This window comes from Spongiimicrobium sp. 3-5 (genome assembly GCF_046557915.1).
In the GTDB taxonomy this organism is placed as follows: Bacteria; Bacteroidota; Bacteroidia; order Flavobacteriales; family Flavobacteriaceae; genus JBHEBG01.
Genome location: NZ_JBHEBG010000001.1, coordinates 1551349 through 1666691 on the forward strand (window position 1 = coordinate 1551349; position 115343 = coordinate 1666691).

Sequence of the window (115343 nt, forward strand, 5' to 3'; positions counted from 1 at the left end):
GACCCTCTGATCGTGGAATTATACGCGCAGCAGTTTAATTGGACGGCAAGATACGGAGGAGCGGATAATGTCCTAGGTGATGCAAGTGTTAGAATGATAGATATTGATAGAGCCAATGTACTTGGATTGGATGAGTCAGATCCAAATGCCTCCGATGATGTCATTGTAAAGGAACTACACCTACCAGTGGGGAGAAAAGTAAACTTTAAAATGAGGTCACAAGATGTATTGCACTCTGCTTACATGCCCCATTTTAGAGCTCAAATGAACTGTGTCCCAGGAATGATTACCCAATTTTCGTTTACTCCGATCACCACTACCGAAGAGATGAGAAGAGATCCGGACGTAATGGACAAAGTTCAAAGAATCAATAAAATTAGGGCTGAAAAAGCTGCCAAAGGAGAAGATAATTCTGATCCTTGGGAGTACGATTATATTTTACTCTGCAACAAGATTTGTGGAAAATCACATTATAATATGCAAATGAAAATTATTGTGGAAACCCAGGAAGAATACGAGAAATGGATGGCCGAACAACAAACGTTTGGACAAACAATGACCCCGGCACAGTAATTTAGGCTACTTAAAAGAAATTAATAAAAAAACAAATACTGGATTATGGAAGATCACGCAGATGATCATGGACATCATCACAAAGAGACCTTTGTAACCAAATACATATTTAGCCAAGACCATAAAATGATTGCAAAGCAGTATCTAATTACTGGTTTGATCATGGGTTTCATTGGTATTGCAATGTCCTTGATGTTTAGAATGCAATTGGCCTGGCCAGGAGAGTCCTTCCCTATTTTTGAGACTCTGCTTGGAAAATGGGCTCCCGATGGGGTTATGGATGCGGAGGTGTATTTGGCTCTGGTAACCATACACGGTACCATCATGGTATTTTTTGTACTTACTGCTGGTTTAAGTGGAACTTTTAGTAACCTGCTAATTCCATTGCAAATTGGCGCCCGAGATATGGCTTCCGGATTCTTGAACATGATTTCTTATTGGTTGTTTTTTACTTCCAGTATTATTATGGTTATCTCATTATTTGTGGAAGCAGGACCAGCTTCGGCCGGTTGGACGGTCTATCCACCATTGAGCGCACTGCCCATGGCACAATCCGGTTCTGGTATGGGAATGACACTTTGGTTGGTGTCTATGGCAGTATTCATTGCCTCTTCTTTGCTTGGATCACTGAACTATATAGTAACCGTAATCAACCTTAGGACAAAAGGTATGTCCATGACCAGATTACCACTGACCATTTGGGCATTTTTTGTAACAGCTGTAATCGGGGTTATTTCTTTCCCCGTACTTCTTTCAGCGGCCTTGTTGTTGATCATGGATAGGAGTTTTGGAACATCTTTCTTCTTATCGGATATTTTTATCCAAGGAGAGGTACTGCATTATCAGGGAGGTTCCCCTGTATTGTATGAACATTTGTTCTGGTTTCTTGGACATCCAGAGGTTTATATTGTACTACTGCCTGCCTTGGGAATTACCTCAGAAGTGATGTCTACCAATGCAAGGAAACCCATTTTTGGATATCGCGCCATGGTTGCATCCATTTTAGCGATCGCGTTCTTGTCTACCATAGTTTGGGGTCACCATATGTTTATCTCCGGGATGAACCCATTTCTGGGATCCGTATTTACATTTACAACCTTACTGATAGCCATACCATCTGCGGTAAAAGCATTCAATTATATTACAACGTTATGGAAAGGTAATCTGCAATTAAATCCGGGGATGTTGTTTTCCATAGGCTTGGTATCCACATTTATAAGTGGAGGGCTTACCGGAATTATCCTTGGGGATAGCACCTTGGATATTAACGTACACGATACCTATTTTGTAGTGGCCCACTTCCATTTGGTAATGGGGATCTCTGCTCTTTATGGTCTTTTTGCGGGTGTATATCACTGGTTCCCCAAGATGTTCAAAAGGATGATGAACAAAAATCTGGGGTACGTACATTTTTGGGTTACCGCTGTTTGTGCTTATGGGGTATTCTTCCCAATGCACTTTGTTGGTATGGCCGGTGTTCCAAGAAGATACTATGAGAACACTGCGTTTCCAATGTTCGATGAATTAACGGACGTAAATGTCTTGATTACCGTTTTTGCTCTGATCGCCGGTCTGGCACAATTGGTTTTCCTATACAACTTCATAAGCAGTATCTTCTACGGAAAGAAGACCGAGCAAAACCCATGGAAATCCAATACGTTGGAGTGGACAGCTCCAATTGAGCACATACATGGCAACTGGCATGGTGAAATACCCCATGTACACAGATGGGCCTATGATTATAGCAAAACACAACCGAATGGGGAATACGTAATCCCCGGACAAGATTTTGTTCCTCAGAACATTCCTTTACAACAGGATGAGGAAGAACTTAATCACTAAAGAATTTAAGCGTTTAGACGAACATAAAGACCCATCATAGATGGGTTTTTTTGTGCTCAAAAAAAGCTTGTATCAATTGAAACGGTATTTTTGTATATCTTTAAATATGCTTTGAGACCCAGATTTAATTTTAAAGCCCATGAAACTGAAAAATATAACCCTAGTCATTGTCCTAACACTATCTCACTGTCTAATATTTGCGCAACGAAAACCCAAGATAAAAGGCAATCGGAGTGTTACAGAGGTGGTACAGGAACTACCTCCTTTTTCGGCAATAGAACTCAATGACGATTTAGAAATATTTTTACAAAAAGGAATTTCAGAAGGGTATACGGTAACTGCCGATGATAACCTGGTGGACATACTTAAGTTTAAAGTAGTAGATAGCACGCTTATTATCTCCTCTTTTTACAAGATCATCGCCAAAAAAAAATTGGACATAACCGTAAATTATAGGGAATTGGAAGGCATTACGGTAAGGGATGGAAAAATTGGTGTAAAGGAAACAGTTGTTTCCGACCAGCTGTTCGTGAACACCTTCGGCACTTCCAAAATTGATTTAAATGCCGCTGCCTCCATTATGAGCGTTACCATGGAGGAAGGAAGTTCAGGAGTTTTCAATCTGGATAGCGACTCCCTCAACATCAACCTAAAGAATAAAGCCAACGCCTATATTTATTCCGTGGGGGAAAAAAGCACCTTAGAGCTAGATAAGAATACTTCGGTAACCTTCGATGGTACTACGGATTCACTACAGGTGAAAATGAGTGGTAACGCAAACCTTAAGGCAGAAAATATGGAAGCCGCAGTAGTTTCGGCTAAATTGGAAGATGCCGCTTTTGCCAAAGTATATGCCTACAAAAGTTTTGAACTTTCCGCTATGGGGTCAACCCGTGTTCATTTGTACGGTGATCCTAGGGTTATCATACAACAGTTTTTAGGAACTTCGGCCTTGCTAAAAAAAGAAGATAAGTAGCACTCCCTTTAATAACATACCGGCTTGCCAATGGTTTAGGCAATACCTATTTTGCGATTTGGTCTATTTTTACAAAAGCCAATAGCCTTTGATAATTTGTTTGTATTTTTATAAGAGACCCTATAGTCCCTTCAAAGAACAAATGCATTGTCATGGAACAGCTAAAAGAACAACCCAAGGTACAGAACTTTATTAATGGTAGCTTCGAAAGTAACGGACATGCTGCCATGGACGTAATTAGTCCTTTAGATGGTAGCGTTATATCATCGCTTCCCCTATCCAAGGAAAACGATGTGGACAAAGCTGTTAAAGCTGCCCGGGAAGCCTTTCCGGAGTGGTCTTCCAAAACTCTAAAAGATCGGGTACAGATATTTTTTAAGTATCGGTCGCTCTTGGAGGAGCACATGCACGAACTTACACTTTTGGTGCAATTGGAAAATGGAAAGACGTACAACGAAGCAAAGGCAGAAGTTGAAAAAAGTATGGAGCTATGCGAGTTTGCGGTATCCATGCCCCAAATTGTGGTCAATGAGATCCAAGAGGTCAGCAAAGGTGTGGAATGTAGAATAGAACGTAGACCCCTTGGTGTAGTTGCCAGTATTACACCCTTTAATTTCCCCAACATGGTACCCCATTGGACGTTGCCCAACGCATTGGTATTGGGGAATACCATGGTGATGAAACCTTCGGAGCTTGTTCCGCTGAGCACTATGCGCATGGCAGAATTATTACAAAAAGCGGGTTTACCCAAAGGTGTATTCAATATCGTCAACGGAGGTAAGGAAGTGGTAGAGGCCATTTGCGACCATCCAGGGATAGAAGCCGTTTCTTTTGTGGGTTCTACAAAGGTGGCCAAAATTGTATACAAACGAGCTACATCCACATTAAAACGGTGTGTTGCATTGGGAGGCGCAAAGAATCATTTGTTAGTGCTTCCAGATGCCAATCCTGAAATGACAGCCTCCAATGTTGTAGCCTCCATGTCGGGCTGCGCAGGTCAGCGCTGTATGGCTGCATCCGTAATGGTGGGCGTAGATAATGTGCAGCACATTATTGATCGTATGGTGGAAGAAGTTAAGAAAGTAGTGCCAGGAGAATCATTGGGATCCGTAATAAGTGCCGAAGCAAAAGCGAAGATTGAGGCATATATAACCGAAGCAGAGAATAATGGTGCCAAAGTATTGGTAGATGGTAGAAATGCTACGGTACCCGGAAAGGAAGGCGGATTCTATGTTGGTCCTACCATAATCGATTATGTAACTACGGATATGTCCGTTGCCCGAGAGGAGATTTTTGGACCGGTAATCTCAATTATTCGCGCAAAGAATTTAGATGAAGCCATAACAATAGAAAACGGATCTAATTATGGAAATGCCGCCGCGGTCTTTACCCAGAGCGGAGGGCTTGCAAAACAGGTGATGGAGCGCGCCAGCGCAGGTATGATCGGCGTTAATATTGGGGTGCCTGTACCTAGAGAACCTTTTTCTTTTGGGGGGTGGAACGAATCTAAATTTGGTGTTGGCGATATTACGGGCCGTAGTTCTATAGAATTCTGGACTCAAAACAAAAAGACGACCACCAAATGGAACCCCGAAGCACAAATTAACTGGATGAGCTAGTTCAATTTTATTCCTTCACTTTAAATTAATCTATGAAAAACCAAATTGTACAGGACAATCTAGATTATACGTTGTTCTCTTGGGCCAAACAGGGCGGACTAAATCCTATAAACGCCCATCGTGCCAAAGGTTCCTATATTTTTGATAGGGATGGGAAGAAATATCTCGATTTCTCCTCTCAGCTTATGAATGTAAATATAGGTCATGGCAATCAGCGGATAACCCAGGCTGTGGCAAAACAGATGCAAGAGCTCAGTTACGTGTATCCGGGCATGGCCACAGAGGTCAGGGGCATACTGGGTAAAAAACTCGCCCAAATTACTCCGGGTAACCTTACCAAGACCTTTTTTACATTAGGAGGGGCAGAAGCTGTGGAGAACGCCATTAAATTGGCCAGAATATACTCCAAAAGACACAAGATAATAAGTCATTATCGTTCCTATCACGGTGCTACTTACGGTGCTATTTCGGCAGGGGGCGATCCAAGGAAGTTTGCCATTGATGATCAAGCGGTAAATAATTTTGTACATGTGGAAAACCCGTATTTCTACAGATGCCCATGGAACTCATCTACTATTGAAGAATGTGGGGAAAGGGCCGCCGCCCATTTAGAAAGGGTAATACAGTTTGAAAATCCGGATGCCGTTGCCGCAATTCTTTTTGAGGGCGAATCTGGCTCTTCGGGCTGTATCAAATACCCTCCCATGTACCTTAAAAAAGTACGGGATATTTGCGATAAGTATGGTATCCTTATGATTATCGATGAGACCATGAGTGGCTTTGGGCGTACCGGAAAAATGTTTGGGGTAGACCATCATAAGGTTACCCCAGATATTATGTGTATGGCCAAAGGACTTACATCCGGTTATTTACCCTTAGGCGCTATGGTGGTTACCAATACCATAGCGAATCACTTTGATGACCACCCAATGTTATTGGGTTTAACGTATTCTGCACATCCTGTGGCCTGCGCAGCTGCCATAGAGAATATAAAAATCATTGAAGAGGAAGGTTTGGTGGGCAAGGCGGAAAAAGCAGGGAGGTATATTGAAGATCAGGTAGCTAGGCTAAGTGAAAGACATCCCTCCATCGGCGATTTTAGAAATACCGGACTTTTAGGTTGTATAGAATTGGTTAAGAACCGAAAAACCAAAGAACCTACAACGCCATGGAACGCAAAACCGGACCAAATGGAAGCCACCCTTAAAATGGCAGGGAAAATAAGAGAACTGGGCATGTTCACCTTCGTGCGGTGGAACTGGATATTCATTGCACCTCCGCTAAATGTGAGCACGGATGAAATGGATGAAGGCCTGGATATTATCTCAAAAGCCGTTGCCATAGCCGATCAATATTGTAATTGATTATGAAAGAAGATATTGTAGAATTACAAGAAGATGTATCCTCATCATCCCTGTACAGCGAGGATCTAGCTCCTGTTCCACCCAGCAAACGTACATGGAGCAAGTGGCATCTGGCAGCTATTTGGGTGGGCATGGCCGTATGTATCCCTACATATCTACTGGCATCCTACATGATAAAAACAGGTCTAAATTGGTACGAGGCGCTGATTATTATTGGGTTGGCCAATTTAATCATTACCATACCCATGGTACTTAACGGTCATGCGGGGGTAAAATATGGTATTCCCTTTCCGGTAATCGGTAGGGCGGTATTTGGTATCAAAGGAGTACATCTGGCCTCGGTTACCAGGGGAATAATTGCCTGCGGATGGTTCGGGGTGCAGACATGGATAGGAGGATTGGCAATTTATGCCATTTTCAATGCAATAACGGGTACCGAAGGAGAACTGGGACTATCTATCGGTAAATTTATTGGCTTTGCCATTTTCTGGTGTATCAATATCTATTTTATCTGGAAAGGCACGGAAAGTATAAAATGGTTGGAAGCCTATTCCGCTCCCATACTGGTAGTTATGGGTCTGGCCCTAATAGCATGGGGGTACAACAAGGCCGACGGTTTTCTGGTAGTGCTAAATCAAAGCGAACAACTAGAGCGTCCGGCAGCAACATATTATACGGAAAGTGAACGGACACTTCTGCAACTAAATGCTCTGAAGAATAAGGACGGAAGCTTTAAGGCAAATCAATACAGATTGCTTACAGCTTCAGAGGAAGGGGATTGGGAATCGTACTCATCAGAACCAATTGATATTACGGATTATTTGGGTAAAACTACGGAAGCTGCGCCCAAAGTACAGTTTAGGAACGACCAAACATCCAAAGAAACGGTTTCCAGTATTGTCCAGGCCTCTTGGACAGATTCTCAGAACCCGGAAACAGGATCTAAACTATGGGGATATTTGTTATGGCTAACGGCCATGGTGGGTTTTTGGGCGACCATGTCCATAAGCATAGCCGATATTACGCGCTATGCCAAAACCCAAAAAGATCAAATAGCAGGGCAGTTTATAGGGCTTCCCGGTACCATGATGTTGTATTCCTTTGTAGGTATTTTTGTTACTTGTGCCGCCGTCATCAATTTTGACAATGTAATGATAGCCGACGACGCTCCCTGGGATCCGGTTTCTTTGATTGCCAATTTTGAAAACCCGGTAGTGGTCGTCATTTCACAAATATTTTTATTGATTGCAACCTTGAGTACCAACATAGCCGCAAATGTTATAGCCCCGGCGAATGCTTTCTCCAATCTGGTTCCAAGAAAAATAAGTTTTAGGATGGGAGGGTTGATCACTGGGATAATAGGGATCGTAATTGCTCCTTGGTGGTTGCTGAACGAGATATCGGGCTTTCTGATATTTGTTAGTGGCCTGTTGGGTCCGGTACTGGGAATCCTTATCGTGGATTATTTTATTATCCGTAAAAAGAACTTGGAATTGGCGGCTTTATATAAAGAAGGAGGTAATTATGCCTATGGTGGATTGGGTGTTAACAAAGCAGCCATGATCGCCCTTTTTACGGGCGTGTTTTTGGCACTTGTTGGGTATTGGGTACCCCAACTTAACTTTCTGTACTCCCTGTCCTGGTTTACGGGATTCTTTATCTCGTCCATATTGTACTATCTATTAATGTTAAAAAAATAAGATGTCTGTTCTAATTAAAAATGGCAAAGTGGTCACTGCATCCGAAAGTTATATCGCGGATGTTTATGTAGTAGGCGAAAAAATAGCCGCCATCGGAAAATCTTTAGGTGTTAAGGCGGATAAGGTTATAGATGCAACGGATAAGTTGGTACTTCCTGGCGGAATAGATCCGCATGTACATTTGGATATGCCCTTTATGGGGACCTATTCTAGTGATGATTATGAAACCGGTACTCGGGCTGCATTGCACGGGGGAACCACTATGGTAATCGACTTTATTCTGCAAACCCAAGGCGATAGTTTGGCAAACGCCTTAAAAACTTGGCAAGGAAAATCCAAAGGCAAGGCGATTGGGGATTACTCGTACCATATGGCGGTTACTGATTTTAATGATGATGTGGCCAAAGAGGTTGTACATATGATCAAAAAGGAAGGCATCAGTTCTTTTAAAACCTTCATGGCCTACAAGGGAGCCTTAATGATAGATGATGGTCAAATGGTAGCACTGATGAAGGTGGTTCAAAAAAATGGGGGATTGGTTACCGTGCATGCAACCAATGGGGATATGATCGATACGCTGATCGCCAAGAACAAGGCCCTAGGAAATAGAGCACCAATTTACCACTACTTGTCACAGCCTGAGGTGACGGAGGCAGAGGCCTCGGCCCGATTTACGGATATGTTACACTATACGGATTGCCCCGGTTATATTGTACATATGACCTGCGAAGGGGCGCTTAATGCCGTAAGAAGGGCAACGCAAAGAAATCAGAAGGTATTTGTAGAAACCTGTACCCAATATCTAATGTTGGACGCATCTTTGTATGAGCAGGATTTTGAGGGTGCAAAATGGGTTATGAGTCCACCGCTACGAGAGAAAAAAGATCAGACCGCACTGTGGTCCGGCATCAACCAGGGCCTAGTGCAAGTTGTGGGTACCGATCATTGCCCCTTTATGTGGGAACAAAAACAAATGGGCAAGGACGATTTTTCAAAGATTCCCAACGGACACCCGGGCATAGAACATCGTATGGAATTGCTATATTCCGAAGGGGTGCGCAAAGGCAAGATATCATTGACCAAATTTGTTGAGGTTACTTCCACCAATGCTTCCAAAATATTCGGGATGTATCCCAAAAAAGGTACAATAGCAATTGGATCGGATGCAGATTTGGTGATTTTCGATCCGGACAAGGAACATACCATATCAGCAAAGACACATCATATGAACTGTGATTATTCGGCCTACGAAGGGAAACAAGTAACTGGTAAGACCGAGACCGTGCTATTAAGAGGAGCGCTAGCAATTGAACAGGGAGAATGTAAGTTAAAAGCTGGCCATGGGCAATTTGTGGCTAGGGGTAAAACATCCAAGGTAATTTGAAGTATCGTTTTATCTTCAATAAATTCATAACTTAAACACTATAAGAAAGCCATTATGCCAAGAATAGTAAAATCGGGACTCATACAAATGAGCCTACCTATGACCGAGGGCGAGGGTACCATACAGGAAATTATGGATGCCATGTATAATAAACACATTCCCTATATAGAGGATGCGGGTAAGCAAGGTGTTCAAATACTATGCTTACAGGAAATTTTCAATACCCCTTATTTCTGCCCCGGACAAGACCGAAAGTGGTATGCATCGGCAGAGTCCGTACCCGGACCTACTACCGAAAAAATGCAGGTATACGCCAAAAAATATAACATGGTCATCATTGTTCCTATTTATGAAAAGGAGCAACCAGGGGTGCTCTACAATACCGCTGCTATCATAGATGCCGATGGTACTTACTTGGGCAAGTATCGTAAGAACCATATACCACATACCACAGGGTTTTGGGAGAAGTTTTTCTTTAAGCCCGGTAATCTGGGATATCCCGTATTCCAGACAAAATATGCTAAAGTGGGTCTCTATATCTGCTACGACCGTCATTTTCCGGATGGTGCGCGTATTTTAGGACTAAATGGAGCGGAAATAGTATATAACCCTTCGGCTACCGTAGCCGGTTTAAGTGAATACCTCTGGAAGTTGGAACAACCGGCGCATGCAGCGGCTAACGGGTACTTTATGGGTTGCATAAATAGAGTAGGCGAAGAAAAGCCATGGAATTTGGGAAAATTCTATGGACAATCCTATTTTGTTGACCCGCGAGGGCAAATATTTGCACAGGCTTCCCGTGATGATGATGAGCTTTTGGTGGCCGAATTTGATTTGGACCTTATTGATGAGGTACGCTCTACCTGGCAGTTTTTTAGAGACCGCCGCCCGGAAACCTATGGTAAGATTACAGAACTTTAACTAAATCCCTAACCCGAATATGGCAGAGTATAATAGACCTACATCCGAGGAGGAATTTAAGGAGAACTTTAAGCAGAAAAAGCCATTGATGAATCCGACGGAGGCATATTATGAAAGTTCTCGATGCCTCTTTTGCTATGATGCTCCCTGCATACAGGCTTGCCCTACGGGTATAGATATCCCCTTGTTTATTAAACAGATACAGACACAGAACACAGAAGGGGCAGCAAAGACTATTTTCGATTCCAATTGGCTTGGCAACGCCTGCGGCGTAGTATGCCCCACAGGGGTTTTGTGTGAAGGTGCCTGTGTGTATAATCACCAAGATGTACCCCCAATACAAATAGGGCGCTTACAGAACTATGCCACTGCAACCACCATTGCCACAAATAAACGCCTTTTTGCACCTGGGAATTCAATAGGCAAAAAAGTGGCAGTTATTGGCTCTGGGCCAGCAGGTATTGCATGTGCCTGTGAATTGCGCACATTAGGTGTGGAGGTCGATATTTTTGAGGCCAAGGACAAACCTTCGGGCCTTACCGTATATGGTATTGCTCCCTATAAGATTACCAATGAAGAAGTGTTAAGTGAGATTACATATTTACAAGAACAACTAGAATTCAATATTAAATACAACGCAGCGATCAACTCCAAAACACAACTAGGGGAATTGGAATCGGATTATGACGCTATTTTTCTGGGAGTAGGTCTTGGAAAAACCGCCAGTCTTGGTTTGGATGGAGAGAATAAGGAAGGTGTTGTAGGTGCCGTGGAGTTTATTGAAGAATTGCGTATGAAGCACCATAAAATTACAGTTCCCGATAATGTTGTGGTAATCGGTGGTGGTAACACGGCCATGGATGCAGCTTCCGAAGCAGCAAGAATGGGGGCAAAAAAGGTGATATTGGCCTATAGAAGGGATAAACAATCCATGGGTGCTTATAGATTTGAGTACGACCTGGCCATAAGTGCCGGAGTAGAAAGCTTGTTCAATGCCACACCCTTAAAAATTGTGGGAGACAAAAATGCAACGGGAGTACAGTTCGAAAGAGTAAAAAGCCAGAATGGGGACCTTACGCCTATACCGGACAGTGATTTTATTGTGCCATGCGATTTGGTTATAAAAGCTACCGGACAGGCCAAGCAAAAACATTTTTATGAAATGGTAGAAGGATTGAAAATTGATAAAAAGACGCGGATCTTGGTGAACGACCAATATCAAACTTCAAATCCGAAATATTTTGCTGGTGGGGATGCTGTGAACGGAGGTGCCGAGGTGGTTAACGCCGCGTATGAAGGAAAAATGGCAGCCCAAGGCATAGTATCTTGGCTTGGCAGTTAATTATAAATTAAGAACGGTATACGTATAAATACCGTTGATAGTAATAACATATGGCAGATTTATCAATAGATTTTGCAGGAATTAAAGCGCCAAACCCATTTTGGCTGGCATCGGCTCCACCTACCAATTCGGGGTACCAAATTATGAAAGCCTTTGAAGCCGGATGGGGCGGAGCGGTATGGAAAACCTTGGGGGTTCCGGTTGTAAATGTTTCTAGCAGATATGGATCCGTTAATTATAGGGATACCAGAATGATGGGATTCAATAATATTGAATTGATAACGGATAGGCCTTTGTCCGATAACCTTCGTGAAATTGAAGAAGTAAAAAAATACTTCCCCGACCATGCCGTTATCGCCTCCCTTATGGTGGAAAGCAAGGCGGAATGGGAACAGATAATAAAAGATGTGGAAAATGCTGGTGCCGATGGTATTGAATTAAATTTTGGATGTCCGCATGGCATGTGTGAGAGGGGTATGGGTTCTGCGGTAGGGCAAGAACCCGAAGTACTTAAAACTATAGTAGAATGGGTGATTAATGCGGCCAACATTCCTGTAATTACCAAACTCACCCCTAATATTTCGGAAATTACCGATCCGGGATTGGCCGCCTACCAAGGAGGCACGGATGCAATCTCATTGATCAATACAATTAAAAGTATCGTAGGGATAGATTTGGATACCTATGCCCCTCTTCCGGTCGTAGACGGTAAAGGTACAAACGGAGGGTACTGCGGCCCGGCGGTAAAACCTATAGCCATGCATATGATCCGGGAATTGGCACAACATCCAGAAATTGGTAAGGTACCTATATCGGGTATCGGAGGTGTGGAAACTTGGAGAGATGTTGTAGAATTTATTTTGTTAGGGGCCACTTCTGTGCAGGTTTGCACGGCAGTGATGCATTACGGTTTTGGCATCGTTAGGGAAATGGAAGCCGGACTTAGGCAGTTTATGGATAACAAGGGTTACAATACCATCTATGATTTTGCCGGTAAAGCCTTGCCCAATGTTACGGAGTGGAAACACCTCAATCTTAAACATAAGGTAGTAGCCGAAATTGATAATAATAAATGTGTGGGTTGCGAGCTGTGCTATATTGCCTGTGATGACGGAGCCCATCAGGCGATAGCACTCTCGGAGGATAGAACAATAAGGATTCCCAGTATTATCGAAGAAAACTGTGTAGGTTGTAATTTATGCTCCTTGGTTTGCCCGGTAGAAAATTGTATCACTATGGTACAACGCGATGATGGTTCCGAACATTTGAGTTGGGACCAACGAACCCAGGCCGATGATGTGCCCACTACTTTTGATGATGACAGAGCAGGGGGTAAAGGACATTTTGTTCCCAAACCCACGGACGCCCTAAAAAATCAATCTTAATAATAAACAACTTAAATTCTACAAGGCAATAGGTGCGGTAAGGCAATGTCTCGGGATGCCATAACCGTCTACCAAAACTTCAATATGTGGCCTTAATTCTGTACAAAGGCGTTCTACCCGCTGTCTAATGGCTTTGGATTTTGAACTGCCCAAGTACCCCTGCTCCAAATACCACGAAGCATCTTGCCGTATTTCGTGTAAAGCATACAGGGTACCCATTTGACTGAACAACGAGCGGTATTTTTCATCCTCGATAGTTTCTGTAAAATCTACAAAAGTATTATAGGCCAACTCTATGCTATAAGCCTTTCCTAACGTTAATAAATGACTTTGCACTTTCAGAAATGCCTGATAAGAGGGGATTCCCTTTTTGATATAATCACGGATCCGCATGGCCAACGTATAGGTAAGCCTTCGCGTTCGGTAGTTAAAGGCATGCTTATGAAACTTGGGGTTGTAGAGGTGTTCCTTATCTACCTTATTGGTATATATGGGGTTTATGGTACCCAATTTATCACTTAGTTGCGATCCCAAGAGTTTTAGAACGGCCATAAATCCGGCACTATTGAATTCGGCTTTGAAATCGGACAACACACCTTTGGCGGCCAGTTGTAGCAATACGTTATTATCGCCCTCAAAAGTGGTGAAAATATCTACATCGGCCTTTAGGTCGGCAAACCTATTTTCCAAAAGGTAACCTTTGCCACCACATGCTTCCCTGCACTCCTGAATAGTATCATTGGCAAACCATGTTATAACGGACTTTAACCCGGCAACCTGTGTTTCTATCTTTCTTTTGTCCGTAACGGATTCGTCACTATACACCTTCATCATATGGTCCAAAGTAATATGATAAACATAAGCTTTAGCTACCGCCGGAGTTAGCCGCAGTTGGTGCGAAGGATAATCCATAAGCAGATCTTCCTGTATTTTTATGCTATCGTTAAACTGCCTGCGTTGCAGGGCGTGCTTAACCGCTATGGTCAATGCCATTTTAGCTCCACCTAGTCCGGCCCGTGCAACGCAGATACGTCCACCAACCAAGGTGCCCAGCATGGTAAAAAAACGTTTGTTCGGGTTTTTTATATCGGATGTGTAGGTGCCGTCCTCCAGGATATCGCCATACTTGTTCAGCAAGTTTTCCCGAGGCACGCGTACATTGTTGAACCATATCTTACCGTTATCTACCCCATTAAGTCCCAGTTTGTACCCGTTATCCACAATGGAGACACCGGGCATAAGCTCATGGGCCTCGGTACGAAGCGGAACTAAAATGGCATGCACCCCCTCATTTTTTCCGTTTACGATAAGTTGTGCAAATACCGATGCCATGGTGGAATGCAAGGCATTGCCAATGTACTCTTTGTTATCATTTTTACCGGGTGTGGCTATTACAATACTATCCGTTTCTTTCTCGTAGGTGGCGGTAGTCTTTATACCCCTAACATTAGAACCGTGCCCGGTCTCTGTCATGGCAAAACACCCTAGGAGTTTGGCTTTGCCGGTATCCGTCAAATACTGGTCATGATGTTTTTTGGTCCCCAGTTTTTGTATACTACCCCCAAAAAGCCCAAATTGTACCCCAAATTTAATCGTTAGGCTTCCGTCTACGAACATTAAATTTTCGAATATGGACGCGTAAAGTTCCATGTTTCCATTACCACCATACCCTTCAGGATAGGCCATAGCGCCATATCCCTTTTCAGCCAAAAACTGTACCTGTCGTAATACTTTTCCCCGAAACTGTTCCTTATCCCTTTCAATTTCCCAATTGAAGATAGGATTGGTCAACTCCTTTCTAAAACTGTTGATCTCCAGACTATATTTACCTGTTAACAATGCATCCAATCTATCGGCCCTATAGTAATCGGAGGTTTTTTGATGGACTACGGCTACGTCAAAGAGATGATTGTAATGGTTGGGCTGTATTCCCAGATTTATCTCTATATGTTTTAGGTTTTCGTTAAAAGGACATGCTTCACAGTAATGGCACACCATTTTTTGACTAAAAGACGTCAGCGGATAGGTTTCGCTCTCTATAAGTTTGGTCTCCGAGTTGCTAATAAGCTGTTTCCAGTGTTTAATGATATCAAAAGAAGGAGGCTTGTCCTTCGCTAACCAGTTGCTTAAGGTTTTAATATCACTGTCATTTAGCGAACCATCTTGTTCAATGGCGTGCTTTACTACGGAGACCTCCGAAGGAGAAAGCAGGTCATCTGACCAAATCACATAAAAAAAGGGAATATATTGAAGAATTCCGGAGGAATAAGTTTTCATTTCCATAGGCTTAAATTACAACTTTTTTCAATTAATGGATTATGGGTGGTCAATGAAATTTGTCATGAAATACATCTGTAAATTACGTTTAAAAAGTATCTCATTTTCTAGTATCTTTGTTAGGATATGAATGAAAATCTTGACCCTACTTCTGATGGTTTTTCCTCAGAAGAATTAGACATTGAAAGGGCCTTACGACCTATTACCTTTGATGATTTTACTGGGCAGGAGCAGGTGTTGGAAAATTTGAAGGTGTTTGTACAGGCGGCCAATCTTAGGGATGAAGCGCTAGATCACACCTTGTTCCATGGGCCTCCCGGCCTTGGCAAGACTACCTTGGCTCATATATTGGCCAATGAGCTTGGTGTGGGAATAAAGATTACCTCGGGCCCCGTTTTGGATAAACCCGGCGATTTGGCCGGATTGCTAACGAACTTGCAAGACAGGGACGTACTCTTTATAGACGAGATACATCGCCTTAGCCCCATTGTTGAAGAATACCTGTATTCTGCGATGGAAGATTATAAGATCGATATTATGATAGAGACCGGCCCCAATGCAAGATCGGTTCAAATAAACCTTAATCCGTTTACCCTAATAGGTGCTACCACACGTTCTGGGTTACTTACGTCACCCATGCGGGCACGTTTTGGCATCCAGAGCAGGTTACAGTATTATTCTACCGAGCTATTGTCTACCATTGTACAACGTAGTGCAGAAATTTTGAAAGTACCCATTACGGAAGAAGCTGCTATTGAGATTGCAGGTAGGAGCAGGGGCACACCAAGGATTTGCAATGCTTTGCTAAGAAGGGTACGCGATTTTGCACAGATCAAAGGCGATGGCAATATTGATATTAAAATTTCCCAGTTTGGATTGGGTGCCTTAAATGTGGATACCCATGGATTGGATGAGATGGATAACAAAATTTTAACCACCATTATAGACAAATTTAAAGGAGGCCCCGTGGGGATAGGTACTTTGGCTACTGCCGTTTCGGAAAGTGCTGAGACCATAGAGGAAGTGTACGAACCTTTTTTAATTCAACAAGGTTTTATTATGCGTACACCAAGGGGTAGGGAAGTAACGGAACTTGCCTACAAACACTTGGGCAAATTAAAAGGTGGTACCCAAGAAGGCCTGTTTTAATGAATTCGCTCCCCACGATCAGTAGATATCAGGTTTTTAAACATCGTAAACGAATACTGGCCAACCCATTGCCCTATCACAACGAGAATTTTGAGAAGTTTGGTGATGTTTTTAGGATAAAGGTAAGTCACAAGATTCCCGTTGTTTTCACTAGAAACCCGGCCCAGATTAAGCACATCCTGCAAAAACAACATAAAAAATATTACAAATCCCCTATACAAACGGTAGATTTGGCCAAATATATAGGTCATGGGATACTTACTTCCAACGGACTGCATTGGCGTACCCACCGTCGTATGGTACAACCTGCCTTTCATAAAAAAAAACTAGAAGGACTGCTAAATATAATGAAGGATGCCATTGTGGGCGAGTTGCAACGTATTGAAACCAACAAGGCCCTGGATGTTTTTCCGTTAATGAGCGATCTGGCTTTTCAGGTAGTGGCAAAATCGCTCTTTAGCAGATCGGACATCCGTAATCAAATGGAACGCTTACAGCTCATTACGGCGGCAAACCAAAAAATGCTGATAAAAGAAATGAGACAGCCCTATTTTAGTTGGTGGTTTAGGCTAACAGGTGAAATAGGAAAGCACTTAAAACTATCCAAAGAGGGAAGGGGGTTGCTCAATGAGATTATTGAGGAGCGGTTGGCACCTGAAGAGGAAAAGGATGATCTGTTGGATATGTTATTGGCGGCCAGATACGAAGATGGCACACCTATGTCTAGGGAACAACTGTTGGATGAGGTTGTAATTTTATTTACGGCCGGACATGAGACTACCGCCAATGCACTAAGTTTTGCTCTTTTTCTTTTAGCAAAGCATCCAGAGGTTCAGAACAAGGCCAGACAAGAGGTGATGGGCATTGATATTGCCGCGGGCGATATCTTTCAGCAGATAGGACAACTATCTTTTGTGAAACAATGTGTAGAGGAAGCATTGCGTTTGTACCCCCCAGCCTATGTCATTGATAGAATATTGATGGAAGAAGATACCTTTGAGGGTATCACTTATGATAAAGGCACACTTTTTCTAATGTCTATTTATGAAATCCATAGGTATTCCAAATTTTGGGAAACACCGGAAGAATTTTGTCCAGAGCGTTTTGATGCTGCTAATGGTAAGGACTTTTCGGAGTACTACTATCCTTTTGGTGCCGGACCTAGAATGTGTGTAGGCAACAATTTTGCCATGTACGAAATGATCCTGACCTTAGCGGAAATACTTCAGAAGTACAAAATATCAACCACAATGGAAACCGTGGAAATAAATCCCATGATATCCTTAAAACCTGAAAAACCTACTTTGACGTTCTCTACATTTTGAGTTTGAAAAAGTATAATTTATTGCCGTAATTTAATGTGATGTTCTAACATTTTTTGTTAGTATCCGTTCAATGAAAAACTTAAGCAATCATACCTCATTAATTAAGTCCGAAGCCAAACGCCTTGGTTTTTTGTCTTGTGGTATATCCAAGGCCGATTTCTTGGAGGAGGAGGCACCGCGTTTAGAAAAATGGCTGCAATCCAATATGCATGGGGAAATGCAGTACATGGAAAACCACTTTGACAAACGGTTAGATCCTCGATTATTGGTGGATGGTTCCAAATCGGTAATCTCCCTCTTGCTCAATTATTTTCCCGAACACTCCCAAAATACAGATAGCTACAAGGTTTCCAAATATGCCTATGGACAAGATTATCATCATGTTATAAAATCAAAACTCCGGCAATTACAAGAATTTATTTCTGAAAAGATTGGAGAGGTTAATGGCAGGGCCTTTGTGGACTCGGCTCCAGTACTTGATAAGGCCTGGGCGGCCAAAAGTGGTTTGGGGTGGATTGGCAAACACAGTAATTTGCTAACACAGCAGGTGGGTTCGTTCTATTTTATTGCAGAACTCATTGTGGATATGGAATTGGAATACGACGCTCCGGTTACCGACCATTGCGGTACCTGTACGGCCTGTCTTGATGCATGCCCTACCCAAGCCATAGTTGAGCCCTATATAGTAGATGGCAGCAAATGCATCTCCTACTTCACTATTGAACTAAAGAATGAAATTCCTACCACGGTACAAGGCCAATTTGACGATTGGATGTTTGGGTGCGACATATGCCAAGACGTATGTCCGTGGAACAAATTTTCTAAACCTCATAGCGAGCCCCTTTTTAACCCAAATCCCGAACTATTGTCTATGACCAAAAAAGATTGGGAAGAAATTACGGAGGAAGTTTTTAAGAAAGTGTTCCAAAAATCCGCGGTAAAACGTACCAAATTCTCCGGTTTAAAACGAAATATCAGTTTTTTAAAGTAACACTTCACACAACTACATCGATGTAGTTGTCCATAGCACTCATTTTACTGTTAAGATTTTTTTAAGAAAAAATTAAAAATACTATATTGGGAAGTCGCAATATTTTGAGAATTCCTTAATAATCTGTTGTAAAAGTTTGGGTATGTGCAAATAACCCGGATCAAGATTATGAAGAATCAAATTGCGCGCTCGCTAACTATAACTAAACTAAACTAACAAAATTATGAGTGGATTAGAAACCTTGGACATTGTTGTAATTCTGGTATATCTGGTCGGAATTGTCATCTATGGAATATCAAAGTCTAAACGAAGCAGTTCCGAAGATTATTTTTTAGGAGGTAGAACAATGACCTGGCCTATTGTGGGTATAGCGCTGTTCTCTGCAAACATTTCTAGCTCTACCCTGGTAGGACTTGCCTCGGATGCATTTCAAACCAATATCAACGTATATAACTACGAATGGTTTGCCGTGGTAATATTGATTTTCTTTGCTATTTTCTTCTTACCATTTTATCTGAGGTCTGGCGTATATACCATGCCAGAATTTTTGGAAAGACGCTATGATAGAAGATCACGATACTACTTCTCTTTTGTAACCATCGTTGCCAACGTGTTGGTAGATACTGCAGCAGGTCTATATGTTGGAAGTATAGTGCTTAAACTACTTTTTCCTGAGATCAGCAGTACCACAATAATTATTCTTTTGGCCGTAGCCGCGGCAGCGTATACAATTCCCGGGGGTCTTAACTCGGTAATACAAACCGAAGTAATTCAGGCCGTACTGTTAATTATTGGTTCTTGTCTGTTGACCTATTTTGCCTTTGATGAACTGGGCGGTGGATGGAATGGTATGATGACCAAGTTGGATGCTATGCTGGCTTCTGGAGAGGTTAATTTTGGTGATAAGGCGGCAGAAGGAAAGTACATACCCGCCAATTCTGGGGAGGTCTTTAGCCTAGTGCGTCCGGACAATGACGAATTTATGCCTTGGTGGGGATTGCTTACAGGAGTACCACTATTGGCTTTTTATTTCTGGGTTACCAACCAGTTTATGGTACAGCGCGTACTTGGCGCAAAAGATTTAAATCACGGTAGATGGGGTGCATTGTTCGCAGGTTTACTAAAACTCCCTGTAATCTTTATTATGGTGGTCCCAGGTGTATTGGCCCTGTTATTGTTCAATCAATTAGACATCTCTAATTTAAACTATCCCCTTCCCGATGGAGGCACCTGTGAAAACCTGGCAGATTGTCCTAACCTAACCTATCCGGTATTGTTGTTTCAACTACTTCCTACCGGTGTATTGGGATTGGTAGTGGCCGGTTTGTTGGCGGCTATGATGTCTTCGGTGTCCGCAACATTCAATTCGGCCTCCACACTAATAACTATGGATTTTGTAAAGCAATTAAAACCAGAGCTAACTAGTAAGCAATTGGTTAGGGCCGGACAAATAGCTACAATAGCTTTGGTAATCTTGGCTTCTCTATGGGTTCCTTTCATAGAAAAGGTCAGCGATTCTTTATGGGGCTACTTACAGCTTGTCATTGCGTTTACGAGTCCGCCGGTTGTTGCAGCATTTGTTTTGGGCTTGTTTTGGAAACGGGCCAATGGAACCGGCGCTTTTGTGGGCCTTTTAGTGGGCGGTGCAATAGCCATATTTATGATACTTTCCGTAGCATTTGATATTTCCCCGTACATAAACGATTTGCACTTTTTGGCCAAGGCCAATCTACTTTTCGTGGTTAGTTTAATAATACATATCGTGGTTAGTTTATCTACAGCGGCACCCGATGCACAAAAGGTAACCGATTATACATACAGAAAAGAACTGTTTACCATAGAGACCGAGGAACTGAAGTTGGTGCCATGGTATAAGAACTACAGATATCTTGCCTGTATCTTGTTATTGGTAACTGCAATTATCGTAGGTTGGTTCTGGTAAGAAACCATAAAATTAGCTTTACAAAAAGCATTGGTTTAAAACCAATGCTTTTTTATTTGGCACATATTGTTTGCCATGTAAAGAATACCATTAAATTTGTTTCTTAATTCTTAGTTCATGAGCGAGGAAAAGAAAAGGCAAGAAGCACTGGATTACCACTCCAAACCAGAGCCGGGTAAGATAAAGATTGTGCCAACAACACCATATGCCACACAACGAGATTTGGCACTTGCCTATTCTCCAGGGGTGGCAGAACCCTGTTTGGAAATAAAAAATAACGTTGATGACGTTTATAAGTATACAGCCAAAGGAAATATTGTTGCCGTTATTTCCAATGGAACGGCAGTTTTAGGATTGGGAGATATTGGTCCGGAAGCATCCAAACCTGTAATGGAAGGAAAGAGTCTCTTGTTCAAGATCTTTGCCGATATTGATGGAATAGATATTGAATTGGACACTAAGGACGTAGATAAATTTGTGGAAACCGTAAAGATTATTGCCCCAACCTTTGGAGGTATTAATTTGGAGGACATTAAAGCTCCCGAAGCTTTTGAAATAGAGCGAAGACTAAAGGAAGAATTGGATATTCCGGTAATGCACGACGACCAGCATGGAACGGCCATCATTTCCGCCGCGGCCTTGTTGAATGCTCTGGAGATTGCAGGTAAAAAAATTGAAAAAGTACGTATTGTAGTTAGTGGTGCTGGCGCTGCGGCGGTATCCTGTACAAGATTGTACAAAGATTTTGGGGCTTCTGGCAAAAACATAGTAATGCTAGATAGCAAAGGTGTTATCCGTAGTGATCGGGATAATCTGTCCAAGGAAAAATTGGAGTTTGCCACCGATAGAAAAGTAAGCACTCTAGAAGAAGCTATGGAAGATGCGGACGTTTTTATAGGGCTTTCCAAAGCAGATATCGTTACCCCGAAAATGTTGAAGTTAATGGCAAAGGACCCTATCGTTTTTGCCATGGCCAATCCGGATCCGGAAATTGCCTATAACTTGGCATGTAAGACCAGGGACGATATTATTATGGCCACCGGGCGTTCCGATCATCCCAATCAAGTAAACAATGTTCTAGGGTTTCCTTTTATATTTAGAGGAGCTTTGGACGTGCGGGCTACTAAGATAAACGAAGCCATGAAAATGGCAGCGGTAAAGGCCTTGGCAGAGCTGGCAAAACAACCAGTTCCCGAACAAGTGAATATTGCCTATGGCAAAACCAGACTTACTTTCGGAAAACAATATATAATACCGAAACCCTTTGACCCCCGACTTATTACGGAAATACCTCCTGCAGTAGCAAAGGCAGCAATGGATAGCGGGGTGGCAAAGGCCCCGATAACCGATTGGGAAAAATATAGGGAAGGACTATTTCAACGGTCTGGCAATGATAACAAGGTAGTACGCTTGCTACATAACAGGGCCAAGGTAAACCCTAAAAAAATTGTATACGCCGAGGCAGAACAATTAGATGTACTCAAAGCTGCACAAATAGCATATGACGAGGGTATCGCAGAACCCATTTTGTTGGGGGATAGAGAAACCATTGAAGTTTTAAAAAAGCAGTTGGAATTTGATGCCGATGTGTCAATAATTGATCCGGTTTCCGAGGAATCTTCGCAAAAAAGAGCCCAATACGCCAACAAATACTGGAAAGCACGCCGAAGAAGTGGGTCTACCTTGTACAGTGCTGGCGTTAAAATGAGGGCGCGCAACTATTTTGCGGCCATGATGGTTTTGGAAGGCGATGCCGACGGCATGATTTCTGGTTATTCCAGAGCTTATTCTACCGTGGTTAGGCCAATATTTGAAGTCATAGGACGCGCATCGAGAGTAAAAAGGGTGGCTACCGTAAATATTATGATTACCGATAGAGGACCTCTGTTTTTAGCGGATACTTCAATAAATATAGATCCCAATGCCGAGGAGATTGCCGAAATTGCCCAAATGACGGCAAATGTAGCAGCTACCTTTGGTTTTAAACCAGTGTTGGCCTTATTGTCCTACGCCAATTTTGGGTCGTCTACCCATCCACATGCAAAGAAGGTAAGAGAGGCAGCAAGCATTTTACACGAGCGTTGTCCCAATATTGTGGTAGACGGTGAAATCCAAACAGATTTTGCACTTAACAAAGAACTGCACAAGAATACGTTTCCGTTTTCTAAATTGGCAGGAAAGAAAGTGAACACCTTAATTTTTCCTAATTTGGAAGCTGCCAATATCACCTATAAATTGTTGAAGGAGCTTAACAGTGCCGATTCTATTGGACCTATTATGGTAGGATTAAGGAAATCCGTGCATATTCTTCAGATGGGTGCCAGCGTGGATGAAATTGTTAATATGACGGCCGTTGCCGTTATAGATGCCCAGGAAAGGGAAAAAAGAAAAGAGGCCAAATTGGGTTATAAATAAAGATGAATCCAAAGTTTGTGGTTTCTTTACCATAAAAAGTAATAGTTAACGATTGTTTTATGATTACCCATTTAAAGGGAAGATTAATAGAAAAGAACCCAACGCATGTAATCATTGAATGTGCCGGGGTAGGTTATTTTATAAACATTTCACTAAATACATTTTCTAAACTTGGAGATGGAGAAAACATACAATTGTTTACCCATTTGCAGGTTAAAGAAGATTCACACACGCTCTTCGGTTTTGCCGAAAAATCGGAGCGAGAAATTTTCAGGTTATTATTATCAGTATCCGGTATCGGATCTAGTACTGCAAGAACAATGTTATCGTCCCTCTCACCCTCCCAGGTGCGCGATGCCATTGCTACAGAAGATGTGGCCTCTATACAGGCTATAAAGGGCATCGGAGCCAAAACTGCCCAGAGGGTAATTTTGGATCTGAAGGACAAAATTTTAAAAATTTACGATATTGACGAAGTTTCCCACAATTCGAACAATACAAATAAAGAAGAAGCGTTATCTGCATTAGAGGTTCTTGGATTTGTCCGAAAGCCAGCCGAAAAGGCGGTGGACAAGGTTTTAAGCCAAGATTCGCTACTAAGCGTAGAGGACATTATTAAACGGGCGCTTAAAAATTTGTAATAAATTTGAAAACAGGGGCAAAACTATTTCTTAAATCATTATTTAAGCTTTTTTTCCTATCCATTATTTTTCTTGGAACTAGTGGCACATTACTGGCGCAAGAAACCAATGAGCAGGAGGTAGATTCCGTTAAGACCGGATTTGCCTTGGGAAAACTAGTCTTGGAAACCCCGGCCAGCATAACTTCCAAATATACCTACGACCCCCAACTAGACCGATATATCTATTCAGAAAGCGTTGGTGATTTTGATATCAGCTACCCTATAATACTTACCCCGGTGCAGTACCGCGAACTGGCGCGCAAAGAGGGGATGAAATCTTATTTTAAGGAAAAAATAGATGCGTTCTCGGGTAAAAAAGAGGGGAGCGAAGAGGCACGGAAAAATTTACTGCCCAATTTCTATGTAAACAGCAGCTTTTTCGAATCTGTTTTTGGAGGCAATACGATTGAAGTAATCCCACAGGGATCCGTAGCCATTGATTTAGGGGTCATTTGGCAGAAAAACGACAACCCCGCCCTATCACCAAGAAACCGCACCAACCTGTCCTTCGATTTTGATCAACGTATCAGTCTAAGTATGTTGGGTAAAATTGGTGAACGCCTTCAGGTCACCGCCAATTATGATACTGAGGCAACTTTCGATTTTCAGAACCTTGTAAAATTAGATTATACACCTACCGAGGACGATATCATCAGAAAGATAGAGGTAGGTAATGTAAATATGCCCCTAAATAGTTCTCTGATTACAGGGGCTCAAAGCCTTTTTGGTATAAAAACACAGCTGCAATTCGGGAAAACTACGGTAACGGCGGTTTTTTCCGAGCAACGTTCACAGAACAATACCGTAGTGGCCCAAGGAGGTGGAACACTTAGCGATTTTGAACTTACGGCGCTAGATTATGATGAGGACAAGCATTTTTTCTTGGCCCAGTTTTTTAGGGATCAGTATGATGATGCTCTCGCAAACTATCCGTTTATTAGGAGTCAGGTTCAAATCACCAGGTTAGAAGTATGGGTAACCAATAGGAGCCAGCAAACCTTAAACGTAAGAAATGTGGTAGCTATCCAGGATTTAGGTGAGTCCGATCCAGATCAAACCAGGATAGGCCAATTAAACGGGGACCCTGCCGGTTTCTTTAATATAAGCACCGCTGGAAATTTACCAAGAAACAATGCCAACGATTATGACCCGGCGCTTATTGGTACCGGAGCACTAACACAGTCCATACGCGACATAGCCACCGTAGAAGCTGGCTTCAACATTCCTGGCTATCTTGTGAATCAGGGATTTGACTATGCCATACTGGAAAATGCCAGAAAATTGGATCAGGGTAGGGATTACGATTTCAATTCACAATTGGGTTATGTTTCTTTAAATCAACGGCTAAGCAATGATGAGGTTTTGGCGGTTGCTTTTCAGTATACTTTCAACGGAGAAGTATATCAAGTGGGTGAATTTGCCAATGGCGGTGTAGATGCCACCACGGTAACGCCGGGGGCATTTAACCCCATCAATAACAATACGCTGGTCTTAAAACTTTTAAAGAGCAATATTACCAATGTTACTGACCCCATATGGGATTTGATGATGAAAAACATCTATTCTACGGGTGCTTTTCAATTGAGTCAGGACGATTTTAAACTTAATATCCTTTATTCAGATCCAACACCTAGAAACTATATTACCCCAGTTGTAGACTTCCCCCCGCCTCCCGGAGGGGCCAAACCGCTGGAGGAACGCATTTTATTGGATGTTTTTAATCTAGATCGCCTTAACGTATATAACGATGTACAGCCCGGAGGGGATGGCTTCTTTGATTTTGTTCCGGGAATTACGGTAGATACCCAATCGGGAAGAATCATATTTACCAAAGTTGAACCTTTCGGTGAATTCCTTTTTGAACAATTGGGAGGAGGAACCTATGATGTGGACAATGACCAAGGATATAACGAGAACCAGCAAAAATATGTTTTCAGGAATATGTATGCCAACACCAAGGCTTCTTCCCTGCAAGATGCGGAGAAAAATAGATTCTTGCTAAAAGGTAGGTACAAATCCGAGGGTAGTAATGGTATTCCCATCGGCGCTTTTAATGTGCCAAGAGGATCTGTGCGGGTTACTGCAGGAGGTAGACAACTTCAGGAGGGAATAGATTATACGGTAAACTACCAGGCCGGTACCGTACAAATTTTGGACCCAAGTTTGGAGGCATCGGATACACCTATCAATATTTCAGTAGAGAACAATGCCGTTTTCGGACAACAGACAAGACGTTTTACCGGAATAAATGTAGAGCATCAGGTCAGCGAAAATTTTGTCTTGGGAGGTACCTTCCTAAATTTGAACGAACGCCCGCTAACGCAAAAATCCAACTTTGGTGTAGAGCCGGTCAACAATACCATATTTGGACTTAATGGAAATTTCTCAACAGAAGTGCCTTTCCTAACAAGATTGGTAAATAAACTGCCCAACATAGATACAGACGTCCCCTCTAACATCTCCGTGCGTGGCGAAGTAGCATTTTTAAAACCAAATTCACCAAAAAACGCAGATTTTCAAGGAGAAACCACAACCTACGTTGATGATTTTGAAGGTGCCCAGGCACTTATAGATATCCGATCGTCTTTAGGATGGACATTGGCCAGTGTTCCCGAAGAATTTGCCTCAGGTAAAAATGATCTGGAAACTGGTTTCGAAAGGGCAAAAATGGCGTGGTATACCATCGATCCAATTTTTTACACCAATCAACGTCCTTCCGGAATTAGCGATAACGATATTTCTACTAACGAAACTAGGAGAATATTTATAGATGAGGTCTTTCCCCAGGCAGACATCGCCCAAGGTCAGACTACGGTACAAAATTCGTTGGATTTGGCCTACTACCCTAATCAAAAAGGACCCTATAACAATAATCCTAATTTTCCTGCCGAACAACCTAACGAAAAGTGGGCCGGTATTATGCGCTCTTTGAGCAGCACCAATTTTGAGCAATCCAATGTAGAGTTCGTTCAGTTTTGGGTGCTAGACCCTTATGTGGATGGTATAGGCAATGGAACAGGGGAATTGGTGATCAATCTGGGAAATATATCGGAAGATGTGCTAAAAGATGGTAGAAAACAATACGAAAACGGTTTACCCGGGGTAAATAGCAATGACCTTACCACCACTACTGTTTGGGGTAAAGTACCTGCTACCCAATCCTTAGTTTATGCCTTTGATGCCGATGAAACCAATAGAGGCCTTCAGGATCTGGGATTTGATGGCGAGGACGACACTGTAGAAGCTACCATTTATACAAACAACGGAGGAGAAGACCCCGCTTTGGACAACTACCAATATTACCTCAATAGAGAAGGAGGTATCTTGGAAAGGTATTTAGATTTCAATAACCCTCAGGGCAATTCCCCAGTGGCGGTTACCAATACCAATAGAGGATCTACCACTTTACCCGATGTAGAGGATGTAGACAGAGACCTTACCATGAATACGGTAAACAGTTATTACGAATATCGTATAACCATTAAACCCAATACCAACATAGACGACCAATACGTAACGGACATAAGGGAAGGGCTTACCCCACAATTGGAAAACGGGGACCAACTAAACAGGAGATGGATACAGTACAAAATACCATTGAACGACTTTACCAACGCTATTGGTGGAATTACCGATTTTAGGTCCATTAGTTTTATGAGAATGTACCTTACCGGTTTTCAGGATGACGTAGTGTTACGATTTGCAACCTTGGATCTTGTTAGAGGCGACTGGCGTACCTATACCCGAACCTTGCAGGCAGATGAAGACGATCCGGCAGATGATGCCACTACCTTGGATGTAAACGCAGTGAATATCTTGGAGAATGAAAATAGAACTCCCATTCCTTATGCACTTCCACCTGGCGTAATCAGGGAACAATTAAACAATAACAACACCATAATCCGACAAAACGAGCAGTCGCTCTCGCTAAAAGTGGAAAACTTGGAAGCGCAAGATTCTCGTGGAGTATTTAAAAATGTAAACATAGACGTTAGGCAGTACGAACGTATTAAAATGTTTATGCATGCCGAAAAAATTGTGGATTCGGATTATGCCGACGACGATACCCCACTGGTTGGTTTTTTACGTATCGGTACCGATTTCTCTCAGAATTTCTATCAAATAGAACTGCCCTTACAGTTTACCTCCTTTGGAGCTGCAAGCCCAGAGGATATTTGGCCAGAAGGAAACGAAATAGATATCGCACTAAGCGATTTAAATAAAATAAAATCCTTAGGTATTGCCGAGCAGACCTTGGATGATATCAACTTTTACGAAGTTATTGATGGTGAAGTGGTTCCGGTAGATGAATTTGCCCCAAGAACCTTGGGAAGATTAAGGATTGGTATCAGGGGAAATCCCTCTCTAGGGAGTATAAGAAGTATGATGGTCGGTGTTAAAAATATAGATAACCTACCAGCACGTGGAGAAATATGGTTTAACGAATTGCGTTTAGCAGGGCTAGATAATAATGGAGGTTGGGCCGCAGTAGCTGCTGTTGATGCCAATATAGCCGATTTTGCCAATGTTACGGCAACCGGTAGCACCAGTAAATCGGGCTTTGGTGCAATTGATCAAATGCCCAATGAACGTTTACGAGAAGACGCCATCTCCTATGATGTGGTCACCAATGTAAATGTTGGCCAGTTGTTGCCAAAAAAATGGGGCTTACAAATTCCGTTCAATTATGGTATTTCCGAACAGTTGATTACGCCCGAGTTTGACCCCGTTTATGATGATCTTAAATTGGATGATCGTATAGCAGCGGCGGAAACAGCGGAGGATGCGGAAGAAATTAAGCAACAGGCAGAGGACTACACCAAGAGAACAAGTATTAACCTAATCGGGGTACGAAAAAATAGGAGCGAAGAAGCAGAGGCAAACTTCTACGACATAGAAAACTTTACCTTTAACTATTCCTATAACGAAACCGATCACCGCGATTTTGAAATAGCCAGTCTACGAGATCAAAATGTGGCTACTGGCTTTGTTTACAATCATAACTTTAAACCTGTTGAAGTAGCACCCTTCGCCAAAAAAGATTCCTTGTTTACAGGAAAGTACTGGAAATGGCTGAAAGATTTAAACCTAAATCTACTGCCCACAAGCGTTTCGGTAAACTCTAATATCAACAGGGCCTTTAATCAACAAAGGTTTAGGGATGTATTGGAACCAGGGGTAGAACGTTTGGAATTGCCTTTGTTACAACAAAGAAATTACATGTTTAATTGGCAATATGCCCTTAACTATAGTCTTACAAAATCATTGAGATTAAACCTTACGGCATCCAACAATAATATTGTAAGGAACTATTTTGAGGAGGAAGGCAATCCTAACTCATTAATTGACCAAAGCTTGAATCTTTGGGACGGTTTCTTTGATGTGGGGGAACCAAACCGCCACGCGCAACAGATGCAATTGAACTATGAATTGCCACTCAACAAAATACCCTTCCTGGAGTTTATCAACGCACAGTACACCTATACAAGTAATTTTGATTGGCAACGGGCCGGTGATGCCCTAAATGAAGTGGTTAGGGAAACGCCCGGTCAGGAAAATGTTTCCCTGAGTACCGTTCAAAATGCCAACACCCATAATTTAACGACGGCATTTTCCATGCAACGCCTTTATGATTACATAGGACTCACTAAAAAAGGGGGTAAAGGACAAAATAATGCAAATGCTAGGAGGGACAAGGCCGGAAATACCGCCGATGATGCTTCTTCCACAAAGAAAAAAGGAGGACTTTACAACACGGCCATTGATATCCTTACTATGGTGAAGCGCCTTAACGTTAATTATAATGAAAGTAATGGAACCGTACTTCCGGGTTACACGCAAACAGTTGGGTTCATAGGCACAACAAGGCCTACTTTGGGCTTTGTCTTTGGTAGCCAATCAGACATTCGCTTCGAAGCCGCACGGAATGGATGGCTTACAGTTTTTCCAGAATTCAACGAGCAGTTTATAAAACGCACCAACCGTCAATTGAACATTACAGCTACGGCTCAGCCCATACGGGATCTAACGATCGATTTGGTAGCGGACAGACAGTTTTCTACCAGTCGACAAGAGAATTTTAGTATAACTGATGGCGAGTACATTCCACAAACGCCCAATACCTTTGGTAATTTTAGCATTTCTACAGTTATGATAGGTACGGCTTTTACAAAAAGTGATGAATTTGATTCTGAGAGTTTTGAAACCTTCAAGCAAAATAGGATCGTTATTGCCAATAGAATTGTTGCGGATAGAAATCAAAGTACAGGTGCTATAGATGCCGATGGTTTTCCCGAAAGGTATGGTAAGACCAGTCAAGACGTGCTGTTGCCAGCTTTTTTTGCTGCATACACGGGTCAGAATGTAGATCGTGTTAATTTAGACGCCTTTAGGGACATACCTATTCCTAACTGGAATCTTAAATACACGGGCCTAATGCGCAACAAATGGTTTAAAAAGAAGTTTAAGCGCTTTTCACTTAGCCATGGATATAGGGCGGCCTACAGCATAAACTCTTTCCAGACCAATCTGGAACGCCAGAATACCAGCATAGATCCTGAAACCGGTAATCTTCTACCAGATATTATTATAAACAATGTAGTACTTACAGATCAGTTTAATCCTTTGATGCGTGTTGATTTTGAGATGAAGAACTCGCTTAGCATATTGGCCGAGGTACGCACGGACAGGGCGCTTTCATTGAGCTTTGACAATAACCTCTTAACCGAGATCAATGGCAAGGAATATACCTTGGGACTTGGGTATCGCTTTAAGGACGTAAAATTTGTAACCAATATCGGAGGTGAAAAAACACGCTTAAAAGGAGATTTAAACCTAAAAGCCGACATTACACTGAGAGATAACATAACCATTATTAGGAATCTGGATATAGACAATAACCAGATTACCTCGGGTCAAAACCTCTTATCCATCAAATTTACTGCGGATTATGCCCTGAACAAAAACCTGAACGCACTGTTTTTTTATGATCACTCATTCTCACAGTTTGCAGTATCCACGGCATTCCCTCAAACCACAATAAATACCGGTTTTACCCTGAGGTATAATTTCGGGAATTAAAATTGCCGCGATTGTCAAATAGGTTCTTTATTATTTGATAATATTCCCTATTACTTTTTTGAATACCTTATTAAATCTTTTACATTTGTTTCCCTAACAAATAAAGAAATGAATATACCAGCAGAGCTAAAATATACCAAGGATCATGAATGGGTGAGGGTAGATGGCGATATTGCCACCATAGGAATTACAGATTTTGCCCAAGGAGAATTGGGAGATATCGTATATGTAGAAGTGGAAACCTTGGACGAAACTTTGGATAAGGACGAAATTTTTGGCACCGTGGAGGCCGTAAAGACGGTCTCAGATTTAATACTTCCCCTTAGCGGTGAAATTATAGAATTTAATGAAGCCTTGGAAGATGAACCGGAAAAGGTGAATTCCGATCCTTACAATGAAGGATGGATGATAAAACTCAAAATCAGTGACCCTGCCGAGTTGGAAAACTTACTTGGCGATACGGATTACAAGACCTTGATAGGTGCTTAAAAAGCATGTATACACAATTGGTTTTATAAGCTGGATGGTGTTCATTACACTGCTCAGCTTATTTTCTTTTCCGGAAGACACCATAGATTTGGGAGTTAGAATTCCCAATATAGATAAGTTGGTCCACTTTGGTTTTTACTTTATGATGGTAATCCTGGGATGTTTTTTTCTTCGTGAAATTGCCAACCACAGAATAGGATTAGTAAAAGCGATACTTTCAATGACGGTTTTTGCCATTGTTTATGGTATGATTCTTGAGGTATTACAGCATACCATCACTACCGAAAGAAGTGGGGATATTTGGGATTTTTTGGCCAATAGCGCAGGAGCATTGGTAGGGGGTATCTTAATAAAATGGGTCTTTTATAAGAAAAGGCGGTTAAAATGGAAAAATTAATTGCTTATTTACTAAATAAATAATTAAATTAGCAAATACTAAAATGAATTATTATGGAACCAAAAAAGAATCCAAAAGCTGATTTAACAAGAAATAGCGGCATGTATTTCGTAATAGGGTTGGCCGTAGTTATGCTTATTACTTGGCGAGCCTTGGAATGGAAAACCTACGAGGACGATAGTAATTATGACTTTTCATTGAATGTTGAGGACGAATTGGATGAAGAAGTTCCAATGACGGAGCAGATTAAAACACCACCACCACCACCGCCACCTGCTGCACCAGAAGTTATCGAAGTTGTGGAAGATGAGGAAGAAGTGGAAGAAACGGTGATAGAATCTACGGAGACAAGTCAGGAAGAAGAAGTGATAGAAGTTGATGACGTAGAGGTAGAAGAAGATTTTGAAGATGTTGATGTTCCTTTTGCAGTTATCGAAGATGTACCGGTTTTCCCAGGGTGCGAAAAGAAAAGCGATAAAAGAGCATGTTTTAATGAAATGATGCAAAAGCATATCCGTAAAAATTTCCGTTATCCAGAGATTGCCCAAGAAATGGGAGTTCAAGGAAGGGTTAACGTAATCTTCACCATTCAAAAAGATGGAAGTATCGGTAATGTTAGAATGAGAGGGCCAGATAAAAATTTGGAAAAAGAAGCAGCCAGGATTATATCCAAGCTTCCAAAAATGACTCCTGGTAAGCAGAGGGGAAGAGCCGTAAGGGTTCCATTTAGTATCCCCATTACCTTTAAACTACAGTAGGGTATTTTCCTTAATAATAGTATATGACCTGAGCCTTGGCTCGGGTCTTTTTTTTGGTATGCTTCTTGTGTTTTAACATAATAGTAACAATTAAAAAGGCACTATTATGAAACCACAAAACACAGAAGAGCAAATCTTTCAGTACAAATACGAAACTGAAAATACCGAAGAAAAGCGCGTCCGTAAAACAGGGAAGCAACACATCAACCTTAGGAAAAACAGTTTCTTTCATTTTCAGATCGGTTTAATTATAGCGATGTTACTGGTATATTTTGGTCTAGAAGCCTCATTTAAGACCTTTGGTGAACAAAATAGTGAACCAACTATCATTGAAGATTATGCTCCTGTATTTGCCTTGGATGCCAATACCATAATCGTTGAAAAGCCACTTTCCGAACTTAAAAAACCCAAGAAAAATACCAGCAGTTCTTTTAAAGAAGTTTCCAATGACCATGAAATTGAAGCCGGAACAGAGTTTATTTCCAAGCCAGAAGAAGGAACAGGGGAAATTTCTCTGGATTCTATCGCTTATGAAAAGGAAATTGAGGAAATCCCGGAGGTACCAATAACGGTAGTACAAGAGCTGCCCATTTTCCCAGGTTGCGAAAAAGTGGCCAACTCGGATCGTTTGGCCTGTTTTCAGAAAAAAATTCAGAAACATATAAAACGTAATTTTCGGTATCCTAAGGCAGAAAAGGAGCTTGGTATACATGGTAGGGTAAATGTGCTTTTTAAAATTGATGCTGATGGAACAATTTCCGAGGTTAGAATGAGCGGACCATCCAAAGGTTTGGAGATTGAGGCGGAACGGATCATTAAAAAATTACCTCAAATGGTACCCGCCAAACATAATGGCCGCTCGGTAAAAGTACCCTACGCCATCCCTATAGTATTTCAATTAAATTAGGAAGTTTAGCACCTACAAGGCCCAAGGATGCACAAACCTCCAAATAACATTGCAAAAGGTACAAATGGGTCTTATCTTTGCCCCCTATTAAAACGCATTGATGAAGACTGCGGTTAGCACGGCAAAAAGTACCTCTTGGGCACTGGCCTTTTCAGATTTTAAGGAAATTACAAAAGTAAGACTTGCGGTCAGCGTAGTTTTTTCCTCTATTGCTGGATACTTTCTGGGTGCTTCTGAAATAAATGTATTATCACTCCTTTTACTTGGTTTTGGTGGGTATTGTATGGTTGGCGCGTCCAATGCATACAATCAGGTAATAGAAAAAGATTTGGATGCGTTAATGGATCGCACCAAAAATAGGCCCATACCTGCAGGTAGGATGTCTGTAAGGACGGCAATGGCCATTGCCATTTCGTTAACCGTTCTTGGCGTAATATCACTCTATATCCTAAATCCTAAAACGGCCATGTTCGGGGCAATTTCCATTTTTTTGTATACCAGCGTTTATACCCCACTGAAGACCAGGACACCTTTGGCGGTTTTTGTAGGAGCTTTTCCAGGAGCAATACCTTTTATGTTGGGATGGGTAGCGGCCACCAACGATTTTGGCATAGAACCAGGAACGCTTTTTATGATACAGTTTTTTTGGCAGTTCCCTCATTTTTGGGCCTTGGGCTGGATGTTGGATGACGACTACAAAAAAGGCGGATTTAAAATGCTGCCTACTGGTAAGAAAGATAAAGGAACAGCACTACAAATAATTATGTATACCATTTGGATGATCGTAATTTCGGTAATTCCGGTATTTGGGATAACAGGTAGACTAGAACTTTCCGTAGCGGCGGCAATAATCATCTTTCTTATGGGGATGACCATGTTGATCTTTGCATTTCGATTGTATGAAAAACGCGATAACCGTTCCGCCAAAAACTTAATGTTAATTAGTGTAAGCTATATTACTTTAATGCAGATAGTTTACGTAGTAGATAGATTTCTATAATAGGATGGATTTAACACAGGGTACACAGAAGCAGAAGAACGACAGGGCCAAGAAAATGATGCTCTGGTTCGGTATTGTGAGTTTACTAATGGGATTTGCCGGATGGACCAGCGCCTATATTGTAAGTAGTAGTAGGGAAGACTGGATAAAAGAACTGCAATTACCACCTTCCTTTTTCATCAGCACAGTGGTCATCATTTTAAGTAGTATTACCTATTATTTGGCCAAAAGGGCAACAAAGCAAGGTAATAGCAAACAATGTACAAACTGGTTGCTAATAACCCTAGGTTTGGGAATTACCTTTATAATACTCCAATTCAACGGGTTTTCTCAAATGGTGGCCCAAGGATATTATTTTACAGGCCCTACCAGCAATGTAAAAATGTCATATATCTTTCTGATTGCCATGGTCCATATTGCACATGTTGTTGCAGGTATAATTTCGCTGTTGGTCGTTCTCTATAATCAATACAAAAAAAAATATTCAGCCCAGGAAATGTTAGGATTGGAATTGGGTGCCACTTTTTGGCACTTTTTAGACCTTTTATGGGTATATTTAATTGTGTTTATGTTCTTTGTTAAATAAAAATGAAAATTAAGTTCCTTTTGAACATGATTTCCGCTTTTGTATAGACGAAAAAAATGTAAATTTGTGAAAATTTTATTAACGCTATAGTATATATATGGATACAACGGTAACTGAAGAAAACGTTTGGGGAGGTGGTAACCGACCCCTTGGAGCAAGTTACGGGAAATTGATGATGTGGTTTTTCCTTGTTTCGGATGCTTTAACTTTTTCCGGATTTTTGGCCTCATACGGGTTCTCAAGATTCAAATTCATTGAAACTTGGCCTATAGCCGATGAGGTATTTACCCACGTTCCCTTTTTTCATGGAAATTACCCCATGTACTATGTGGCATTCATGACATTTATTCTTATTCTTTCCTCTGTTACCATGGTACTCGCCGTGGATGCTGGGCATAGAATGAAAAAGACCAGTGTTATTTGGTATATGTTCGCTACCATTATAGGTGGTGCAATCTTTGTTGGCTCCCAGGCTTGGGAATGGGCTACTTTTATTAGTGGTGATTACGGTGCTGTGGAAACCAAGGGAGGTAGAATACTTCAGTTTGTCAAAGCCGATACCGGAGAGCGGGCGGCATTGAGTGATTTTTCTAAGACGATCGCCGACGAACGTGTTGGACACGAACGCAAAAACGGAGTTTGGTTCTATGAAGAGACCGCACTTCCCTCATATACCGTTAAAGAAGTTACAGAAGGTCTTAAGGCTAATCCCAATATTCTTATAAGGACCGAGACCATAGCTGAAAATGGTGAAAAGACACTTTTGACCCGGGAAGAATCACTGAAAAAGATCAAAAGTGCAACCCAAGTAGTGGAAGGCGCCAATTTAATACATAACGAGTACGGCAGCCGCCTATTTGCAGATTTCTTTTTCTTTATAACAGGTTTTCACGGTTTTCACGTTTTCTCCGGTGTTGTAATAAACCTTATCATTTTCTTTAATGTTATTTTAGGAACCTACGAAAGAAGGGGCCATTATGAAATGGTGGAAAAGGTTGGACTGTACTGGCACTTTGTAGATTTGGTATGGGTTTTTGTATTTACATTCTTCTATTTGGTATAAAAAATAATAATCAATGGCGCACGAACATAAATTAGAAATATTTAGGGGACTTTTAAAATTTAAGTCCAATACCCAAAAAATTTGGGGAGTACTTATTTTCTTAACCCTGGTTACAGCAGTAGAGGTTGGTCTGGGTATAACAAAACCAGTAGCACTTACAGATTCCTATTTCCTAGGGATGAAATTATTAAATTGGATATTCATCATATTAACATTGGTAAAAGCCTATTACATAGCATGGGATTTTATGCACCTTCGCGATGAAAAAAGTGCCTTAAGACGTGCTATCGTATGGACACCTATTTTCCTTGTTGCATATCTTATCTTTATACTGCTTTTTGAAGCAGATTATATTTACAATATATATAAGGATGGATTTGTGGCATGGGACTTCTAACGTATTATTAACAGAAAGAAAAGACGGTATAACAACCGTCTTTTTTATTTTTGTATGTACTTATTTTTCCTATTTCCATAGGATTAAAAAAAATTAATTTAAGCAGCTACAAGTTGAAAAAAGGCTTTGTTTTAGTAGTGTTGTTTATACTGCCCATAGTGGCCTATCTCTTTTTTGCTTCCGGGGTAAACAATTTTGGTAAATTACCCGTACTTACAAACACCATAAAAGATGTCAGCTTCTTGGATAGTGAGGTTACATTGAAGGACAAAATCACCATTTTAGGATTTTTGGGCCGCGATTTGGAACTGAAAAAAGGAAATGCCTTTAATCTAAATCAAAAAATCTACAAACGCTTTTTTGAGTTTCATGATTTTCAATTGGTAATGGTGCAACCAAAAGGTACAGAAGAAAAAGTGGCAACCCTTAAAAAAGAGTTGAGTAGTTTGACCGACATAAGGGGGTGGAAATTTGTTTTCGCCGAGGAAGACGAAATAAACGAGCTGTTCAGTACACTTAAAACGGATTTAACCTTAGATCGGCACATGGGTACCCCATACGTCTTTATTGTTGATAAGGACAAAAACCTTAGAGGAAGAACAGATGATGAGGATATTGGAACCAAGTATGGTTTTAATACCACTTCCGTAGCCGAATTGAATAACAAGATGGAGGACGATGTGAAAATAATTTTGGCAGAATATAGGATGGCCTTAAAAAAGAACAATGCCAATAGAGATAAGTAAAAGATGAAGAAAAATCAATACACATATGTCTGGGTCTCTCTGGTTATCTTAATTTTCGGAATCATATTTATACCTAAAATAGTAGACAGGGTAAAAACGGGCACCGTGGTAGAGCACGATCGTATGAACGTTATGGATAATAGTGAAGGCTTGGCTTTTATTATAAACGAAAAAGGACACAAACGAAAGGTTCCTTCTTTTGAGTTCATAAATCAGGACAGTCTCGTCATTTCAAATAGAGACTACAAGGGTAAGGTTTACATAGTAGAGTTCTTCTTTACAAGTTGTCCTACCATTTGCCCCATTATGACCAAGAACCTTGTGGAAATACAGAATGAGCTTAAGGATTACGAAAACTTTGGAATAGCCTCCTTTACCATAAATCCCCGATATGATACGCCCAGGGTACTTAAAGAATATGCGGAGCATTATGGTATTACCAATTTGGATTGGCATTTAATGACGGGCGAACAGGAAACAATTTACGACCTTGCCAATACCGGATTTTATATTTTTGCGAATGAAGTGCCCAGCGCTCCCGGTGGTTTTGAACATTCCGGAATGTTTGCACTTGTAGACAAAAATGGCTTCATCCGATCTAGGGTAGATAAGTTTGGCAATCCTATCATTTATTATAGGGGTACCATTACTAGAGAGCAAGGGGAAAACGAAGAGGGTGAAAAACAGCAAATAGATATTTTGCTCGAAGACATTAAAAAACTGTTGGAGGAATAGTGATGGACACAGTATCGGTACAAGAGAAAAAATTCAATAAACTAATTACTGCGGTCTCAATAATTGTTCCGTTGGTTGTGGCAATTCTCTTTGGGGTTAAAATACCCAACGTGGAACGTCTTGGTTTTTTGCCACCTATCTATGCTTCGGTAAACGGACTTACCGCTATTTTGCTGATAGCCGCGGTATTTGCCATTAAGAACGGTAAGAGAAAACTGCACCAAAAAATAATGACCACGTGCATCGGCCTGTCCGTATTGTTCCTGATTATGTACATCGCATATCATATGACTTCCGAGTCAACGGCATATGGCGGGGAAGGTGCAATTAAGTATGTCTATTATTTTATCTTGATTTCGCATATTTTGCTATCGATTATTGTAATACCTTTAGTACTAAGGACATATGCCAGAGCGTATCTGGGAAAATATGAAAGCCATAAGAAATTGGCAAAGATAACCTTCCCTATCTGGCTTTATGTGGCGATTACCGGTGTTGTTGTGTATATGATGATATCACCCTATTATCAGGGTTAATCTTAGAGGCAACCCACGATGCAAAACAAATGTAGTTTTGAAACATTTCTTAAGTAATAGTGTATGAAGCGAGCTACAGTGATTATTTTTTTATTAATGCTATTCCTACCTCAATTCTCCGAGGCCCAGTGCGCTATGTGCCGTGCCGTATTGGAAAGCGAAGAAAATCGCTCGGCAGCGGAAGGAGTCAATAACGGTATTGTATATTTAATGGCTATCCCCTACGTTTTAATCGCTGGCCTATTCTATTTTATTTATAAGAAAATGAAGGCTTAACCGCTCAGTTTTAACATTTTTTTTGGTTTTTTACTGTAACAATATCTTTTCCTGCTTGTCTTATTGTAATACATTTAGTGTTGCTAGTTTTTTTGAGCCAAAACTATTCCTATGTTCGATATTGAGAGATGGCAGGAGATTTTTGATACCATCCGTAAAAATAAGTTACGTACTTTCCTTACAGGCCTTTCTGTTGCTTCCGGAATTTTTATATTGGTAATCTTATTGGGTTTCGGACAAGGGATGCAAAATGGTATTGAAAAGGAATTTTCCGCAGATGCCAGTAATCGGGTATGGGTTTGGACACGAGTAACTACCAAGGAACATAAAGGACTTAATCCGGGACGCAGAATACAACTCAGAAATGAGAATCACCAGTACGTAACTACAAGATTTGCCGATGATTTAGACAAGAAATCAGCGGTTTTCAGGATCCGCGATGTTTTTGTATCCTATAAGGGAGAATCTATAGGGTATCCGGTGCAAGGTGTATCCCCCGGGTATCAGTTCATAGAAAACGACTACATGTCCCAAGGGCGTTTTATCAATGAGCTAGATGAAGAGAAGGTTGCCAAGATAGTGATAATCAGCAATAAGATAAAAAGAGAGTACTTTGGGGATGAGAATCCCTTGGAGGAATATTTAGACATAAGCGGCATTAAGTTTAAGATTGTTGGGGTATATGGAGATCCGGGAGGAGAACGGGAAGAAGATCGTATCTATATCCCCATTACCACTGCCCAACGGGTTTTTAACGGCTCGGACAAGGTTAACAACTTGTCCTACACCTTACAGCCCGCCGCTACATTTGAGGAAGCAGTGGCCGAATCCGTTAAATTTACCGCTGGTCTTAAATCCTATCTGCAGGAAGCCCATACCGTTGCACCAGACGACCCAAGTGCTGTAAATACCTTTAATACCCTTGAAGAAGCCAAACGCTATTATGGACTCACGGGCAACATTAAATTTTTCTTTTGGTTTGTAGGCATCTGCACTATTATTGCCGGTGTTGTAAGCGTAAGTAATATTATGCTCATAGTGGTTAAGGAAAGAACGAGGGAAATTGGTATTAGAAAAGCTATGGGGGCAAAACCATGGTCTATTATAGGGATGATTTTGCACGAATCAATTTTTGTGACCGCAATATCCGGTTTTACCGGGCTTATTTTTAGTATGGGACTCTTAGAACTTGTAGGACCCAATGTAGAGGTAGATTACATTGTTAACCCTTCGGTAAATTTTACAGTAGCACTCTCTACCGTTATCTTGCTAATAGTGGCGGGAGCGATGGCAGGTTTTTTTCCTGCATGGCGAGCGGCCAGAGTACAGGTAATTGAGGCATTGCGAGATGAATAATAAATGACAATAGAACACCATGTTCAATAGGGATCGTTGGAAAGAAATTTTAGAAGTACTTACCAGTAACTGGTTTAGGACAGTGCTTACCGCTTTCGGGGTGTTTTGGGGTATACTTATCCTGATTATACTTTTAGCCGCCGGTAAAGGCTTGGAAAATGGTATAAAATTAGACTTTGGGGATACCGCTACCAATACTATGTTCATGTGGTCTAGAGACACAACCAAACCCTATAAAGGCCTACCCAAAGGAAGAGATTACGATTTTAAGATCGATGATGTACAGTCTATCCAAGATAAGGTGCCAAACCTTCGATTTATATCCCCAAGAAATCAATTAGGAGGATTTAGAGGGGCCAACAATGTGGTAAGAGGAATAAACACTGGGGCATTTAACGTTTATGGGGACTACCCGGAGATTATTAACCAAGAGCCCATGACGATTACTTCTGGCCGATTTCTGAACCATTCCGATATAAGGGAAAAAAGGAAAATTGCGATTATAGGCGAGGGAGTGAAAAGCGATTTGTACGAAAAGGGTGAAGAAGCCTTGGGAACCTATATTAAAATACAAGGGGTAAACTTTATGGTGGTAGGCACGTATAAAAAGAAGTCCAACGATGGCGATGGCGAGGAGGCGCAGAATCAGATCTTTGTTCCCTTTACATCATTTTCGCAGGCGTTCAATACTGGAAATGATGTAGGATGGATGGCCATAACCGCATATGATGGAACCTCTATTACCAGTGTGAAGGAAAAAATTATGGAGGTTGTGAAAGAAAAACACAAAATTCATCCAGAAGATAACCGGGCCGTAGGCCATTTTGATCTTCATGAACAGTATAACAGGGTAGAGAGTCTCTTTGGAGCCATGCGCTTAATTGCATATTTCGTAGGTATTTTGGTACTGCTATCGGGCATCATTGGGGTCAGTAATATTATGCTTATCGTAGTAAAGGAGCGTACTAAGGAAATAGGTATTCGTAGGGCATTGGGAGAACATCCGTGGTCTATTAAACTACAGATTTTAATGGAGTCTATTTTCTTAACAATTATCTCTGGTATGGCCGGGATAATCTTTGGTTCCTTATTTATATATGGTATTAATGCCCTTTTGGAAGCGAATGGACCCGTTGACATGTTCGTAAACCCTAGTGTAAGCTTGGGCGTTGTGGTGGGAGCATTGATAGTGCTCATAATATCTGGCCTGTTCGCTGGTTTTATCCCGGCGCAGAGTGCCATAAAGGTAAGACCTATAGATGCCCTGAGAACTGAGTGAAAAACTCAGCACAAGTTCAAAATGAAAATCATCAATCAAATAAATATAAATTTTTAAAACCATGAAAAAAACAATCACTATAGTCATTCTGCTTTTCATTGTTGCGGCTTTTGGAGGGTCTATGTACTATCTATATCAGAAAAATGCGGAAGACCCAGTGGTCTATGAAACGGAACAACCCACAAAACAGACCATTATAAAAAAGACGGTGGCCACAGGCAGTATTCTCCCTTTGGAAGAAGTACTTATTAAACCTAATATTTCTGGTGTAATCGAAGAAGTATACGTAGAAGGAGGCGATCAAATAAAAAGTGGCGACCTTATTGCAAAAATTAAGGTCGTACCAAACCTAAATGCCTTAAACGATGCTAGAAATGGTATAGATGAGTCCAAAATTGCATTGGACGATCAGCAACGAAATCTAAATCGCCAGAAAGGATTGTTCGATAAGGGAGTAATTTCTAGGGTAGATCTGGAGAGGGCTCAAGTAGCCTTTGATCAGGCTAAGCAATCGTACGGAGCTGCTAACAAACGATACGACATTGTAAAGACAGGTACGGCCAAAGGATATGGCAACGCTGCAAATACCTTGATAAGATCTACGGTAAGCGGAATGGTCCTAGAAGTTCCTGTTGAAGTTGGAAACCAGGTTATAGAAAGCAATAATTTTAACGAAGGTACCACCATAGCGGCCATTGCAGATGTAAACAAAATGATTTTTGAAGGTAAAGTTGATGAATCCGAGGTGGGTAAGATCTCCGAGGAATTACCTTTGGAAATTACTGTCGGCGCTTTGGAAGATATAGTATTTGATGCGGTTTTGGATTATATCGCCCCTAAAGGAAATGAAGAAAACGGTGCTATCCAATTTGAAATTAAAGGAACACTGAAGAAAAAAGATTCGGTTTTTATACGTGCAGGTTTAAGTGCCAATGCCTCCATTATTTTAGATCGTGCAGATAGTGTACTTGCCGTTAAGGAAGCTTTAATACAATTCGATGACAAAACAAAAAAGCCCTTCGTGGAAGTAGAGACCGGCGACCAACAATTTGAACGAAAAGATATTGAACTGGGTATAAGTGATGGAATCTACGTTGAAATAAAATCTGGAATCGACGAAAAAAACAAAGTAAAAGTCTGGAACGAAGTGAAACCGGACGAATTTGCTCAAAACTAACATTATTAAAAAAAAATTGGGTCTAATCTTGTAACTTTTTAACACTATTCCAGTCTTATTACCGGGTTTACCTCCTAATAGTTAATACAACTCACCATGATTGAAATAAAAGATCTTCATAAATCCTATAAAATGGGAAGTAATTCCCTTCATGTACTTAAAGGAATTAATTTTAGTGTTGAAGAAGGCGAACTGGTGGCGATTATGGGCTCTTCTGGTTCGGGAAAGTCCACACTTCTCAATATTCTTGGGATGTTAGATGTGGCAGATGAAGGACAATACAATTTAGACGGAGTGGTTATAAAGGACCTAAATGAGACCAAAGCTGCCAAATACCGCAACAAGTTTTTGGGATTTGTGTTTCAATCCTTTAACCTTATAAACTATAAAAGCGCCATGGAGAATGTGGCCCTTCCGTTATATTATCAGAGGATGCCAAGAAAAGAACGCCAAGATAAAGCACTGAAATATTTGGATCAGGTAGGACTAAAGGAATGGGCATCTCATTTACCAAGCGAACTTTCCGGAGGACAAAAACAACGTGTTGCCATAGCCAGGGCCATGGCCGCGGAGCCTAAAGTGCTTTTAGCGGATGAACCCACGGGAGCTTTGGACAGTACTACCTCGTACGAGGTTATGGATTTGCTGCAAAAAATTAACGATAAGGGGAATACAATTTTGGTGGTAACCCACGAAGAAGATATTGCACATATGTGCAAGCGTATCGTATACCTTAAAGATGGGATCATTGTGGAGGACAAAAAAGTAAAACAAGTAAGGGCATCGGAGTATGTTTAGCAGGGACACCTGGAAAGAAATTTTTGAAACCATCCAAAAGAACAAACTAAGGACGTTCTTATCTGGCTTTACGGTGGCTTTGGGCATTCTTATATTCGTGGCCCTTTTTGGTCTGGGAAATGGTCTTATAAATACCTTTGACGAGTTTTTTAAGGACGATGCCACCAATGTATTCTATTTTTTTCCCGGAAGAACAACCATACCCTATAAAGGCTATAAATCTAACAGACAAATAGAGTTTGAAAATGGGGACTTAGCCGAAATTGACAAAAACTTCGAAATGTTCTTGGAGTATACCACACCCAGAATTACCCGGAACGCGCTGGTAAGGTATAAGGAAGAATCCAACGAATATACCACAAGGGCTGTTGGCCCGGCCCATTTATTTGCCGAGAAGACCATTATGATGAAAGGCAGGTATCTTAACGCTGAGGATATTCAGAACCGAACGAAATATGCAGTAATCGGTAGACTGGTAGAACAAGATCTTTTTGGACAAAAAAATGCCTTGGGTAAATACATCGATATAGGCGGAAGTGTGTTTAAGATAATTGGTGTTTTTCAGGATGATGGCGGTGACAATGAAGAGCGGTTTATTTACATTCCCTATACCACTAGGCAACTAATTGAGAAAAATACGGATAAGGTAGACATGATTATCGTTGGGTTTAAGCCCGAAATTGGTTATGTAGGGGCCATGGCTTTTGAAAAAAGCTTGGAAAAATATTTTAAGACAAAAAAGTACATAAGTCCAGAAGACCAGAATGGCATTTTTATACGCAATGTAGCCGATCAGTTAAAGCAGAACCAGCAGTTTGCACGTGTGCTCCAGATTATTGTAGCCTTTGTGGCCTTTGGTACCATAATAGCAGGTATCATTGGGATTAGCAATATTATGGTTTTTGTGGTAAAGGAGCGTACCAAAGAATTGGGTATCAGAAAGGCGTTGGGTGCAACACCCAAATCCGTGATCAGCACAATCTTACTAGAGTCTGTTTTTATTACCACAATCTCCGGGTTTGTGGGCATGATAATCGGAGTTGGCATATTAAGTTCACTAGGCGAAAAATTAAAGGATTTTTTCATTACCAATCCCTATATAGATATAAACCTGGCCTTAGTAGCTACCCTTATTCTTGTAATCTTCGGAGCTATAGCAGGCTATATTCCGGCAAGACGTGCGGCAATGATCAAACCCATAGTGGCCCTTAGAGACGAATGATATGATACGATTTATACTAGACAGAAATACGTGGCAAGAAATTTATGGTTCTATAAGCAAGAACAAGATCAGAACCATGATTACCGTAATCGGGGTACTATGGGGCATATTTATTTACATAGCCCTTTCAGGGGCCGCAAAAGGCATGGATAATGGGTTTGAACAACAGTTTGAGACCGTTGCCATGAACAGCCTCTTTGCTTGGGCCCAGAATACAAGTATGCCTTATGAAGGTTTTAAGACAGGAAGGCAATTACAGTTAAAATTGGCAGATGCAAGTGTGTTAAAAAATAGAATACCAGAAATCCAATATGTGGCGCCAAGAAACGTAAGAGGCTTTTTTGGTTCGGAACCGGCCATTGTGGGAAGAGGTCAAAAATCTAGCAGCTATACCGTTTATGGCGATTTCCCAGAATATACCAAGATAGCTACCAAGAAGATTTATGACAACGGAAGGTTTATAAATAAGGAAGATATAGAGCAGGCCAGAAAAGTATGTGTTATCGGAGAGCGCACGGAGAAGGAATTGTTCGAAAAGGATGAGAGCCCTATAGGCGCCTATGTAAAGGTTGATAATGTAAATTTTCAGGTGGTTGGCGTGCATAAATTTGTGCCTGGCGGCGGCTTTGAAACCGATGGAGATATATTCATTCCCTTTTCAACCTATAAAAAATTGTACAATACCGGTGAAGATGTTGGGTGGTTTTCCTTGGCTGCATATGACGATGCAGATGTTATGAAGGTAGAGGAAGATGTGAAGGCGGTTTTAAAAAACATTCATCGGGTGCATCCAGAAGACGAACGGGCCTTTGGATCTTTCAATTTGGGAGAAATCTTCAACAAGGTCATGGGCTTTTCAAAAGGAATAACCTTCTTGTCCTTGGTAGTGGGCATTGCAACTATTTTGGCCGGCATCATCGGTATTGGAAATATTCTTTTGATATCCGTGAAAGAACGTACCAAAGAGTTGGGGATACGCCGGGCCTTGGGCGCTACCCCTAGGGAGGTACGATCGCAGATAATCCTGGAATCCGTTTTTTTAACAATGATAGCGGGCGTAGTTGGGGTTATTCTTGGGGCGGGTGTATTAAGTTTGATCAATAGGTTTACCCAAGATATTGATTTCCCGTATACCAATCCAACGGTACCCATACCCTATGTGCTGGGTGCTTTGGCCCTTATGGTAATATTGGGAACGTTAATAGGTCTAATTCCTGCCCAGCGTGCAGTTAGTATAAGACCAATAGATGCCTTAAGAGAGGAATAGAAAGGACCATAATAGAATTAAATAAAAGTAATAATGAAGAAAATATTAAAATATGTGGGTATTGGCGTGCTGGTTTTGGGCGCTTTGTGGGCAGCTGCCTTTTTTGTGAAATCCAATAGCAAATCCGCTGTGGAATACGAGACACAAAAACCTTTTATTTCCAGTATAGAAAAAAAGACCGTGGCTACCGGCAAAGTAGTTCCTGAAGATGAGGTAAACATTAAACCACAGATTTCCGGTATTATCGATAAAATTTATTTGGAGGAAGGCATGCAGGTAAAAGCGGGCGATCTCATCGCCGTAATAAAGGTAGTACCCAACGAACAATCCTTAAACCAAGCCAGAGGACGTGTACGCAATGCGGAGATAGCCCTTAACAATACCAGAATAGAATTTAATCGTAATAAAGCGCTTTTTGACAAAGGCGTAATATCTAGTCAAGATTTCAACAACCTTAAGCTACAATATGATCAGGCGGAGCAGGAATTGCAAAACGCCAAAGCCGATTATCAGATAATAAGAGTTGGTTCTGCCGGAGGTTCTGCAACAGCGAATACCAATATTAGAGCCACGGTATCGGGTACCATTCTAGAAATTCCCGTAAAAGAGGGAGACCAGGTAATTCAGAGCAATAACTTTAACGATGGCACGACCATAGCGGCAATTGCAGATTTGGGCAAAATGATTTTTGAAGGCAAGGTAGACGAAGGCGAAGTAGGTAAATTAGAACTGGGTATGCCTTTAGAAATAAGCCTTGGCGCCATCGAAAAGAAAACTTTTGAAGCAAAACTTAAGTTTATAGCACCCAAAGGAATAGAAGAATCCGGTGCCGTACAGTTTAAGATAGAAGGAGATGTTACCGTGGAGGACGATTTTTTAATACGCGCAGGATACAGTGCCAATGCCTCTTTGGTCCTGGAAAGTAAGGATAGCGCCCTGGTAATTCCTGAAGCTTTGTTGCAGTTTGATAAGAAAACGGACGAACCCTTTGTTGAATTGTCCGTAGGAGACCAAAAGTTTGAACGAAAAGACGTGGAAACAGGGATTTCCGATGGGGTGAATGTAGAGATTTTGACCGGGCTTACGGAAAATGATGAAGTTAAGGTCTGGAACAAGACAGAACCCATTAAGAAAGGCGAGGAAGAGGATAATAAAGAAGAAAGCGATAGCTAAAAGCACATCATCGATCATAAATTAAAAGAATCACCAAATGAAATTTAAGTTAAGTATACTACTAGTTCTTTGTTCCATAGGAATAGCATCTGCACAAATGAAAAAATGGACACTTTTGGAATGTGTAACTTATGCGGTAGAAAATAACCTTTCCATTGAGCAATTTGAGCTTGATCTTGAAAACGCCAAAATAGATAGGTCCGATGCTATAGGGGCAATGCTTCCCGATTTAAACGCTTCTACCGGTATTTCTGCCAGTACAGGGCTATCTTTTGACCCTACCAATAACGAACCGGTAACCACCACTATTTTTTCGGCTTCCGGGGGTCTTAGATCTAACGTCTTGTTGTTTGACGGGTTACGTAACTATCATAGATTAAACCGCGCTAAACTAAATGCCATAGCCAATCAATACAGGTTAGACGATTTAAAGGATGATATTCGGTTAATGGTAGCCAATTCCTATTTGCAAGTGCTTTCCAATAAGGAGTCGCTTAAAGTCTTTAAGGCCCAATATGAGGTTACGGAGCAAGATCTAAAGAGAACCAAGGAGTTGGTAGATTCCGGGGTAGTGCCACGAGGAGATCAGTTAGAAATTGAGGCAACTGCCGCCACCCAAGAACAACAAATAGTTAATGGGGAGAACCAGGTGCTAATTTCCCGGATCAATTTGGCACAGTTGCTACAGATCACCGATTATGAGAATTTCGATATTGCTGAAGAAGAATTCGACATACCACCGTCGGATATTCTGAACAATTCTGCTAAAACAATTTTTGACAAAGCGCTTACTTTTAGGAATGATATAAAGTTTTCGCAATCTAATGTAGAATTGGCCCAGAAAGACTTGGATATTTCAAAGGGTGCCGTATATCCTACTATTTCAGGATTTTTTAATTACGACACACGTTATTCCGATCAGAACCTAGACCCCATTACTGGCGATCTTATAGGGTTTAAGGAACAACTTTATATAAATGACGGAATTTCTTATGGCGTACAGCTGAGCGTCCCAATTTTTAATGGTTTCAGCACCAGAAACAATATTAAAAGGGCCAAAATAAACGTGGATAGGGCCCTATTGCAATTAGAGCAAGATAAATTGGATTTGGAAACCAATATCAATCAGGCATATGTAGATGTCACCAGTTTTTATAAGTCATACCTCGCTGCAGAGAAGACCTTGGAGGCAAGACGATTGGCTTATGACTATTCCAAAGAACGTTTTAATGTGGGATTGATGAACGCTTTCGACTTTAGCCAGGCACAATCACGTGTAGACAATGCCGAAGCCGAAGTAGTACGAACCAAATACGACTATATCTTCCGGCTAAAAATTCTAGAATTCTATTTTGGCATTCCTATTAGGTTGAACTAGTAGAAGTGAAGTATATTTGTGGCCGTTATGGCCATAATATTAAATTTAGAGACCGCAACTACCAATTGTTCGGTAAGTATTGCAAAAGATGGAAAGCTTATCGCCCTAAAAGAGCACAATAGTGAAGGGTATTCGCATTCGGAACTGCTGCATGTCTTTATAAAGGAGGTATTGGAAGACGCTTCTCTCAAATTTGAGGATTTGGATGCTATTGCGGTAAGCAAGGGCCCTGGTTCTTATACAGGACTTAGAATTGGGGTTTCGGCGGCGAAAGGCCTTTGCTTTTCATTGAATATCCCATTGATTTCCGTTGCAACCTTGCGGGCATTGGCCCATCAAGCCATAAAACAAAAAGTTGATTTCATTATTCCGGTTTTGGATGCCCGCAGGATGGAAGTCTATGCTGCAGTTTTTAATAGCAAAATTATCGAGTTACGGAAAACTAAGGCAGAGATTATTGATGAAACTTCCTTTCAAGAATATGTGAAAAAGGGTAAGGTGTGTCTTATTGGAAGCGGAGCGGAGAAATGCACGGGTATTTTAGAACATCCTAATTTTGTATTCAATACGTTGGCCTTTCCTTCGGCCAAGGAAATGTGCCTGCTGTCTTATGAACACTACAAATCCAATACTTTTGAGGATTTGGCTTATTTTGAACCTTATTACCTAAAAAACTTTATGCTTCAGGGGAAGAAAAGCTAAGCCTCATTATGTATAACGCGTTGTGGGAAAGGAATTTCAATACCCGCTTCATCAAATCGATATTTTATTTCTTCCATTACATAGAAATGGGCTGGCCAAAAAACTTCGTTTCTTGCCCAAAACCGTAAGGTTAGGTTTACGGAACTATCCCCTAACTCACCTACATACACTTCAGGGATGGGTTCTTTTAGTATGTCGGGGTTGTCCGCACATATTTTTAGCAGTATATCCTTTGCAGTCTTTATGTTTGAACCATAGCCTATGCCCACGTCTATTTTATCGCGTCTAGTGTGCTCCGCATTATAGTTGATGATATTGTTGTTGGATAATTGACCGTTAGGGAGGATCGCAACCTGGTTCCCGAAGGTATTTAGTTTAGTAGTAAAAATTGTAATTTCCTTTACAGTGCCATCGACTCCCTGGGCTGAGATGAAATCACCAATTTTAAACGGTTTAAAGACCAAGATAAGCACGCCACCAGCAAAATTGGCCAAAGAACCTTGTAGTGCAAGACCTATAGCCAATCCGGCAGCCCCTACAATAGCTACTAAAGAAGACGATTTTACTCCCAATTGTGTAACTACCAAGACAAAAAGTATGGCTTTTAACCCTATGCTTATGAAACTTTGCAAAAAACTCTCTAAAGTTTCGTCATAGTCTTTGCGATCAAAAAACCTGTGGACCATTCGGTTCAGGAATTTAATGACCCATAACCCTATAACTAAAATAAAAAGGGCCATGATTAAATCTGGGAGTACGCTCCAAGCCCAATCTATGGCATTTTCTATATGTTTTTGATAATCAATAAACTTTTCCATTGGTTTAAATTTAGTGTACAAAGCAAAAGAAAATTACGGCTTTTATCAAGCAATGTAATTTAATTTTTTATTGTTTATTCTTATTAAATTGTAACTGCCCAAGAGCTTCATCAGCGCTGCTTACCGGGAGTCTACAGCTACCATGTTCGCATACATATATCAATGTTTCGTTCTCTTGGTATCTTTCTTGTAACAATGATAAATTACCCTTTTTTTCGGCACCGGCGAAAACCACATGTGGTAGGTAATTACCGAGTAATTTTTTGGCCTTTTCCTTATACGAATCCCCAACAACGGCCAGTTCGTAGAAAGGTTTATTTAGATACAGTACCATATGAAGCCAATTGGCATAGCTCTGGGCATTTTTTGTAAAGTTTCCCTGCATGTTCTTCAGTTGCTGTTTGGCTATTTTCCCATATCCATCCTCTGGAAAGAATTTGGACATTTTAAGCAGGTTTATGGCCATGATAGAGTTAGATGCGGGGATTACATTGTCCGTTGTCTCTATAGTCCTTCGGATAATATAATCGTCTTTTTTGGAGGTAAAGTAGAACATACCACTTGCGGAATCTAGGAAATTGGAGATACAATAGTCTAACAATCCTTTGGAGGCCTGTAACCATTGCTCGTCAAAAGTAACCTCATACAACTGCCGGTAGGCATCCATTACCGCGGCGTAATCCTCCAAATACCCATTTATGGTACTTTTACCCGCTTTGTGGTTGTGGAACATGCTACCATCTGGCCTTATAAGTTTTTGGCGAATGAACGTGGCATTTTTTAACGCCAAATCCAGGTACTCTTTATCTCCAAGGTATCTATAGGCATCTATAAGGCCCCTTAGCATTAAACCGTTCCATGAGGTTAGTATCTTATCATCGAGTCTTGGTCTATTTCGTTTTTCTCTTTCTACATCAAGGAGTTTCAGACCGTTTTTAATTGTTTTTTGTAGTTCCGTATCATCGAGCTTATGTTTTTTAGCGATTTTGGCATCCGGCTCATCACGAATCAAAACATAGTTTCCATGTTCCCAATGTCCATAAGAATTTATGTTGTAGTAGTCTTTAAAAACAGGAAAATCAAGGGTCAATAGTTCCTTTAATTCCTCTTCGGTCCAAACATAGTAGGCACCTTCTTCTAAAATACCTTCCTCATTTAAGCTATCGGCATCCAAGGAGGAAAAAAAACCATAGTCAGAATTCATAAGCTCTTTGGTTACAAAGGAAATGGTTTCTTCTACGGTTTTTTTATAAAGATCGTTTTTGGTAACCGCATAGGCTTTTGCATAAAGACTTACCATTTGCCCGTTGTCGTATAACATTTTCTCGAAATGCGGAACATGCCATTTTGTATCTACGGAATATCTGGAGAATCCGCCTCCTACATGGTCAAAAATACCGCCGTAGGCCATACGCGTTAGGGAAACATTTACATAATCGAGTATTTCATCATCTTTTTGCGCTGTTGCATAGTGAAGAAGGAAGTTTAGATTGCCCGGCATCATAAATTTTGGGGCCCGCTTGTAGCCTCCCAGAAAATTATCGAAATAACCCGACCAGTTTTTTACGGCATCTTCCAATTGGTCTATGGTAAAGAGATCGGAGGTTTTTTGTTGTGGAACCAGATTGATCGATTTTATACCCTCCGAAAGGTCCTTTGCGTAACCTATGACTTTTTCGGGGTTCGTTTTGTATAAATCGGCAAGGTTTTCCAATACTTTGATCCATTGCTCTTTTTTCACATAAGTGGCGCCCCAAAAGGGTCTGCCATCTGGTAAAGCTACAATGTTCAAAGGCCATCCTCCACTGCCCGTCATCATTTGCAGCGCGTCCATGTAAATATGGTCTACATCGGGCCGCTCTTCCCGATCTACTTTAATATTGATGAAATGTTGGTTCATTACTGAAGCCACCGCCTCATCTTCAAAGCACTCTTTTTCCATTACATGGCACCAATGACAAGAGGCATAACCGATGCTTATAAGTAGTAATTTGTCTTCTCGTTGCGCCTGTTTTAGAATTTTATCTCCCCAAGCCTCCCAATTAACGGGGTTATGGGCATGCTGCAACAGATATGGACTTGTTTCGTTAATTAAAGCATTGGTATGTTTGTGAACCATAGTATCGGGTTTTTGGGCAAGACCAAACATTATATTTAGAAACAGTAAAATTGAAAGGCCTTTTTTCATCTTCTACGCTATTGATCGTATCTGGAATAGGGCAAAAAAAAGCGCCCCGGGGAGCGCTTGTTCAAAAATTCTTGTCTTAAGGTTAATTTACCTCAAAAGTAATCTTAACGTTTACACGGAATTCCTTCACTTCACCACCTTTTACAATCGCGCTTTGGTCCTGAACATATACCGATCTGATGTTGTTAACTGATTTTGCCGCCTGTGCTACCGCTTTTTTGGTAGCATCTTCCCAACTTTCATCAGAATTGGACAGCACTTCTATTACTTTTAAAATTGCCATAATTAGTGTTTTTTTAGATACTTATAAAGTTAACCATTAATTGCTAAAAACACTAAAATTATGCCTTTCAATCAGCCGTTAAGGGCCACCACTTGGTTTATTTTATCACCCATCATGTTTTTCAACATATTCTCTATACCGTTTTTAAGGGTAAAGGTAGAAGAAGGGCAGCCACTGCATGCGCCTTGCAAAATTACATTAACGGTTTTGCTCTCCTGTTCGTAGGACTTAAAAAGTATATTACCGCCATCGCTGGCTACTGCTGGTTTTACATATTCTTCCAGAATATCTATGATCTGCTTGGAGGTATCATCCAAGTTTACATCTTCCAATTGCTTGGCCGGAGTCTCTTTGGTTTGCTGCGCCGCAGCGGTAGGCGATATTACTTCTTTGCCGTCAGCAATAAAATCCCTAATAAATTCGCGAAGTTCCATGGTAATTTCGTCCCAACTGGCTACCTCGTATTTGGTGACCGAAACATAGTTTTCATCCAAAAACACCTCTTTTACAAAGGGTAGGTGAAAAAGTTGTTTTGCAAGCTCGGAATCGCTGGCTTCATCAATATTTTTAAACTCGAAAGTGGTTGGCACAATTTTCTTGTTAACCACAAATTTCATTACCGCAGGGTTGGGAGTAACCTCTCCATAGACCGTTACGGCTATTTTTTTATCATTTTCTTCCTCCAATACTACCGGTTCTCCAGCGTTGAGGTATTCTACCAATTGCTGGGCCACCTCATCCTTAACATCGTTCCATTCTACAATATCGTAACGTTCCAAGGCAATAAAATTCCCTGAAATGTATACAGTTTTAATAAATGGAAGGTAGAACAATTGTTGAGCTAAAGGTGAATTTTTGGCCTCATCGATGTTCTTAAATTCATAACTTTTATGTTTTGTGATGAAGTGATTGGTGTCAAATTTTAAAATGCTGGGGTTATTCGTTTCCACTACACTGATCGTATACTCTTCCATGGCTTAAAAATTTTTACAAAAATACAAAGTAAATCCATGTTGGCCTACATATAATAATGTTGTGTTTCAACCGTTATACTTTATATTTGAACGATATACCAACAGTTATCCCCACATCTTAAGATGAAAAACAGGTTATTGCTTTTATTCTCGTGTGTGCTTATTGGATTGCAGTCCTATGCGCAGGAGGGAATCCCCGTATATTTTGATTATTTGTCGGACAACTACTATTTGGTACACCCTTCCATGGCGGGTATCGGAGAAGGAGGTAAGATACGGCTAACGGCTAGGAAACAGTGGTTCAGCGTAGACGAAGCACCTAGTTTACAGACTTTAAACGGTCATTTTAGGGTAGGTGAGAGCAGTGGTGTTGGCGCAATTATTTTTAATGATGCCAATGGTTACCACTCGCAGACCGGTATTAAATTTACTTATGCCCATCATCTTAGATTTTCTAGAGACCTTACCAATTTAAATCAGTTATCATTTGGTTTAAGCACCGGAGTAATACTAAGTAGTTTGGATGAAACTGAGTTTAGGTCCATTATTCCAGATCCCATAATCACCGGAACTAAAAATACAGCTAGCTATTTTAATGTTGATTTTGGGATGTCTTACAACTTTTTGGAGTTTTATGCCCATGCTTCCGTTCTTAATGTTTTAGGTAGTGGTCGCGATTTGTACACGGCAATAGAATTTGATAATTTAAGAAGATACCTTTTATCCGCAGGGTATGTCTTTGGTAAGGGCAAATGGCAGATAGAACCATCTGTACTTTTACAACTAACGGAATTTACCGAAGAGAAGACTATTGATATTAATGCGAAAGTATATCGTGAGGTTGGAATAGGTACGTTGTGGGGCGGTCTTTCCTATAGAAGAAGCTTTGATGGTGCTCAATTTCAGACAAATGGCAGTTTTGGGGAACAACGTTTACAGTTGTTTACCCCAATTATCGGTCTTAATTGGAAGAATTATATGGTCTCCTACAACTATTCTTATCAATCAGGAGATATCCGATTGGACAATGGTGGGTTTCATCAAATAACCCTTGGATACAACTTTGGACAAGATTCTGAAAATAAATACGATTGTAAATGTCCTGCAGTAAACCTGTAACAATATAAATGGGCCCATCGTACTATGTGACAGACCCATTTACACAACAACCCACAACCAAGAGGCTACTTTAACGCTTTTTTTTCTATTCCCATTTATAGTTTTTCTTGGCCGCTTGCTTTTGTATTGCAGTTAGCATGGCATTTTCTAACTCTCCTTCTTCTCCATTTTTTTGCTGCTTCGCAATATAGATTTCTCTTTTCCTATTCAATTCCTGAATTTCCTTTTGAATTTTGATACGTTCAGATTTCTTGGATGCTATATAAGCTTCTGCCTCTTGCTTGGATTTGCCTTTTAGTTCAGGGGGCATGTCCGCTTCTTTTATTTTGGAGACATCGAACTCTTCATCGTCAGCAGCGTCTACCAAATCCCATTTTTTGTTTTTGTACAACCTAGAGCTTTTACTTACAGCCCTTTTTATGTATACTGATTCCTCCAACCCTGCTGCGTTGGCATCCTGGGCGGCCTGCATCTCCATTTTGGAGGCACCCAGGGCACCGTAGGAAATATAGGTCTTGTTTAATTTGGAGTTCAGTTTTATGATAATGTCGTCATAAGGCGTATCAATATGCACTACTTGTTTGTTGTGATCTATGGCCATGTATTCCCCTCCTGTAAGAGTTGCGCCATTTTTCCAATCGGTGGCAACACCCTGTTCGTAACTGCCACAGAAAATGGTATTTACAATGATATCCTTTTCCTTGGCATTGGTAACGGCATCCTTATAATTCAGTTTTCCTTGTGTAAAGGGCTCGTTTCCGGCAATAAAGATCATTTTTAGGTTATCCGGGTTTTTGCCCCATTCCAGTTGATTCAATGATGTATGGATCACCTGTCCGCAGTATTCTTCACCTCCATTGGTGGTAAGGGAGAACAATTTTTCCGATAATTCATCCAAATCACTACTGAAACCTATTACCTGTTGAATGTATCCTTCCCGTCCTGATAAATCATCATTGCCGTATTGGTATAGAGCAATTTGTAATTGTGGCCTTTCCTCATTACCACATTTGGCATAGGAGAACTTGTTTACAATATCCCATAATTGGGCTTTGGCCTGGTTAATTAATCCGTCCATACTATTGCTGGTATCCAAAAGGAGTGCAATTTTTACGAAATTCTTGGATGGCTTTACTACTGGCACTGCTGTTTTGGTTGTTATTGCGGCTTCGGCCAGTTTCTTGGGCTTAGGCTCACACCCAAAAATGGTCCCTACGGATAAAGCCATTAAGACCATACTTGTTATTTGTTTTACGTTTTTCATCTTGAAGTAATTTTGTTTAATATGGCATAAAACTAGGGCCGAACTTTTTCTAAAAAAATGAGTAATGAGGGAACTAGGCGTTTGAATGAGTAAAGCGCGCCAATGACTTTGTTAACACTGTAAATAGTGCATTTTTTCAATGGAATATGGTGTTTCACCATTTTTTAATACCGTTTAAAACAAGTAAGTTTATCCTATTCAAAAAGAGTTTATGCAAAAAAGAGCATACATATTTTTGTTATTGTGCACTACGGCTTTCTTTGGGTTTTCCCAAATACAGCGTGGCCAGTCAAACTTTGAGATAACCGGTTCCGTGAAGGAGCGGAATACCCATACCCCAATTTCGGGGGTTTCTGTTTCTACCAAGGAAGGTGGCTATACCACTACAGATGCTCGGGGCGAGTTTAGGATTACCGTGTCGGTTGGAGACGAATTGATTGTTGAAAGTCCAGATTTTGAAACTGTAAGATACATTATTAGAAATGATGATGACGTAGATGTTCTGGTCGTGGACTATCAAGAGCCTAAGAAAGAAAGTGCAAAAAAGAGATCTACCGTGGCAACTGCAGGTCAGCATCGGCAGTACCTAGATTCTGCTAAGTTGTATATGAAAAACGACATTGAGAAGAGCATCGATTTTATTACTCGATCTATAGAACAATTGGGAAGAAGAGGGAATAAACCAGAATTGGCTTCCTCGCTTAGTACTTTGGGAGAGGTATATCAGCACCACAAACAATACGATTTGGCAATAGCCAATTATAAAGATGCCTTAGAAGCTCAAAAGTCTACCAGAACCACAATTTTACTGGGAAATACTTATCTGCTGAATAAAGAATTTAAGAATGCCGAGGCAACCTTTTTGTCATTGATAAACCTTAAAAGCATCGTTCCTTTTCAGAAAGTCCAATTGCTTGAAGGGCTTGGTGACACCTATAAAAGTTTAGGGCTGATAGATAAGGCGGTTGCGTATTATAACGAAGGATTGGTAATTGCAAAAAAGAACCAGATAACCCCCAAAATTACGGACTTAAACTCCAAGATCGCTGAGGCCTATGCCAAAGATGATAGAACTGTGGAGGCCGAAGGGTTTTTTATTAATTCCTTACAGCTGTCTAAGAACCAGGCTCCGCAAAGGGCAATTCAGGAAAATGAAAAGGTGGCCGATTTTTACAGTAAAAAAAACAGGTATGATGAAGAAATAGAGCTGCGTAAGGAAAGTCTGAGCGAGTTAAAACAATTGCCAAGGGACCAGGCACAAAAAGGTGCCGTTGCCGGTAGGCCCGATACAATTACTGCCCAGCGGATCAATTATAAAATAGCGAATGCCTATATAGCTCAAGATAAATTGGATGAAGCAATTCCTTATTTGGAAAAAAGCATCGATGAAGCAGATAATGAGGATGATTTATTGGTGCAAAAAGATGCCACCAGAAAATTGTCCGAAGTGTATAGGTATAAGGGCGATTTTACAAAAGCATTGGAAACTTATCAAAAGTACGTAACCGTTGTAGATACGCTCTATGTTAGAAAGGAACAGGAAATATCCCAAGCTGCTAGGTTTAACAGGGAAATTGCCTCTAAACAGAGCCGAATATCCGGTCTGGAACAAGAACGACAATTATCGCAGAGCAAATATGATCTTGCACTAACATCCCAAGAATTGGCGCAAGAGAGCAATAAAAGACAACGATGGATTATCTATTCGTTATTGTTCGGGATGCTACTTACCGCTTTGGCCGCCTTCTTTTTCTATCGAAGCAATAAACAACAGAAACTGGCAAACAATTTACTGGCACTAAAGTCGCTACGGTCACAGATGAACCCACATTTTATTTTTAATGCACTGAACTCCGTGAACAACTACATTGCCAAAAGCGATGAGCGTAGTGCTAACAGGTATCTAAGCGAATTTTCTACCCTTATGCGAGCCGTTCTGGAAAATTCCGAAGAAGATTTTATACCCTTATCCAAAGAATTGGAGCTTATAGAGTTATACGTAAAATTAGAGCACTCTCGTTTCCCGGATAAGTTTGGATATGAAATTAAAGTAGATCAACGTATAGACATAGATGCTTTCCAAATTCCTCCTATGCTACTTCAGCCCTATATAGAGAATGCAATTTGGCATGGTTTGCGTTACAAAGAAGAAAAAGGATCTCTGCAAATTGATCTGGCACAAAAAGACAACGATGCGATAACCATTACCATTACCGATGATGGAATAGGTAGAAAAAAATCGGACCAGCTCAAAACCAACAATCAGAAAAAGCAAAAGTCTAAAGGTATGGGCAATATCAAAAAACGAATAGCCATTTTGAACGATATGTATAAAAACAAGGTAACCGTAGCTATTTGCGACCTAAATGATGATGCTTCGGGAACACAAGTTGTATTGACATTAAAAAAAGATTGATGAAATTGAATGCTATCATCGTGGAAGACGAGGCCAATAGTAGGGAAATCCTTCGGAACTATCTGTTGAAATATTGCAAGAATGTTACACTTTTAGGAGAAGCGGCCACCATAAAAGAAGGTTTGGATCTTATAGGGCAAACCCAACCAGACTTAATTTTCTTAGATGTGGAAATGCCTTTTGGAAATGCTTTTGATTTGTTGGATAAAGTGCCACAACGTACTTTTGAGACCGTTTTTGTTACCGCGTATAACCAATATGCCATGGACGCACTCAACAGTCATGCTGCCTACTATTTAATGAAGCCCATTAATATTGATGAGCTCATAAAGGCGGTAGATTACGTAACGGAAATTAGGCAAAAGGAAGATGCCTTGGAAGACCGTATTCTTAAGCCCAGATTGAATAAGGTCGATGGCAAGATTACCCTACCCCAACAAGACGGGTTTCAAATTTTAAACGTGTCCGACATTCTGTATTGCAAGGCAGACGACAACTATACCGAAATTTATTTGGAGCGTGGCAAAATAGTCGTTAGTAAAACCTTAAAGTACTTTGAGGAGGCGTTGTCGGATTTTCCGTTTGCAAGAATCCACAAATCGTATTTGGTAAATGTAAATGAGGTGGTAAAGTACCGAAAGGGTAAGGGTGGTAGCGTAGAAATTTCCAATGGCAAGGAACTTTTGGTCTCAGCAGCTAAAAAGAAGACATTATTATCCTATTTTGACTAAAAATTTAAAAATGATTATAAAGACCATCAAAGGAAAAACACCGGTATTTGGGGGAGACTGTTTCGTTGCCGAAAATGCGGTAGTTGTAGGCGATGTTGTTATGGGTGATGAATGCAGTATCTGGTACAATGCCGTACTTCGTGGCGATGTACATTTCATTAAAATGGGTAACAAGGTAAATGTACAGGACGGAGCCGTAATACATTGTACCTACAAGAAATCGCCAACAACGATAGGGAATAATGTCTCCATAGGTCATAATGCCATTGTGCATGGTTGTACCGTTAAGGACAATGTGCTTATTGGCATGGGAAGTGTAATAATGGACGACTGCGTTGTGGAAAGCAATAGCATTATAGCGGCAGGGGCGGTAGTGACAAAAGGTACCCATGTGCCCTCAGGGACTGTTTTTGCAGGTATGCCGGCAAAGAAGATAAAGGATATTAGTCCGGAATTAAGTGCCGATGAAATAGATAGGATTGCCAATAGTTATGTAAAATATGCCAGCTGGTTTAAAGAAAAATAATGGGTAGGCGCTAGACCTGGTCAAGTAAGAACCCACTATCCACGATAAACTGTTTTTTTCAATCAAATATTTCCTATTTTAGCCAACGAAAATCAAAGAAAAATGAACGCATATATATTCCCGGGACAAGGCGCACAATATGTTGGAATGGGGCTTGATCTTTACGAAAAATACCCATTGGCCCAAGAAATGTTTGAAGATGCCAATGATATTTTGGGTTTTACCATCACCGACATGATGTTTGAAGGAACGCCCGAAGATTTAAAACAGACCAAGGTTACCCAACCGGCAATTTTTCTGCATTCGGTTATTTTAAGTAAGGTAATGGGGGAGAGTTTTAGACCGGATATGGTTGCAGGACATTCTTTAGGCGAGTTTTCGGCTTTGGTAGCCAATGGCACCTTAAATTTTGAGGACGGTCTAAAGTTGGTTGCTCAACGGGCAATGGCTATGCAAAAAGCATGTGAGTTACAACCTAGTACCATGGCAGCTGTTTTAGGATTGGATGACGGAGTCGTAGAAAAAATTTGCAATGAGACCCAGGGTATAGTGGTGGCGGCCAATTATAATTGTCCCGGACAATTGGTGATTTCCGGAGAGGTTGAAGCGGTAAATGCAGCTTGCGAAAGCTTAAAAGAAGCCGGTGCACGAAGGGCTTTGGTATTGCCCGTAGGTGGAGCATTTCATTCCCCACTAATGGAACCTGCTCGCGAGGAGCTAGCATCGGCCATAGAAAACACCGTTTTCAATATACCATCCTGTCCAATTTATCAGAATGTTCCTACCACTGCAATAGACAATTCGGATGAAATAAAAAGCAACCTCATGTTGCAGCTGACAGCTCCTGTAAAATGGACACAAAGTGTTAAAAATATGGTGGCCAATGGCGCTAAATTATTTACGGAAGTGGGGCCTGGAAAGGTATTACAAGGTTTGGTGAGAAAGATTGATGCATCTGCTGAAACGGCTTCCGCAGACCTTCATTAGCAGGTATTTACCTTCATATTTTGCATTTCAACTTAAAAAGATAGATTTAACCCCTTTTATTAGTAGTAAGGCAGTTTTTTTTAGTAATATTGATTCCCAATTTTACTATCCTAGATCGCGTTTGCTTTGGTTTGAATTTTTATAGATTCAGAAAACAGCATAATGAGATTACATCAAGCATATATTTTTCTTTTTAAAAGATTAAAATCTACACTTCTTCACAAACCTATTTTTTTTGGAGCATTTTTGCTTTTGGGTTTTTGTGGTTATGGACAGGTGCTTACCATAGAGAACGCTACAGAAACCGAAGGTACCGGACTTGTGTTTACCGTTACCGTAGATGTTGCAGTAGGAAGCCCTTTTACAGTTACCACGGGCTATGTGGGTGGTACGGCCACGGGTGGTGCTTTGCCCTTGGCAGCCCCCGAGGATTATAACAATACACCACAAGTGCTGAATTTTACCGGGGTTACTCCCGGCGAGGCCCAACAGTTCACCGTTGAGACTTTTGATAATTTGATGGTAGAGGGCACAGAGATTTTTGCTGTCACTTTAACGTCTAGCAATATTGCAATCACGGATAGTGATACGGCCATAGGTGCCATAAACGATAACGATTCGGCTGCCGTTACCATAGAGAACGTTACTGTAACCGAAGGTGCCGGACTTCTATTTACCGTTACTCTGAACGCTTCGATAGGGAGCCCTTTTACCGTTACCACAGGCTATACGGGTGGTACTGCAACAGGGGGAGCCCTGCCCTTGGCAGCCCCGGAGGATTATAACAATACGCCACAAGTACTGAATTTTACTGGGGTTACTCCCGGCGAGACCCAACAGTTCACCGTTGATACTTTTGACGATCTGGTGTTAGAGGGTATAGAGACCTTTACGGTTACCTTAGCTTCTAGCAATATAGCAGTAGGAGATAGCGATACGGCCATCGGTACCATAAACGATAACGATACGGCCTCTGTTACCATAGAGAACGTTACTGTAACCGAAGGAGCTGGACTTCTGTTTACCGTCACTTCGGATGTTGCGGTAGGCAGCCCTTTTACGGTTACTACTGGCTATACGGGTGGTACGGCAACGGGGGGAGCCTTGCCCTTGGCAGCCCCCGAGGATTATAACAATACACCACAAGTACTGAATTTTACTGGGGTTACTCCTGGCGAGACCCAACAGTTCACCGTTGATACTTTTGACGATCTGGTGGTAGAAGGCCCAGAGACCTTTACGGTGACCCTTACCTCTAGCAACCCTTCTGTTACGGACAGCGATACGGCCATCGGTACCATAAACGACAACGATACGGCCGCGGTAACGGTAGAGAATGTAACGGCGACCGAAGGTGCCGGTCTTTTGTTTACGGTTACCCTCAACAATACTGTGGCGTCCGGTGCCTTTACGGTGACCACGGGCTATACGAATGTGAGTGCTACTGGAGGTGCGCTTCCCTTGGTAACCCCGGAAGACTATAACAACGAGGCGCAGGTGTTGAACTTTGCGGGTACCGCGGGCGAGACACAACAATTTACAGTTGCCACCCTTAACGATTTGGTGGTAGAAGGAACGGAGACGTTTACGGTGACCCTTACCTCTAGCAACCCCGCTGTTACGGACAGCGATACGGCCATAGGTGCCATAAACGATAACGATACGGCCGCGGTTACGATAGAGAACGTAACGGCGACCGAAGGTGCCGGTCTTTTATTTACGGTAACACTGAACAATGAAGTGGCCACAGGGGCCTTTACCGTCACCACGGGTTATACGGGTGGTACGGCCACGGGTGGTGCTTTGCCTTTGGTAGCTCCTGAGGATTATAACAATACGGCACAAGTGTTGAACTTTACAGGCACCGCTGGCCAGACCAGGCAATTTACGGTGGCGACCCTTAACGATGTTATCGTTGAAGGCCCAGAGACCTTTACGGTGACCCTTACCTCTAGCAACCCTTCTGTTACGGACAGCGATACGGCCATCGGTACCATAAACGATAATGACGCAGCGGCCATTACGGTAGAGGACGTTACGGTAACGGAAGGTGCGGGCCTTTTGTTCACGGTAACGCTCAACAATACGGTGGCTTCGGGCGCCTTTACAGTCACTACGGGGTATACTGATGTGAGTGCCACCGGAGGTGCCCTTCCCTTGGTAAGCCCGGAGGACTATAACAATACAGCACAAGTGTTGAACTTTGCAGGTACAGCTGGCGAGACACAGCAGTTTACGGTGGCAACCCTTAACGATGTTATCGTTGAAGGCCCGGAGACTTTTACGGTGACCCTTACCTCTAGCAACCCTTCTGTTACGGACAGCGATACGGCCATCGGTACCATAAACGACAACGATACGGCCGCGGTTACGGTAGAGAACGTAACGGCGACCGAAGGTGCCGGTCTTTTGTTCACGGTAACACTGAACAATGAAGTGGCCACAGGGGCCTTTACCGTCACCACGGGCTATACGGGTGGTACGGCAACTGGGGGAGCCCTGCCTTTGGTAGCCCCGGAGGATTATAATAATACGGCGCAAGTGTTGAACTTTACAGGCACCGCTGGCCAGACCAGGCAATTTACGGTGGCAACCCTTAACGATGTTATCGTTGAAGGACCAGAGACCTTTACGGTTACCCTTACCTCTAGCAACCCCGCTGTTACGGACAGCGATACGGCCATCGGTACCATAAACGACAACGATACGGCCGCGGTTACGGTAGAGAACGTAACGGCGACCGAAGGTGCCGGTCTTTTATTTACGGTAACACTGAACAATGAAGTGGCCACAGGGGCCTTTACCGTCACCACGGGTTATACGGGTGGTACGGCCACGGGTGGTGCTTTGCCTTTGGTAAGTCCGGAGGACTATAACAATACGGCACAAGTGTTGAACTTTACAGGCACCGCTGGCCAGACCAGGCAATTTACGGTGGCGACCCTTAACGATGTTATCGTTGAAGGCCCAGAGACCTTTACGGTGACCCTTACCTCTAGCAACCCTGCTATTACGGACAGCGATACGGCCATCGGTACCATAAACGATAACGATTCCCTAGCGGCGAGTGTTGTTGCTACCGATCCTACGGCGGCCGAAGTAACACCGTCAAACCAAACAGGTACCTTCATCATAGATTTAGGGGCTATAAACGGAACAGGCACACCGATAACGGTAAACTACGGTCTAACAGGTTCGGCATTAAATACAACTGACTATGCCACCATTCCTACCAGTGTGGTTATTCCAAATAACCAACGTACTGCTACTATAACCGTTGTGCCCGTTAATGACCTGATAACAGAAGGAACCGAAGATGTGATCCTTACGTTGGCAGCGGGAACCGGCTATACGGTTGGTGCGCCTAATAGCGCCACGGTAAATATAACGGACAACGATACGGCCACCATATCCATAAACGATGTAGCTGTAGATGAAGGAGATGGCACAGCTACCTTTAACGTTACTTTAACCGGTATTTTACCAGGGGGCTTTAGTGTGGATTTTGATACCGCTAACGGAACTGCAATCGCTGGAGTTGGAAACGACTATACGGCTAATAGTGGAACTCTAAATTTTGCCGGTACTAACAATGAGATCGAGATCATAACCGTGACGATCCTTGAAGATTTTGTTGAAGAACTGACAGAGAACTTTACAGTAACTTTAAGTGGTATAACAGGTTTGGCAACCATAGATGATGCGGTTGGAACAGGTTCTATAAATGATAATGATAGTTGTACGGCAGATATTATTGCGCCCGCTATAAACCCTTTGGTGCCAACAGATTTTTGCGATTCCATTGATCAAGATCTGAATGCATATACAAGCACTGCACCACCTGCAGGTACTGTATTAACATGGAGTAGAAACCCTAACCCTTTAATTACAAGTGCACACTTGCCAACATCGGTAATTACCTTACCAGGTGTGTATTATGGTTTTTTCTTTGATGCCTTGGACCCATGCCTCAGCCCTACATTGCAAGTAGATATAATATTGAACCCTACACCAACCGTAGGGAGTACTACACCAGATACCATCTGCGGAACGGGGACAGCTACTTTGGAAGCCACAGTGGCTATAGGTGGTATTTTAAATTGGTATGACGATCCCCTCGCAGGGAACCTATTAGGCACGGGAAGCAGTTTTACCACCCCGCTTATCACCGAAACCACTACTTTTTACGTAGAAGCTATAATAAATAACTGTCCTTCGCTGAGAGTTCCGGTTATTGCAACGGTCAATGACCCACCAACAACAGGTGTGGCTACAAGTACCGCGGCATGTAATGTTACCAATGCAGGCGGACCAACCACGGTAGACCTGGACAATACCCTTGTTGGGGCCGATGCCGGTATTTGGGCTGTTACTACCGATCCTTCGGGAAGTGTAACTATAGGAGCTGGCAATGTGGTAGATTTTGAAGGTCTTCCAGACGGTTCTTATGAATTTACCTATACCACCAACACTGCTGTCTTACCATGTACAGATGTTTCCGTTGTAGTTACAATTTCTGTAAATGATTGTTTTATTGATACCGATAATGATGGTTTAACCGATGGCGAAGAGGCCGTTTTGGGAACAGACCCCAATAACCCGGATTCTGATGGCGATACCATCCAAGACGGACAAGAAGTTACGGATACTACGGATCCCTTGGACGATTGTGATTCCATTGGAGGCGTTCCCCTGCCCGCATCGGACTGCGATAATGACGGTATCAGCAATGGAGACGAGGCTACCTTGGGAACCAACCCCAATGATTCTGATTCGGACGGCGATGGTATAGAAGACTCACCGGAAGTAGGCAATGATATTGCAAATCCTTTAGATGGAGACAATGATGGTATTATAGACGCCTTGGATTCTAACATCCTTGATACCGATAACGATGGTGTAGTGGATCAACTAGATCCAGCTAATTTGGATCCTTGTATCCCTGATATTACGGCAGGGCCATGCGTTCCGGAAGATATAGATCTTGGTGTAGAGAAAACAGTAGATAGGGATAGACCTTTGGTTGGTGACCAGATTGTATTTACCATTACGCTTACCAACCTTTCACAAGTACCTGTGAGCAATATCGCTATAAATGATTTGTTGGAGGTGGCAACAGGGTTTCAGTACGTGTCCCATACTGCCTCCCTTGGAGCATATGATTCGGCTACCGGTAATTGGCAGTTAGATGAGATAGCGGCAGATGCTGTCCATACTTTAACCATTACCGCGGAGGTTCCTACATCGGGCACATTTACAAATACGGTTACCGTTTTGGACAGCTTTCCCAATGACGGCAATGCCACCAACAATACGGCTTCCATAACCGTTATCGTAAATCAGCGATCTAGTGATGAGTGTGGATTTTTGTTCAATCAATTTTCTCCTAACGGTGATGGTTCCAATGATCTACTACGCATAAATTGTATAGATCAATTTCCGGACAATACTATTGAAATATATGACAGGTACGGCAATAGCGTGTTTGAGGAAAGTGGATATGCGAACAATTGGGATGGTACTGGTAGTAATGGAGAATTACCACGAGGGACATACTTTTATATATTGGATTTGGGAGATGGTTCAGAGGTACGAAAGGGTTGGATCCAAATTATTAGATAATACGGCATATGATAAACCAAACATACGCGCTTAAGTGTAGGATTGTATTTTTAACCTTGTTGTTTTTTTGTGCAACCTTTTTGGCATTGGGACAAAAGGAGCCTCAGTATACGCAATACATGTATAATATTGGAAGTTTTAACCCGGCATATGTAGGTAGTGTCGAAACTGCCGAAATAGCTACATTGTATAGAGCACAATGGATAGATATAGACGGAGCACCCAGAACCATAAGGGTAGGTGCAAACATTCCCTTGGCCAACGATAAGCACGGACTAGGTTTTAACGTGGTTAATGATCAACTGGGCCCAACTACTCAAACTTTTATAGATGTTGCTTATTCGTTTCAGGTAAATGTTTCGGAGGATACAAAATTGTCGTTTGGAATTGACGCGGGCGGTGCACTTTTAGATGTTGATTTTACTAAAGGTACTTTTGAAAACCCATCGGAACCATTATTAAATACCCAGGAACTCAACAAGTTCTATCCAACCGTTGGTGCGGGTACGTTCTTATATTCGGATGACTGGTACTTGGGGCTTTCCGTACCCAATTTTTTAACGAGTGTTATTAACGATGAAGAAATTGCCGCTTTTGTTAATGAGCAGGTGCAGTTTAATTTTATTGGAGGTTATGTGTTTGATTTGTCGGACGGTCTTAAATTTAAACCAGCTTTTTTGGTAAACTACTTGGAAGGCGCACCAGTAAACATAAATGTATCCACCAATTTTTTAATTAGTGATGTGTTTACTTTAGGTGCTTCGTATAGGGTAGACAACGCGGTTAGCGGACTGGCCGGATTCCAAATTTCCAGCGGTACCTTCCTAGGGTATTCCTATGATTACAACACCAACGGTTTGGGAGAGTTTAGCCAGGGTTCACATGAAGTAATATTGAAGTTTTATCTTGGTAAAGGCGGAGAAAGAAACAAGAAAACCAGAACCAAGAATGCAAAGGGCAAACCAAAACAAATTGATACACCAAGGTTTTTCTAAAAATAGGAATATGAAATTTAGGATTGTTACAATATTCTTTCTGCTTTCGGTGGTTACAACCATGGGTCAAAACAAAAAATCCAAAGGGGATTTCCTTTTCTTTGAATATGCCTATGCAGACGCGATTAGAGAATATCAAAAGGAACTTAGAAATGGTTCTTTAACGGTTCAACAATCTTTAAACCTGGCAGATTCCTATTTTAAGACTAGAAACTATAAAAATGCCACGGAGACATATCTTAATGTCTATAAGAAGGACTCTACCATGTCCAACCATTACTTTAATAAGATGCTACAGTCACTGACCAAGACTTCGGGAGCAGATAGGGCAAAGGCGTTTTTGGCCACGCGAACCTCGGCCTTACCCAATGAGTTATTGGAAAACGCTAATTTTAACTACGAACTTTTTGGATCGGACACGGGGATCCAAGATTTCAGTATTTTTAATATTAATGCCAACAGTCCCCAATCCGATTTTTCGCCCACCTTTTATAAAGATAGACTACTATTTTCCAGTGCCCGGAGTCGTAACTCCAAAAAGGTGTACGCACCGTCTGGAGAGGCGTACTTAAATATCTACGAATCTCGCATAAGTACAGATGGCAATATTAACAATGCCAATGAGTTTAAACGTATACCCGGTTTTCAATACCATAAGGCTACACCGTACTATGCCAAGGGATTGGATAATTTGTTCTATGTGCTTTCCAATGCTGAGGATGGGGAACTTTCTTTTGATGACAATGGAAAAAATTCATTGGCCATAGGATCCGTGGACCGCAACGGAACTTTTGAGTATCTATTGAGAGATTTAAGTACCTCTTTTTACTATCCGTTCTACCATGAGGCATCGGGCAAACTATATTTTGCAGCCAATTTTGAGGACGGTTATGGAGGAACTGATATTTATTTCGCCTATACCAATGAAGGTCAGCTTATGTCCGCTCCGGTTAATTTGGGCCCCAGGATAAATACCCCTGGGAATGAGATTGCACCTTTCATCTTTGAAAACAGCCTTTACTTCTCATCCGATGTTTTCTATGGTTTGGGTGGGATGGATGTTTATAAGTCAAATATACAAATGGATGAAACCTTTAGTATACCTATAAATCTAGGCATAGGGATAAATTCGGCATCCGACGATTTTGGGTTTATAATTAAGAATGATGATAACGGGGGGCTGCTAGGCTATTTTTCGTCAAATAGAACAGGAGGAGAGGGAAATGATGATATTTATGGTTATAAGGTAGCGGAAAAGCCAGGTCTAAAAACAGTTTTGATAAGAGGCAAGGTTGTAAAACACAATTCCGTTGTAGGTGTGGCCAAAGCTTCCTTAAGAATATTTGGCGAAAACAACGAACTGATAAAAGAAACCGCAACCAATGAGGAAGGGGAATATCGGCTAGAGATGCCATGGAAAGACAATTTTACTTTAGAGGTTACCAAAGAGCGCTATTCGGTCTATACAAAACAGTACAACGAGGAGATTTTGGAAACGGAGCAGAACAGCAGCCTAACAATAGATCTTACCCTATTGGATGACCTCGTGGAGGAAAAAGAGAGTCAAACTGTTATTAAATTAAGGAAATTTTACTTTGCAAGGGGCAAGACACTGATAACTCCAGAAATTGCATTTGAACTGGAAAAAGTGGTGACGGCCGTTAAACAATTTCCGCAGGTGCAATTGAGGATAGAATCGCACACGGATAGTAGGGGCGGGGGAAGTACAAATTTTAGACTCTCACAGGGTAGATCGGATGCTATTAAAAATTATTTATTGCAACAGGGCGTACCTGCCAAAAATATTTTGTATTCGGTTGGATATGGCGAGGATAAGATTACTAATAATTGTACCAATGGGGTATATTGCATAGATTATCTTCACAAGCAAAATGAAAGGTCCTTAATAGTGATATTAAACTACAACCTATTGTATTAATACTCTCATTTTAGCACAGGTTTGTTTCATTTTTACAACATCTTATATTAAATTATTGTGGATTTCCTATATTTACCGAAACGGTAGTTCTAGTGGATAAAGATTCTTCAGCAAAAGCTTATTGGAAAGAAAATCTCATTTATTTGGCCATTCTTCTGGCTATATGGTTTCTGGTCTCTTATGGTTTCGGGATTATTTTAAAGGATTCCTTGGATAAAATCCCTTTAGGCGGGTTTAAACTAGGCTTTTGGTTTGCGCAGCAAGGTTCAATTTACGTTTTTGTAATACTCATTTTCGTCTACGTTGGATTGATGAACAAACTAGATAAAAAATACGGTTTTGATGAATAATTCCAAAAAAACCAAAATGCACTAAAATTATGGATGTACAAGAATGGACCTATGCTATAGTGGGCATAACTTTTGCGCTTTATATTGGAATAGCTATTTGGTCTAGAGCGGGTTCTACCAAGGAATTTTATATAGCAGGTGGTGGGGTGCCCCCCTTGGCAAATGGATTGGCCACAGCAGCGGATTGGATGTCGGCCGCTTCTTTTTTAGGCATGGCAGGCCTTATTTCTTTTAGCGGCTATGACGGTTCTGTGTATCTTATGGGTTGGACAGGTGGCTACGTGCTTCTTGCCCTGCTTTTGGCACCCTATCTAAGAAAGTTTGGCAAGTTTACCGTTCCCGACTTCATTGGTGACCGGTATTATTCTAACGTGGCACGTACGGTAGCGGTAATCTGTGCGCTGTTGGTTTCCTTTACCTATGTAGCAGGGCAGATGCGTGGCGTAGGATTGGTATTTTCTAGGTTTTTGGAAGTCCCCATCAATACAGGCGTTATCATCGGGATGTTAATTGTTCTGTTTTATGCCGTTTTGGGAGGTATGAAAGGTATAACCTATACACAGGTTGCACAGTATTGTGTGCTGATTTTTGCTTTTATGGTACCGGCAATTTTCATTTCAATTCAAATGACAGGAAATCCTGTTCCACAATTGGGGATGGGAAGTAATGTTACCGGGGAGGCTATCTCACTTTTGGATAAACTTGATGGACTTTCTACCGAACTTGGTTTTGCCAAGTATACAGACGGTTCCAAGAAGATGATCGATATCTTCTTCATTACCATGGCCCTTATGGTAGGTACTGCTGGTCTGCCACATGTTATTGTACGCTTTTTTACCGTTCCCAGAGTTAAGGACGCCAGGAAATCTGCAGGGTATGCCCTATTGTTTATTGCCATACTTTATACCACGGCTCCGGCAATTGCGGTTTTTGCCAGGACCAATTTAATAGAAACGGTCAGTGACAAAAAGTATGAAGATATGCCCGGTTGGTTTTCCAAATGGGAGACTACGGGTTTAATAAAATTTAATGATAAGAATAACGATGGTCTTATCCAATACGTAGCCGATGAGGCAACCAACGAGCTCGATGTAGATGCCGATATTATGGTATTGGCAAACCCTGAAATTGCCAATTTACCCAATTGGGTAATTGCTCTTGTGGCTGCCGGCGGTTTAGCAGCGGCCCTGTCCACGGCGGCAGGACTACTTTTGGTAATTTCCACTTCCATATCGCACGATTTAATTAAAAAACAGCTAAAACCAAATATTTCGGACAAAGGTGAGCTTATAGCTGCCCGTTTATCAGCCGTTGTTGCGGTTTGTATCGCCGGATATTTTGGAATAAACCCACCGGATTTTGTAGCGGCAACCGTAGCCCTGGCATTTGGATTGGCCGCCGCATCCTTTTTTCCGGCAATAATTATGGGTATTTTTTATAAACGGATGAACAAGGAAGGAGCCATCGCCGGCATGGTGGTAGGCATGGTGGCCATGTTATTCTATATGTTAAAATTTAAATTTGATATGTTTGGAGGTGGAACCCAAAAAGATTGGTGGTTCGGTATTTCTGCAGAAGGCTTTGGTACAGTAGCTATGCTACTAAATTTTATAGTTTCGATAACAATCTCGAAATTTACAAAAGAACCGCCCAAAGAAGTTCAGGAAATAGTGGAAAATATTAGGGTTCCTAGTGGAGCAGGAACAGCACAATCGCATTAAAGTAATTTTCGCATGAGTAATTATCACATAAAACATTTAGAAGAATATTTTCAGGTTTATAGAAAATCTGTTCGCGAACCAGAAAGTTTCTGGGAAGAAATTGCCGAGGAACACTTCGTATGGCGCAAAAAATGGGACAACGTTCTGGATTGGGATTTTACCAAACCAGAGATAAAGTGGTTTAAAAATGCAAAACTGAATATTACGGAAAACTGTTTGGATAGGCATTTACCAACTAGGGGAGATAAAACGGCGATACTTTTTGAACCTAACGACCCTGAAGAGCAAACCGAACATATTACGTATAAACAGTTGCACGAACGTGTGTCTAGAATGGCGAATGTATTTAAAGACCATGGTGTACAAAAAGGAGATAGGGTATGCATTTATTTACCTATGATCCCGGAACTTGCGGTTGCCGTTTTGGCGTGTGCCCGCATAGGTGCTATTCATTCTGTTGTTTTTGCAGGTTTTTCTGCCATTGCCTTAGCTACACGTATCAATGATAGTGACTGCAAGCTTGTAGTTACGTCCGATGGCTCCTACAGGGGAAATAAGACCATCAACCTAAAAGGAATTGTAGATGCCGCCCTAGAAGATTGCCCAGGTGTGGAGCACGTACTCGTGGTTAAGCGAACAGGAGAAAGTATTGACATAAAGAAAGGAAGGGATAAATGGTTACAGCCCCTATTGGATAAGGCTTATGCAGACTGCAACGCCGAAATTATGGACGCCGAGGATCCTTTGTTCATTCTTTATACATCCGGATCTACAGGGAAACCCAAAGGGATGGTACATACCTGCGCCGGATACATGGTATACACGGCGTATACTTTTAAAAACGTATTCCAATACAAGGAAGAGGACGTTTATTGGTGTACTGCCGATATCGGATGGATTACCGGACATTCCTACATTGTTTATGGTCCTTTGATCAATGGGGCCACTACTGTGATGTTCGAAGGAGTACCGTCGTATCCCGACTATGGAAGGTTTTGGGAAGTGGTGGAAAAGCACAAGATAAACCAGTTCTATACTGCACCGACGGCGATACGGGCATTGGCCAAAGAAAATTTGAGCTATGTTGAAAAATATGACCTATCGTCCTTACGGGTGCTTGGTACAGTAGGGGAGCCCATTAATGAAGAGGCATGGCACTGGTACAATAACAATATTGGGCAAAAACAAAGCCCCATTGTAGATACATGGTGGCAAACGGAAACAGGAGGGATCATGATTTCTCCAATACCCTACGTAACACCCACAACGCCCACTTACGCCACTTTACCTTTTATAGGTATACAGCCAGCGCTAATGGATGAGCAAGGCAAGGAAATAAAGGGCAATCAGGTAGAAGGACGACTCTGCATCAAATTTCCATGGCCTTCTATGGCCCGGACCATTTGGGGAGATCACGATCGGTATCGCGATACATATTTTACCGCCTACCAAAACAATTACTTTACAGGTGATGGAGCCCTTAGAGATGCCGTAGGATATTATAGAATTACCGGTAGGGTAGATGACGTAATTATAGTTTCTGGTCATAATCTCGGTACAGCACCCATCGAGGATTCCATTAATGAACATCCTGCCGTGGCAGAATCGGCTATCGTAGGCTTCCCCCACGATGTAAAGGGCAATGCACTTTACGGATTTGTAATCTTAAAAGAAACAGGGGAAAGTAGAGATCGAGACAACTTAAGAAAAGAGATAAATCAGCAAATAACAGAGCAGATAGGCCCTATCGCTAAATTGGATAAGATTCAGTTTGTTAGTGGTGTTCCAAAGACCAGAAGTGGTAAAATAATGCGCCGAATTCTGAGAAAGATTGCTGGTAAGGATACCGAAAATCTTGGTGATATAAGTACGCTGCTGAATCCAGAAGTGGTCAAAGAAATAATGGATAATGCCTTATAAATGGCTTAAAAGCTAAATCACAACATCCGGAAGCTTGGAGAATTCTAAAAAAGAACCATCCAACAGTAATAGATAGCGAAAAGCGATAAAAATACAATTCCGGCATAGGTTAAGACCTGCAATCCTTTTTTAGGACGAAATGCTTTTGGTAGGTCATCACTCATAACGTTTTTAAGATTCATATAACCAACTACGGGGGCTAAGACAAAAGAAACAAAGGTTGCCAAAGCCACCAGTTGTCCCATATTGGCCCCAAAAGCCCATACTACAATGAAATTTACAATGGCCAAGGCAATTACACCTACGGTAAAATATCTTTTTCTATGGAATTTCTTATCCTTTAAAAAGAGGAGCTCAACGATATCTACACTTACACGGGCAACGGCGTCATGAGCGGTCATACATGTGCTGAACATAGTTGCAAAAGCTGAAACAGCTATAAAAATATAGGCCCAAGGACCAATATTGGTAGTGAACAAGCTCACCAACTGGTCTGCAAAAACCGTAGCGTTTCCGCTAATTTCCGTGTTGGTGCCGTATAATGTCATCCAGCCTATAATTAAAAAGAACACGGCAAATAGGGCGGTCATTAGATAACCAGAATTAAATTCTTGTAGTGCCTCTTGGAGACTTAATTTACGCTTGGTAAGCTTTAATTTTTCAATACTCCATAGACTTACCCAACTAGAAGCCTCAACGGCGGTGGGCATCCATCCAACAAGACCAATGAGAAACAAGATACCGACCTCGTTAAATATTCCCGGAGGTTGAAAATTTTCTACGGAAGCTATCTTTCCATTAAATATTACTAAAGCCGTGGTTACGATTAAAGCAACAAACAATATGGAGATTACAAATTTTAAGGAAGTTTCCAAAAATTTATAGCGCCCAATGATCAACAACGTACTGATAAAAGCAAATAGACCAAGGGCAACTGTGCTTACAGGAACATTTGCAAGGTCAAAAAGGTTAATAAAAAGCCCGGACGTAACTACATAGAGCGCAGCCAATATGGTAAAGGTTGTTATTAGCGTAATTAGGGCATAAAGCCATAAATACCCTTTTCCCCGGTTTAAATACCCTTCTATAAGACTTTTGTCGGTAACATTGGTATATCGGATCCCAAATTCAAAAAAAGGATACTTTAATATGTTTGCCAATATTATGGGAATCACCATAATCCATCCGTATTGGGCCCCTGCTTTGGTAGACAGTACTAAGTGCGATGTACCAATGGCCATGCTGGCAAACAAAAGCCCTGGCCCTAAATTTTTCAACAACGTTTTTATTTTGGACATGTACGGAAATCTTAGTTCAAAAGACTAAAATATGTTTTTTTTGCACTATAAGCACGGCATTTATTTTATTTCGATTTTTTCGCCGTAAAATTTTGGTTGTGTATTCAAGAGGAGATCCAAAAATACTTTTACCCGGGCAAAATATTCCCTAAACTGTACTTTAAAACCCTGACTCCCTTTAATGTCCCTGGCATTGAATCCAACGGCATATAGACCTTTTTTTTGAGCAATGTAAATGGCACGTTCGTTATGGAACTCTTGTGATATTACGGTAACCTCGGAGAGGCCAAAAACTTCCTTGGCCCTAACCATGGAATCCAGGGTACGAAACCCTGCATAATCCAAAAAAATACTTTCTTCAGGAATGCCCAGAGCTACCAGATCATTTTTAAAAGCGGTAGGTTCATTGTAGTAAATACTACCATTATCACCACTGACCAAAACAAATTTTATTTTTCCGGCCTCATATAGCTGAACAGTGGCATGTATTCGAAACGTATAATAGGGGTTAGGGCTTCCGTCCGTCAGTTTTTTGGAGGTTCCAAGGACAAGGCCAACCTTATTTTTTTTAATTTCAGAAATTTCAGAATAAGTCCTTCCCCGAGCAGCTATTTCAATAACCAAGTTACACAGAAGAATTAGTAGGGTAGGTAGAATTATGGAACCTATTAAAAGATACAGGTATTTTCTTTTCATGTTAGATTAAAGATAAGTAAATACCGCAACGTTTTTAATATAAAGACATTTGATTATGTTACAAATAAAACGGCTTGTGTTCGCAATAACATTCCCTGAAAATTGCAACCGCGTAAGATCCATGAATTTTTTGGAAATTGAATCCAAGGAAAGCCACAAAACCTTCCTTGGTGCAAAATTCCCGTTAGGGTCTAAATAATCTCCACTGCCGTTGCTATCAGGAAAATAATATATGACACAAAGACACAGCCTAGTGCTACAAAAAAGTCTATAAAATCAAATTTTCTCCTCATCATTTAATTGTTTAAGGGAATACGGTTCATTAATCAAAGGCAAAGCCAGTAGATACTCTAAATATGAAGGCATATAACACTACCAAAAACATAATAAAGCTAAACCATGTAAAGAACTTAAAATACTTCCTTACAATAACGTTTCCCAAGTTTTTAAACCCTTCAAAATAAATCTCCTTAATAAGTAAAATTGTTTTCATAAGTATAATTTTATGATTTACTCTAAGATGACAAAGTTCGTACCTGGTTTAGTGGAATATTCAGTTTTTAGCCCAAGGGAAGGAAAATCTTGCTGAAATACATTTTGGGCATACCAAATGGAGAATAATGGTATTTCGTCGATTATTGTTGTTGGGACGGGCTGCGAAGAATACTCGTTTCGCCCTGAAAAAAATGAATTTTACCGTTTAGGAAAGGTTTAAGAAACTTCGGGCCTCCCGTTAAGCCTCTTTTCAATTTTTCTTTTCTTTTCGGTCAACCTTTTCATCAGGTCCATTAATGTGGAATCTTTGGTCTGTTTATAGATTTCGTTGATCGATAAAATCAATTGTTTTGCTTCTCTGGAAGCCTCCACCCTATCACTTGTAGACATGTGACTTAATGTTCTTTTCTCAAATTCCAGTGCTTTTGCAATCAATTCCATAGCAATTTTTATTCAAATTTAGGCGTAATATACGTAATTACCGCAAAGCTACAATATGAAGTGCTTATGGAATAATCGGGTTTTCTTATTTATGAATATTTTAAGATACTGTTTGTATGCCGCCCAATGATCGCTAATGTACATTTTAACGTATTTTCTGGGAAATGAAAAACCTTGGCTCATGGAGAAAAGAGCAACCGGAATGTACCTATAGGAGTAATTATACCAATGGTATGGAAATAGTGTTAAAAGTAAGTGTAAATGTGTAAACCCTGATTGGCATTGACAAAGTACTGTTTCTTAATTTGTTAAATTTGTTACATATTCTAGGAGACAAATGAATTTTTGGGAAATAATATTGCTTTTTTTTGCCTTTCAGGCATTGGTCTATGCACTGCTGCTTTTTGCAAAAAAAAGTAAGCTTAGGCAAGCAAATGCGTTATGGGGCACATTTCTAGTACTTTTTTCGTTCTGCATTTTCTATAGCGTAATGTATTGGTCCAATGGTGTGGACAAGCTTAATGTAAAACTGGCCTATTTATACCTTATGCCGGTTTCTTTGTATGGACCACTGTTTTTTTTATACGTTAAAACCCTAACCACAGGAAAAGGATTAAGACCTAAAGATTTTCTTCACTTTATTCCCTTCTTAATCGTTCTGATGAATTTCAGCGTATTTTACTTTTCCTCGCTAGAGAGAAAACTGGAAATCGTATATAACGGCGGGGTGGATTCAGTAACTTGGATTCCAAAAACCTTATTTCACTGGGGGCTTACGGCCAGTATATTAATTTATTCATATATGGCCTACAGGGAATATAAAAAGTACTACACCAAGGATTTTGAAATGAGTTTGTGGCTTAAACTTATCTCCATGGCCTTTGCCGGATTTGGTGTTTTTTGGTTAATTTTTATAATTCTTTTAAAGCTTGATACTTTAGAGGCCCATGAAGATTATTTTCTAACATTTGCCATGATGTTTTTTGTGGGCTTAACCACCTACTTTGGGTTTAACCATTCGGAAATATTCAATGGAAAACCATTAAAACGGGTTTTCCCTATTATAAAATATGAAAAATCAGGGTTATCCAAAAAGGTTCTGGCAGAACTAAGGGCTAAACTTTTGCATCTTATGGAAGTAAATTTGCTGTATTTGGATAGTGAGCTTAAGCTAACCGATTTGGCCGAACAACTAAACATTTCTAGACATCATACTTCACAGATAATCAATGAATGTTTTCAAATGAGTTTTTACGAATTTATAAACAAGTACCGCATTGAAGAGGCGGAAAGATTATTGATTGATGAGTCGGAGAACGATTTGAACATTACCGATATTGCCTATAAATCTGGATTCAATAACAGGATTTCCTTTTACAACGCCTTTAAAAAATATGTGGGCATTACCCCTTCCGAGTATAGGAACAGGAATTTGGCTTCCTAATTAACCAATTAAGGAGTTTGCTTTCGGGTCTTGAAGGTCTATAGAGCCCGTTCATATTTTATTCTCCATAACAATTTCCATGTTTTACCACCGTCATAAGAGGATTCCCAATCCCAGGTAAAAGAGTTTTTCTTGATATCCATAAAAACCATACGCGAAACAATCTTTTTACCATCTTTCTCAACAACCTGTGTTTTGAAAATTCGTTTGTCATCGTCAAATTCCCCTATCAGGTCATAGTATCCACCCTGATTATCTGCCCATGCCTGTTTCCATCGTTTAAGTTTGGGCTGATATATCGAAATACTTATACCTTTAAAGCCCTTTCCCTGACCTTCCGTGATCCGGAAATCTTCCTTAATTACCTTGCTGTCCAAAATCTTAGTAATTTTGTTTGTGGCCTTTCCAATTTTCCCGTCTCCTTCATCCCAACTGGCGTGCCATTTACCTACCCAAAAATCAAACGACTTTTCTTCGGGTAGACTCAATTCTGGACTTACCCTAGATACCTTGGGGATATTGATGTTATTATAGGATATATCATTAGAGGTACCTAAAGAACTCAATATAAAACAGACCGGAAGTATAATTTTTGTAAAACCCATATGCTCATTGTTTAATTAGTACAAAGAAGCGCAAATCCCTGCTGTTTTTGGTTAATCTACATCGGATTATTAATTTTTACATCTTTTGATAGTTATGAAAATCAAGTGCGGACATATTGATGTATGCTAATGAAAAAACCTTCTAGAAACTTAGTTTCCAGAAGGTTTAACGAATTAATTAAAATACTAATACGAGAAGAATAGCAAGGTTTTTAGTTTTTTGTTAGGGTAAAGGCCTGGTTTTGTGAGGACCCCGAGAAATCGAGGCTCAGGTTGATGTCCCCTGTACAGGTCCCTACAGTGCCATCGCCGGTCACGGTGGTTATAAAGCCGCCTCCATAGTCCCATGGTTCATTGGAGCTTACCAGAACGGTCCCATCGGAAGGGTCTATGGTCACCAGTAAATAGGAGGTAGCCGTATTTATCACAAACGGGCGCACAGTATTTGGGAGTCGGAAGGTAAATTCGCCATCCGTTCCGGTAAATTCGGCAGGCACGGTCTCCCCCCCGGCATAATCTGCCCATACATCCGCTGTAACGGTGTAATTGCCCTGAAAGAGCGATGCATCGGGAAGGGCACAAAAGAACTGTACGGAATAGGCAAAGGGCGAGCTAAAGAAGGAACCGTTGAGCACGGTACCCTTACCTCTATTGGTAAATTCCCTGCCGTCCGTGAGCTTGGCCACCAACCTAATGATAAAAGAGTCCGCACTGTCGTAATCACCGGCCTGCAGGCCCAATACGGTCAGGGCTTCGTCCAATGTAATGGTAACCTCACTTCTAGGAAACCCGAAGGGCCCTTCCGAAAAAGCGGAGGCAGGTACGGTCTTTACCAAGGTTTCTGTACCGGCATCTCCGTCATTTACGAACGTTATCAACAGGTCTACCTCTGATAGCAACGCCCCATTTTCCTCATCCTGGGCCTCCAAGGTAACGCTCCATGCCAGGGAACTGTCGAAGAAATCGAAGGTTCCACTGTTTACGGATACCGTCCTTAGCACCAGTCCCCTTTCCACGGTGTTTTGCACGTCGTCAATCAATTTGTCGTCCTCGCTACATGCCGCTGCGGTAAGCAGCGCTAGAGCGAGAGCCATATATTTTCTTATTTTTTTCATGATCTAATTTTATATCGTTTTTTTGTCCACTAGTTTGCCATCGGGAATGCCGGTCCGGTGGGGTTGTTGTCCCAGAACACCTGTTCGGCCAAGCTGGTCCTTTGGGTGATGTTGGAGTTGGAGGTCACGGCCTGGTTGGGGTAGAACATGACCCTTGGGAACGTTCCGGGGTCCGGTTCCCTGTTGGGCTGCAAGGTGGTGGGGAATCCCGTCCTCCTATAAAAGTTATATATTTCCACACCGTTGCCATAATGGGCCACAAAATAGTTCTCGGACAGGATGTTCCACCGGTCGTCACCGCTTGCGGCCGCAAAGGCGATCCCTTCGGCCGTAATAAAATCCGTAACGTCCGCCGCCGAGGGTTCAAAAGATGTATCGGCATTGGGATCCAGCGATACAAAACCGCGGGCCTTGGCGATCTGTTTGGCCATTCCGGCCTCCAAGAAGGTCCTTGCGGCCCCGGCATCGCCATTTACAAGGGCCATCTCCGCCCTCCAAAAGTCCACCATAAAAGCGTTCAGTATCGGGGTAATGCCTACGCCATTACCGCCTAATGACGCTACATTGGTCTGTCCTACAGCACTGAAGGTATTATCGTCAAAACGTCCCCCGGCCGGGTATACGCCCCAAGTGCTTCTTAGCGGTCCATCTGGAGGTGTCCCTTGATCGTCCCCATGGTCCCTTCCCCAATATCCATTGGGAAGCGCACAGAAAGTAAAACCGCCCGCGGTATAATGTGCCGGCGGTGTCTGCAGGGAGCACCGTATGGTCTGCTCGTCCGGTGGAAGCTCCTCTCCGGGCACCTCATTGGTCTGTCGATAGAAATAGTAACGTATCCTGGGATCGTTTTTCAATTGCATTTGGTTCACAAGCCAATTGGAAGTATAATCTGCAGGCCCGTTAGATATGTAGTTAAGACCGTAGCGGGGATGCCTGTTATCTGGCTGTGCCGCACTTGTTCCGGGCCAGTTCCAATCCAGGTCGTCCGCTGTATCGGTGATATAATTGCCCGAAGCCACAATGGCGTTGAAGGCCGCTACTGCTCCGGGATCTACCAAGCGGGTCTGGAGGTAGAGCTTCATTTTCAGCGTGTTGGCCGCCTTTACCCATTTGGTATAGTCATTGTTATAAAACAATTCTGTTGGAGGCGTAGCTGTTGCCGTATTGGTAAAGTTTGCTATGGCCTGGTCCAAAAGTGCCTGGGCCGCCGCGTAAACGGATTCGCCACTGTCCAATGAAGGGTTTAGGATCTCCGGTGCCTGTGCGGCCTCGGTATAGGGAATGTCCCCAAAAAAGTCCACCAGGGTACTGATGATATAGGCCTCTATGAACTGGGCAATGCCCAAATGTCTGGTAAGCCCCGCATCCTCTGCCAAGGGTGTCATATTTCTAATATCCCTTAATATCCCTCTGTAGGCGTTGTCCCACTCATCGTCCACATCGGTGTCCTGATAGGTACTGGCATAATCCCTGCTCCGCATCTGCATTACCCTTGTAAGTTCCATGCCCAGAGGGGAGAGGCCATCACCAATTTGGAAACCACCTCCCGTAAAGTTATCGTTGGGATCCCCGCTTACATCACCGTCCAATTGTCTTGCAAAGTCTTCCTGCATGGAGGTTATGAAGAAATCGGGCCCTGCTTGGTCCGGGGTCAGGAAATTGGGGTCGCTGGTGATGTCCAGTTCGGTGGTCTCACAGGAGGTCCCTATCAACAGCCCCACAAGGAGGGCCAATGCTATATATCTGTTTGTTCTTTTCATTTTTCTATTTTTTTATCTTAAAATGTTGCTTTTACACTGAAGCCGTACCTTCTTGAACTGGGCCCGTTTAGGAATTCGAAACCGAAGCCGTTGCCCACGCCCGTACCGGAGGTATTGGGGTCAAAGTTGGCCCCGTTGGGTGTGTTTATGGCATCGTACCAGAGGTTGAAGCCAGTGGCGGTAAAGGAAAGGGAACCGAAAGGGGTATCCTTCAAATACCTTTTGGGCACGTTGTATCCAAGGCTCACTTCCTGCAAACGGATCACCGTGGCATCATAGACCTGTAGCTCCGATGGCCCGTTAAGAACATTACTGAAGAAGTAATCCGAGTTGTTGATCTGCGCATCGTTCACACGACCGTCGCTCTGCTGTACCCCTGGGAGTACGAAGGTGTTCTCCCTGTTTACGGTCTCCACGATAAGGCCCCTTCCCAACAGGGTGGATATGGTACTGGACCATATGTCCCCGCCTTGGGTGTAATTGAACTGAAAACCGAGGGTGAAGTTCTTAAAGGAGAAACTGTTGTTGAGGTTGGCCACCCAATCGGGGTTGGGGTCACCTATGATACCGTTCTGTGGATCCTGCACATAATCGCCCACGGCGTTCACCACAAGCTGTCCACTGTCATCCCTGAGTACCCGGGTCCCAAAAATGACCCCCAACGGCTCGCCCTGTATGGCGGCATTTCCCAGATTACCAAAACCGGAATAAACAATTTGGTCCGTCTCTTGCCCCAAGTCGGTTACCTCGGTTTCATTGGCGGTAAAGTTAATGTTGGTGTTCCAATTGAAACCGCCCTCTTCCCTGTTCCTGAATATGTTGAGGCCCAGATCCACTTCGATACCCTCGCCCTTTATTTCCCCAACGTTGGTGTTGGTACGGAAGAACCCTGAGGAAGGGTCCAATGGTTGGGATACGATGAGGTCCGTGGTGGTCCTTTGGTAGAGGGACACGTCCAAGGTGATCCTGCCTTCCCACCATCTGGATTCGATGCCCAGTTCTATCTCGGACACCTGTTCCGGTTTAAGATCGGGATTGCCCAGTGTAAGCGGACTGGTATTGGTCACGATATTGGTGCCCGTGGCATCCTGAAAATCCTGGGTGTCCAAACTTAATCTGTTGGCCACGGGGAAATTATCGGAATTTGCATCGGGGAACCCTGCCGACGTACCGTAACCGGCCCTTATCTTAAGGTAGTTGAGCACGTTCTCGCTCTTTAGCCCCTCAATGGCCTTGGTGGGCACAAAAGAGAGACTGGCACTTGGATAGAAGAGCGATCTGTTGTCCTTGGCCAGGTTGGATACCCAATCGTTCCTTCCCGCAAGTGTAAGATATACGTAGCGGTCGTAATCAAATTCCAACTGGCCGTAAAGGCCTATCACGTTCCTTTCGGAGGAGTCCTGTATTTCGTTTTGGTTAAGAAAATTGAAATGTCTGAGTACCCCGAAGACCTGTTGGGCATCGCTGGATACCCCGCTCTGGTCGAAGATCTCCCTTCGTCCGTTGGCCCCTATGTTAAAGGTGGTGCCTATCTTTTCGGTAAGGTCGTAATCCCCGTTGATGGCCAGGTTATGGTCCCAGATGGTGTTGGTGTTGTTCCAGGTTTCATAAATACCACTGGCCAATCTGGGCTGCGGCACGTTACCGTTGATCCCCCCCTTGTTTTGGAAGTTGAGGTTGTTCTCGCTATAGACATCGAGGCCCGCTCGGTATACTACATTAAGGTTGTCGTTGAGCTGATATTGTAATGCCATATTACCAAAGACCCTGTTGGTCTCCTGTTCGGTACCGGCGTTGTTCACCGTCCATAATGGATGCTGTATGTCGTTACCGTTTCTATAATACACGCTTCTACCATCTATGGGACTTTGGAAGGGAAGACCCACTAGATCAACACTCCTTGGAGTAAAGAACAAGTCCCCAAAAACGGAAGATCCGGATCCTGTTGCCCCGTTGCCCTGGCTGAGTGCCACGGGAGGGGATATAAACTTGGTCCTTGCAAAGTTAAGGGTGCCCGATACGGTGAATTTGTTGCTTAGTTCCGCACGTCCTCCCACACTGATGTTGTTACGGTTAAGGCTGTTGCCCGGTGTAAACCCCTTATCTTTTAGGTAACCGTAGTTGGCGTTGTAGGATACCTTACCATCGGCTGAGGCCCCACTTACGTTGATGGAGGTGTTGGCCACGGTCCCCGTTTTAAAGAACTGTCCAAAACTGTCATAGGGCCTCCATTCATAGCGTTGGCCTGCAAATTCAGGAAAACCCTGCTGCCCAGCTATAGATAAGGTATAAGGATGTGGTAAGGTACCGTTGGCGTCAAAAGCATTGCTGTTGCCCCATCCGGAAATACCACCTTGGTCAAAACTGGGCCCCCAGTTACTGAAGAACCATCCGAAGGCTTGGTCAAAGCCACCCCCGTATTGGTCCTGATATTCCGGGGTAGATGCGATCTCGTTGAAGAAGAAGGAAGAGTTTACGGTAATCTCGGTCTTTTTTGCCCCTTGTCCCCCGGCACCTGCCTTGGTGGTGATAAGGATCACCCCGTTTCTACCTAGGGAACCGTAAAGTGTTGAGGCCGCAAGGCCCTTGAGCACGTTTACGCTCTCTATGCTGTTGGGATCCAGATCCAGGAACCTGCTCGACCCGTTGTTACCGTTGATGAAATCATTTCTAGACCCCTGTCTTCCGGAAGGGTTGGTATCCCCGTTGAAGGGCACCCCGTCGACTATGAAGAGTGGTTGATTGCTCTGGCTGAACGAGTTGTATCCCCTTATCACGATATTGGTACCGGAACCCGAGAGCCCGCTCTGGGCGGTAATGTTCACGCCCGATGCCTTTCCTGTGAGCACACGTCCAAGGTCGCCCTCGGTACGGTTCTCCAATTGCTCGGAACTTACCTCGGCCACGGCATATCCCAGGGCCTGTTTCTCCCTTTTGATGCCCAGGGCGGTAACGATGACCTCCTCCAATGCCTGGGCGTCCTCCTGCATCCGTACATTTATGGTATCGTCCGCCCCCACGTTGCGCCTAACGTCCTGTTGGCCGATATAGGAGAAGACCAGTACCTGTCCGGTGGCGGCCCCCACGGAGTAGTTGCCGTCGAAGTCCGTCTGGGTACCCGTTGTGGTACCGTCAACAACGATGTTGACCCCGGGCAAGGGTAGACCGTCCTGGTCGGTGACCGTACCCGAAATCGTTTTTTCCTGGGCCAGTACCGATGTCATGGTAAGTAACATAAGTACCAAAAGCCCCCAGTGATTCTTTAATTTCATAGAGTTTAAAGTTTTGTTAGTAATTAAATAAGTCCTTGCAACTGAGAAAGGTGGGCGGGAGAAGGGTATTGATAGCTAATTCAAATAATTACCCCTTAAAAAATGAGAACAAAACCGGGTAATGGAATTTGTTTCTCCAGAAGAAGTAAGGCCTCTCACCGCCTCACCTTTACAATTGCGGGGTAAAACAAGAGAAATAAACTAGCTTGGATGCTAACGCCGACGGGCATAAACATAAAATCCGACGTGCGTTAACATTTACAAAATCCGAGATTTCGCTCAACAGACCAAGGAATGGGTAACGGAAAGAATTCGAAGGTTTTTGAAAAACCTATAGGAGTATGTAGGTCAATTGTTTTTTCGTTTACGAAATACCACAGAACCATGCTTGGTGATTTGGACAAAACTAGTTTTGCCACAACACTCTTTTTTTAGCGTCTCTTTAGAAACTAATCATTTTTTGGAATAACAGTTATGAAAGAACTAACTACGTTAATTTTCGTTGGATGTTTATTAATTGCTTGTCCAACGGCCAGTGCGCAAGTGGAACAATTTACATTGTCGTCCAATATTTTAAACGAAGACCGTGAAGTTTATGTGCAATTACCCCTGTCATACGACCCGCAGGCCAAGTATCCTGTGGTATTTCTGACGGATGCCCAGTTTCATTTCAATATGGTTTCCGATGCCCTTCAAATGCTTTATCAAGGTGGATTCCCTAAAGTTATTCTGGTAGGTATTCCTCACAAAGACCGACTTAAGGACCTAACCGCATCAAAGACCGATGAATCTCCAACAAGTGGGGGCGCATTAAGTTTTTTGCGATTTATCAAAGAAGAGCTGTTGCCAGAATTAAGCGCTAAGTACGCAATATCAAAATACAAAGTGCTTATGGGGCATTCTGCCGGAGGCCTGTTTTCTGTATTCGCTATGGTTAACGAACCTTTACTTTTCAACGCCCACATTGCCATTACACCTACGGTTAGATGGGATAATTTGGCCATTTTTAAGACTTTTCCAGTTCGTTTTTTTGATGATTTCGTTACACAAAAAAAGCGACTGTTTCTAGGATTGGGAAATGAAGTGGGGAAGGAACGAGAAGGAGTTGTACAGTTGAAGGAACTTTTTGAGAGTCATTTGGCCGATTCTCCTCAATTTACCTATACCGAATTTTTGGACGAATCGCATTCCACTGTACCTTGGGTAGGATACTGGGCTGGACTAAAAACCGTTTTTGGAGCCTTCAAATTATCCAATTATAGAGATTTGCCGTTGGATGATATAGTAAAGTATTACGCAAGGGTAGGTGCGGAGTATGATGCCGATATACGAGTTCCCCAAAGGATATTGTTGGATTTGGGAACAACGGCTATGGAAAAAAAAGAGTACTCACTAGCCAAAATTATCTTTGAATATTATAGTGAAAACTACCCTAAAATACCGTTTCCCAAACGCTATTTGGGAGACATCCACTTTGAGCAAGGCAATTTTAAAACTGCAAAAAACTGCTATTTGCAGGCATTGGACATTTTTCCTTCCGAATATGTAAAATCCAAAATAGCCGAAATCGATGGGTTATGACGACCACGTAATTAAGTTTCTTATGCTTGATCGCAATTAATAAGAGATTATTTTCCCACTTTGATTTTTCCATAATTATTGGCAATAATTATAAGTTTTTTGACACTATTTTGCTCAATTAACCAAGAGTACCGATTATTTTGATTGATTGGGTAAATAGAGTGATGAAACGGAAGAATTTATAACATAAAGGTCCGGAGCTATTTATACCTTTAACTTTTAAAAAGAACGCTAAGGCTATACCTGTGAACTTGCAGAAAAAGAGTACTTAGCAGGAAGGCGAATCAGATTTCTTATGAATTCGGCAATAATAAGACGGCCTGATGATACCAAAATTTCTCAGAATGCCTCGTTCTACCATGTTTTTTTAAAAATCTAAATACACATTGAAACATTATTCTCCCATTTAAGTAATCAATCCTTGATTCTTAGAGGCCTTGTAAAATTAGTTAGCAGCTTCAAAAAAAGATTCTAGTAAAAAAGTTAGTATAAAATAATACAATCAAACCTACTTTAAAATGATAAAAACTGTACATCAAATATTGGACATTGGCAATCTAATTAAAAAACCAAAGAAAGCCGTTATAGTACTTTCCTTGGCATTCGGCATGTATAGCTGGGTATCTGTTGCTCAATGTACACCTCAAGATTTTTCAACAACCTTCAATACAGGTACGAATAGTACGTTTCCGGGCCCAGACCCTAATTGGACTGGTCAATGGATTACGGGCCCTTCAAGTGCTTATGCACCTCCATTAGGAGGGGTTCAAACACCAGGATCTGTAGGAAATCTTGGCGCGTGGGTAGCTGCTCCGGCTGGATCAAATTGGATAAGTATCGATTTTGGAAGTGGAATTTCAATTATACATTCTGATGCCGATGGCGATGGTGTAATTAATGAGACCTCAGCATCCAATGGACCAACAGGGGATAACGTTGCGGTTAGATTTACAAATACATTTACACTGCCACCATTGGCAAACCCTAATGACTTTGCACTTTCTTTTGGTATAGCTTCGGATAACTGTATTTCTGAAATTAGAGTAAATGGGGTCGTTCAAGTTGGAGCAGTAGCCGGTTGTGGCCCTTTGAGTACAAGATTTAATCCACTTGAAAATGTAACATTAAGCAATAACTGGCAAGTAGGTGCAAATACAGTTGAAATAGTGGCTATTTCAGCACCCTTTGCTTTTGGGTTTTTAATTGCGAATGCGACTGTTTGTTTCGACCCAGATACTGATGGGGATGGAACGCCGGATTCACTAGACCCCGATCCGAACGATCCATGTATTGACGATGGTACTATAGGCGATGAGGACACTTCAAATGGTATTTGGCAAGCGGCTGATTGTGACGGTGATGGCGAGGACAACGGTACGGAAAATACCAACGGTACAGACCCTTTTGACCCCTGCGATGTAACCACGACTTCGGTACCTGTAGATCCCATGATGCCGGGCACCGCAGCGCAAAACGCGTACGATGTTTGGGCCGCCTCGGATTGTGATGGTGACGGCGAGGACAACGGCACTGAAAATACCAACGGTACGGACCCCTTCGACCCCTGCGATGTTACCACGGCCTCGGTACCTGTAGATCCGATGATGCCGGGCACAGCTGCACAAAACGCGTACGACGTTTGGGCAGCTTCAGATTGTGATGGTGATGGCGAGGACAACGGTACGGAAAATACCAACGGTACAGACCCTTTTGACCCCTGCGATGTTACCACGGCTTCGGTACCTGTAGATCCCATGATGCCGGGTACCCCCGCGCAAACTGCATATGATATTTGGACAGCTTCAGATTGTGATGGCGATGGCGAGGACAACGGCACTGAAAATACCAATGGTACGGATCCCTTCGACCCTTGTGATGTTACCACGGCCTCGGTACCTGTAGACCCCATGATGCCGGGCACCGCTGCGCAAAACGCGTACGATGTTTGGGCAGCCTCCGATTGCGATGGAGACGGCGAGGACAACGGTACTGAAAATACCAATGGTACGGACCCTTTTGATCCCTGTGATGTTACCACGGCTTCGGTACCTACCGATCCCATGATGCCGGGCACTGCTGCGCAAAACGCATACAACGTTTGGGCAGCCTCCGATTGTGATGGCGACGGCGAGGACAACGGTACAGAAAATACCAATGGTACGGACCCTTTTGACCCTTGCGATGTTACCACGGCATCGGTACCTGTAGATCCTATGATGCCGGGCACCCCTGCACAAAACGCATACGACGTTTGGGCTGCCTCCGATTGCGATGGCGACGGCGAGGACAATGGCACAGAAAATACCAATGGTACGGATCCTAATGATGCCTGTGATGTTACCATAGCCATGGTACCTGTAGATCCCATGATGCCGGGCACCCCTGCGCAAAACGCGTACGACGTTTGGGCGGCCTCCGATTGCGATGGCGATGGCGAGGATAACGGTACTGAAAATACCAACGGCACGGATCCTTTTGATCCTTGTGATGTTACCACGGCCTCGGTACCCATAGATCCGATGATGCCAGGTACCCCTGCGCAAAACGCATACGACGTTTGGGCAGCCTCCGATTGCGATGGCGATGGAGAGGACAACGGCACTGAAAATACCAATGGCACGGATCCCTTCGATCCTTGCGATGTTACCACAGCCTCGGTACCTGTAGATCCTATGATGCCGGGCACCCCTGCACAAAACGCATACGACGTTTGGGCAGCCTCCGATTGCGATGGCGATGGAGAGGACAACGGCACTGAAAATACCAACGGCACGGATCCCTTCGATCCCTGTGATGTTACTACGGCCTCGGTACCTGTAAATCCAATGATGCCGGGCACTGCTACGCAAAACGCATACGACGTTTGGGCGGCCTCCGATTGCGATGGCGACGGCGAGGATAACGGTACTGAAAATACCAATGGCACAGATCCCTTCGATCCTTGCGATGTTACCACGGCCTCGGTACCTGTAGATCCGATGATGCCGGGCACCGCTGCACAAAACGCGTACGACGTTTGGGCGGCCTCCGATTGCGATGGCGACGGCGAGGATAACGGCACTGAAAATACTAATGGTACGGACCCTTTTGATCCCTGCGACGTTACCACGGCTTCGGTACCTACCGATCCCATGATGCCAGGAACTGCTTCACAAAACGCTTACGATGTTTGGGCCGCCTCCGATTGCGATGGCGACGGCGAGGATAACGGCACTGAAAATACCAATGGTACGGATCCCTTCGATCCCTGCGATGTTACCACGGCTTCGATACCTACCGATCCCATGATGCCGGGCACCCCTGCACAAAACGCGTACGACGTTTGGGCCGCCTCCGATTGTGATGGCGACGGCGAGGACAATGGCACCGAAAATACCAATGGTACGGATCCTTTTGATCCCTGTGATGTTACCACGGCCTCGGTACCTATAGATCCTATGATGCCGGGCACCGCTGCGCAAAACGCGTACGATGTTTGGGCAGCTTCAGATTGTGATGGTGATGGCGAGGACAACGGTACGGAAAATATCAACGGTACGGACCCTTTTGATCCCTGCGATGTTACCACGGCTTCGGTACCTACCGATCCGATGATGCCGGGCACCGCTGCACAAACAGCTTACGATGTATGGGCCGTTGCCGATTGCGATGGCGACGGTGAGGACAACGGCACTGAAAATACCAACGGTACAGATCCGCACGACCCGTGTAGTGTAACCATGGCAGCAATACCAGCTTTCGGAGGCGTAAATTATGCTATTTGGGCAGCCGCAGATTGCGATGGTGATGGCGAGGATAACGGCACCGAGAATATAAACGCTAGCGATCCCTTTGATCCATGCGATGTTACCATGGCCACTGTCCCAGCTAATCCCATGATGCCGGGTACTCCTGCGCAAACCGCCTATGATATTTGGGCAGCTGCCGACTGTGATGGTGATGGTGCTACCAATGGCGATGAGGCCATAGATGGTAGTGATCCCTTTAACGGATGTGATTATGACACTGCGAGTCAAGATATTTCAATCGTAACCACAAATTGGCAGGCTTTGGATTGCGATGGTGATGGCGTAACAAATGAAGATGAGGTCGTGGATGGCACTGATCCCCAAGATTCTTGCGATTACGAGGTGCAAAGCGCCACCTTGGCAAATTCCAGTGCTTGGGAAGCCGAAGATTGCGATGGTGATGGTGTTACTAATCGCCAAGAGGTTGTGGATGGTACGGATCCTCAAGACGGTTGTTCCCTGATGTATTTAAACCGAGATACCACTCCTACAGAAGAATGGAATAACGGAAACTGCGACGGTGATAACTTCCCTAATGGGGATGAGGTTGCCGACAACAACGATAACGATATTCCAGACTTTCTTGAAGTTAACGGAGGTAACTTGAATGCAGAAGATGGATTGGAAGTTTTGAGTTTAGTTACACCTAATGACGACGGACTAAACGATGTACTCGTAATTCGCGGAATAGAACAGTTTCCAAACAATACACTGAGAATCTTTAACCGTTGGGGAGTACTGGTATATGAAACCAACGGTTATACCCAGGCCGGTAATTTCTTTAGGGGATTCTCCGATGGACGGGCCACTATCAACGGCAACAAAAAACTACCAACGGGAACCTATTTTTATGTCTTGCAGTATGTGAATAACGCCGGAAACGGCAGACAAAAATCCGGGTACATCTATATTAACGGAAGTTAGTGGGGATATTTACCGAAATAGCAAGCTGTTAGCAGAGAATTGAATAGATAAAATAGGTAAGTCTAACGACTTACCTATTTTATTAAGAGGTGTAACTGTTCCATCATATACCGCCATGCGGCCGACCGGTTTTCCATGTCAGTGGACATCGTTACAAATTTTTGCTCCAAAGACAATCGGGAAGCGCTAGTGGTAATTTCTTCTATGTATATTTTAACAAGGCTATTAGGGGGCTTATTGTCAATTCCGTAGTATTCAAAAGTAAAAGTTAGTTTGTGATCTTGTTCTATTTCCGTGTAATGCCCTTTAATGTAAAAACCAGTGTTATCTGGCCTTAACAATTCAATACTATAAGTGCCTCCTACGCGCACATCCATTTCTACAGCGCCTACTTTCAACTGTTTTGGACCAAACCATTGGGCAAGTGAGTTTGGGTCGGAAATCCAACGAAATAGCTCTTTAGGGGTACATTCAAACTCCCTTTGTACATAAACACTAGTCGTGGTCATTGTGTTTTTGATTGCGGATTATCTGATCCAATTTGTCAAATGATTCGTTCCAGAAGTTGGAATAATGGGAAATCCATTCAAAGGAGGACTTAAGAGCATGGGTGTTCAAGGATATTATCCGGTACTTTCCTTTTTTTTCCTTTCTTACAATTTTCGCATCTTCCAAAATTTTTATATGCTTGCTCAACGCTTGGAAAGAAACCGAAAAGCTGTCCGTAAGTTCTAGCAGGGTAGCATCCTTTTCGTATAGGAGCTCAATGATTTTTCTCCTGTTTTTATCGGCCAAGGCAGGAAAGACTTTTTCTAACTCCATAGTATCTTACAGTTTAAATCCCGAGCCAACCAGATTTAGCTTTGTCTGTTTCGGAGGTGATACGGGACCGCTGGCTTTAAGTGCCGATCGGAACTCACCAAATTCTTTTACGTCATTTAGCCTTGCCATGGTTTCCCCATCCTTTGCCATATTGATGTGTACAAAGGTATTTGGATCATCTGTATCGGTATAGGAAGAATAGAGCATTCCGGGAATTGGGTTTGCCATTAACGCGTCCATTACTTTGTTGATGTTCCTTTTGTTTTCCTCTACGTAACCGGGTTTAACGGTATATTGGACTTTTACTGCTTCCATAATTGACATGTTTCTATTGATTTGAAGTTTCCATGAAATTCATCAGAACCTCACGCTGACAGGGTAAGTTAAAGGAATTCCAATGTTCTAACATTTGTCCGTTTTTCATTTTGAAAATATGAATATCAGCGTGTTTGTATATTTTTCCATTGCGCTTTCCCGTTCCGGTACCCATCATTGCAACCCAGTTATCCTTTGCAAACAGTATTTCAGGGCTGAGGTCCAGTGTTTCAAATTGCGAAAATGTTCCGTAAACCATTTTGATGATTTCCTTGAACCCTGCTTTGTCCTTTACGCCTTCCGGAGCGTTATGATTCATAAAATCATCGTGTACCAACGTATCTACCTGATCTGTATTACCGGTTGTAAAACCCTGCAGTAATTTTCCAATAGCTTCAATGTTCTTCCTTTCCACTTCCGTTAAATTGCTCATTTTGTTTTTGGGCTAAGATATACAATTTTATAACATTCAACAAAATGGTTGAATGTTATTTTTTTCGAATCAACCTAAAACCCTCGTAAGACCACTTTGGTGTGGTTACGCTATGCTGGGAAAAATCTTTGCAACTTCTCAAAAATTGGTTACTACAGCTTCCAATTCGATGTACAACTTGTGGTAGGTGGGGATCTTTATCCCTAATTTGCAACCCTCCTTTACTACGTAATTGGTAAGAGACCTTAGCTCCGTACGATGGTTTTTATTTTGAAAGTCAGAGTGCATAGAGGAAGTCATCTCGTAGGGTAGGGACTTTATTTTGTTTAAGGTTTTGGGAGCTATATCTTCAGAAACGGCCATTTTTTTTGCCTTCGCCACTTCAGATACCTCAGTGATAAGGTCACTTAGTATTTTCATTTTTTTTCTGTCGGCGAGTATGGCCCCAATGGTAGTATCATAATAGGAGGTCGCGGTGGCGACCGATGATATAAAAATGTACTTTTCCCAGATAATGGACGAAATGTTGGTGGAAAGGGTAGCTTCAATACCTGCGGAAAGAAAAATTTCCTGTAGCTCGGTCAATTTTTCATTTTCAAAATTATCTAGACCAAAGAACAACTTTTGAATGTTCCCTAAATTTTCTACCGTTCCGGCCTGTGTTAAACGCGATATTATGTATACACAACCTTCCAAAACCAGGTTGTAGGGAAGCATCGCTGTAATTCTTTCCCTGCTATCTACCCCGTTTAGCAGAGGTAGTATAACTGTTTTATCGTCAATACACGGTTTTAGCATTTCAATGGTTTCCTCAAGTCCATAACTTTTGGTACAAACAATGATATGGTCCATTGTGCCAAAGGCGTTAGGATCGTCACTTGCAATTTTTGGTCTGGCAATAAAATCCTTTGCACCAATAATTACTCTAAGGCCCTTTTCTTGTATTTTTTTCAAATGTTTTCCCCGAGCCAAAAAATAAACCTCTATTTGGTCATTATTATAGTATTTCTGCGCTAAGAGTCCTCCGAAATAACCTCCAACTCCGCCAATACCTGCTATCAATATTTTAGTTTTGTCCATATGTAATAAATCGATATTAATTTGACCTTAAAATTCGGTAGAGAATAGAAGAAATTGGGTTACGTCTTTATCGGGGCTTATTTTTCCGATTTCCTTAAGTCCAATTTTCTTCAAAAGCCCTTGAGATCTGATATTTTTGCGGGTCGTAATTCCTAAAATCGGATTTAGGTTTAGCTCGGTTTTCCCGTATTTCAACATTGCTTTGGACGCCTCTAAGGTATATCCTTGGTTCTCGTATTTGGGAAGAATGGCAAATCCAATATCCGCGCTGTCTAGATAATCTCTTTTTACAAACCCGCAGATCCCTATAGGTTTGCTGTTCTCTTTAAGACTTACCTTATATAGGCCATAACCATTTTTTGTGTAGGAACTTATCAAACTATGTTCAATATAATTGCGAGCGTCCTCTTCGGAGTTAATATTTCTGTTGCCAATAAACGTTATCCAATTAGGGCTGTTCAACAACTTCAAAAAGAAATGAGCATCGTTTAAGACAGCTTTTTCAATTGTTAATCTTTGGGTTTCGGCTATTTTCATTTTGTTATGCAAGGTTCGTTTTATAAATGTAATCAATACACGAAAATCATCTCGAAATAATAGCAATGTTGATATCCGATCATTTATATATGAAACTCTGAGGTGTGTTTAATTTCTTTGAGTACAAAAGAACTGTTTAAAACCCCTATGTTCTCAATTTTTGAAAGTTTGTACTTAACAAAGTCGTGATAGCCCTCCAAACTTTTGGTATTTATCTTCAGGATAAAATCTACTTTGCCAGCCATATGAAAACATTCTTGAACTTCTTTAAGACTTTGAATTTGTTCTTCAAACTTTTCTATAAATGCCTCTTCGTGAAACCTCATTGAGACTTGGCAAAAGGCAGTTACCGGAAGATTAAGCCGTTTTTTTTCGAGAATGGCTACATATTTTTTTATATAACCCTGTTTTTCAAGCCTTTTAATACGTTCGTATACCGGAGAAATAGTAAGATTAAGGTTTTGTGCAATTTCCTTGGCGGTTTTTTTTGCATCCTTTTGCAATATCCTCAAGATTGTAACGTCCGTTTCGTCCAATAACTCCATGCTAAACAAAAAATATTACTGCATTAATATCAAATAATTGATCAATAAAAGTAAAAATAACTATTAAATCGTTTTCATCAGTAAAAAAAACTTAATTTTTCAATATTAACATAATAATAATTGGCATAATGTATATTTGAAAGTAAATAATACTTTTATAGGATTTGTGGTTTTATGAACAACGCAATTTTGATAACAGGCGCAAACGGACAATTGGGATCCGTTCTTGCTAAGTCCCTTCAAAATAAATATGGGAAACAAAATGTAGTTGCTTCCGATATAAGATCGGCAGGAAGTTTTGACGGTGTTTTTGAACTTATAGACGCTACCGATATCTCTCGTTTGGATGAAGTTGTTTGCAAGTACCGTATAAAGCAGATATTTCATTTGGCAGCTATTCTGTCTGCAAATGGAGAAAAAGCACCATTAAAAACCTGGGATTTAAATATGCAGGCCTGGCTGAATATTTTGGAAACCTCCCTAAAAAACAAAGTGGAAAAAGTTTTTTTCCCAAGCTCCATTGCCGTTTTTGGAGAAAGTGCGCCTAAGGATAACACTCCTAATACTGCCTATTTGGATCCAACCACCTCATATGGCATTAGCAAAGCGGCCGGGGAAAACTGGGGACACTATTACTTTAATAAATATGATTTGGATGTTAGATCTTTAAGATACCCCGGGCTAATCGGATATCAGTCGGTACCTGGTGGAGGAACTACGGACTATGCGGTGGAGGTATATCATAAGGCTGTTTTGGAAGAAAGGTTTAGCTGTTTTTTAAGGGAGGATACTTCCTTACCAATGATGTTTATGGATGATGCGGTTAGGGCAACTATAGAACTAATGGAAGCGCCCAGAGAACGTATTACCATCCGGACGTCATATAACATTGCCGGGACAAGTTTTTCTCCTTCGGAAGTAGTAGCTTCAATTAAAGGATTTTATCATAACTTTAAGGTTAGTTACAATCCGGATCATAGGCAAAACATAGCTGCATCATGGCCAAAGAGTATTGCAGATACGGAAGCTGCAAATGATTGGGGTTGGAAAGCACAATACCACCTTAACGAAATAACGGAAACCATGATCGGTAAGCTAAAGGAGAAGTATGCGCAACATGAGAGCACAATATCCTAAAATATCTGGCTGTTTCCAGATGAACCAATTCATTTCACCTAGATAGAAATTAAAGAAAGCATGGGAATGGATCGTAGAAAATTTATAAACCGATTAAGCGCTGGTGCCGCCACTGCAATCCTACCTACTACTATGTTGTCTTTTAAACCCTTTAATCCGAGAGGGCAACAGCCTCAGAGCCTTACATTTGGGATTATTGCAGACGTACATAAAGATCTTATGCCCGACGCAGATGACCGTCTTCAGGTATTTATAACCGAGGCAATTAGCAGAAATGTCGATTATATTATTCAGCTAGGCGATTTTTGCATGGCCGATAGCAAAAACAGCAATTTTATGTCTATCTGGGAAACTTTTAAAGGTCCCAAATACCATGTGTTGGGAAATCATGACATGGACAAAAATTCAAAGACTGAAATGCTGCAATTTTGGGATATGCCCAAAACTTTTTATTCCTATGATTTCAACAATTTTCATTTTGTTGTTCTCGATGCTAACTTCCTTTATAGAGATGGTAAGTTTATAGATTATGAAAAATCCAATTTTTACGTAGACAGTAACCTTCGGACTTTTATAGACAACGAACAGATAGCATGGTTAAAAGAAGACTTGAACGGAACAAAACTACCTACGGTGATATTTTCCCACCAAAGTCTTTGGCATTATCAATGGGGAGTTAAAAATCGGCTTACCATACAAAAAATTATGGAGGAGCATAAAGATAAGATCATATGCTGTATGAATGGCCATAACCATATAGATTTTCACCATCATCAAAATGGAATAGACTATATAGAGATCAATAGTGCGTCTTATCAATGGATGGAGGATAAATATAGAAACACGGAACGTTATCCAAAAGCCATGTACGATGAGTACAAATGGTTGCCCAATATGGCAACATACAAGGACCCGTTGTATGCATTTGCCACTATCGATCCAAAAGGAAGTATGATGATAGAAGGTGTTAAAAGCCAATGGACTGAGCCTTCCCCTTTAGATGCCGGTATGCCAAAAAATGTGTATGGGAACGTATATTCTGCCCAGATCTCAAATTATAATTTAAAGTTTTAATCAAAGTAACGAACAAGTTTGTTCTTAAGAATCTTTGTAATAATGTAGCAATGAAAAGAAGGGATTCTTTAAAGAAAATTATTTTAGGTGCGGTAATTCCATGTATTTCTTCCGAGGTCTTTGCTGGTAGCGGTTATGGTTTTTGGCCGTATGCCAAAGGGGTTGTTTTTAAAAGTGATTGGCACAATTGGCCAGATATGAAATGGGTGGGCCCAGATTATTGGGGCAATAGGCTACAAGATTGGAAAATAGACAAGGGCAGGGCCATTTGCGATGTTACCGGAGCAGATAGAAACCTACATTTATTACCTATTCAAAAACCCGAACAAAATATTGGGTTTACCACCTCAGTTCGAATTGAAATTTTAAATGATACGATCCTAGGGCTGGAAAATGGTTGTATAGGAATACGGCTAGGGGCTAAAGGACCTTTTGATGACTACAGGTCGGCAGCGGTATTTGGAAAAGGGCTGGATATTGGACTTACGCCAAGCGGAAACCTTGTTATAGGAGAATCCGTTATTAAATCTGGGTTGGAAACCCTTCCCAAAGAATTTGGACTTGTATTGGAAGCCGTTCCTAAGAGCGATGGGTGCTTGTTAAAAATATCCGTTACAAATACCACAACGGACGCCTTGTTGTTTCAACATGAAACCATCCAATTGCCCAGCAATAAGTTAACCGGTAATTTTGCCTTGTTGGCGCATTGTCCGGGAGAAAACAAGAATTCTGAAGAAAACACGGCTTCAGTTGCCTTTAGTGATTGGTCCATTGCATCGGAAGAACTGCATTTTGAGAAAGACCATTTTTTCGGTCCTATTTGTTTTGCGCAATATACCTTGAACAAAGGAAAACTAAAATTAACCGCCCAGCTGGCCCCAATAGAAACAATAGCAGGGCATTCCGTAAGTTTCCAGATTAAAGAGAAAGGGCAATGGAAAGACCTCCGGTCTACAAACATCCAGCATGCGGGAAGAGCGGTAAACTTCACTTTTGAGGATTGGAATAGCGATCGGGACATCCCATACCGTGTTGTGGCCAAAGTTCCTTTAAAAAACAGAACGGAGGATTATTATTATAAAGGTACCATTGCGAAAGAGCCTCTTAAAAAGGACGAAATAAAAGCGGCAGTATTTAGCTGTAATTTTCATTATGGATTTCCGGATGCCGACATTCCGTTAAATGTTTCCAAACTGGATGCCGACATAATATTGTTCCTTGGCGATCAATTTTATGAAGGTACCGGAGGATTTGGGGTGCAATTTAAGGGCAGTTTTGATAAGACTTGTCTAGATTATTTGAGAAAATGGTATATGTTCGGGTGGTCTTATCGCGATCTTTTTAGACATAAACCCTGTGCTATAATACCGGACGACCACGATGTATATCATGGGAATGTCTGGGGCGAAGAAGGAAAGAAAGCAGATACAAGCGGTGGTTATGGAGCTTCGGCGCAAGACTCTGGCGGTTACAAAATGCCTGCAAAATGGGTAAATATGGTACAATTTACGCAGACTAGTCATCTGCCAGATCCGTATGATCCAACTCCGGTAAAACAAGGGATTGGAGTTTACTACACCCATTGGAATTATGGAGGCATTAGTTTTGCCATTTTGGAAGATCGAAAATTTAAGTCAGCACCCAAAAATATTTTGCCAAAAGAGGCTCAGGTAAACAACGGCTGGATTCTTAACGAAGCGTTCGATATTAAAAAGTACAAAGATCTGCCAGCAAATTTGTTAGGGGATCGGCAAGAACGCTTTTTGGAAGAATGGGTCCAAGACTGGTCCAAAGAGGCTTGTATGAAAGTGGTACTGTCACAGACCAATTTTGCTACTGTGGCCACCTTGCCCAAGGAGGCAAAAACGGGAGCGGTGATCCCAGGTTTATATATCCCACAAAAGGGAGAGTATATTGAAGGAGACCGCCCCACCGTGGATATGGATTCTAATGGATGGCCATCGAAGAAGCGGGATGAGGCTGTTGGAATTATCCGTAAGGCCTTTGCTTTTCATATTGCCGGAGACCAACATTTGGGGTCATTTATCCAATACGGGCTAGAGGAACATGGGGATAGTGGACACGCTTTTGCCGGTCCGGCCCTTAATAACATTTGGCCAAGAAGATTCTGGCCATCGGTAGACAGTTCCCTGCATACTTATGAAAACCCAGCCTACGTAGGAGAGCATGTAGACGGTTTTGGTAATAAGATGACGGTAAAAGCAGTTGCCAACCCCCATAGCACAAACAAAAAACCTAAAATAATCCATGATCGTGCGGTAGGCTACGGTCTGGTAACGTTCAATAAAAAGACAAGAACAATCAAAACGGATTGCTGGCCACGTTTTGTGGACCCTACCGAACCGGGGACACAATACCCAGGGTGGCCCATCAGCATTGGGCAAGAGCACAATTATGCAAGAAAAGCACAGGCTTGGTTGCCAGAATTAAAAGTAATCGGAAATCATAGGCCTGTGGTAACAATATTTGATGAAAACAAAGATTTGGTCCATGCTTTAAGGATGGCTACCAGTTCTTACCTTCCAAAGGTATTTAAACCCGGTGCGTATACAGTAGTGGTCCAGGTTCCCGAAACGGAATATTACAAAAAAATCACAAACGTAAAGGCGAAAGTAAAACAACGAAAATCAATACAATTGAACTTGGAGGAATAGAGGCTATCGTTAAAAAAAGACCTATGAGACGGATGCTGCATGGATGTTGTATTTTTTTATTACATCCGATAATCCTATTTTTTTCATTTCCGCTTTTAAGGCCGTCGGGGGTATACCAAATTCTTCTTTAAAACATTTTGTGAAATATTTGGAATCTTTGTATCCCACCATAAAAGCCGCTTCAGATATACCATAGTTACGTTCAATAATTAAAAGGGCAGCTTTCTTCATTTTGAGGGTTCTTTGAAATTCTACCAAGGTTTTTCCCGCAATTTCCTGACATTTTCGGTAAATAACCGAATAACTCATGTTCATAGAAGCCGTTAAATCTTCCAATCTAAAATCTGAGTTTTCAAGCTGAGTATTCAATTCAATTGCCAACCGCTCCATAAAAATGTCATCTCTGGATCTAACTGAAGGTTTATCTGGAGTGCTTACCCTATCCAATTTATATTTGGAGATCATTTTTTCTCGGGTTGCCAGAATATTTGTCACTTTCATTAAAAGTTCATTAAAATTGAACGGTTTTTTAAGGTATTCCACCGCACCGGACTTTAGTCCCTTTAACTTTGTTGCTTCCGCATTTCTTGCTGTTAGCAAAATAATAGGGATATGGGCGGTTAGTTTGTTTTTTCTCAAGGACTTGCTCATCTCAATACCGTCCATTACCGGCATCATAATATCACTTAAAATTAGGTCGGGATTATGTTTTTGGGCCAATGCAATTCCCTGTTGTCCATTTTCTGCTATCAAGACATTAAAGGTAGTAGTAAGCACATCACGCAAAAAAATCTGCATTTCCACATTGTCTTCCACAACAAGCAAGGTATTGGCCTTTTTGTTGGAGGTTATTGAAGGTTCTTTGGATAAACCTTCTTTACCGCTAATTGTTGGTTCTATAAACTGGGTAGCGGCAGTCATTTTTTCCTCTTGTGTAAATATCTCCTCGTTTGAACTTAGCCTAACGGTAAAGCAGGCCCCTTCGCCGTTTGGACAGTTTACCTCGATTTCTCCGTGATGAAGGGTTATGAGCTCTTTTGTTAATGCAAGACCAATTCCCGATCCTACCGCCTTTTTGCCCTCCTCCGCTTGATAGAAGAGTTTAAAAACATCGTCCAACTCCGCTTCCGGTATCCCTGGGCCAGAATCGGTAATGGTAATTTCTATTAAATCTTTTCGGGGTAAACGTTGTACTTTTAATAAAATATTACCTTCTCTAGGGGTAAACTTAAAAGCGTTGGATAAGAGATTATAGAAAACGTGCTCTATCTTATACCTATCATACCAGATGGAGATTTCTTCCTGTGGATATTCCTGTTTAAAATCGATTTGTTTAAAATGAGCCTGTTCCGAAAAAGATAGTGCAATAGTCTTTAGGTCTTTGATGAGATCATTATTGCAAACGCGGAGTTTTAGGGTTCCCAATTCCTTGTTCCTTACGGTCATTAATTCATTGGATATTCTTGAAAGGCGTTGCGCATTGTTTTTTATTAGGTTCAATCGCCGTTTCAGAAGCTTATTTTTGTTAGATGTTGCACGTTGAAGCATATCGTCTATTGGCCCAAGGATCAATGTTAATGGTGTTTGGATTTCGTGCGACATTTTAGCGAAAAAATTCATCTTCATAGCATAGATTTCCTTTTCCTGTCTATTTTGCCAAGCTTCTTTGCGCAATCTGCTTCTTAATCTCAACCAGAGAAACACTCCATAGGTCAAGGCCAGAAGAAATATGGCATATAAAAAATAGGCAAGTGTAGTGCCCCACCATGGGGGAGAAATATGGATACTTATGGATTTTGGGTCTAAATCCCATTCGCCTTTTTTGGATCCTGCTTTTACCTCAAAAATGTAATCTCCGGAAGCAATGTTGGTATAAGTAGCTATGCGATCTTTTTTTGGAACGATCCAGTCGTCATCAAAACCTTGTAATCTGTATGCATAATGGTAATTAGGGTTCATTACATTGTCCAAGGCCGAGAATTGAAATGAAAATGAGGACATACTTGCTTTTAGGTTCAGCTTTTTTACACTTTCCACCCTGCCCGTCAATTGTTCGGGAATCATAGATTTGGCCGGTTTGTTCAAAATTTCAATGTTGTTTATATACAATTGCCCCTTGGTTTCATTTTTGCCCAAATCTCCCGGAAGAAAAAAACTAGTACCGTTCTCTCCTCCAAAATATAGCGTACCATCACTATGTTTAAAAGAACTGTTTCTTAAAAAAGAATTTCCCTGCAGCCCGTCTATCTGATAATAAGATTTTAGGGAATTGTTTCTTGTGTTAAAATGATGAATACCGTTAGAGCTGCTAATCCAAAGATTGTCTTTGTCCTCCACAATTATTGATCTTACCTGAATGTCCTTTAGATTACTTTGTTGTGCCAAGGGTGCATACGTCCCTTTTTGTGGGTCGTGTTTTATTAGAAACCCGGAGGCACATAAAAGAATAAGTCCATCGTTATGGTCGTTTACCAGTGCAGCGATATTATAATTCTGGGAATTATTTTGGTTTGGCTCATAATATTGATGCTGTTCAAATTCTGAATTTTGAAGGTTCGCGGTATTTTCTATGAATTTGTAGAGTCCAGATGGGTTTACTCCCATCCAGATACAATTTTTGGAATCCTCTGTAATGGCAAGGGACAGGGTACCGCTTAGTCCGTGGGAGTTGTAATCATAGGAAGCCAATTGTTCCTGATTTTCTGAAAATACATGTACCGCGGCTCCGGAAGCTACCCATATCCTATTTTTAGAATCTTTGAATAAGTTTCGGATATCTAAAGAGACCCTTCCTCGTGAATCTGCTATTTTTTTCTTGATAAAAGTCCCGGATTTTGGGTTATGTATCCAAAGCCCGTTTTGATAAGTGCCAATCCAGATATTTCCATTGGAATCCTCCAAAAGATCCTGAATATATCTACCTTCGAAAAAACTCTTCCCTGTTTTTGACGGACCGAACCCAGTTTTGCTTCCATCTAGGCGAACTTTCGTCAATCCATCACCATCTGTCCCCATCCATAACGAGCCAACTCTGGTTTTTAGCAAAGACAACAATGGGGTTGGTGTATGGTTTTCCGAACCACTATAATAGCCTATATCCTCGTTATTTTTCGGAAATACGTCAACCTCTCCTTTTTTGGTCACAAACCAAAGATTGCCTTTTGTATCTTGACTGATATTGGTTATGGTGTTATTGCGTATAGAAAATTTATTTTCACTATCGTGCTTAAAAATGGTGGTTCTATTATTATTGGGATCTATTCTATATAGTCCATCACCATCGGTACCCGTCCATATATGGCCAGAACTATCACAAAAGACAGAAATGAACATGGGGTGTTTGCCCCCATTTAAGTAACCTGGGAGTTTATCGTATCTGCTAAATTTTCCTTCATCAGGATGATAGGTAAAGATCCCTTGAGATTCGGTTACCACCCAAAGCCTTCCATTTTTATCGGATACCAATTCAACAATACCGTTGAGATCTCCAATCAGGGGATCGCTTAATTTGGTCAGTTTTTTACTGTTTATGGAATATCCAAATACTTGGCCATTATCGGTACTTACCCACAGTTTCGATGGAGCGGTAAAATCAATACTTCTAATTTCCCCTTGGCGGTTGTGGGCACTTGGAAGAGTTACAATACTGTCCAGAATTTGTGTTTCGTGGTTATAGGCAAATAGCGTTCCTTTTGAGTTCCCCAACCAAACACGATCTTTCTGTGCCTTAATGGCTGTTATCCAACGTTTATTTTGATTTAAAAGCAGATTATTTTTGAAATGAATTTTTGACCCGTTGGTTTTCAACTGTGTTAACTCACCATTAAAAGTGGCCAACCAAAAATTACCAAATGTGTCTTTGGAGAATACAATTTCTCGAGTGTTTACCAAATCATGTCCAAAAATGGTAGAGATAGGTACAAAATCAAACCCGTAACCATCGTATTTATAGAGGCCATCTGCATTGGACAACCATATATAGCCAAAGTTGTCGTTGACTATTTGGGTTCCCCCGCCAAAACTGGGTTCCAAATGGGTAAAACTTGTTTTTTCCTGACCCGAAACGTATAAAAGGGAAAATAATGAAACAAATAGGGTACTAAGGTACTTCCACAATATACCGAAGTCCGGACAAATTAGGGTTTTCATATGTTTCTGTTGTACCATCAAGTATACGATCATAAACAATTCTTTCAGGCGGGTCACAACCAATTTAAGGTACAAAAAATAACTGTCGTTTTGAACAAATTGGCAATATATCCTGTTTTGAAAAAACTACTGATTCGTTTTCTTCAAAAAAGGTAGGGTAATCCTCCATAAGGTGTTATTAGACCAATATGTCTTCCCTTTTCGACCAAAAAATCCACGTTAAGATTATACGGATTTCTCAATTTCGGTATAAGCCTAGTTCTAAAAAGGCCAAATTAAAAAACAATTAACAAAAACAGAGATAAAGTGGATACAAGAAGGCATTTTATTAAAAAATCGGCCATTGTGGGTGCAGGAATCGTAAGTGCTCCCAATCTAACATTGGCAAATATGGGTTCTTCCAGCAAAGATAAGTTAAACGTAGGAATGATTGGCGTTGGTCTTAGGGGTACAAATCATTTAAAGAACCTTCTCTTACGGGACGACGTGGTAATAACAGCTATCTGCGACATTGACGATGCTAGGATAAAACTTTCCTTAGATGCTATCTCCAAAGCGGGTAAGACCAAACCTACGACCTTCGGTAAAAACAACTATGACTATCGTAATTTGTTAGAATTAAAAGAAGTAGATGCTGTTGTTATAGCTACCCCATGGCTTTGGCACACAAAAATGGCTGTTGATGCCATGAAGGCAGGAAAATATACCGGTCTTGAAGTATCTGCAGCAAATACCTTGGAAGAATGTTGGGACCTCGTAAATACCCATGAGCAGACAGGGTCTCACTTAATGATTTTGGAAAATGTAAGCTATAGACAAGACGTGCTTGCGGTATTGAATATGGTAAAACAAAACGTCTTTGGCGAGTTATTACATTTTAGGTGTGGTTACCAGCACGATCTACGTGCCGTTAAGCTAAATGATGGAAAGCAACCTTATGGGGGAGGTGTAGAGTTTGGCGAAAAAGGCACATCCGAAGCCAAATGGCGAACCCAGCATTCCCTTTTACGAAATGCCGACCTATATCCAACGCATGGACTTGGGCCTATTGCCGTGATGGCAGATATTAACCGGGGCAACCGATTTGTATCCTTAACATCACATGCTTCCAAACCCCTGGGATTACATAATTATATAGTGAACCATCCAAAAGGTGGTCCGGACCATGCGAATGCAAAAATAAAATGGAAACAAGGAGATGTTATAACTACGACCATAGAAACCGCGAAAGGGGAAACTATAATCGTTACCCACGACTGTAATCTCCCCAGACCATATTCATTAGGCTTTAGAGTGCAAGGTGTTAGCGGTATCTCCGAGTTTGATTACCATACCAAGCGAATACACGTAGAAGGTGTTACCGAGGGGCATGGTTGGGAGGATATGAAAGACTGGCTACAAAAATATGACCATCCATTGTGGAAAAAACAAGGGGAATATGCCAGGGAAGCCGGTCATGGTGGAATAGACTTCTTTGTAATGGATGCCTTTGTACAATCGGCGAAGCAGAACATTGCACCTCCCATGGATGCTTATGATGCCGCAGCATGGAGCGCTGTAACGCCATTATCGGAGCTGTCTATAGAAAATAATGGCGAGCCACAGGACTTTCCGGACTTTACAAAAGGAAACTGGATTAAAAGAACCCCTTATAACTGGATAAAGGAATCGTATTAAAAACCAATAAAAGTATTAATCAACTAAATTACTAACTTAATAATTCAATTAATTATGCGAACATTATTGATAAAAGGAATGTTCCTTGCTACATGTATCCTAACCATGTCTGTACATGCCCAGGATATTACGGTCACGGGGACAGTTACCGACGCTCAAACCGGAATACCCATACCCGGGGTGAGCGTGGTTGAGAAAAACACTACCAATGGAACAGCCGCAGATTTTGACGGGTACTACACTATCACAGTACCTATTGGTTCTGCACTGACCTTCAGTTCTCTTGGATATTTGACTCGAGACGTTGCCATGGAAGGACAAACGGTAATTAACATTGCCCTTTCCGAGGATGCCGCCCAATTAGACGAGGTAGTCGTGGTAGGTTTTGGAGAACAGAAGAAATCTTCCCTTAGTGGGGCGGTAACCATTGTAAAAATGGATGAAGTTTTGGGAGACAGGCCTGTTACCAATGTAACCTCGGCATTACAAGGGGTAGCGGCAGGCTTACAGGTCATTAATTCTTCCGGACAGCCGGGAGGAAATAACTCGTCAATAGAATTACGGGGTTTTGGGTCCATTAATAATGCCACACCACCGCTTATTCTAGTTGATAACGTTGAAATGTCCTTGGCCGATATCAACCCCAACGATATTAAAAATGTTACCATCTTAAAAGATGCCGCCGCGGCTTCCATTTATGGAGCTAGGGGTGCATGGGGTGTTATTTTGATCACCACCAAAAAACCCATTAGGGAACAAAAGGTGAGTTTTGATTATCGAAATACGGTTAGTTTCTCATCACCGGTAGAATTACCCGAGAAACCCACGGTAAAGGAATTTGTTACCCTATTGGACGATGTGGGTATATCCAGATATTGGTCCAATCAAAGTGTGCAGACATGGCTTGGTTATTTGGAACAATACGAGGCAAACCCAGGAAATTTTCCGGGAGGTATTGTATTGGACCCTGATGGATTTAACTACTCCCTGGCCGAAACCGATCCAATTGATCAGTTGTTAAATAACCAGGGACTTATCACTAGACATGATTTTTCTTTCAGTGGTGGTAGTGAAAAATCTTCCTACAGGGTGGCCACAAGTTATAGTGATGAGGATGGTATAATTGTTACTGATCAAGATCGATTTAAGAAGTATAATGTAAACGCCTATTTGGATACAGATCTGACCAAGAACATTACATCAACAACTAATATATTCTACAGAAAGAGTGATCGATCCAATCCAATAGGCCAATTTAATCAAACGGTCAATGAACCTGCATATCTTCCCACCGGGTTTTTTACTTTAGAGGATGGTACTTCACTACCTTTTGATTCTCCTGAGAACTTGGAACGTCTTTTACCGCACACTACAGTCAATACCGATGTCGTCCGGATGTTTCAAAAACTGGTTTATGAACCTATAAACAGTTTAAAACTTACCGGGGAATTTACATACGAACGGGGGACCACCACCACAGAATCTTCAAATATTCAGCTATTGACGGTGAACAGGGCACAGTTTGTTCCAAATAATGCAAACCCAGACCTTACAAACGTTGGAAAAAATTTCAGCGAATTTGAACAAAAAGCATTTAACTTCTATACGAACTACGGTCTAAGTATTAATGAAAAACACAATTTTGATGTGCTGGTCGGCTTTAACTCCGAAAGTAGTTTTTCCAATGGTTTTAATATAAGTAGGTTGAATTTGCTTTCTACCGATGTTCCGGCAATTGACGCCGCGATCGGTACAACCAGCGGAGGAGACTTTTTTACTGAAACGGCTGTTCTGGGGTATTTTGGAAGGTTACAGTACAATTACAAGGAGAAATACTTCTTGGAGGCCAATATTAGACACGACGGGTCTTCCAAATTTCCACGTACCGATCGTTACGGTACCTTTACCTCCTTTTCGGGCGCATGGGATTTGAAAAAGGAAAATTTTTTAGATAATGTGGAGTGGATTTCCCTATTTAAGTTTAGGGGATCTTATGGAGAGATAGGAAACCAAGATATTCCCAATAGCCCGTATCCTTATATTTCCCAATGGAGCCCAAGGCAGACCTGGTTGCTAAATGAAGCTGGGGAACGCTATACAACCATTGAACCCGGACTATTGGTAAGTTCTACACTAACTTGGGAGACCGCACAAAAAACCAACCTTGCGCTAGATGCCGCCTTTCTTAAAAACAGGTTGTCAACAACGGTTGAGGTATATAGGAACAGAACCCTGGACATGCTCATACCCGGAGCCGAACTTCCGGCAGTATTGGGTGCGGACGCTCCTGTAACAAATGCGGCCGATCTGGAAACCGAAGGATGGGAAGCTTCCCTATCATGGAGAGACAATATAAACGAATTTACTTACGGATTTAATATAAATGTTTCCAATAACCGGTCTAGGATCACCAAGTACGATAACCCGGCCGGGCTGTTATCTTTTAGTGAAAATAACGATGGCTCATTGACGAATTTTTACGAAGGAATGACCATTGGGGAAATCTGGGGACACGAGACGGTGGGCTTCTATACCGTCGATGATTTTGTTGAAGGCACACTCGATGCCAATCTAGTAGGCGCCAACAGGCAACTAAAGGATGGGGTGGTAGGTTTTGAGTCTGGCATTATTCCTTACCCTGGAGATATAAAATATAGAGATTTGGATGGCGATGGGATTATTACATTTGGGGATAATACCCTAGGAAACCCCGGCGATAGGAAGGTTATAGGTAATAGCCGTAGAAGATATCTGTTCGGAGCCAATGGCAATGTAGGGTATAAGGGTTTTGATTTGTCTTTTGCGCTTAGTGGTGTGGGAAGAAGGGATAGGGTGCTTACCGGCCCTAAAGCATTTCCGTATCAAGGTCAGTTTGATGATGCCTTTAAGCATCAGTTAGACTATTGGACCGCTGATAACCAAGATGCTTTTTATCCAAGATTGTTCGGTGATAACACCAATTCCTCAGGAGATAGGGGCAATTATGGACATAGTCGCCGTGTACAGACCAAATACCTCAGGGATGCCTCCTATATAAGAATTAACAATATTTCATTTGGATATACCTTGCCAAAAGAGGTTTTGGAGAAAATTAATTTTAAGACCATACGGCTCTTTATAAGTGGCGAAAACCTACATACGTTTCACAAACTTCCCAAAGGTTTTGACCCAGATGTAAATCCGGATGGAACCCGCGATGCAAATCCGAACGGCGTATATCCCATTATGAAGAATATAGCCGTTGGGGCCCAACTATCCTTTTAATCAAAAAAAACAGAAAAATGAAAAAAGAATATATTTTACGGATGTTTTTGTTGCTCCTGATTACTATGGCAGGTTGCAGTGAGGATTTTTTAGAAAAACTACCGCAAGATTCCCTTGCGGAAACCAACACCTTTAGTACCAACAACGCTATACAGTCCTTTGCTTGGCAGTTTTATGAGATGTTCGAAGCTCATAACGAAACCACAAGGATCAATACCGATGGTGATCCAAGTACCCCAACGGTGGGCAGGCCGGGAGCCGGTTTTGGTCTGGATAGGGAAGCCGATGCAGATCTGATACAAAAAAACTCTAACGGTGCAGGAAGGGACTACATTTGGGGCAGGGTAATTGTTCCCAGTGCGGATGCCGATTATAGTGTCCCTTTTAAGCAGATTAGGGCGGCAAATCTCTTGCTGAAGAATGTTCCCAATTCGGATTTGGACGAGGTGGATAAGAACCATTGGCTGAGCGTTGGCCTATTCTTTAAGTCTTTTAATTATTTCAATTTATTAAAAAAATATGGTGCCGTACCTTGGTTAGAGGAACTGGCAACGGAAGTGTCGGAAGAATTGTACGGTCCAAGAACGCCAAGGGATGTGGTAAGTGCCAATATTTTAAGGGATTTGCTGTGGGCCGAGGAACACATTAAATCCGATGTTGATCTAGAAGGAAAGGAAGTAGACAAAAGTGTAGTGAACGCCCTTATTTCGCAATTTGGGCTGTTTGAGGGCACTTGGAGAAAATACCATAGTTTGGGAGACCCAACGGTTTATCTGCAGGCGAGCATAACCGCATCGGAGAAACTAATGGCAGAATTCCCAGGGATACATCCAAGGTTCGACGAACTTCACAATAGTGAAACGCTAGACGGTACAGCAGGGATAATCCTGTACAAGGAATATAACGACCTTGAAAACTGGTCCAATATGTCTACCACCTTTAGGGCGTCCAATTCTACTTGGGATATTACACGCAAAGGCATCGATAAATTTTTGTGCAAAGATGGTCAGACAATCTATAACAGCCCCCTCTTCCAAGGCGATCAGGATATGTTCGCAGAGTTTAGGGATAGGGATATTAGATTATTGTATATGACACCACCACCTTATTTCGTAACACGGCTTACCAATACAACCTGGGAACCTACGGGTGATCCTGCGCACGAAGAATGGTTTCCTGTATATGAGGCCATAAGCGATCCGCTACACAAGAAATTGCCCGATTTAAACTGGAGGGGCAATGTAGTTTCTAGAGTACCCAACTTTGACCAAAACAGTGTTGCAGGATTCAACAGAACCTTTTCGGGCTACAGGGTGTGGAGGCATTACAATGAGCTTAATACCGGGACCTCCTCAAGAGATTTTGCCGATGCTCCCATTTACAGAATGGGCGAGGTATTATTAAACTATGCCGAAGCAAAGTTTGAACTCGGTCAGTTCGATCAGGGTGTCGCAGACCAGACCGTTAATCAGCTTCGTGCAAGAGGTGAAGTGGCGCCAATGGTGATTGGCGCCATAGGCCCGGATTTTGATCCTACCCGCGATAGCTCCGTTGATCCGATCCTGTTCGAAATTAGACGCGAAAGGGCTATAGAACTAATGGCCGAAGGATTTAGAAGGGAAGATCTAAGACGATGGAAAAAGATGAACTACGCGTCGGAAGTAAAATTAGGCCGATATATTACGGCAGCCAGCCAAAATAACGCCGTACCAATTCAAGATAATGCTCCCGAAGGATATGTTCAAACCGTACCTGGAACCCCACCATCTTTTCCAGAGCATTATTATTTATTTCCGCTTCCATCCGATCAACTTGTGATAAATCCTCAGTTAGAACAGAACCCAGGCTGGTAGTATACATAAATTAAATTTTAGAACTTATGACAAACGCAATAAAGAATATAACTGGAACAGGATTATTTGGGTTGCTTACCATGATAACTTTTTTTTCTTGCTCCACCAATGATGACGGTTATCTTAAAGAGCTAAGTATTGATACGGCACGTATACCCGAGGCAACCTTTACGGCTACGGGAACATCGGTTGAAGCCGGGTCCACGGTGACCTTTACAGATACTTCCACGAACACTCCATCCTTATGGACTTGGAATATGCCAGGGGCCACACCCGATTATAGTAATGCTGCCAGCCCCACGGTTGTATACGAAAGTGCGGGAGTATATGATGTAAAACTTACCACCCGTAACGAGTTTGGCGCGGATGAAATCTTGTTGGAAGGGTTTATTGAAGTTACGGCCCCACCCGTAATTGATATTGACACCGAACCCCAAGTGCGACTTAATTTTGACGATAACCTCGCTAACGACGGCCTGGTTAATATAGATGCCACCTCGGTTGGTGGAACAGAATTTGGAATTAGACCAGGTGGGGGTGGAGCATACAATTTTACGGGATCCAATAATTTGGATATTCCCGGATATACCGGTATAAACGGAGCCGGTGAAAGATCGGTAGCCCTATGGGTAAAAACAACCCATGATTCCACTTCGGGGCTGGTACATTGGGGTAACACTGGGACTTTCAGCCGTTCTTCCTTCAAATATCAGAACAGCGGCGTAGTTAGGTTCGAATATCAAGGAGGTGGTCATAATGGAGTTACACCTGTAAACGATGACGAATGGCACCACGTGGCCTATACGTACGATGGGGATACCGTTAAGATATATGTTGATGGCGTGGAAGATTTTTCCATAGCTGGCATTACCGATATCAATACAGGTAATACGGGAGAGACCGATGTAAATATTGGCTCACAACTTGGAGGCGCAACCTTCATAGGATTTATGGACGATGTTAGGATTTTTGATACCGTGTTGACGCCGGACGAGATTCAGATATTAAGCGAAATTAAATAGGTAGTTAATAGTTTTTTTGAGTTAGTTTGAGGAAGATGTTTGCTGTAATTTAGTTCCCTACCAAATTGCGGTGAATGTCTTCTTTTTTAATGCAGCTTACAGCCATAACATCGTTTACGGTTAAGCCTGAATAAAAAATTACGTTAGATCAGATATGCGTTACACAAGCCTTTTTCCATATGCTATTGTACTTTGTTTGTTGGTCCTATCCTGTAAGGAACACGAAAGAAAGAATGTGCTACAGCATACCAAACCGAACGTTCTTATCATAAATATTGATGATATGGGTTGGAGAGATACTTCGTTTACGGGTAGTCCTTTTTATGAAACTCCCAATATTGATGCGCTTTCTAAAAAAGGAATGATATTTACCAATGGATATGCCGCCGCTGCCAATTGTGCACCAAGTAGGGCCAGCCTTATGACTGGCCAATGGACACAGCGTCATGGGATTTTAACAGTAGGCAATTCGGAAAGAGGAGAATCCGTAGATAGAAAATTAATCCCTATTGTCAATAAGACGACACTTTCAAATAGCTTTTTACTGCTCCCCGAGGTTTTCAAAGACAATGGATATACCACCTGCCATGCCGGAAAATGGCATATTTCTGACGACCCAAGGGACAAGGGGTTTGACATAAATATTGGGGGCAGCCACGCCGGGCACCCCAATAGTTATTATCCTCCATATAAAAATGTGGACGTTAAAGCGGTAGAGGGTAAACGACTTACCGATGTAATTATGGATAGCACCATCAGTTTCGTTAAGAATGTCCAAGACCCCTTCTTTATCAATTACGCGCCTTATGCCGTGCATACGCCCATACAACCTGTACCCACCCTTGTTGAAAAATACCGAAAAAAACCTGTTTCTCCCGGTCAAGGCAATGTAGATTATGCCACCATGATAGAGAATCTGGACCAAAATATAGGCAGATTGTTAAAAGTGCTGAAAAAATCGGGTAAACTTAAGAATACCCTTATAGTCTTTACTTCAGATAACGGAGGGCTTTTTGCCATAAGTAATCAACATCCTTTGCGAGCAGGAAAAGGAAGTTATTATGAAGGGGGAATACGGGTTCCGTTCTTCTTTGTCTGGGAAGGAAAGATCAAAGGAAACCAAAAGAAAGATATACCAATTTCCAATTTGGATATTTATCCAACACTTCTAGAAATTACCGGAATTACAAAACCTGAAGCCTACACCTTGGACGGACATAGTTTGGCCAACATGTTACTTAAAAATAAAGAGTTAAAAGAACATCCTTTATTTTGGCATTTCCCGGTCTATTTACAGGCAGTTGTAGCAAAAAATGAAAATCGGGACAGTAAATTCAGAACAAGGCCAGGTTCGGCAGTGCGTTACGGAAAATGGAAACTACACCACTATTTTGAGGACGATGGCATAGAACTCTATGATTTGGAGAATGATATTGGCGAACGTAATAATTTGGCCAAGACCCAGCCAGAAAAAGTCAATTACCTATTGGAAATGTTGAACGAATGGCGCAAGAAAACCAATGCTCCCATACCGTATGAATCCAATGCGGAATATCGGGAACAATTGATACATCGTTGATTTATACAAGGAAAATATGCTTGGAAAAATAATTTTCACATTCATAGCGGCAACCTTATTGTGGTCCTGTTCAAAGGATGCAGCGGTGAAAGACCCAATGATAGAGGTTACGGACCCCGTTGGTCCCGTAGATCCAGTTAATCCGGAAATGGATGTCTGGGCGGTGAATAGAACAGATCAGTTTGCATTGAATATTGTTTTTTTTAAACCGAAGGATTTTACGGCAGATGCGACACTTATCCATAATGTAAGTGAGGTAATGCTATACATCCAGAATTGGTATGAGCTGCAAATGGACTTACAAGGTTTTGGAAAAAAAACGTTTGGGCTTGTAACGAATCAAAATGGCAAAGTAAGAGTGCATTTGGTTGAAGGTAAATTACCTGGCAGTTCGTATTCTGGTCATAATGCCATTGTTGGGGAAATAGATGCGTATTTTGCCGCCAATCCGGGGTTTAAGGCCGGAAAACATACTTTTGTGCTAGGACATCGGAATAGTGGTGTGCCTTTCTATGGAATTAAACATATGGCCTTCGCAAATTCTGAAGATTTTGAACTGAAGTCTACCGGAAAATCATTAGCAGGATTCCAATTAAAGGTTTGCCCACTGTTGGGTGGTATTATGCACGAACTTGGGCATGGCCTAAACCTTCCCCATTGTGCCCACAAAGGATCGGATGTGCCCAAAGTCTCGTTAATGTCTTTCGGTAATCATACCTATCAGGACATTTCTACCATAGAGAGGGTGTTTTTAACAGCTTCCAGTACAGCAATATTGGATGTTTGCGAGCCTTTCAATAAGAAAAGTAACATGGAATATTATACCCAGGATGGTGATGCTCGATTATTACAGTATTCAGTGACCAAGGATGAAACAAAAAACGCATTGGTGGCACAAGGAGAAATCGATTCCGATGTTGACATTACCAATATCTATATAGGTCATGATGGTTTTCCTGCGGGTGGAGGGGACAATTATGACGATATCACCTTTAAGATGTCCATAGAACCTAATCTCACCAATGAAAGCTACAAGTTTTACGGGGAAATGCCCTATAGCGATCTCTTTAATGATTATAAGGACGAAAATAAAAGCGATATACAATTAACAATAAACGCCATTGATGAAAACGGCAATAGAACAAAAGTTGGGGGCTATGTGTATACCATGGATTTAGCTATTCAAAAACCAAATGATGACGTTAACAAAATCTACGTCCCGTTTACGTTTACAGAGAGATCCAACTGGACGGTTTCGGCAAATACAACAAGTCCAAACGCAATGAGGGAAGCAGCTACGGTCATCGACGGCGATTTATCTACCTATTGGCATTCTTCTTATCCTTACAATATTTCGGGAAGCGGCCCACATCAGATAGATATCGATATGAAGGAATCCAGAACATTTCGCGGGATTTATCTATATTCAGATCGTGAAGGAACAAATTATAGGCCAAAACACATTACCGTTCAAACAAGTCTTGATGGATTGGTGTATACCCATGTTAAGGATATTTACATAGCCAGCGTCTCTGATGCAGTTGAGGTAAAAATTATTTTTGACACCGATATTACGAGCCAATACATTAGGGTGCAGGTAGATGAGGTGTTCATCTCGCTGGGAGCGGAGGAAAATTTGATATTCAATGAGATTGATATCATACAAGAATAGCAAAAAACATCTAAAAACATCCAATTATGAATTCTATTAAATTGTTCAAGTATTCTTTTTTCAGTATGGTAATCCTGGTATTTTTTTCCTGCAAGCAGGGAGCCGATAAAAAAATTGAAGAAAAAGAAGCCAAAAAACCCAACATCATTTATATTTTGGCCGATGATCTTGGATATGGGGAATTGGGCGCTTATGGTCAGGAAAAAATAGAGACTCCCAATATAGATGCCTTGGCGAAAAACGGTATGCTTTTTACGCAACACTATACCGGTGCCCCGGTTTGCGCTCCGGCAAGATATATGTTATTGACAGGTAAGCATGCTGGGCATGCGTATATTCGTGGCAACGACGAATGGGCAGAACGCGGTGAGGTGTGGAACTATAGGGCAACAATATTGGATTCTACTCTGGAAGGACAGCGACCCATACCCAGCAATACCGTATTGTTTCCAAAAAGACTTAAAGAAAAAGGTTACAAGACGGGCATGGTAGGTAAATGGGGATTGGGTGCGCCGCATACCGACGCCATTCCTACAAAAATGGGTTTCGATTTCTTCTTTGGATACAATTGTCAGAGACAAGCGCATACATATTATCCGGTACATCTCTATAAAAACGAACATAGGGTGCATTTACAAAACGACACCATAGCACCATCCATAAAGATGCCGAAAGGTGCAGATCCCACAGACTCCAAAAATTATACGGATTATACGCTTAACGACTATACCCCGGATTTGATGTTCAATGAGATGACAGGCTTTATTTCCGAAAATAAGGACAACCCATTTTTTTTCTATTGGGCAACACCTATACCGCATAACCCTATCCAGGCACCACAAAGATGGGTAGACCACTATATCCAAAAATTTGGGAAGGAAGAACCTTACCTTGGTGATATAGGGTATTATCCACATATGAACCCAAGGGCCGGCTATGCGGCTATGATCTCTTATTTGGATGAGAATGTAGGTAAATTGGTAAAATTGTTAAAGGACGAAGGCATTTATGAAAATACACTCATTATG

Annotated in this window: 84 protein-coding genes (2 of these 84 only partly in view); 62 read left to right on the plus strand and 22 right to left on the minus strand. The window is 41.8% G+C overall.

Going from position 1 to position 115343, the window contains the following annotated elements:
* The 10 genes from ACEQ81_RS06640 to preA form a co-directional block, all read left to right on the plus strand.
* On the plus strand, nt 1–573 hold the 3' portion of the coding sequence (locus ACEQ81_RS06640) for a cytochrome c oxidase subunit II (protein ID WP_411030066.1). Its footprint begins 486 nt before the window's first position; the window shows 573 of its 1059 coding nt (coding positions 487–1059); its start codon lies off the left edge, out of view; it ends in the stop codon at nt 571–573.
* Between the two features lie 45 nt (nt 574–618).
* Nucleotides 619–2415, plus strand: coding sequence for a cbb3-type cytochrome c oxidase subunit I (locus ACEQ81_RS06645; RefSeq protein ID WP_411030067.1), 1797 nt, complete (start codon nt 619–621; stop codon nt 2413–2415).
* Between the two features lie 139 nt (nt 2416–2554).
* Nucleotides 2555–3391, plus strand: coding sequence for a GIN domain-containing protein (locus tag ACEQ81_RS06650; RefSeq protein WP_411030068.1), 837 nt, complete (start codon nt 2555–2557; stop codon nt 3389–3391).
* A 152-nt stretch (nt 3392–3543) separates the two neighbouring features.
* Entirely contained in the window at nt 3544–5010 is a 1467-nt protein-coding gene (locus ACEQ81_RS06655; RefSeq protein ID WP_411030069.1) for a CoA-acylating methylmalonate-semialdehyde dehydrogenase, read from the plus strand.
* 32 nt (nt 5011–5042) lie between these two features.
* On the plus strand, nt 5043–6374 hold the full coding sequence (locus ACEQ81_RS06660; protein ID WP_411030070.1) for an aminotransferase class III-fold pyridoxal phosphate-dependent enzyme: 1332 nt from the start codon (nt 5043–5045) through the stop codon (nt 6372–6374).
* A 2-nt stretch (nt 6375–6376) separates the two neighbouring features.
* On the plus strand, nt 6377–8074 hold the full coding sequence (locus ACEQ81_RS06665) for an NCS1 family nucleobase:cation symporter-1 (RefSeq protein WP_411030071.1): 1698 nt from the start codon (nt 6377–6379) through the stop codon (nt 8072–8074).
* A 1-nt stretch (nt 8075) separates the two neighbouring features.
* Nucleotides 8076–9458 (plus strand): dihydropyrimidinase, encoded by a 1383-nt coding sequence (gene hydA / locus ACEQ81_RS06670; RefSeq protein WP_411030072.1) that lies wholly within the window; start codon nt 8076–8078, stop codon nt 9456–9458.
* Nucleotides 9459–9512: 54 nt separating this feature from the next.
* Nucleotides 9513–10379: a nitrilase-related carbon-nitrogen hydrolase gene (locus ACEQ81_RS06675; protein ID WP_411030073.1), complete on the plus strand. Its 867-nt coding sequence runs from the start codon at nt 9513–9515 to the stop codon at nt 10377–10379.
* A 19-nt stretch (nt 10380–10398) separates the two neighbouring features.
* On the plus strand, nt 10399–11721 hold the full coding sequence (locus ACEQ81_RS06680; RefSeq protein WP_411030074.1) for an NAD(P)-dependent oxidoreductase: 1323 nt from the start codon (nt 10399–10401) through the stop codon (nt 11719–11721).
* Nucleotides 11722–11771: 50 nt separating this feature from the next.
* Complete coding sequence (preA, locus tag ACEQ81_RS06685; RefSeq protein WP_411030075.1) at nt 11772–13106, plus strand: NAD-dependent dihydropyrimidine dehydrogenase subunit PreA; 1335 nt, start codon at nt 11772–11774, stop codon at nt 13104–13106.
* A gap of 18 nt (nt 13107–13124) precedes the next feature.
* Here the strand turns inward: preA and ACEQ81_RS06690 are convergent, their stop codons facing one another.
* Nucleotides 13125–15383 carry an acyl-CoA dehydrogenase gene (locus tag ACEQ81_RS06690; RefSeq protein WP_411030076.1) on the minus strand — a complete coding sequence of 753 codons (2259 nt, stop codon included), beginning with the start codon at nt 15381–15383 and terminating at the stop codon, nt 13125–13127.
* A 126-nt stretch (nt 15384–15509) separates the two neighbouring features.
* On the opposite strand from ACEQ81_RS06690, the gene ruvB reads away from it, so the two are divergent.
* The 28 genes from ruvB to tsaB all read left to right on the plus strand — a co-directional run bounded on the left by ruvB (nt 15510) and on the right by tsaB (nt 49209).
* On the plus strand, nt 15510–16532 hold the full coding sequence (gene ruvB, locus ACEQ81_RS06695; RefSeq protein ID WP_411030077.1) for a Holliday junction branch migration DNA helicase RuvB: 1023 nt from the start codon (nt 15510–15512) through the stop codon (nt 16530–16532).
* Nucleotides 16532–17857, plus strand: coding sequence for a cytochrome P450 (locus ACEQ81_RS06700; protein ID WP_411030078.1), 1326 nt, complete (start codon nt 16532–16534; stop codon nt 17855–17857). Before ruvB ends, ACEQ81_RS06700 begins: the two co-directional genes overlap by 1 nt.
* 70 nt (nt 17858–17927) lie before the next feature.
* On the plus strand, nt 17928–18848 hold the full coding sequence (gene queG, locus ACEQ81_RS06705; RefSeq protein ID WP_411030079.1) for a tRNA epoxyqueuosine(34) reductase QueG: 921 nt from the start codon (nt 17928–17930) through the stop codon (nt 18846–18848).
* A 223-nt stretch (nt 18849–19071) separates the two neighbouring features.
* Nucleotides 19072–20790 (plus strand): sodium:solute symporter, encoded by a 1719-nt coding sequence (locus ACEQ81_RS06710; protein WP_411030080.1) that lies wholly within the window; start codon nt 19072–19074, stop codon nt 20788–20790.
* Nucleotides 20791–20907: 117 nt separating this feature from the next.
* Nucleotides 20908–23205: an NADP-dependent malic enzyme gene (locus ACEQ81_RS06715; RefSeq protein WP_411030081.1), complete on the plus strand. Its 2298-nt coding sequence runs from the start codon at nt 20908–20910 to the stop codon at nt 23203–23205.
* 59 nt (nt 23206–23264) lie between these two features.
* The gene (gene ruvA / locus ACEQ81_RS06720) at nt 23265–23846 is read left to right on the plus strand and encodes a Holliday junction branch migration protein RuvA (protein WP_411030082.1); all 582 of its coding nucleotides are present in this window, start codon (nt 23265–23267) and stop codon (nt 23844–23846) included.
* Nucleotides 23847–23851: 5 nt separating this feature from the next.
* The gene (sprA, locus tag ACEQ81_RS06725) at nt 23852–30967 is read left to right on the plus strand and encodes a cell surface protein SprA (protein WP_411030083.1); all 7116 of its coding nucleotides are present in this window, start codon (nt 23852–23854) and stop codon (nt 30965–30967) included.
* Between the two features lie 108 nt (nt 30968–31075).
* Complete coding sequence (gene gcvH / locus ACEQ81_RS06730; RefSeq protein ID WP_411030084.1) at nt 31076–31456, plus strand: glycine cleavage system protein GcvH; 381 nt, start codon at nt 31076–31078, stop codon at nt 31454–31456.
* Entirely contained in the window at nt 31449–31853 is a 405-nt protein-coding gene (locus ACEQ81_RS06735) for a VanZ family protein (protein WP_411030085.1), read from the plus strand. The genes gcvH and ACEQ81_RS06735 overlap by 8 nt, the downstream gene beginning before the upstream one ends.
* A 53-nt stretch (nt 31854–31906) precedes the next feature.
* Nucleotides 31907–32611 carry an energy transducer TonB gene (locus ACEQ81_RS06740; RefSeq protein ID WP_411030086.1) on the plus strand — a complete coding sequence of 235 codons (705 nt, stop codon included), beginning with the start codon at nt 31907–31909 and terminating at the stop codon, nt 32609–32611.
* A gap of 106 nt (nt 32612–32717) precedes the next feature.
* Complete coding sequence (locus tag ACEQ81_RS06745; RefSeq protein ID WP_411030087.1) at nt 32718–33518, plus strand: energy transducer TonB; 801 nt, start codon at nt 32718–32720, stop codon at nt 33516–33518.
* A gap of 100 nt (nt 33519–33618) precedes the next feature.
* The gene (gene cyoE, locus ACEQ81_RS06750) at nt 33619–34518 is read left to right on the plus strand and encodes a heme o synthase (RefSeq protein WP_411030088.1); all 900 of its coding nucleotides are present in this window, start codon (nt 33619–33621) and stop codon (nt 34516–34518) included.
* Between the two features lie 4 nt (nt 34519–34522).
* Nucleotides 34523–35104 carry a heme-copper oxidase subunit III gene (locus tag ACEQ81_RS06755; RefSeq protein WP_411030089.1) on the plus strand — a complete coding sequence of 194 codons (582 nt, stop codon included), beginning with the start codon at nt 34523–34525 and terminating at the stop codon, nt 35102–35104.
* 97 nt (nt 35105–35201) lie between these two features.
* Nucleotides 35202–36167: a cytochrome c oxidase subunit 3 gene (locus ACEQ81_RS06760; RefSeq protein WP_411030090.1), complete on the plus strand. Its 966-nt coding sequence runs from the start codon at nt 35202–35204 to the stop codon at nt 36165–36167.
* Nucleotides 36168–36180: 13 nt separating this feature from the next.
* A complete protein-coding gene (locus tag ACEQ81_RS06765) occupies nt 36181–36564 on the plus strand; it encodes a cytochrome C oxidase subunit IV family protein (RefSeq protein WP_411030091.1) in 384 nt (127 codons plus the stop codon).
* Between the two features lie 113 nt (nt 36565–36677).
* On the plus strand, nt 36678–37310 hold the full coding sequence (locus ACEQ81_RS06770) for a hypothetical protein (RefSeq protein ID WP_411030092.1): 633 nt from the start codon (nt 36678–36680) through the stop codon (nt 37308–37310).
* Between the two features lie 3 nt (nt 37311–37313).
* Nucleotides 37314–38045 carry an SCO family protein gene (locus tag ACEQ81_RS06775; RefSeq protein WP_411030093.1) on the plus strand — a complete coding sequence of 244 codons (732 nt, stop codon included), beginning with the start codon at nt 37314–37316 and terminating at the stop codon, nt 38043–38045.
* A gap of 2 nt (nt 38046–38047) precedes the next feature.
* Nucleotides 38048–38581, plus strand: a complete 534-nt coding sequence (locus tag ACEQ81_RS06780) for a DUF420 domain-containing protein (protein WP_411030094.1) — start codon at nt 38048–38050, stop codon at nt 38579–38581.
* 63 nt (nt 38582–38644) lie between these two features.
* The gene (locus ACEQ81_RS06785) at nt 38645–38857 is read left to right on the plus strand and encodes a hypothetical protein (RefSeq protein ID WP_411030095.1); all 213 of its coding nucleotides are present in this window, start codon (nt 38645–38647) and stop codon (nt 38855–38857) included.
* Nucleotides 38858–38968: 111 nt separating this feature from the next.
* Entirely contained in the window at nt 38969–40213 is a 1245-nt protein-coding gene (locus tag ACEQ81_RS06790) for an ABC transporter permease (protein ID WP_411030096.1), read from the plus strand.
* Between the two features lie 19 nt (nt 40214–40232).
* On the plus strand, nt 40233–41492 hold the full coding sequence (locus tag ACEQ81_RS06795) for an ABC transporter permease (RefSeq protein ID WP_411030097.1): 1260 nt from the start codon (nt 40233–40235) through the stop codon (nt 41490–41492).
* A gap of 61 nt (nt 41493–41553) precedes the next feature.
* Complete coding sequence (locus ACEQ81_RS06800) at nt 41554–42669, plus strand: efflux RND transporter periplasmic adaptor subunit (RefSeq protein ID WP_411030098.1); 1116 nt, start codon at nt 41554–41556, stop codon at nt 42667–42669.
* A 96-nt stretch (nt 42670–42765) separates the two neighbouring features.
* Nucleotides 42766–43467 carry an ABC transporter ATP-binding protein gene (locus tag ACEQ81_RS06805; protein ID WP_411030099.1) on the plus strand — a complete coding sequence of 234 codons (702 nt, stop codon included), beginning with the start codon at nt 42766–42768 and terminating at the stop codon, nt 43465–43467.
* A complete protein-coding gene (locus tag ACEQ81_RS06810; protein WP_411030100.1) occupies nt 43460–44689 on the plus strand; it encodes an ABC transporter permease in 1230 nt (409 codons plus the stop codon). Before ACEQ81_RS06805 ends, ACEQ81_RS06810 begins: the two co-directional genes overlap by 8 nt.
* 4 nt (nt 44690–44693) lie before the next feature.
* Nucleotides 44694–45956 (plus strand): ABC transporter permease, encoded by a 1263-nt coding sequence (locus ACEQ81_RS06815; RefSeq protein WP_411030377.1) that lies wholly within the window; start codon nt 44694–44696, stop codon nt 45954–45956.
* Between the two features lie 33 nt (nt 45957–45989).
* The gene (locus ACEQ81_RS06820) at nt 45990–47129 is read left to right on the plus strand and encodes an efflux RND transporter periplasmic adaptor subunit (protein WP_411030101.1); all 1140 of its coding nucleotides are present in this window, start codon (nt 45990–45992) and stop codon (nt 47127–47129) included.
* A 37-nt stretch (nt 47130–47166) separates the two neighbouring features.
* On the plus strand, nt 47167–48507 hold the full coding sequence (locus ACEQ81_RS06825) for a TolC family protein (protein WP_411030102.1): 1341 nt from the start codon (nt 47167–47169) through the stop codon (nt 48505–48507).
* A 27-nt stretch (nt 48508–48534) separates the two neighbouring features.
* Entirely contained in the window at nt 48535–49209 is a 675-nt protein-coding gene (gene tsaB / locus ACEQ81_RS06830) for a tRNA (adenosine(37)-N6)-threonylcarbamoyltransferase complex dimerization subunit type 1 TsaB (protein ID WP_411030103.1), read from the plus strand.
* Here tsaB and ACEQ81_RS06835 read toward each other — a convergent pair.
* The 4 genes from ACEQ81_RS06835 to ACEQ81_RS06850 form a co-directional block, all read right to left on the minus strand.
* Nucleotides 49206–50027, minus strand: a complete 822-nt coding sequence (locus ACEQ81_RS06835; protein ID WP_411030104.1) for a mechanosensitive ion channel family protein — start codon at nt 50025–50027, stop codon at nt 49206–49208. The two genes, tsaB and ACEQ81_RS06835, sit on opposite strands and share 4 nt — an antisense overlap.
* A 67-nt stretch (nt 50028–50094) precedes the next feature.
* Nucleotides 50095–52146: a thioredoxin domain-containing protein gene (locus ACEQ81_RS06840; RefSeq protein ID WP_411030105.1), complete on the minus strand. Its 2052-nt coding sequence runs from the start codon at nt 52144–52146 to the stop codon at nt 50095–50097.
* 151 nt (nt 52147–52297) lie between these two features.
* Nucleotides 52298–52498 (minus strand): dodecin family protein, encoded by a 201-nt coding sequence (locus ACEQ81_RS06845; protein WP_411030106.1) that lies wholly within the window; start codon nt 52496–52498, stop codon nt 52298–52300.
* 71 nt (nt 52499–52569) lie between these two features.
* Nucleotides 52570–53472, minus strand: coding sequence for a NifU family protein (locus ACEQ81_RS06850; RefSeq protein WP_411030107.1), 903 nt, complete (start codon nt 53470–53472; stop codon nt 52570–52572).
* A 123-nt stretch (nt 53473–53595) separates the two neighbouring features.
* Here ACEQ81_RS06850 and ACEQ81_RS06855 point away from each other — a divergent pair, with 123 nt between their 5' ends.
* On the plus strand, nt 53596–54591 hold the full coding sequence (locus tag ACEQ81_RS06855; RefSeq protein WP_411030108.1) for a type IX secretion system membrane protein PorP/SprF: 996 nt from the start codon (nt 53596–53598) through the stop codon (nt 54589–54591).
* 85 nt (nt 54592–54676) lie between these two features.
* Here the strand turns inward: ACEQ81_RS06855 and ACEQ81_RS06860 are convergent, their stop codons facing one another.
* A complete protein-coding gene (locus tag ACEQ81_RS06860; protein ID WP_411030109.1) occupies nt 54677–55855 on the minus strand; it encodes a vWA domain-containing protein in 1179 nt (392 codons plus the stop codon).
* Between the two features lie 211 nt (nt 55856–56066).
* Between ACEQ81_RS06860 and ACEQ81_RS06865 the strand changes: the two genes are divergently transcribed.
* The 10 genes from ACEQ81_RS06865 (at nt 56067) to acs (ending at nt 73062) form a co-directional block, all read left to right on the plus strand.
* Nucleotides 56067–58271 (plus strand): tetratricopeptide repeat protein, encoded by a 2205-nt coding sequence (locus tag ACEQ81_RS06865; RefSeq protein WP_411030110.1) that lies wholly within the window; start codon nt 56067–56069, stop codon nt 58269–58271.
* Nucleotides 58271–59002, plus strand: coding sequence for a LytR/AlgR family response regulator transcription factor (locus ACEQ81_RS06870; protein ID WP_411030111.1), 732 nt, complete (start codon nt 58271–58273; stop codon nt 59000–59002). The genes ACEQ81_RS06865 and ACEQ81_RS06870 overlap by 1 nt, the downstream gene beginning before the upstream one ends.
* 10 nt (nt 59003–59012) lie before the next feature.
* On the plus strand, nt 59013–59528 hold the full coding sequence (locus ACEQ81_RS06875; RefSeq protein WP_411030112.1) for a gamma carbonic anhydrase family protein: 516 nt from the start codon (nt 59013–59015) through the stop codon (nt 59526–59528).
* Nucleotides 59529–59630: 102 nt separating this feature from the next.
* Nucleotides 59631–60515, plus strand: a complete 885-nt coding sequence (fabD, locus tag ACEQ81_RS06880; RefSeq protein ID WP_411030113.1) for an ACP S-malonyltransferase — start codon at nt 59631–59633, stop codon at nt 60513–60515.
* 162 nt (nt 60516–60677) lie between these two features.
* A complete protein-coding gene (locus tag ACEQ81_RS06885; RefSeq protein WP_411030114.1) occupies nt 60678–66137 on the plus strand; it encodes a Calx-beta domain-containing protein in 5460 nt (1819 codons plus the stop codon).
* A gap of 8 nt (nt 66138–66145) precedes the next feature.
* A complete protein-coding gene (locus ACEQ81_RS06890) occupies nt 66146–67132 on the plus strand; it encodes a type IX secretion system membrane protein PorP/SprF (RefSeq protein WP_411030115.1) in 987 nt (328 codons plus the stop codon).
* Nucleotides 67133–67142: 10 nt separating this feature from the next.
* A complete protein-coding gene (locus ACEQ81_RS06895) occupies nt 67143–69071 on the plus strand; it encodes an OmpA family protein (RefSeq protein WP_411030116.1) in 1929 nt (642 codons plus the stop codon).
* A gap of 92 nt (nt 69072–69163) precedes the next feature.
* A complete protein-coding gene (locus tag ACEQ81_RS06900; RefSeq protein WP_411030117.1) occupies nt 69164–69421 on the plus strand; it encodes a DUF4212 domain-containing protein in 258 nt (85 codons plus the stop codon).
* A gap of 29 nt (nt 69422–69450) precedes the next feature.
* On the plus strand, nt 69451–71142 hold the full coding sequence (locus tag ACEQ81_RS06905; protein WP_411030118.1) for a sodium:solute symporter family protein: 1692 nt from the start codon (nt 69451–69453) through the stop codon (nt 71140–71142).
* Between the two features lie 12 nt (nt 71143–71154).
* Nucleotides 71155–73062 carry an acetate--CoA ligase gene (acs, locus tag ACEQ81_RS06910; RefSeq protein WP_411030119.1) on the plus strand — a complete coding sequence of 636 codons (1908 nt, stop codon included), beginning with the start codon at nt 71155–71157 and terminating at the stop codon, nt 73060–73062.
* Between the two features lie 44 nt (nt 73063–73106).
* Here acs and ACEQ81_RS06915 read toward each other — a convergent pair whose 3' ends face one another.
* The 4 genes from ACEQ81_RS06915 to ACEQ81_RS06930 all read right to left on the minus strand — a co-directional run bounded on the left by ACEQ81_RS06915 (nt 73107) and on the right by ACEQ81_RS06930 (nt 75992).
* Entirely contained in the window at nt 73107–74360 is a 1254-nt protein-coding gene (locus ACEQ81_RS06915; RefSeq protein ID WP_411030120.1) for an NRAMP family divalent metal transporter, read from the minus strand.
* A 60-nt stretch (nt 74361–74420) separates the two neighbouring features.
* A complete protein-coding gene (locus tag ACEQ81_RS06920) occupies nt 74421–75056 on the minus strand; it encodes a vancomycin high temperature exclusion protein (protein WP_411030121.1) in 636 nt (211 codons plus the stop codon).
* A 322-nt stretch (nt 75057–75378) separates the two neighbouring features.
* Nucleotides 75379–75549, minus strand: coding sequence for a DUF6747 family protein (locus tag ACEQ81_RS06925; RefSeq protein WP_411030122.1), 171 nt, complete (start codon nt 75547–75549; stop codon nt 75379–75381).
* A 218-nt stretch (nt 75550–75767) separates the two neighbouring features.
* A complete protein-coding gene (locus tag ACEQ81_RS06930; protein ID WP_411030123.1) occupies nt 75768–75992 on the minus strand; it encodes a hypothetical protein in 225 nt (74 codons plus the stop codon).
* A 337-nt stretch (nt 75993–76329) separates the two neighbouring features.
* On the opposite strand from ACEQ81_RS06930, the gene ACEQ81_RS06935 reads away from it, so the two are divergent.
* Nucleotides 76330–77436, plus strand: coding sequence for a helix-turn-helix domain-containing protein (locus ACEQ81_RS06935; protein WP_411030124.1), 1107 nt, complete (start codon nt 76330–76332; stop codon nt 77434–77436).
* Nucleotides 77437–77474: 38 nt separating this feature from the next.
* Here the strand turns inward: ACEQ81_RS06935 and ACEQ81_RS06940 are convergent, their stop codons facing one another.
* From ACEQ81_RS06940 to ACEQ81_RS06955, 4 genes are all read right to left on the minus strand, one after another.
* Nucleotides 77475–78041 (minus strand): hypothetical protein, encoded by a 567-nt coding sequence (locus tag ACEQ81_RS06940; protein WP_411030125.1) that lies wholly within the window; start codon nt 78039–78041, stop codon nt 77475–77477.
* 212 nt (nt 78042–78253) lie between these two features.
* A complete protein-coding gene (locus ACEQ81_RS06945; RefSeq protein WP_411030126.1) occupies nt 78254–79156 on the minus strand; it encodes a hypothetical protein in 903 nt (300 codons plus the stop codon).
* 29 nt (nt 79157–79185) lie between these two features.
* A complete protein-coding gene (locus ACEQ81_RS06950) occupies nt 79186–80916 on the minus strand; it encodes a SusD/RagB family nutrient-binding outer membrane lipoprotein (protein ID WP_411030127.1) in 1731 nt (576 codons plus the stop codon).
* A gap of 17 nt (nt 80917–80933) precedes the next feature.
* A complete protein-coding gene (locus ACEQ81_RS06955) occupies nt 80934–84188 on the minus strand; it encodes a SusC/RagA family TonB-linked outer membrane protein (RefSeq protein WP_411030128.1) in 3255 nt (1084 codons plus the stop codon).
* Nucleotides 84189–84662: 474 nt separating this feature from the next.
* Between ACEQ81_RS06955 and ACEQ81_RS06960 the strand changes: the two genes are divergently transcribed.
* On the plus strand, nt 84663–85769 hold the full coding sequence (locus ACEQ81_RS06960; protein WP_411030129.1) for an alpha/beta hydrolase-fold protein: 1107 nt from the start codon (nt 84663–84665) through the stop codon (nt 85767–85769).
* A gap of 518 nt (nt 85770–86287) precedes the next feature.
* Entirely contained in the window at nt 86288–90481 is a 4194-nt protein-coding gene (locus tag ACEQ81_RS06965) for a gliding motility-associated C-terminal domain-containing protein (protein WP_411030130.1), read from the plus strand.
* Between the two features lie 74 nt (nt 90482–90555).
* Here ACEQ81_RS06965 and ACEQ81_RS06970 read toward each other — a convergent pair whose 3' ends face one another.
* The 7 genes from ACEQ81_RS06970 to ACEQ81_RS07000 all read right to left on the minus strand — a co-directional run bounded on the left by ACEQ81_RS06970 (nt 90556) and on the right by ACEQ81_RS07000 (nt 94213).
* Complete coding sequence (locus tag ACEQ81_RS06970) at nt 90556–90990, minus strand: SRPBCC family protein (RefSeq protein WP_411030131.1); 435 nt, start codon at nt 90988–90990, stop codon at nt 90556–90558.
* Nucleotides 90977–91303, minus strand: a complete 327-nt coding sequence (locus tag ACEQ81_RS06975; protein ID WP_411030132.1) for an ArsR/SmtB family transcription factor — start codon at nt 91301–91303, stop codon at nt 90977–90979. The genes ACEQ81_RS06970 and ACEQ81_RS06975 overlap by 14 nt, the downstream gene beginning before the upstream one ends.
* A gap of 6 nt (nt 91304–91309) precedes the next feature.
* On the minus strand, nt 91310–91618 hold the full coding sequence (locus ACEQ81_RS06980) for a hypothetical protein (RefSeq protein ID WP_411030133.1): 309 nt from the start codon (nt 91616–91618) through the stop codon (nt 91310–91312).
* A gap of 13 nt (nt 91619–91631) precedes the next feature.
* Nucleotides 91632–92051 (minus strand): ester cyclase, encoded by a 420-nt coding sequence (locus tag ACEQ81_RS06985; RefSeq protein ID WP_411030134.1) that lies wholly within the window; start codon nt 92049–92051, stop codon nt 91632–91634.
* 138 nt (nt 92052–92189) lie between these two features.
* On the minus strand, nt 92190–93131 hold the full coding sequence (locus ACEQ81_RS06990; protein ID WP_411030135.1) for a ketopantoate reductase family protein: 942 nt from the start codon (nt 93129–93131) through the stop codon (nt 92190–92192).
* Between the two features lie 27 nt (nt 93132–93158).
* Nucleotides 93159–93668: a GNAT family N-acetyltransferase gene (locus tag ACEQ81_RS06995; RefSeq protein ID WP_411030136.1), complete on the minus strand. Its 510-nt coding sequence runs from the start codon at nt 93666–93668 to the stop codon at nt 93159–93161.
* An 83-nt stretch (nt 93669–93751) separates the two neighbouring features.
* Entirely contained in the window at nt 93752–94213 is a 462-nt protein-coding gene (locus ACEQ81_RS07000; RefSeq protein WP_411030137.1) for an Lrp/AsnC family transcriptional regulator, read from the minus strand.
* A gap of 174 nt (nt 94214–94387) precedes the next feature.
* Here ACEQ81_RS07000 and ACEQ81_RS07005 point away from each other — a divergent pair, with 174 nt between their 5' ends.
* The 3 genes from ACEQ81_RS07005 (at nt 94388) to ACEQ81_RS07015 (ending at nt 99099) form a co-directional block, all read left to right on the plus strand.
* Nucleotides 94388–95350 carry an NAD-dependent epimerase/dehydratase family protein gene (locus ACEQ81_RS07005; protein ID WP_411030138.1) on the plus strand — a complete coding sequence of 321 codons (963 nt, stop codon included), beginning with the start codon at nt 94388–94390 and terminating at the stop codon, nt 95348–95350.
* Nucleotides 95351–95416: 66 nt separating this feature from the next.
* Nucleotides 95417–96424 carry a metallophosphoesterase family protein gene (locus tag ACEQ81_RS07010; RefSeq protein ID WP_411030139.1) on the plus strand — a complete coding sequence of 336 codons (1008 nt, stop codon included), beginning with the start codon at nt 95417–95419 and terminating at the stop codon, nt 96422–96424.
* A 50-nt stretch (nt 96425–96474) separates the two neighbouring features.
* Nucleotides 96475–99099 (plus strand): alkaline phosphatase D family protein, encoded by a 2625-nt coding sequence (locus ACEQ81_RS07015; protein ID WP_411030140.1) that lies wholly within the window; start codon nt 96475–96477, stop codon nt 99097–99099.
* Between the two features lie 21 nt (nt 99100–99120).
* On the opposite strand, the gene ACEQ81_RS07020 is transcribed toward ACEQ81_RS07015, so the two are convergent.
* Nucleotides 99121–103248 (minus strand): response regulator, encoded by a 4128-nt coding sequence (locus ACEQ81_RS07020; RefSeq protein ID WP_411030141.1) that lies wholly within the window; start codon nt 103246–103248, stop codon nt 99121–99123.
* A 306-nt stretch (nt 103249–103554) separates the two neighbouring features.
* On the opposite strand from ACEQ81_RS07020, the gene ACEQ81_RS07025 reads away from it, so the two are divergent.
* The 7 genes from ACEQ81_RS07025 to ACEQ81_RS07055 form a co-directional block, all read left to right on the plus strand.
* Nucleotides 103555–104925, plus strand: a complete 1371-nt coding sequence (locus tag ACEQ81_RS07025) for a Gfo/Idh/MocA family protein (protein WP_411030142.1) — start codon at nt 103555–103557, stop codon at nt 104923–104925.
* Between the two features lie 54 nt (nt 104926–104979).
* Nucleotides 104980–108189, plus strand: coding sequence for a SusC/RagA family TonB-linked outer membrane protein (locus ACEQ81_RS07030; RefSeq protein WP_411030143.1), 3210 nt, complete (start codon nt 104980–104982; stop codon nt 108187–108189).
* Nucleotides 108190–108206: 17 nt separating this feature from the next.
* Nucleotides 108207–110042, plus strand: a complete 1836-nt coding sequence (locus ACEQ81_RS07035; protein WP_411030144.1) for a RagB/SusD family nutrient uptake outer membrane protein — start codon at nt 108207–108209, stop codon at nt 110040–110042.
* Nucleotides 110043–110068: 26 nt separating this feature from the next.
* Nucleotides 110069–111064 (plus strand): LamG-like jellyroll fold domain-containing protein, encoded by a 996-nt coding sequence (locus tag ACEQ81_RS07040; RefSeq protein ID WP_411030145.1) that lies wholly within the window; start codon nt 110069–110071, stop codon nt 111062–111064.
* Between the two features lie 154 nt (nt 111065–111218).
* Nucleotides 111219–112643, plus strand: coding sequence for a sulfatase (locus ACEQ81_RS07045; RefSeq protein ID WP_411030146.1), 1425 nt, complete (start codon nt 111219–111221; stop codon nt 112641–112643).
* Between the two features lie 16 nt (nt 112644–112659).
* Nucleotides 112660–114315, plus strand: coding sequence for a discoidin domain-containing protein (locus tag ACEQ81_RS07050; RefSeq protein ID WP_411030147.1), 1656 nt, complete (start codon nt 112660–112662; stop codon nt 114313–114315).
* Nucleotides 114316–114341: 26 nt separating this feature from the next.
* Nucleotides 114342–115343: the 5' portion of an arylsulfatase gene (locus ACEQ81_RS07055; RefSeq protein WP_411030148.1), read on the plus strand. It continues 585 nt past the right edge of the window; the window shows 1002 of its 1587 coding nt (coding positions 1–1002); its start codon is at nt 114342–114344; the stop codon falls past the right edge of the window.

Coding starts and splice junctions, on each gene's coding strand:
- ACEQ81_RS06995 (WP_411030136.1), bottom strand. CDS start 93,668: ATGAAAATAGCCGAAACCCAAAGATTAACAATTGAAAAAGCTGTCTTA.
- ruvA (WP_411030082.1), top strand. CDS start 23,265: ATGATTACCCATTTAAAGGGAAGATTAATAGAAAAGAACCCAACGCAT.
- ACEQ81_RS06990 (WP_411030135.1), bottom strand. CDS start 93,131: ATGGACAAAACTAAAATATTGATAGCAGGTATTGGCGGAGTTGGAGGT.
- ACEQ81_RS06890 (WP_411030115.1), top strand. CDS start 66,146: ATGATAAACCAAACATACGCGCTTAAGTGTAGGATTGTATTTTTAACC.
- ACEQ81_RS06855 (WP_411030108.1), top strand. CDS start 53,596: ATGAAAAACAGGTTATTGCTTTTATTCTCGTGTGTGCTTATTGGATTG.
- ACEQ81_RS06690 (WP_411030076.1), bottom strand. CDS start 15,383: ATGAAAACTTATTCCTCCGGAATTCTTCAATATATTCCCTTTTTTTAT.
- ACEQ81_RS06875 (WP_411030112.1), top strand. CDS start 59,013: ATGATTATAAAGACCATCAAAGGAAAAACACCGGTATTTGGGGGAGAC.
- ACEQ81_RS06820 (WP_411030101.1), top strand. CDS start 45,990: ATGAAGAAAATATTAAAATATGTGGGTATTGGCGTGCTGGTTTTGGGC.
- ACEQ81_RS06930 (WP_411030123.1), bottom strand. CDS start 75,992: ATGGAATTGATTGCAAAAGCACTGGAATTTGAGAAAAGAACATTAAGT.
- ACEQ81_RS06860 (WP_411030109.1), bottom strand. CDS start 55,855: ATGAAAAACGTAAAACAAATAACAAGTATGGTCTTAATGGCTTTATCC.
- ACEQ81_RS06885 (WP_411030114.1), top strand. CDS start 60,678: ATGAGATTACATCAAGCATATATTTTTCTTTTTAAAAGATTAAAATCT.
- ACEQ81_RS06760 (WP_411030090.1), top strand. CDS start 35,202: ATGGATACAACGGTAACTGAAGAAAACGTTTGGGGAGGTGGTAACCGA.
- ACEQ81_RS06765 (WP_411030091.1), top strand. CDS start 36,181: ATGGCGCACGAACATAAATTAGAAATATTTAGGGGACTTTTAAAATTT.
- ACEQ81_RS06955 (WP_411030128.1), bottom strand. CDS start 84,188: ATGAAATTAAAGAATCACTGGGGGCTTTTGGTACTTATGTTACTTACC.
- fabD (WP_411030113.1), top strand. CDS start 59,631: ATGAACGCATATATATTCCCGGGACAAGGCGCACAATATGTTGGAATG.
- ACEQ81_RS06785 (WP_411030095.1), top strand. CDS start 38,645: ATGAAGCGAGCTACAGTGATTATTTTTTTATTAATGCTATTCCTACCT.
- ACEQ81_RS07015 (WP_411030140.1), top strand. CDS start 96,475: ATGAAAAGAAGGGATTCTTTAAAGAAAATTATTTTAGGTGCGGTAATT.
- ACEQ81_RS06795 (WP_411030097.1), top strand. CDS start 40,233: ATGTTCAATAGGGATCGTTGGAAAGAAATTTTAGAAGTACTTACCAGT.
- ACEQ81_RS06825 (WP_411030102.1), top strand. CDS start 47,167: ATGAAATTTAAGTTAAGTATACTACTAGTTCTTTGTTCCATAGGAATA.
- ACEQ81_RS06645 (WP_411030067.1), top strand. CDS start 619: ATGGAAGATCACGCAGATGATCATGGACATCATCACAAAGAGACCTTT.
- queG (WP_411030079.1), top strand. CDS start 17,928: ATGAAAAACTTAAGCAATCATACCTCATTAATTAAGTCCGAAGCCAAA.
- ACEQ81_RS06945 (WP_411030126.1), bottom strand. CDS start 79,156: ATGAAAAAAATAAGAAAATATATGGCTCTCGCTCTAGCGCTGCTTACC.
- ruvB (WP_411030077.1), top strand. CDS start 15,510: ATGAATGAAAATCTTGACCCTACTTCTGATGGTTTTTCCTCAGAAGAA.
- ACEQ81_RS06940 (WP_411030125.1), bottom strand. CDS start 78,041: ATGGGTTTTACAAAAATTATACTTCCGGTCTGTTTTATATTGAGTTCT.
- ACEQ81_RS06745 (WP_411030087.1), top strand. CDS start 32,718: ATGAAACCACAAAACACAGAAGAGCAAATCTTTCAGTACAAATACGAA.
- ACEQ81_RS06655 (WP_411030069.1), top strand. CDS start 3,544: ATGGAACAGCTAAAAGAACAACCCAAGGTACAGAACTTTATTAATGGT.
- ACEQ81_RS06775 (WP_411030093.1), top strand. CDS start 37,314: ATGAAGAAAAATCAATACACATATGTCTGGGTCTCTCTGGTTATCTTA.
- ACEQ81_RS06680 (WP_411030074.1), top strand. CDS start 10,399: ATGGCAGAGTATAATAGACCTACATCCGAGGAGGAATTTAAGGAGAAC.
- ACEQ81_RS07020 (WP_411030141.1), bottom strand. CDS start 103,248: ATGAAAACCCTAATTTGTCCGGACTTCGGTATATTGTGGAAGTACCTT.
- tsaB (WP_411030103.1), top strand. CDS start 48,535: ATGGCCATAATATTAAATTTAGAGACCGCAACTACCAATTGTTCGGTA.
- ACEQ81_RS06970 (WP_411030131.1), bottom strand. CDS start 90,990: ATGACCACGACTAGTGTTTATGTACAAAGGGAGTTTGAATGTACCCCT.
- ACEQ81_RS06975 (WP_411030132.1), bottom strand. CDS start 91,303: ATGGAGTTAGAAAAAGTCTTTCCTGCCTTGGCCGATAAAAACAGGAGA.
- ACEQ81_RS06715 (WP_411030081.1), top strand. CDS start 20,908: ATGAGCGAGGAAAAGAAAAGGCAAGAAGCACTGGATTACCACTCCAAA.
- ACEQ81_RS06865 (WP_411030110.1), top strand. CDS start 56,067: ATGCAAAAAAGAGCATACATATTTTTGTTATTGTGCACTACGGCTTTC.
- ACEQ81_RS07030 (WP_411030143.1), top strand. CDS start 104,980: ATGCGAACATTATTGATAAAAGGAATGTTCCTTGCTACATGTATCCTA.
- ACEQ81_RS06980 (WP_411030133.1), bottom strand. CDS start 91,618: ATGGAAGCAGTAAAAGTCCAATATACCGTTAAACCCGGTTACGTAGAG.
- ACEQ81_RS06840 (WP_411030105.1), bottom strand. CDS start 52,146: ATGGTTCACAAACATACCAATGCTTTAATTAACGAAACAAGTCCATAT.
- ACEQ81_RS06985 (WP_411030134.1), bottom strand. CDS start 92,051: ATGAGCAATTTAACGGAAGTGGAAAGGAAGAACATTGAAGCTATTGGA.
- ACEQ81_RS06895 (WP_411030116.1), top strand. CDS start 67,143: ATGAAATTTAGGATTGTTACAATATTCTTTCTGCTTTCGGTGGTTACA.
- ACEQ81_RS06920 (WP_411030121.1), bottom strand. CDS start 75,056: ATGAAAAGAAAATACCTGTATCTTTTAATAGGTTCCATAATTCTACCT.
- hydA (WP_411030072.1), top strand. CDS start 8,076: ATGTCTGTTCTAATTAAAAATGGCAAAGTGGTCACTGCATCCGAAAGT.
- ACEQ81_RS06740 (WP_411030086.1), top strand. CDS start 31,907: ATGGAACCAAAAAAGAATCCAAAAGCTGATTTAACAAGAAATAGCGGC.
- ACEQ81_RS07040 (WP_411030145.1), top strand. CDS start 110,069: ATGACAAACGCAATAAAGAATATAACTGGAACAGGATTATTTGGGTTG.
- ACEQ81_RS06660 (WP_411030070.1), top strand. CDS start 5,043: ATGAAAAACCAAATTGTACAGGACAATCTAGATTATACGTTGTTCTCT.
- ACEQ81_RS06870 (WP_411030111.1), top strand. CDS start 58,271: ATGAAATTGAATGCTATCATCGTGGAAGACGAGGCCAATAGTAGGGAA.
- ACEQ81_RS06850 (WP_411030107.1), bottom strand. CDS start 53,472: ATGGAAGAGTATACGATCAGTGTAGTGGAAACGAATAACCCCAGCATT.
- ACEQ81_RS06950 (WP_411030127.1), bottom strand. CDS start 80,916: ATGAAAAGAACAAACAGATATATAGCATTGGCCCTCCTTGTGGGGCTG.
- ACEQ81_RS06905 (WP_411030118.1), top strand. CDS start 69,451: ATGGATGTACAAGAATGGACCTATGCTATAGTGGGCATAACTTTTGCG.
- ACEQ81_RS06935 (WP_411030124.1), top strand. CDS start 76,330: ATGAATTTTTGGGAAATAATATTGCTTTTTTTTGCCTTTCAGGCATTG.
- ACEQ81_RS06650 (WP_411030068.1), top strand. CDS start 2,555: ATGAAACTGAAAAATATAACCCTAGTCATTGTCCTAACACTATCTCAC.
- ACEQ81_RS06805 (WP_411030099.1), top strand. CDS start 42,766: ATGATTGAAATAAAAGATCTTCATAAATCCTATAAAATGGGAAGTAAT.
- ACEQ81_RS06925 (WP_411030122.1), bottom strand. CDS start 75,549: ATGAAAACAATTTTACTTATTAAGGAGATTTATTTTGAAGGGTTTAAA.
- ACEQ81_RS07045 (WP_411030146.1), top strand. CDS start 111,219: ATGCGTTACACAAGCCTTTTTCCATATGCTATTGTACTTTGTTTGTTG.
- preA (WP_411030075.1), top strand. CDS start 11,772: ATGGCAGATTTATCAATAGATTTTGCAGGAATTAAAGCGCCAAACCCA.
- ACEQ81_RS06965 (WP_411030130.1), top strand. CDS start 86,288: ATGATAAAAACTGTACATCAAATATTGGACATTGGCAATCTAATTAAA.
- ACEQ81_RS07050 (WP_411030147.1), top strand. CDS start 112,660: ATGCTTGGAAAAATAATTTTCACATTCATAGCGGCAACCTTATTGTGG.
- ACEQ81_RS06915 (WP_411030120.1), bottom strand. CDS start 74,360: ATGTCCAAAATAAAAACGTTGTTGAAAAATTTAGGGCCAGGGCTTTTG.
- ACEQ81_RS06960 (WP_411030129.1), top strand. CDS start 84,663: ATGAAAGAACTAACTACGTTAATTTTCGTTGGATGTTTATTAATTGCT.
- ACEQ81_RS06845 (WP_411030106.1), bottom strand. CDS start 52,498: ATGGCAATTTTAAAAGTAATAGAAGTGCTGTCCAATTCTGATGAAAGT.
- ACEQ81_RS07000 (WP_411030137.1), bottom strand. CDS start 94,213: ATGGAGTTATTGGACGAAACGGACGTTACAATCTTGAGGATATTGCAA.
- ACEQ81_RS07005 (WP_411030138.1), top strand. CDS start 94,388: ATGAACAACGCAATTTTGATAACAGGCGCAAACGGACAATTGGGATCC.
- ACEQ81_RS06835 (WP_411030104.1), bottom strand. CDS start 50,027: ATGGAAAAGTTTATTGATTATCAAAAACATATAGAAAATGCCATAGAT.
- gcvH (WP_411030084.1), top strand. CDS start 31,076: ATGAATATACCAGCAGAGCTAAAATATACCAAGGATCATGAATGGGTG.
- cyoE (WP_411030088.1), top strand. CDS start 33,619: ATGAAGACTGCGGTTAGCACGGCAAAAAGTACCTCTTGGGCACTGGCC.
- ACEQ81_RS06700 (WP_411030078.1), top strand. CDS start 16,532: ATGAATTCGCTCCCCACGATCAGTAGATATCAGGTTTTTAAACATCGT.
- ACEQ81_RS06790 (WP_411030096.1), top strand. CDS start 38,969: ATGTTCGATATTGAGAGATGGCAGGAGATTTTTGATACCATCCGTAAA.
- acs (WP_411030119.1), top strand. CDS start 71,155: ATGAGTAATTATCACATAAAACATTTAGAAGAATATTTTCAGGTTTAT.
- ACEQ81_RS06675 (WP_411030073.1), top strand. CDS start 9,513: ATGCCAAGAATAGTAAAATCGGGACTCATACAAATGAGCCTACCTATG.
- ACEQ81_RS06755 (WP_411030089.1), top strand. CDS start 34,523: ATGGATTTAACACAGGGTACACAGAAGCAGAAGAACGACAGGGCCAAG.
- ACEQ81_RS06710 (WP_411030080.1), top strand. CDS start 19,072: ATGAGTGGATTAGAAACCTTGGACATTGTTGTAATTCTGGTATATCTG.
- ACEQ81_RS06780 (WP_411030094.1), top strand. CDS start 38,048: ATGGACACAGTATCGGTACAAGAGAAAAAATTCAATAAACTAATTACT.
- ACEQ81_RS07035 (WP_411030144.1), top strand. CDS start 108,207: ATGAAAAAAGAATATATTTTACGGATGTTTTTGTTGCTCCTGATTACT.
- ACEQ81_RS07010 (WP_411030139.1), top strand. CDS start 95,417: ATGGATCGTAGAAAATTTATAAACCGATTAAGCGCTGGTGCCGCCACT.
- ACEQ81_RS06665 (WP_411030071.1), top strand. CDS start 6,377: ATGAAAGAAGATATTGTAGAATTACAAGAAGATGTATCCTCATCATCC.
- ACEQ81_RS06810 (WP_411030100.1), top strand. CDS start 43,460: ATGTTTAGCAGGGACACCTGGAAAGAAATTTTTGAAACCATCCAAAAG.
- ACEQ81_RS06800 (WP_411030098.1), top strand. CDS start 41,554: ATGAAAAAAACAATCACTATAGTCATTCTGCTTTTCATTGTTGCGGCT.